Source organism: Cryobacterium sp. TMT1-66-1, from assembly GCF_004403435.1.
Classification (GTDB): Bacteria; Actinomycetota; Actinomycetes; order Actinomycetales; family Microbacteriaceae; genus Cryobacterium; species Cryobacterium flavum.
This window is the reverse complement of the sequence record NZ_SOGP01000008.1, coordinates 1-115,343: the sequence shown is the minus strand read 5'-3', so window position 1 is coordinate 115,343 and position 115,343 is coordinate 1. Positions and strand designations below refer to the sequence as shown.

The following is a 115,343-nucleotide window of genomic DNA, read 5'->3' as shown; positions in this document are numbered from 1 at the left end:
CGGAAGCGTGAAGTAGCCGGGGCCGGCTAAGCGTCCGGGGAGGCGCCCTTCGCCTGCCTGGGACGTGACGGCCGCGCCCCGGTGAGATCGACGACGTGCACCTGCACGCCGGCGTCGGCGATGCGCTCCAGCTCGACCGGGTCTGCATTCGAGTCGGTGATCAAGTCGCTGATCTGGGACAGGTCCGCCATTTTCGCCAGCGTCACCCGCCCGACCTTCGAACCGTCCGCGACCACGATCACTCGCTGGGCGCTGGCGACCATCGCGTTGTTCGTGCGAGCCTCGGTGTCATCGTGCGTCGTCACCCCGCCGGCGGCCGTGATGCCGTCGGTGCCGAGGATGGCCGTGCCCACGTTGATCGCCTTGAACGTGTTCTCCGACAGTGACCCGACGGCCTCGAACGAACTCAACCGCACGACCCCGCCGGTGATGATCACCTTGAGCTGGGGCCGCGCCGCGCACTCCAAAGCGGTCGTGAGCGAGTTGGTCACGATCGTCAACTCCGTGCGATTGCCGAGGGCCCTGGCGACCTCCGCAGTGGTGGTGCCGCCACTGATCGCCACGGCGTACGGCCCGGAGGGGATCATTTCGACCGCGCGGCGGGCGATACGTTGTTTGGCTTCCCTGAACTGAGTGTCGCGAAGCCGGACCGGAATTTCGCTGTGGGAGTCCAATGCGCGGGCGCCTCCGTGGGTTCGCACGAGAAGGCCCTGCTCGTCGAGGTCGGCCAGATCCCGCCGGAGAGTCGCGGCCGACACCCCGAGGTCGCTGGCGAGAGAGGCCAGGGAGACTGCCTTCTGCTCATGAAGCGCGGACAGGACCGATCGCATCCGGTCGGAGCGCTTCACCGATACTGCGCGAGGATGGGCTTCGAAGTAGCCGTCAGTGGACATGATTCGCTTTCTTGTCTTAAATGCGCATTGTTTGTGCCCACTTTAGCGCCAAAACGCTCGTGATATTGCGTGAACCACGCAGTATGTCGCAGTATTTACTAATGACCAAGGTGACGCTCATCGGCGCAGGCAGCGCAGTGTTCACGCGCCAGCTGATCGCGGACCTGCTGAGCTTCACCGAACTCGCCGACATCGAGATCTCTCTCCAGGATGTCGATGGAGCCCGACTCGCCGTCGCGGCAGCGACCGCCCGCCAGGTCAACGAGCGGTTCGGTACCCGGGCCACGATCACCGCCGGCTTCGACCGCAAAGCAGCGCTCGTCGGTTCGGATTTCGTCATCAATATGATCCAGGTGGGCGGGATCGAGGCCACCAGGAAAGACCTCCTGATCCCCGCGGCGTACGGCCTGAACCAGGTCATCGGCGACACGACCGGAGTCGGCGGAGTGTTCCGCGCCCTCCGCACGTTCCCGGTGCTCACCAGCATCCTGGCCGACATCCGGGACGTCTGCCCCGACGCGTACTTCCTCAACTACACGAACCCGATGGCCATGAACGTGGGGTGGGCCGCGGCCGTTGCGCCGGAGATCAAGACCGTTGGCCTGTGCCACAGCATCTCGAAGACCGTGCAGAGCATGTCGGCCCTCGTGGGGGTCCCGTTCGAGGAGACGCACTATCGCGCCGCCGGCGTTAATCACCAGGCCTGGATTCTCGAGTGGTCCCGGAACGGCGAGGACCTTTACCAGCTCCTGCGGGCACGGATCGCGGCTGATCCCGAACTTGAGCGTCGCGTGCGGGTGGAAATCTTTCGCCGCATCGGCTACTACCCGACCGAGTCTAGCGAGCACTCCGCCGAGTACCTGTCCTGGTTCCTGCGATCGCCGGACCAGATCGACCGGTACCGACTCACCCCGCTGGCGTACATCGGAATCAGCGAGACGAACGTCGATACGTTTGCGGCGGCCCAGCAGGCCCTCGCTACGGGCGCGCCCCTGGAACTCGAGCGTGGGGCGATTGAATACGCGCCGCAAATCATCCATTCGATCGTCACGGGTGAGAGCCGGGTGATCCACGCCAATGTGGTGAACGCCGGCCTGATTGACAACCTTCCGTCGGGGGCGGTAATCGAGGTGCCTTGTACCGTCGATGCTGCCGGAGTGACGCCGCACGCGATGGGCTCGCTGCCCGCGCAATGTGCGGCGCTGAACCGGCCCTATCTGTCCGTGGCGGAGTTGACAATCGAGGCCGCGCTCACGGGAAACCCCCGGATGGTCCGTCAGGCAGTTCTGATGGACCCGAACGCCAGCTCTATCCTGCGCCCGGACCAGATCTGGGACATGTGCAACGCACTCGTCCGCGCCCACGGGAACCTACTCGACGAGACGCTTCGCGTCGACGTGGCGGCGGAAGCGCTGTGACTCTCGCCACCACCAGGGAGCTTGTCGCCGGGGCCGTGAACGACAAGCGGGCCGTTCTGGCATTCAATGTGATCACGCTGGAGCACGCCGAAGGCATCGTTGCAGGCGTCGAACGTGCGAATGCACAGGCTCTCCTACAGGTCAGCGAAAATGCTGTCCACTTTCACGGGGGACAGCTGGCGCCGATCCTGGCCGCCTGCGCCAGGCTCGGCGTGGCATCCACCGCCCCCATCGCCATCCACCTCGACCATTTCCAAGACCTAGCGCTGGCCGAGCGAGCTATGGATCAGGCCGCCGAACTTGGGGTGAGCTCAATTATGATAGACGCTTCAAATCTCGGGTACGCACAGAATGTGCAGCGCACACTCGCCCTCGCACAGCGCGCCCACGACTTGGGCCTTTGGGTCGAAGCCGAACTCGGCACGATCGGCGGCAAAGACGGCGCCCACACGCCCGGCGTGCGCACCGATCCCGGCGACGCCCGTGACTTTGTCCGGGAAACATCGGTGGATGGACTCGCTGTCGCGGTCGGCAGCTCGCACGCGATGGCCACCCAGGATGCAAGGCTCGACCTGGACCTTATCGGTACACTGGCCGCCAAACTTCCGGTCCCCCTCGTCCTGCACGGCTCCTCCGGCGTGGACGATTCGACGCTCACGAGCGCGATACGTGCCGGCATCCGCAAGGTGAACGTGGGAACGGCGTTGAACGTCGCATTCACCCGCGAGATCCGTCGTTTCTTGCAGCTCAACCCCGAGATTACCGATCCCCGGACATACCTCGCGGAAGGCCGCGAGGCCGTTGCCCGCGCCGTCGCCCATCTCTGCGTCGTTGTCGACCCGGAGCATCAGAACGGGCCGATGCAGTGACTTACTCAGAACCGCAAAGGAGCACGATGGTAAATCACCTGTGGAACACGATCCGTCAGCATAAGAGCGGCAACGCAGTCGGCATCTACTCAGTCTGTTCTGCGCATCCGACCGTACTTGAGGCCGCCATCCGCCAGGCAGCAAGCGACGACACGTACGCCCTCATCGAAGCCACGTCCAACCAGATCGACCAATTCGGCGGTTACACGGGGCTGCGTCCGTCCGACTTCCGCGAACTCGTTTACTCGATCGCGGACCGACTCGACTTTCCACGCGATCGACTTGTGCTCGGCGGTGATCACCTCGGACCGAACCGTTGGCAGAAGCTGCCAGCCGAAGAAGCCATGAGGAACGCTGAGACCCTGGTCGCGGCGTACGTTGAGGCGGGCTACACAAAGATTCACCTCGATTGCAGCATGTCGTGCGCGGGCGATGCCGTGCCCGTCGGTGACGACCTGGTCGCCACCCGCACGGCACGGCTGCTGCGCGTTGCTGAGGATTCCGCCCAGCGGGCAGGGATCCCGGGCCAGGTTCTGTACGTGATCGGGACTGAGGTGCCGGTGCCGGGTGGCGCCCACGAGACGCTCGATCAGCTGACGGCGACGTCGCCGGAGGCCGCGCGCGCGACGCTCGTCCGACACGGCACTGCGTTCGCAGAACTCGGTCTTCAGGACGTCTGGCCTCGAATTATCGCGATGGTCGTGCAGCCCGGGGTGGAATTCGACCACCTGCAGGTCATCGATTACCGCCGCGAGGCGACGGTCGACCTCCGAACCGTGCTGGGCGACGAGCCCGGCCTGGTCTTCGAGGCACACTCCACGGACTACCAGCTCGCCGGCCGGCTCACGGAGCTCGTCGAGGACCATTGGGCGATTCTCAAGGTGGGCCCGGGGCTGACGTTCGCGATGCGCGAAGCGCTCTTTGCCCTGGTCAAGGTCGAAGACGAGCTAGTGTCCGCCATGGACCGGTCCGACCTGATCAACGTCATCGAACGCCGGATGCTCGCTTGCCCCGGCCACTGGGAGGGTTACTACGAGGGCAGCGCCGACGAACAGCGCATCGCCCGGCGCTTCAGTTATAGCGATCGGCTGCGCTACTACTGGCCCGACCCCGAGATCGAGGCTGCGGAGAGCCGTCTTTACGAGAACCTGACGAACCTGCAGATTCCGCTCCCGCTGATCAGCCAGTACCTACCAGAGCAGTACGCCCGCGTGCGAGCTGGCGTCCTGGCACCCGATCCTCGGGAACTCGTTGTGGATAAGGTCCGCGACGCACTGCGGCCCTATTCAGGGGCGTGCTTTCCCGTTCTTCCCGAAAAGTCCAACACCGTACCCACCGCTCGTACCGCACTCACCGAGGAAAATCTCAATGACTAGTCCGCTCACCTCACCCCGCGTCCTTACTCCCGGCCCCGGATCTCAAGCCACGGTCCGCGAGATCATCCAGCAGCCCGAGGTCTGGCGCGAGGCCGCATCCGCAATCGCGGCACTGCGCCAGGAACTGGATGCTTTTCTCGCTCCGCTGCTGGCCCGCCCTGATCTGCGCATTCTCCTGACCGGTGCTGGAACATCCGCCTTTGCCGGGGAGATCGCAGCTCCGGCCCTCTCCCGTCTTCTCGACCGCCGCGTCGAGGGCCTCGCGACCACGGCCATCGTGTCGAACCCGCGGGAATATCTCTCTGAGGATCTGCCGACGCTGCTCATCTCGTTTGCTCGATCAGGTAACAGTCCGGAAAGCATCGCCGCCACCCGCCTGGCCGACGAATGCCTCACCGACGTCAGCCATCTGGTGCTGACCTGCGACCGGGAGGGCAGCCTCTACCGGGAGCACGAGGGCCGCGAGAAGTCCATGACGGTGCTGATGCCCGGGCGCGCCAACGACGAGGGGTTCGCGATGACCTCAAGCTTCACGTCGATGCTATTGTCCTGCCTGCTCATCCTGGGGGGCGAAAATGACTCCGCGGTCAACGCCCTCGCTGCCGCCGCGACCCAAATTTTCCAGTCCCGACAGGAGGCAATTCGCCAGCTCGCTGCCAACGGATACGACCGGATCGTGTATCTGGGCAGCGGCCCCCTGACCGGGCTGGCTCGCGAATCGGCCCTGAAGCTCCTGGAGCTCACCGCTGGGCAGGTAGTCACCTACTTCGACTCCGCTTTGGGCTTTCGCCACGGCCCCAAGGCCGTCCTCGACGACAACACGCTCGTGGTCGTCTACGTGTCATCGGACCCTTACACCTGCCAGTATGACCTCGACATTATCGCCGAGCTTCGCTCAACACAGAACCCGGAAAGTGTCATCGCGATCACATCCGAGCCGCTGCCTTCATCACACGGCAAATCGTGGGTTCTTGAGGGTCTGACCGGACTTAACGACGCTTACCTTGCCGTAGGATACGTCATCGTGGCACAGATCCTGGGTTTGTCGTTCGCCCTGCAGCTCGGCACGACAGCAGACAACCCTTTTCCCGGAGGCGACGTCAACCGTGTTGTGCAGGGCGTCAGCATCCACTCTTTGTTGCCTGCCGCGGGCGAAGTTGCTGTGGCGAGCACCGAGTTGTGACTCTTTTCCTAGGCGTCGACGGAGGCGGCTCCAAGACCGCCTTCGTGCTACTCGACGACTCAGGACGCATTCTGGCCGAGGCACAAACGCGGAGTTGCTACTACTTCACCGAAGGAATCGCGCTCGTCGAACAGGTTCTCACTGACGGTGTCGGACAAGTGTGCCGCGCTGCGGGCGCTAAGGCGAGGGATATCGGTCAGGCCTTCTTCGGTCTGCCTGGCTACGGCGAGGCAAGCTCCGACATCCAAACCTTGAACGCGCTTCCTCGTAACGTTCTCGGCCACGAGCGGTATACCTGCGACAACGACATGGTGTGTGGCTGGGCCGGGTCACTGGGCGCCATCGATGGAATCAATGTCATTAGCGGAACCGGCTCCATGACCTACGGAGAACGTGACGGTCGCGGCCACCGAGCGGGCGGATGGGGCGAAATATTCGGCGACGAAGGCTCGGCATACTGGATAGCCACCCGTGGCTTGAACGCGTTCACTCGGATGAGTGACGGCCGGCTCCCCCGCGGCCCGCTGTACGACGCTATGAAGTCGCGGGTCGGCGTCTACAACGACCTCGACTTGATACATGTCGTGGTCGACCGCTGGCAGGGCCAGCGAAGCGTCATCGCCGACCTGTCCAAGACGGTCGTAGGAGCGGAGTCGCAGGGTGATACCGTTGCCGCCGGCATCCTGACCGAGGCGTGCGCCGAGTTGGCCACGCTCATCGAGAGCACTCGTGTCGAGCTTGGATTTGGCGGGGATGACGTCGTGCCGGTGTCGTACTCGGGCGGCATGTTCAACGCAGAGTTCATCCGCCAGGGATTCGAAGACGCATTGGCCTCGCTAAATCCGAACTATGATCTGCGCCCGCCTCTGTTCAGCCCCGTCGTGGGTGCCGCACTTTATGCGGCAAAGCGAGCCGGCAGTCCGCTCTCGGAGAAGGCCCTCGCGGTTCTTCCTTCCCAATAGCATCCTCTCTCGGGGTGGAGCCGATGACCGGAAAACACTATAAACCGACCATGCAGGGCAAGAACGAACGCTTCCATCAGACCCCTGTTCCGAGACCTCGACTAGCAACCCCTCGCGCAGACTCTCGAGCAGCTGCAGGACCAAGTCGACGCGTTCGATGTGATTTACAACACGCAGCGCCCACATCAGGCGTTGCCGGGCGAATCACACCACAGCAGTCGTGGGAGGCGACCCCGACAGTCGAACCGCCGCGCCGCACCCCGTCCCCCGCCGCGCACGTGGCCGCCAACGATGATCGGCGGATGACGCGCATCCGAGGCAACGGCATCGTCTTCGCCCGCGGCGCCAAGTGTAAGGTCAGCCGAACCCTGCTCATCGAGCACCGCTAGCCAGACCCGGGAACCAAATACGTTGGCAGCGGACGCCCCCGCGGGCCCCGGGGACCGCGCACGATCCCGTAACTGTCAGAGATGTCCTGATGCAGATTCGTCAGAGATGTCCTGATACATCACGAGTGTTATCTGTCAGGACCGCGAAGCACTTGCCCACATTTTGCCCACACTTGAATAGATTCGACGTGATTGACGAGTCTTCACGATGACCCAAAATCGTTGATTTTACGGGCATTTTGACCTTCCGCCAGGCTTTTACTGGTCCGGACTTTGGGTTCAAATCCCACCGGTACAATCAGCGGTTGTCGACGCTTCGAGTTCGCGTCGCCGCGCACCATAGACTCGGGAAGACGTAGTGACGACGCGCACCGGCACGACCGCGCAGGGCGGCGCGGTGGCGCAGGTCGATGTGACCGGCCTGATCGCAACGGCCTTCGATCATTTCGACAGCCGGGCCGGCGACCCGCACCTGCACACGCACGTCGTGATCAGCAACAAGGTGCAGACCGTGCTAGATGGCAGGTGGCGCTCGCTCGACGGCCGGCCGATGCACGAGGCCGTGGTGGCGCTCTCCGAACTGCACGAATCCCTGTTCGCTGACGAGCTCACGCGATCCCTCGGCGTGCAGTGGCAGCGGCGGGAGCGGGGGCGTGATCGCCACCCGGCGTGGGCTCTAATGGGCGTGCCGGAGGCGCTCGTGGCAGAGTTCTCGACGCGGCCCCGGCACATCGATGTCGAGACGGACCGGTTGATCGAGAAATATGTGACCAGTCACGGGCGGCGTCCGACGTCGGTGACGATCATGAAGCTGCGCGCGCAGGCCACGCTCGCCACGCGGCCAGCGAAGCAGGTGCACTCGCTCGCGGATCTCACGGCGGCCTGGCGAGAACGCGCTTCCCGCGTGCTTGGCCACGAAGTGTTGACGGTCGCCGGGTCGTCACCGGTGTTGCTCCGGGCGGAGGACCTGCCGCGCGAGGCTGTGGAAGCTCTTGGGGTGAGCCTGATGACGGCCGTCAGCCAGAAGCGTGCCACCTGGCGGCATTGGAATCTCACCGCCGAGACCGCGCGCCAAACGATGCCGTACCGGTTCGCGTCGGCCTCCGATCGGGAAGCAGTTATCGGGCTAATAGTGGATGCTGCCCAGCGCGTGTCCCTGCGCCTCACACCGCCAGAGCTGGCGGTGAGCCCTCTGGAGTTTCAGCGGAATGATGGGACGTCGGTGTTTCGGCCGAAGCATTCCGTCGTGTTCACGTCGGCTGAGTTGCTGGATGCGGAGGCGCGGCTGCTCAAGCGGGCCGCGCTTGTGACCGCACCCCGGGTGGCGCTCGGGGCGGCGGCTATTTCGCGGTTGCCAGGTGGCGGTCGGCTCGCCGACGACCAGCTCGCCGCACTCGCGTCGGTTGCCGGGTCGGGCCGTGTGATCGATGTTTTGGTGGGCCCGGCCGGCGCGGGTAAGACGACGGCGATGAATGCGCTGCGGTGGGCTTGGGAAGCAGCCCACGGTGCCGGCTCGGTCGTAGGGCTGGCTCCCTCGGCCGCTGCCGCGACGGTGCTAGCGACAGATCTCGGTATTGCGACGGAGAACCTGGCGAAGTGGTGGCAGACCCATGTTGACCAGGGTTCGTCGTTTCGGGCCGGTCAGCTCGTGATCATTGACGAGGCATCCTTGGCCGGCACGATGCCGCTGGATCGGGTCACCGCGCTGGCTGTAGCTGCGGGCGCGAAGGTGCTGCTGGTCGGTGATTATGCCCAGCTGCAGTCGGTCGATGCTGGCGGGGCGTTCTCGCTGCTCGTGCACGATCGAGCCGATGCGCCCGAACTCATCGACGTGCACCGGTTCGTGCACGAGTGGGAGAAGACCGCATCCCTCGGATTGCGCCAAGGCAACCCGAACTCGATCGACCTGTACGGCGCGCACGATCGTCTGCGCGACGGCAGCACGGAGGCGATGGCGGATGCTGCCTACGAGGCGTGGCGGGCGGACATCCGCTCGGGCAAGTCGACCGTGCTGATCAGCGACTCGAACGAGGCCGTCGCGGCGCTGAACGTGCGCGCACGCACCGAACTGATTCTGGAGGGTCGCGTCGATGCGCTGCACGACGTCGCGCTGCACGACGGAACCCGCGCCGCCGTCGGGGACACGGTCATCACCCGCCGGAACGACCGCCGGCTGTATGCATCGCGCAGCTGGGTGCGGAACGGCGACCGATGGAACGTGATCGGCATGCACCGGAACGGTTCGGTCGAGGTGCGCCGGCAGGGACGGCGGTGGGGGAGCACGGTGCTGCTTCCCGCGTCGTACGTCGCCGAGCATGTTGAGCTGGGCTATGCGGTCACCTCGCACCGGGCGCAGGGAATCACGACCGACACCGCGCACGTGGTCGTGGCGCCGAGCATGCCGCGCGAGAACCTCTACGTGGCGATGACGCGGGGACGCGAGGCGAACACCGCCTACGTCGCCGTCGACCGCCCCGATGTCGCCCACGTCGGGCCGCGGCCGGGCGACGCTGTGGACGTGACGGCGCGCAGTATCCTCTGTGGCATTTTGCAGCACGTCGGCGCCGAGCTGTCCGCGCATGAGACTCTGGTGGCCGAGCAAGACGCCTGGGGTTCCGTGGCCCAACTCGCGGCGGAGTACGAGACCCTTGCGGTGGCCGCGCAGCATGATCGGTGGGTTTCTCTCGTGCGAGGGAGCGGGCTCTCACCTTCGCAGGCTTTCGAAGTGATCAATTCGGATGCCTTCGGCCCGTTGACGGCGGAGCTACGGCGGGCCGAGGCGCACTTTGTCGATGTGGCGAACCTGCTGCCGCGCGTGGTTGCGGCGCGCGGGTTCGAGGACGCGCAGGACATTGCGGCCGTGCTGCGCGCTAGGGTCGCGGCGGTTGTATCGCGGGATACCGGGGCAGGCCGCACGCGCCGTGCGCCGCGTCTGGTTGCCGGGCTCATTCCGCGGGCGATCGGGCCGATGGATGCTGCCATGCACCAGGCCTTGGTCGAGCGCGCCGACCTGATCGAGTCGCGGGCGGTCGCTGTGCTCGATCAGGCGTTGCTCGCGGGGGAGCCGTGGGCTCGAGCCCTCGGCTCCGCGCCGCGTGGTTCATCGGCTGCTGCCGCGTGGCGCCAAAGCGGACGCACCGTCGCCGCCTACCGAGATCGGTATGGCATCATCGGTGCTCGGCCACTAGATACGGCACCGGAGTCGAAGGCGCAAAAAATGGATGCGGCGCGCGCTCGGACCTCGCTCAGGACCGCTCAGGGCTTGGCCCATGAACGCTCGTGTCCCACAGACAGTCCGAGTGTCAGTTCAGTGTCACCGCTCTTGGATATCCGCCTCTAGATTCAGGTAATCTCGTCACTCTGGCTGCACGACGTACCCCGACTGATCGCGCTCGAGTTTGGCGGGATTGTGAAAAGGGCAGCGAGTATGGACTGTTTGATTAAACGGGTACGGACGGTCGCTTCGCTAGGGAAACGCTGAGAACTTCGGGAGCGTTCATGTTGAGGGCCGAGGGCTGGCGGGAAGGGATCGAGCTGGCACTAATTTCTGTCGAACCGTACCCATGACTGTCCAAGAACGCCCGGAGTGCGCGCAGTGCGGACTCCGGATCGGGTGACGGACCAATCTTAATGTGGTCGATGGGGAGGCGCATGGGCGTGTCGTTGAGAGCGTATTCGGCGTTAGCCGCACCGGCAGCCATTTCGATATACGGGATAAGCCCGAACCGTCCCTCGCGAAACTTTACAAATTTCCAGACGGGGTTGAGTCCTACGATGACCCGCACTTCTCGCTCATCGATGAACCCGTCGTCCTTTTCGTGATTTATCGGGCCGTCCACATTGGGTCCGACATCAATCAAGAACGCGCCACGCTCGATCGCAGCTTTCCGCTGGGCGATGAAATCGCGGATCTGTCTTTCGTGATCGGGGGTACCTGTCGTGGAGACATACTTAACGTCTTTCCATTCCCCACCGAAAACGAAAACTGAATCTGAATCGTAAAGGCGCACAGGACGATCGTCGATCTCCTCAACTTCTCCATCGCGATAGCCAGGCGGCGGACAGGGGTGCTCATCACCCGGTATTTGCTCGCGCGGCACTAGACGACGGGCGCGATCGAGTCCAACCGCGTATGCAACCTGCCCGGTCCCGTAACCCCGCCAGAGGGTTAGGAGATCAGGAAGCGCCGATGCGGAGACGAGATACGAATCAAAAACACTTGAGCCACGGAGGAGGCTGCTCTTAGAGACCAAATCGCGATCCGCTTCCGAAAGTGAGCCCTCCATTTGCGCAAAAGTCGACTTGAGTGCGTTTACTCCAGTCTTCATTTCATTTGCGTCGTTCATAAAGGCAGCGGAGGTGGCCCAGATCGAATCGCTGGTCACAATGCCGCGGAGTCCAGCGGTCGAGGTGTAGTGCCAGACAAGGTCATCAAATTCACGCTCACTTGGCAGGGTCATTCCGAGAGCTTAGTTGTCTGGAACGAACCAAGGCTAGCCGACTAAATCTGTTGGCATCGCGCAACCCATATATCTGTATCGCAACAGATTTGGGGTTGGCTTCTTGGGACACAGGCCATGGATCGAAGCTGATTCGGTTGCTGGCCTGACGAAGACCCCTGCCGACAGATCCGTGGCTGACCGGCAATCGTGGGCGAGTGCTTGCTGTCCCGCTTCACATGAAGAGTTACCGACCGATAGGCAAAACCAGAGCCCAGTAGAAAATCGCTGCACTGTGTATTTGGCGCACGAAAGTGCCGAATAGGTTCGCTCGCCCGTCATGGAGCCCATGATTGCCGTGGGCAGGCTGCGTGCGGGCCTGTGCGTGGGAGCAGTCGCTCTGGAATCTTGTATGCGGCACTTTCGCCCGGGGAAATCCGATTCTAAAGTGTTGGTAGGCAACCTCTACAACGCGCCGTCGCTCGTTGCGATGGTATGACTTTCAGTCCTTTCAGGTTCTTGTTGCCGAACATCTGAAAGGTCGCGCCATGTTCGAATTCATTCTGGCCGCCACGGCCCGAAGCTACTTTTTCTTGCGTCGGTTCATGCCGACCGCCATAGTGATTGACGCGATCAACACACGGCGCGGCCTGAAGTGGGGCGTCCCCGCGATGCTGCTCGCCGTTCCGTATGCGGTTGCTGCGGAGTATTGCCGAGCGCAGGTCGAAGCCGGTGGATCGGGCTGGCTGAACCTGCTCGTGTTGGTGTTTCTCTGGAACATGATCAAGTTCGTGCTGATCGGACCCGTCAGCGTGCTGAAGTTTCTCGTGGTGCGCGTTCGTGAGGCCGTGGCGCGCCGTCGCATGATGAAGGCGCTGCTCGCCGAAGGTGTCGAACGCTTCGCTGAGCCGGTGCTTGTGTCCAGGCGCGGCTGACGTCCGGGCGCCGTCGGCGTACCTCCTGGTAGCGGCATGATTGGCTCACACAGAGCCGCAGCAGGAGGCTTCACTATGACGATCCCGCAGGAGCAATTCGACGACCTGCTCAGCCGCACCGCCTTGGCTGCGCTGTTCTACTATCCGGAGGTCGCTGTCGACGGCGACGGTCCCAGCCTGCAGAACGACATCGCCTACTGCCTGGATCCCGTCGCCGGGATCGCGGACGAGGACGCCGAGCGGCTCCGAATCGCGGTCGGACGTGTGATCGCGAATCCGACGGCGCATCGCTCTGAACTGCTTGCTTTGGTCATCGAGCTGGCTCCGCCGCCTGCCGAGTAGTCGCGATCATGAACGACCCATCTGAGGAAGCCGCCGGCGCGCAGAAGTCGCTGGCGGAGCATCCGTTTGCTGATGACGAGGCGGAGAAGCGGCGCCAGTATGTGGCGGCCAATCGCGATCGGATCCGCGAGCTGAATCGTCTCTGGCGGTCGGAACATCTCGACCGGGCCCGGGAGCTCAATCGGGATTCGATGCGTCGGGCCGCGGCGCGCCGACATCGTGAGGCGGAGGTGCGGGCGCGGGGGAGGGATCGGGCGAAGCGCTGGCGGCTGGAGCATCCGGAGCGCCGGCGTGAGTATCAGCAGCGGTGGGTGGCGGAGAATCGCGAGAAGGTGCGCGAGTACTACAACCGCTACTACGAGAACCACCGCGACGAGGTCAAGGCGCGGGCTGCGGCCAGACGGGATGCGGCCCCCGAGCACACAAAGCAGATCACCCGGCAGTGGGCCGACCGCAATAAGGAGCGTCGTGCCGAGTTGCAGCGCAACCGGCGCAGTGATCCGGAGATCTACCAGTCCGAGCTGGAGGCCAATGCCGCAGCGCGACGACTCAAACGCAGCCTGAGCCGGGCCGGGCTCCCGCCAAAGCTTCTGCACGCGACGACTGCGGCTGAGCGTCGGGCCAACGAGCGCGAGGCCGACGCCTATTTCAATAACCCGTCACGGCCCGAGCATCTGCGGCAGTTCACCGTGTTCGCCGAATCGCTGACCGAGCACATGCTCAAGAACGGCGCGCGCATGCACGAGTTCGCCGAGGCCCACGTAGAGGCCCGAGCGCGCATGGGGCTGCCAGCGGTGCCGGTGGAGACCATCGTCTACGCCCGAGCCGTCGAGATAGTCGCAGAGCGGATGCGCCGGGTCGACCTGCTGACCGGCCGCGACGTCGCCGCAGCCGTGCGAAGCACGCAGGCCCTGGTTCGGCGCATGGAGCGGCAGCGGCAGTTCGATGGGCTTGTGAAGGCTGTCGTGGTGCAGGTCCAGCGCAATAGGAGTCGGTACGCCATTGATGCGGAGATCGAGAACCGGGCGAGGGTCCGAAGGGGGAAAACGCGTGAGCCCGTCGAGTCGCTGGCCGTGCAGCAGTCGATGCAGGAGGTAATTGAACGCGTGCGCACGAGCAGTCTCACGATCGAGGATTTTCGGAGTGCTGCCCGAGCCGCTTCACTGCGGTCTGCTGCGCTTTTCAAGGACCGCCAAGACCGGGCGGCAGATCGGATTCGCCGACTGCCCGGGGGTTAGCAGTTCAACGCCAGCTCTGGCCTACCGACGGTCCTGCCGGCCCGGTCTCAGGGGGAATAGGAACTGGCCGCGTTGAAGTTAAGTTAGGTCCGCACGGCGCGGCACGCCAAATGGAGCGCCAGCCGTGCCTCGGGGTCTGCCATGTCCACACCGAGCAACTCCTGAACCCTTTGAACGCGAGTCGATACGGTGTTGCGATGGAGACCCAGCGCCGTGGCTGTCGCGGCGATCCTGGACTCGTTGTCAAGGTAGGCCGACAGCGTGGACAGCAGTTCGTCGCTGCTCTCCCGAAGCGGCGCGAGGAGTGATTCTGCCGCGGGCACGAATGTGTCGTTGCGCGTCCAGGCGAGGAGCAGCTGTTCAAGCCCGAGTCCATCCACGCGCACGAACCACCCCGTCGCGGATCGGTTGACCGCAATGCGGGCGGCATCGGCTGCTTCGCTCAACGAAGCTGCGAGACCATTTGGTCCGTTTTCCATCGAGCCGACACCGGTCGCAACGTTGAACAGGCGACGAGCACCAACGTGCAATTCACGGAGTGCGGCGATGTGGGTCTCGACCTGCTGCGGCGTCGGCATTTCCGTGAAAGTATGCCAGCCGCTGACACCGCGGCCGCTCGTGGTGGCATGTGCATGAGAAGCAACTGTGCCGAGGTTTCGAGTGACGAAGCGCAGCAGCTGGAGAGTGTCGAGCCGGGTCCGCCCGATGATGCGAAACGCGAGGTGATAGCCGGTTGTGCTCCAACCGCGTTCCAACATGCGGCGCTCGACATCGCGGTCGGGGGTTCCGCTGAGGTCGAGAAAATCGCGAAGCAAGCCCGACGAGACCGAGGTGTCGCTCAGGGCTGCTACTTCATCGATGAGGATGCGCGCCGCGACGGCTGGCATGGCTACCTCGGCGGCGACAGCAAGGGCACGGAGCTGAGGGTCGCTGAGGCCATCACCGAAGAAGGCGATGCGTAGACCCTCGCGACTGGGACTGTCTACGCGAACGGATGCCGCGGTGCCACCACCAACGCGCGTGACGTCCAGCCAGGGGGCGAAATCGATCGCAGTGTGCACTGACGGGTCGAGGTGTCCGCCCGCCTCGAGCAGCACCGTCTCAGAATCGATCAGAGCGATACCGTGGCCCACACTCGAGGACAGGTGTCGCAGGAGGTCGGGCAGGGCCTCGACATGGTGTTCGATGGATTGCGCGACCTTGCGTACATAGCTGAGGGTGAGGGCGTCGTGGGCCTCCAGCAGGTGCCAGCACGCCTTCGCGAGCATCATCGGCCTGTCCACGTTAAGTAGGGTGAGGTTGAGGCGCGCTGCGAGGGCGCGAGTGCCGGTACCGAATCCGTCGGCTTCCTGCACGGCGAGGGCACGAAAGCCACGGTCGGCCCGTCGCCGGATCAGGGCATCCTGCTGCCACGGTGTGCCCGGAGGCGGTGTCGTCAGAACGGCGAGTAGTCCCTCACCGTCTGCCGGCAGCTCGGACTCGGTCGCTTCGATGACGACATCGGTCAGCTCCGTGTCCTCTGGGCCCGCGACAATTCTGAGGCCGCCATTCGAAGGATGCGCGAGAAGGGCGCTCAGCCACAGTTGTTCCTTCATATGCCACCGTCCAGTTCAGCCAGTCCGTAGGCCGATGGCACCACGTGTCGTATCCGCTCCGCGGAGCCGGACCACCAATCGGGCCCGGGCAGCCCAATGATGGTGATATTTCGGGCGATAGTGAGGTCGGTCACCTGCAGTATGTCGCGTGAGATCGCGTCGAGCACCACGATGATGGTCGGCGTGGATGCTTGCAGGAGACCGTCGGTAATGAACGCGAGTGACTCGGAGCGGGTGATGATGCGGTGTATCTCGCCAGCCTCTCCATCGACCAGAACCGCGCTCACGTGCGGATCGTTGGCATCCAAGTCGATCGCCATGATTCGACCCTGCCCAAGCACCCGACCACCGAGCACCTCGGCCAGCTCTGATAGGGGCGCGTCTGCAGCGGCTTCGAACGCTGTACCGAGGTGAAGGGCCCGGGCGATGCTGCCATGGATGGCATGCTCAGCGAGGTCACCGACAGTGAATCCCGCGAAAACTGCGCCGCCGGCGCCACCGGCTTGGATAACGGCAGAGCGAATGACTCGCTCAAGATCGATTGGGCGATCAGTCTGCACGAGCAACACCCCGCCCACGCCGGTGTCGCACGTCGCGAAGATACCCGGCACATGGTCCACGAGAAGTGACATCTGGTCGAGATCAGGTACCGCGCGGCCGGTGAGGTCGGCGTCGACCACCCTGTGTTTACTGGCGAACAGCAGTGAGGTGAGGCCGTTGAGTCCGCCGCCCTCGAGCGAACAAACAACGGGTATGCGTTCGCCGAACCAGCGTTCGGCTGCGTCGATGAGTGGTGCAAACGGGGCCTCACCGGGCAGGCGCTCGCCGAGGAGCATCGTCGAACCTACGAACGCGGCGCCGAGACACGGCAGCGCCGGGTCGAGATCGGCGAGGTCATAGAGGGTGATGGGCCAGGCCGAAGTATCCGCCAGGGCTAGTTCCAGGATCGTCGTGGTTCCGCCGCCGCCCGAACCGAGCAGTGAGAACCCGCGGGCAATCGCAGGCAACTGCGCATGCTCGAGAATTCTCACCATCCGCCAAGCTTAGGCGCGCGACTCCACCGGCACGAAAGGCTCGGTGAGGCCGAATGCCGTCGGTCCGAACGCGGCGAGTGCTTCTGGCGTGCGCATCATTTCGGGTGTGGAGATTCCGAGAACTCGAACTCGCTGGCCGTAGCGGAGCCCCTCGGTCGTGATTGGCTCGGCGGACTCATGGTCGACGACGCAGATGAGATCGGGGACGATCGCGATGACTTCACCGCCGAGCCGCGCGATGAGATTCTCGTTCTGGAAGGAGATTTCAAGCGTCTCTGGATTTGCCGGATCAAGCGCCGAGATCACCGCCCGGCCCTTGGCAAAGCCGTCGGTGGTGCGACGATCGACGTCGGTGACTTTGCCTACGAAAAGCTCCCTCATGTTCGAGTACAGCGTCGGTGCTAACGTCTCACCGATAGCGTCGAAGGGCGAGCGGTGTTCCTCACGGGCCAAACGGATGGCACGGCCAAGATTCAGCGCCATCGATAAAGTGCGTGGAACTGCAGTGCGCTTTACGTCTGCTCCGCTCATGGCATATTCGGCGATGTGGCCAACGCCACCGAGACGGATCGTGATGCCGCGAGCGAGCCATTCCATCTGTCGGTCGTCGTCGCCCGTGTCGATGATTACTCGTTCCCCGCGCTCACCGGCGAGGGCCAGGGGGGAACCGTGAACACCGTAGACAGCAAAGGTCTCCATCGAAAGTTCAGGGAACGCGCGGCCCATTCCGTCTGCGTCAACGACGGGAAGCCCTGTCTCGGCGGCGACGATGAGCGGGATCATCGAGTTGATTCCACCGCATTCGATTGGCATTGTCGCATCCGCTGTCCTGCCGATGTGTTCTTCCAAGGTGCGTAGGGCGAGCGTGGGTTCTGTTCCGGCCGGGATCTTCTCGATCATCACCGTCGGAGCGCCCATCTGGGCGGTCGGTATGACGAAGAGGTCGTCGGCGATTTCATCGGGGTCGAGGATTGTGATCGAGCGGTCGCCGAGTACCTGTTTGACGAGCATTAGGCCGATGTAGGGATCGCCGCCGCCACCCGTTCCGAGGAGTGTCGCGCCGCGCGCGAGGTCGGGGAGGTCTGCGGCCGTTAGTTGCCAGCTCATGCCATTGCCTCGACAGTCGTGATGGTGCCGTCGAAGCGGTGCGCGGGCACGTCATAGCCGAAGTAGCCGGGACCTACCATGGCGAGTGCCTCGGCCGAGTGCCAGCGTGGGTCGCTGGGGGCGCTGATAACTCGCACTCGCTGTCCGTAACGCAAACCTTCCGTCGTGATCGGCTCACCTGAGTCATGCTCGACCACCATGATGAGGTCTGGTGTTGTGACCAGCGTGCGCCCGTCGATTTCGGCGATGAGGTGCTCGTTCTGAAATGACAGGGTGAGTGAGGTGTCGGTTCCTTCAATGCGGGCGCGACCACGAGCGAATCCGGAGGTGGTGTTGCGCTGAACATCGACGACCTTGCCGGCGAAGAGCTCGCGGCCACGGAGCAGACCGACGATTCGCGCGACCGGGTCTGTTTTCTCGTCGCGGGCGGCCGTGATTTCGCGACCGATTTCGACGCACTGCGTGAGTGAGCCGGGTACTAGCGATTCGCGAGCTTGGGCGCCGGACATTGGGAAGCCGGAGATCATGACCGAGCAGCCCATCTCCACGCAGGCGACGCGGGCAATGCGCTCGGTCCAGTTGTTGCTGACGGTCTGGAGCACGCCAACGTTTCCTTTCTCGTCGCTGAAGGCGAGCGGTGACGCGTTGATTCCGTACAGGGTCGGAAGGACCATCTGAAGTTCCGGAAAAGCCCGGCCCATACCGTCGGCGTCGAGAAGCGGGAGTCCGAGCGCCGCCGCCGCTGCGATCGGGATCGTGGAGTTCACGCCTCCGATCTCAGCGCAGGCGATGTGCGTGACCGGGCGGCCGAGGTGCGTGCCGAGAGCGAGTACGGGCGAGATGACCTCGTCGAGACTCGGAAGCTTTTCGACCATTACGGTTGGTGCTCCCATCATCGCAACGGTGAGCACGACTGCGTCGGAGGGTAGCTCATCGAGAGTGACGACGGTAACGTCGCCGAATTTTCGTAGGGCCGCGGTTGCGAGGAGTGCACCGATGTAGGGGTCGCCGCCACCGCCAGTGCCGAGCACGGCGGCGCCGCGGGCGAGGTCCGTGATCTCCGTTGGAGTGATCGCCCAGCTCATCGTGTGCTTCCCATATCAAGGTCGCCGACGGCCTTGGCTCGGATGCGCGTGGCGTTGCCGGGTAGATAGGGGATCGGCACTTCGTCGAAGTCGACGATTACAACTGTCTGTGGCGCAGCGCCGGCGGAAATTGCCTTGTCGACGGCTTCGGCGCGTACCTCGGCGAGAGTTTCCTCGCGCCGTCCAGGTTCGATCGTGTAGACCTTGTCGATTTCGCCGCCGACCTGTGCGATGGATGCGCCGATCGCGTTTGCGACGGCGTAGTTCTCGGGGAGGTGCACGGCACCGAATAGCGGTAATTCGTCTGGCAGCAGGATGGAACCGCCGCCCACTGCGACAACAGGGATGGGCTCGGGGGACGTGCGCATACGATCGACGGCCTCGGTGATGCGGTCCGTGATGCGGTTGAGCACTCGCTGCACGAGCGCTGGCTCGAGGTGAGCGACCTTGGAAGGGTCGCCGATATCGGCGCGTCCGGCTGCCACGGCGATGTCGGTGGCGGTGAGTGTTGAGCCACCGAATACGAGTGCTTCGGTGGTGAGTTTGTAACCGACCGACTCCGGCCCGACCTCGCCGGTTTCGGTATCGACGATGCTTCCACCGCCAATTGCGAGCGAGAGCACGTCAGGCATCCTGAAGTTGGTCCGGATACCCGCGACCTTGACTTCATTGGCTGTTTCGCGCGGGAAGCCATTGATAAGTAGACCAATATCTGTCGTGGTGCCTCCCACGTCAACGACGGCGCAGGATTCCAGCCCACTCGTGAGGGCGGCCCCTCGCATCGAGTTGGTTGGTCCAGAGGCAAACGTCGCCACTGGGTAAAGACGCACGTAGTCCTCGTCCATCAGGGTGCCATCGTTCTGGCTGAGGAAGATCGGCGCTTCGATGCCCTGCTTCCGCACCGCGGCAGAAAGGCCGTCGATGATTTCTGCTGCCAACTCACGTAGCGCAGCATTGATGATCGTCGCATTCTCGCGTTCGAGCAGGCCAATACGGCCGATCTCGTGGGAGAGCGAAATAGCAACGTCTGGGCCCATTTCCTCCGCAATGATCGCAGCGGCCTGGACCTCAAGATCGTGGTTGACTGGGCTGAACACGGCAGAGATCGCAACCGAGCGGATGCCGTGGGCCTTCATATCTGCTGCATGTTCCCTCAGCTCGGCGGGGTCAAGCGGCGAGATCGGCCGGCCATCGAATTCGTAACCGCCGTGTGCGAGGTAGCTGCGGGCGTCGAGTGCGGCGATGAGCGCCTGAGGCCAGTCAACGAGGGGCGGTAGGGCCTTTGTTGCGGGTAGGCCGAGGCGGAGTGCTGCGGTCGGTGCGAGTCCCTTGGCCTGAACGAGTGCGTTGATGAAATGTGTTGTGCCAATCATCACAGCTTCGATCTGGTTCCCCTCGAAGTGGTGACCAGCGCGGAGATTTTCGAGAGCCCGGACGATACCGTCCGTGACATCCGGAGTTGTGGAGTGCTTCACGCCAACGAGGGTGCGCGTGCCGTCCATGAGAACTGCGTCGGTGTTTGTTCCGCCAACGTCGATGCCGATGTGCATGTGAGTATGGTGTCGCTTTCGTTTGGAGTGATTAGCGCGTGAGCTCGGGGACAGGCTGTTGCGCCTGGATTGTCAGGATGGAGCCGACGCCACGAACCCAGCCGAGCTTGCCCGCGATGATGTAGAGCACCATGGATGTGAGCAGCGCGAGAATTGGCGGGATGCCCCACGTCACGAAGTAGCCGATCCCGGCGGAGAGGACCCAAATGATGATTGTCGCCGGTACGATTCGCGGCGCCGACGTCGGCAGCGTTCCCGCCTCGCGGGTTGCGTCGAGATCGCCGCGCCACTTCTTCACGACGAAGTACTCAGCCACCATGATGCCTGCGATCGGCGGGAACGCGACGCCCAGGATGATGAGGAAGCCTGTGAACTGCGACAGGATGCCTGCGGCGGCGAGGATCGATCCGACGACGCCCAATACGACGGTGATTGTGACCCGGTTCAGATTCTTGTTGAACGTTGTCGAAATAAAGTTAATCAGTCCGAGGCTCGATGAATAGAGGTTCCAGTCGTTGATCTTGAGCGTGCCGGTGATGACGATGATGAGGCCAACGAATCCGATCGAGGATGTGACGATCGCGACGATGTTGCCGGAGGCAGCCGCGTGAGCGAGCAGTACGCCCGCGAGCCCGATCACGAATTCTCCGAGGCTGACGCCCACAACCGTCTGCTTGATAACGTCGGCCCGTGACCGGTTGAACCGGGTCATGTCGGCTGTGATGATGGCGCCCACGATGAGGCCACCTGCGACGATGCCGGTACCGGTCCATACGCTCATTGTCGGCCCGGGGGCGGGTGACGTGACGAGGCTGATCAAGGAATGATTGCTGAGCTCGCTAATAACCGACCAGCCCACGAGGATAAGGAAGAGCGGCACGGTGATGTTGGCGAGCATTTGCATTCCCTTGAAACCGAATGCAACGATCGCCGTGACGGCGAGTCCGAAGATGAGGCTCCACCCCCAGGCCGGCATGACACCGGGCATAAGCACGTCCAGCGACTCCGCGGAGATGGCGCTCTGGATGCCAAACCAACCAATAAGGCTGATGCCGATCGCGAGCCCGACAAGGGACGCGCCGATCTCACCGAAGCCCGTCCAGCGCGCGAGAAGTGCCGTGTTCAATCCCTCCTTCTGCCCGATAATGCCGACGACACACATGATCACCTCGAGGATGATCGAGCCGAGGACGAGAGCAAGAGCCGCATTGGCGAACGTCATGCTGTAGCCGAGGGTGGCGCCCAAGAGGAACTGTGAGAGCGCGGAGACTTGACCGAATCGCTGAACTGCGATGCCGAACCAAGGTTTCTGAGCACTGGGGGTGACACGGGACAGGGCGAAATCGTCGGCATGAGCGGTGGGAGCCATGAGTATCCTTCTGGAAGCCGGAGATGATGTTGGGATCACGCTAGTCGGCTGCCTTCATGCACTCCATGTGCGAAATGCACGAGAAAGAAAGATATTTCAGCAGATTGCACATTCCACAGACAGCCCAGCTGCGCGCAGCTGATCCGTGGGATTCTTCCACCGTCGCCGGCAGGTGATACCCACACGACGACTCGCTTTCGTGCGGATGTCCAATTGGATTCAGTCCTTGGTGCGCGGCGCGGTGCTCGCATCCGAATCGTCATGGACGCGCATGGCCGCCTGCATATGTCGACGGAGTTCGAGCCACTGCTCGGCGAGGCCTTGCGGGTGTGGTCGGCATTCGACGACGGATGCCACTCAGGCACCACCTGCAGGGACCAGGAGACATAGACGGCCACGAAGTCGATGATGCAGTGTGCGCCCGGCGTGTAAACGCGACTGCGCGCATCCATTGTCTCGACCGTAACGAGCACGCTCGTGCGGCCGGTGTACACGATGCGGGCGTGCGCCTCCACGAGATTGCCTGGGGCGGACGGGCGGGTGAAAGGACCGTTGCCCACGTAGGCGGTTACGCAGCACGAGGCGCTCCAGCCGACCGCACAGGCGTAACCGGCCTTGTCGATTTACCGAGCCGCTCTCGGATGGGCGGTCCAAGGATGTGGCGGCGGCGGCTCGCGCTTACGTCGGCGCACGCTATTTAATCGCTCACCCGGCCAAGGAAGAGGCCGCCTCGTGTTAAGGAAGTCGCGGTCACCGTCACCGTGCGGACCTGCCCGGCCAGGATCACACCAGCATGCCACGAAGTTTTTCTGCGGCGGCTTGGAGCAGGGCTCCGAGCTCGGCACGCAGTTTGTCGGACATCCGGTGGGCCGGCACCGAAACATTCATGCCGAAGATCTCGCCGCTGGGGCTGGATATCGCGACGGCGACCGACATGACACCGTCTTCGCTCTCCTCCCGGCTGGTCGCATAACCGGTGTCCCGGATGGATTCCAGGGCTTGCTCCAACGCGGTTCGGGACGTAATTGAGCCTTGAGTGAGACCAGTCAGCTCTTCCTGGGGGTACAGGGTCCGCAGTTCATCTGCGGTGAGGTGGCTCATCATTGCTTTCCCTGTGGCAGTGCAGTTGGCGGGCAGCGTGAGGCCCTGGCGGGAACCGACGCGTACGGCCCGTGAGCTTTCGATGGCATCGATGAAGCAGGTGTGGGCCCCTTCCAGCTTGGCGAAATGAACCGTCTCGCCTGTTTCATTTGACAGTTGCTCTAATATGGGGCGAACCAAAGATCGAATGTCGACTTGACGTCTGATGGCGAAGGCGATGGAGCTTAGCGCCTGACCGGGCTCATAGGCCCGGGTGGACGGATTTTGCCTGACAAATCCGCGGTAGAGAAGCATTCCCATGAGCCGGTGGGCCGTGGACGACGCCACGCCGAGGTAGTTACTAGCGTCAGTCAGTCTGATACTTGGTCGCGTCTCGAATAACAACAACAGGCGCAGGGCACTGTCAACAGATTCGATGCGATATTGCGGCGGCGGACCGTACCTGGACTGGGGTTCTGGCTCTGCAGTACTGATGCTACTTATCCTATCCCTCGGCCCAGTCTAGCGAGCTCGTGCCGCCAAGCCGTAGCCGTATTAAAGGATCCACCCAAGTCGGGCAGTTCGACCATGTCGCTTTCGGGAAGATCGACGAGCTCGCCTCCGGCGGCACGTATCTGTAGTGAAAGCCGAGCCAAGTTGTCGACGCTGATGGCCTGGAGCACTGCCTGCTCGACTGTCGCCGCTGCGCTGGTAAGCCCATGCCCGCGAAGTACTATGACGGGGCGTTCGTCCATGGCCGTGACCATTTCCTTGGCCAGCTGGCGGTTTCGGACCAAGACTCCACGAGGGTAGACGGGCACTCCACCCGCGGCCAGGCGTGTGCCGGGAATGTCGAAAGCTCCAACAATGGGTCGTATCGACAGTCCGGCGAGATCTGCCGCAACGACGTGAGGGGGATGGGCGTGGACGACGGCCTTCACATCAGGGCGAGAACGAAGGACTTCGGCATGGAGGGGCAGCTCATTGGGTACCGTGTAGCCGCCGTCGAGCTCGCCATCGGCTGCGGGATTACCGTCGAGGTCGACCAGACGGATGTCTTCGGCCTCGGTGAAGGCGAGGCCGCGCTCCCGGGGCCCACGGCAGCGAATAAGGAGCGCATTCTCTTCGACTAGCGAACTGATGTGCCCTAACACACCGTCGGCCAAACCGCGGTTTGCCAATACTCTGCAGGCCATCGCCACGGCCTCTCTTCTGGCACCGAATGACACGATTTCTAGAGTCTGTTGCATCACGTTACCAGCATCGCTGCTGGTGTCAGCTGAGCCTCAAGCGTGTCGCGCAGCTCGGCGACAGTAATGCCCGTTCCCATTCCGCGGCGGCAGGCGATGAGCGCCTTTGGCCAGTTAACTGTCGCTGCCCCATGCAGGCTGATCCCGTCTTTCGTGTAAAGGGCGGCGAACCTGCCGTGAGTCTCTGGGTGCCCGATCACGATGTGCTTCGCATTATTTCCCACCCGACCGACAATCTGGATTTTCCAGTTGTACTGGTCACTCCAGACATACTCGACGGGACTATATTCACGCGGCTCTGCCGGATGGGTGATGTTGTATGCGACGCAGATGGCCTGCTCGACCGCATTGGTCCAATGCTCGATTCGGATGTCTTCACCGTGCCGCGGGTGATGCCAGCGTGCCACATCGCCGACGGCGTAGATGGATGGTGCGCGCACGGCGCGGCAATATTTGTCCAGCACGACCCCGTTGTCTACGAGCAACCCGGAGGACGAAAGCCAGGCGTCATTGGGAACGGCGCCAATGCCCACGAGGACTGTCGCTGCCGACAGAACGCGGCCGTCGGTCAAGTGCACGCTGAAGGCGCCCTGGTCGCCGTCGATTGCGTCGACGCCGGTACCGAAAATCGTCGTGACGCCGTTATCTCGATGCAGGGCGCCGAACCATTGGCCGATCTCGGGATTGAAGATGCGGCTCATGGGAATCGTCTGTGGATCGATGACCGTAACCGTGAGGCCCAACGACCGCGCGGTTGCTGCCGCCTCGGCACCAATGAAACCGGCGCCGATGACGACCAAGTCACCGCCGCCGAGGAGGCTGGCGCGCAGCCGGCGGGCATCATCCAGGGAGCGAAGCACGTGGATGCCCGCACGCTCGCCCCAGGGAGACGGGCGCGCGGCCGCTCCGGTCGCGATGACCAAGTTGTCGAAGTGAATGGGGTCGTGACCCGTTAATTCGAGGAGACTATTGTTGATGTCGACACCGGTCGCGGTGTGCCCAAGCACTAACTGGATTCGCGATTCAGAGGCCTCGGTCGTCGTGAGAAGGCGGATGGACGATGCCTGTGCAGTGCCCGCCAAAACGGACTTGGACAGTGGCGGCTTGTCGTAGGGAAGCTCTGCTTCCGCACCAACGAGAACGATGTCGCCTTGGTATCCCTCCAGGCGAAGAGTCTGTGCGGTGCGCACCCCGCCGATGGAGGAACCCACGATCACGGTGGTCGATCTCATTCGCTCACGGTGAGGGCCGAAACCGGGCAGCTGCGGGCCGCTTCGGTTACCCGGGATCTCTCCGACTCCGGAACCTCTCTCTTGAGCGTGACCACGTTGCCGTCATCATCGAGGTCGAAGTAATCCGGTGCGGCCATGACGCAGTTGGCATAGCCCTGACAGGCCTTCAGATCAGCGGTTACAACCGGCATGATCAAGCTCCTTTACCTTATTGTTCATGAGTTGTTGGGTGGCGCGGCAACGCCGTCAGCCGAAGATTCGACGGTTAGGCATCCTCGGTGACCAAGGGCCCGAAGGGATGGCCGATCATGGCCGAGAAAGTGGCCGGCGACTGCCAGGTCAGGGCTTCGAGTTCGAACGGACACAGCGCCACCCATTGGCCCGAACGCGGGGAGTGGATCATGAGCCGTGAACCATTGCGGGTCTCGACACGGCTCACCCGTATCTCGGAAAACTCGTTACCAAGAACGACCGGAGTGCCCGTGGTGTGTGCCTCGAGCTGGGCTCGTTCTTCGCTCGCGCGAAGTGCCGCCTGACGGTCTTCTGCCTCACCTTCCCATTCGAGCTTCACAGGAATATCGCTAGGTTCTGCATGCGGATAACGGACTCGTCGACCATGATGGTTCGTCGGGCAAGCTCCCAACCGGTTGCGGTTCGCCGCAGCAGATCTTCACGGCCGGCCGAAATGGTGGCGGCCTCGTTGATGTCCCCGCGACTTCTGAACAGAAGCACGGCGGAGTCCACGACGATTTCGTCTGGATTCTTGGTCCGAAAAGTGCGGACATTGGTGATGTAATGGCGCAGGCGTGACGGCGGGTCTTCGGTCCAGGCGTGCTCGGTCGCGAAGCGAGCCACGCGGCGACTTAGCGAGTACATATTTTCGTCGAGATGGGCCATTCCCGGAGCAGTCGTATAACCGGCGCCGAGGGCTGTGGTGACGCGCACCGGCATCAGATAGTGAATATCGGAAGCGATTGTCGATAGCCAGGCCTCGTAATCCTGGGCATCCAGAAGGTAGGACTCGTCGACAAGCCACCGGTGGGCCTGGAGGTGCAGCTCGTCATTGAACGCCAGAGATTCACCCGTTCGCTGGGTCCGTGGGGCGTGGGCTCCCAAGGGAGACTGCTCCGATAATGTGCGGTGGGTGCGCACGTTTGCCGTTTCTGCACTCATGGCTAGGCGTCCAGCAATACGGAATCGGCGGCTTCGTCGATGGGGGCCTCGGCGACACAGGATGAAGCGGCTCCGCTCTTGGACGTCTGCCTGACGGCGGTCATTCCGACCTTCAGCTGTGCCGCGGCTTCAATTGGGCGTTCCAGATGGTCGGCCCAGCGAGTCAGCAGCTCCCGCTGGTTGTATTCGCTGTAGCCCACGCGAGTGGATCCCGGGCCCGAATACTGCTCCGTGGTCAGCGGCTCCACAACGTTCTCACCGTCTTCCAGAAGGCCCATTCGGCCATTGAGAAGAAGCCGACGAGCCATGGAACCGGCGGCCGTGTTGGTCAGCGATACCCAATTTTCAACGTCATCCTGCTCGAACATACCGCCGCTGCCGAAGCACATGAGGTAGGCCTTATAGGAGAGTTCCTTGTATTCGTCGGTCGCGTTTTTGTCTACAGCGAACCAGGACAGGACCTCGGTCTCATTTTCACTGATCGGCTGCCACTGACGGATGGAGATAAAGGGGTGCACGTCGTCGGAGTCCTCTTCCACTCGCGGCCAGTTGTGGACGAAGCTCATGTTGGGGAACAGGGAAGCCGCGGAAATCATGAAGCCGTCCTTGCCGATGACATCCAGTTGCGCCTGGCTCCACTGCTCCTTCATCCTGTCGATCATGTTGTCCGGGTAGCCGACATAGCGCAGACGGTCTTCCAAGCTGCCCTCGGGAAGCTTGTAGGTAGTGCCGCCACCGTTGCCCGCCCAATACGTGGTGCCATCTTTACGTTTTTCCGCCTTGGGCTCGCGGAACAAACCGATTTCGACCACGGAAGCGTGCGTCTGAGGGGTGTGATACATATCACCGGCAAAGTTTTCGGCGCCAATTTTCCAGTTGGCTTTGATGCGCCAACGCTGCGGTCCCCGCAGTTCAATGCCGCCCGCGCTCTGCTTCGTGTAATAGTCCAGATAAAACTTGAAATCGCCAAGGAAGTCCTCCAGGGGCTCCGCATTCGGATCCAGACTAATAAAGATGAGCCCGTTGTACACACCGAGGGATGGTGCGGGGAGAAGAGTCTGGCCCTTTTTCTTGAAGCCCTCTTCGCCGCCGAAGGCTTCCTCGTGGAACGGCAGGCCTATGAGTCGGCCATCATTTCGGTAGGACCAGCCGTGGTACGGGCAGCGGAAGTGTGATGCGTTGCCCATTTCCGCCCGGCAGACCTGCATGCCACGGTGCAGGCACATGTTGAACAGCGCCCGGACCTCACCCTTCTCGTCGCGCGAGATGATAAAGGAGTCCTCGAGGACATGGCGGACGACATAGTCACCGGCCTGGGGAACTTCGGACTCGTGCGCGACAAACAACCAACTCCGCCCAAAAAGGCGCTCTTTTTCAAGATCGAACAGCTCTTTGTCGTTGTAGATATGTGCCGGAATCATGCCCTGGCGTACGTCGTTCAGGACACCGCTCTGGTCTGTCATGGGAACTCCTCGTTTGATGCGGCGTGAGACTTTTATTCTGCTAGTCAGAGATTAGTTCTGTAATAAAGAGAATGTCGCACAACGGATGATTCGTCAAGCCCCGGTTGCACGACGCTTTCCGGCTGGCCCACTGAGCGAGCGTGAGTGCCGAGCCGGCACCTGGATTCAGTGCCCGTTTTCCGGGTTATCTGAGTCGCGAGCGGCCGCTTCCCCTCGATCCATCCCATGCAGGGCCTGCATGTCCGTGCCACTGAGTACGAAATCGAAGACCGCGAGGTTTTCGGCCAAATACAGGGGGTCGGATGACTGGGGGATCGGGATGAGGCCCTGTTGGACGTGCCAACGGAGCAAGACCTGCGCGGGAGTTCTCTGCACCCGTTCCGCGATTGCTTTGACGATGGGCGTGTCCCGCAGACCGGACGCGCGGCCGATCGGGCTCCAAGATTCGGTCAGGATTCCCAGCTCATCGTGGACCGCCCGCGTTTCCCCGCGGGCCAGGTCAACACTCAATTGGATTTGATTGACATCGGGGACCACGCCGGTCGCGTCAATGATTCTCTTCAAATGGGTCGGCTTGAAATTGGAGACGCCGATTGCTTTAACCTGGCCCTCCTGCAGCAGTTTGACCAGGCCCTTCCATGCCTCGACGTAGCTGCCTTGTGCGGGCACAGGCCAGTGGCACAGGAACAGGTCGAGGTAGTTGACGCCGAGCCTCCGAAGGCTGTCGTCGTAGGCTCGCTGAACGCCTTCGACGCTGTGGGATTCCTTGTTGAATTTGCTGGAAACAAAAAGCTCATCCCGGTCGATGTCCGAGGACCTGATTGCTCGTCCCACGGCTGTTTCGTTCCGATACTGGAAGGCGGTATCCACCAAACGGTACCCCGCCCGAAGTGCATAACCGACAGCGGCTTCACATTCTTTGTCCAGAAGTGGCCACGTGCCCAGACCCAACAACGGAATGCTGTGCCCGTGGAGTAACTTTCGTCGTGGCGCGACTCCCGTCTCGCTGATCATGTTTGCTCCGGACGGCGTACATCTTCGAGATAAGCGAAGGTTTCGTCCAGAGTGACAACGTCACCGTATTTGCTGTCGATGTCGAACAGGCTGGCTAGATGGGGTAGCTCGGCTCGGTCACCGACGCCTTCCTCAATGACGACGGTGTGGAAACCATATGAGCAGGCATCAACGGCCGTCGCGCGGATGCACCCGCTGGTGGTGCAGCCGACGATGAGCAGCGTGTCCACGCCCTTCGATATCAGACGCGCCGCCAAGTCCGTGCCAAAGAAGCAGGATGCGTATTTCTTGACCAGGAGCATTTCATTGCTCTGGCGCTGCAGCCTTGCGTCGAGTTCGACCCATTCGCTACCCTCCACGAGCCAGCTGTTAGACGGTATTTTGCGGATCCACTTACCGGCGTCCTGAAGATTGGTGTCATAGGCGACGGTTGAAAAAATTATCGGAATATCTGCTGCCCGGGCGCCCGCCAGTAATTTCAGCGTAGCTTCTAGCTGCCGATCGAGATCCCCAGCTAGGGGCGATCGTGCATCGGTGAAACCACGGATGAAGTCGATGATAAGAAGAGCCGGACGTGTGCCGAAGCCGGTGCGGCTGCCCAGACCCTTTTGCCTGAATTCGGACCGGAGCTTCTCATACGCATCAACGATGCTGGTGCTGGATGACATGATTTCCTTTCTCTCGAAGGATCCGTTCCATGAACGGACAATCGACCGCAGCGCGGCCTAGGTGGTTTTACGCAGGTGTCCCTCGATAGCCCAGAGCACCAGATTGCCAACGAGCGCGATAAGGGCGAGCAACGTGATGAGGCCATACATCATGGGCAAATCCAGCTGCCCGTAGGCGCGCAGTGCCAGCAGACCTAGGCCGGCGCGCGCGGCAAAGAACTCGGCGATGATGACGTTGATGAAAGCGATGCTGAATCCGATTCGGATACCGACCATCAATGACGGGGCCATCGCCGGTATATATATTTTCGTCACGGTCTGCAGCGGGTTCAGGCTGAGGGATCGTGCCAGCTTCGGTAGGAGTGGATTGATGGCGCGGACACCGGCCGTGGTGGAAACCATGATCGGGAATACGGCCGCGAGAGCAGCCATGGCGGCCTGGGCTCCTACTCCCACGCCGAAAATCTGCAGCAGGATCGGGAAGAAGATTACGCGTGGCGTGGCGAACGCGCCCGCCACGATCGGATCGAACACAGCTCCCAGGAATTTGCTCCTTCCGATGTAGTAGCCAAGAGGAAAGCCCACAATGGCGGCAATCAAAAAACCAATGACTACCGCGTTCAGTGTGCTCCACAGGTGCCTATAGATCGACCCGTCCGCAAAGGCATCCGCAAGTGCCAAGAAGGATGCGACGGGGGAGGAAACCAGATCGCTGATGGTCGACAAGAAGCCCCAGATAAGGAAGACAGCCACGAGGACGACAGCGCGCCACACGTTGTCGATTAAGGCGGAGGATTTCTTCCCTCCCGACGGGCCGCTGGTCTTGGTCGCGGCAAGAATTGTGACATCGGTGCTCACAACATGTCCCTTCTAATGCGCTTCTCGAGCCACGTGAGCACGCCGTTGACGACAACGCCGACGACAACGACGACGACGATGTAAGCCCACATGTCCGTTACATTGAGTTCCCGGTAATACAGGCCGGCGCGGAAGCCGATTCCTTGTGCCGCCAGAATGAATTCCATGGCGATGGTGCCGATCACGGCATAGATAAAACCGAGCCGGATACCAGGGAAGACCAACGGTGTGGCGGCAGGAAATAATACTTTCAGGTAATACTGTGCTGGAGAGGCATTCACGGAGTTCGCGAGCTTGTGAAGAATGGGCTTGATTGAGTTCAGCGCGATCATCGTGGTCAGCGCGATCGGAATGAGAGACATCGTTGCCGCGATCAAAATAATTGGCCCCGCGTTGAGTCCCATCACGGCCAGAAGAACGGGATAGAACAACAGCGTGGGCATGGCGTAGCCCGTGACGATGAATGGCTCCAAGATTCGCCCGGCAGCCGGGATACGCCACAAGAACACGCCCAGTGGAATTCCCACGACGAGGCCGATGGCGAACGCGAAAAGAATGGTGGTGAGGGTGCGAGCCGAATCCTCCGCAAACTCGCTGGTCGGAGCGATGGATGCGAGTCGGGTCAGAATCTCAGATGGCGGCACCATCAACGTGGACGCAATGAGCCCTGTCCTGGTGGCCGTTTCGAGGACGACGAGCAGCGCCACGATAATGAACCACCGGACGAAAGTCGCCTTACGCCAAACGGAGCCAGCGCTGAGCTGTTTCGGTTTGGCCTCTATCTGTGGTGTGCTCATGCAAGCAGCGCCCCAGGGCCCAGTGTTTTTTCGGCTTCGACCTTCACTAGGTTCCACAGGTGCTCTTCCAGTTCCCGGAAGCGTGGAAGTGCGTGAGTACCTTCCGGCCGGGGGCGTGGCAGGTCAATGTTGACGATCTCTTTGACGATTGACGGTCGAGCCGACATCACCCACACCTCATCCGAGAGGTAAACGGCCTCCTGAATGTCATGGGTAATGAAGAGCACCCGATTCTGGGTCCGCTCCCAGATGCGCAAGAGCTCCCGACCGATAAACTGGCGAGTTTGCTGGTCCAGCGCACCGAACGGTTCATCCATGAGCAGAACGCGAGGCTCGACAGCCAATGCTCGAGCAATGGCCACACGCTGTTTCATCCCCCCCGACAGCTGCCCGGGGCGGTGATCTTCAAATCCTCGCAGCCCTACAAGATCGATCATGCGGCGTGCGCGGTCGTGACGGTCGACTTTTGTAACGCCTTGGACCTCCAGTCCAAAGGCGACGTTGTCGAGGACGCTGCGCCAGTGCAGAGTGGAGTCTTCCTGGAAAACCATTGCGGTGTCCCGGCGGGGACCGGTGACGAGCTCACCGTCAATGCTGACGGAGCCCTGCGTGGGTTTCAGAATCCCCCCGACCATGTCCAGCAGTGTGCTCTTCCCGCAGCCGCTCGGACCTATTACGGAGACAAACTTACCTTCGGGAATTGTTCCCGTGACGTTGGCCACAGCCTGGGTCGTCCCGGCATCGGTTTGAAAAGTCATACCGATGCGGTCGAAAACAACATCGTCGTTCTGTTCGGCCGAACGCGTGCCCAGTACGTCGCTCATGACAGGACGTTTTTGAGGACGATGGCGTCCATATCGGGTTCCCGAGTTAGCTGGCCCTGGTCGAGACCCGCGGCGACAACGGCCTGCAACTGTGCATCCGTGAAATCGAGACTGTAGAAACTCTGGGAATTCTTCAAGGCCTCAAAGGCGACCTCCGGCTTGTAATCGATCGCCTTGGCGTAAATGGTTGCAGCCTTCTCCAGATCGGTCGCGATGAGGTCCATGCCCTTCTTGAGCGCCCTACCCCAGCCTTTGAGAACTTCAGCGTTCTCTTCGATGAAGGCACCGGTCGCGCACAGGCAGGTATCTGACCAGTCGGTGACATAGTCGCGCGAGCGCCAGATGATCTTCGACTCACTCTCATCGGCAATTTTCTCTGACAAGGGCGAGGCCGTCCAAGCGACATCGACAACTCCCTGGGACAAGACAGTCCAAGAATCGCTGGCCGACCCGACACTGACCAGTTCTACGTCTTTGCCAGGGATGATTCCGGCTTCCCGCAGCGTTCGCTCCGCAAAGTAGGTCGAGTTCGAACCGGGAGTACTGACGGCTACCTTCTTGCCACGAACGTCCTCGATGGATGTGATGGACGAACCGGAGTGCGCGATGAAATCTACCGACGGGGAGGTATACACGTTGCCAAATATTTTGACGTCCATACCCTTCTCGGCCGCGATAAAGACCGGAATTGTGGAAGAAGTTCCAAACCCGATACCGGAGTCAATCCCGCGCACCGTATCGAGGCCGCCAGGGAATTGGATGTGCTCAAGCGAGAGCCCCTCCTCTTCGTAATATCCGGCCGCTTGTGCAATGAAAAACGGGGCCGAATGAATCAGGCTCGCCAGCCCGGTGACCGCAACGTCACCGGAAAATCCCGCCTTCCCCGAGCTCCCGCTCGGCGCGCACGACGTTGTGGCCCCCAAGAGAGCCAAGCCTCCCGCAGCGGCAGAGAGCCGCATAAATCCTCGCCGGTCCATATTGCTTAATTTGAATTCCATCAAGTTCTCCCTCGCCATTGAGTGCCTTTTTACGGGCTTTTGTCTGAGTAAATCACATTGTAGTACTGCTGTGCAGATACTTGTTCTGCTGGACAGAGGTAATAGCGCGAGTAGACGCGTAAATTGACCGTAGGAGCACATGCGTCGCGCACGTCCGAGGTGATCGACGTCGTGGGATGCATCTGATCACTTCAAGGATGATCGAGCCGAGGGTGGCTCCGAGGGTGGCTCCGAGGGGAAATTGCGAGAGGGCGGAGACCTGGCCGAATCGTTGAAGCGCGATGCCGAACCAAGGGTTCTGTGGAGCGTGGGTAACGCGGTAAAGAGCGAAATAGTCGGCCTGAGCGTTAGTCGCCATGAGCACCTTCTGAAGACCGAAGATGATGTGAGGATCACGCTAGCCGACCCCCTTGTTCCGAATCCATGTGCGAAGTGCACGAGTACAAAACCAATTTCAGTAGACTGCACATCGAGTAAACATGCCGAGAACGCAATGCGCCCACGCAGGGGTATTGATGTGAACGCCGCGCTGCACGAGCCGCTCGTTAAGAATGCGGTTGACGGAGCAAACTAGTTGGGGATCTCGGATCATCATGCCGAGGATGAGGCGTGATCTCGAGAATTTGGAAAGCTCGGCATGACTAAACGTAGTGATGGTGGGGCATCTTTTGAGGACCCCCCCCGTCGCGCCAATGCCTTCCCTTCAGCGCCAAGGATCGGCAGCATGGCACTTAACGTCGGCCAATGGCGAAGCGATGGCCGAGCGCCTGGGCGACGGGCAAGCGGTGCTTTTGGAAAAGGGCGCGACTGCGCTCGAGGTCGCACATTATCTGCGTGACCGACGTGGCCTCCCGTTGATCAGCAACGGTATAAGCAAAACCGGCCCTGAATTTTTTTCAAGAATGTATGGCTCGAATTAGCCGCCACACCTACCGCTGCCCTCATTGCCTAACAAATTCCGGACACGCGCGACCATTACTTGGACCATTTGTGCTCGGTGAGCGCCCTTCCCTGCGGGGGTGATCGCCTTCGCTGAACACTAGGGGGTGGTGAATCTTTCGAGTCGAGCCACTTCATGGCGCCAGGTGACCTCCAGATTGAATCCTGCGCCGAGGTCGGGCAACTCCGCCATATCTTCATCGGCAAGGTCCCGCAAGGTACCTCCGGCTGAAACAACTTGCAGTGAGAGTCCCGCGATCGCGTCGAGACTGATTGCTTGGAGTACCGCCTGCTCGACCGTCGGTGCTGCGCTCGTGATCCCATGTGCCCTCAGAACGACGACGGGACGATCCTTCATTGCAGTGACCATCTCTGCGGCGAGAGACTGGTTCCGCACCAGCACGCCGCGAGGGTAGACGGGCACTCCGCCTGCGGCGATCTTGGTCCCGGGTATGTCAAAAGCGCCGACAATCGGGCGAATCTCGATCCCGGCGAGATCTGCGGCCACAATGCGAGGTGGGTGGGCGTGAACCACCGCTGCAACGTCGTTCCGCATCTGCAGTACTTCTACGTGCAACGGGAGCTCGTTCGGAACCTTCCACTCATCGAGTTCACCAGGAGCTCCTTCGGTGCCATCGAATCGCACGAGCCGGATGTCCTCTGCCACCGTATATTCGAGACCTCGTTCACGAGGCCCCCTGCAACGAACAAGGAGACATCCGTCGCCTGCACGCAGGCTGATGTGCCCGAGGATTCCGTCAGCGAGGCCTCGACTGGCCAATATCCGACATGCTTGCGCGATGAGCGCACGCTCTTCTCTGAACGAGTTGTTCGTCATGCTCTCTTCCTTCACCGCCATTGAACTAGGCATCACTGCGGAGGCGCACCCCGTGATGTGGCGACGCGCCAGGCGGCCTAGCTCGTTGCACTCGGCGGCATTCCCCTGAGCATAGTGCGCCTCGTTAGGTCTCATGGTTGAGGTCGTCGGCTGTGGTGTGGGGCCGTAGCGCCCGATGTGCACGTTCCGCCGGATGCCATCGTCCGGCTTGCTTGACAGGTCAATGGTTTGAGGTACATTGGTTAGACCATTAGTTATTTGAAGGAGCTTCGAGTGCCCAAAGTTGTGTACGTGAGGAGCGGTTCTGACGCATGCGTGGTCGATGCTCAGGTTGGCGACACGGTCATGGCGGTCGCCGTGCGCTCTGGTGTTCCCGGCATCATCGGCGAGTGTGGAGGGCAGTTGTCCTGTGCCACGTGCCACGTGTGGGTAAGCGACGAATTCCGCGATCGAGTCGGTGGTCCTGGTGAGATGGAAGCCGATCTTCTGGACCTCGGCGTGTCCGATTTTACGGACGCCAGTCGTCTTGGCTGCCAGATCACCATTACAGACGAACTTGATGGCCTCGTGGTTGAGCCGCGCCCTGAAGCGTGGCATTGAGAAGACAGGAATAGAAATGTTGCGTCCCGATATCAACGAACTGCTCACGCAGACAGGTCCGGGCACTCCCTCGGGGGAGCTCTTCCGGCGATACTGGCAGCCTGTTCTGCATATGGACGAACTTCCCGAGGACGGGTGCCCTCCCGTCCGGGTGAAGATCCTTTCGGAGCGCCTAATCGCCGTCCGCACGCCGGAAGGTGAGTACGGGTTGATGGACGAATTCTGCGCGCACCGAGGTGTGTCGATGTTCTTCGGGCGTGTTGAGAACGGTGGCATCCGCTGCCCTTACCACGGGTGGAAATATAACGCTGACGGTCAGGCCATTGACGTTCCCAGCGAGCTCAATAACTCAGAGTTCTGCAAAAACGTGAAGCTTCGCTCATATCCACTAGTCAAGGTGGGCGACCTTCTGTGGACCTACCTTGGGGATCCGGCCAAGCAGCCGCAGCTGCCTGCGTGGGAGTTCGCGACGGTGCCGTCGGGGCAGACTTTCACGTCGAAACGACTTCAAGAGAGCAACTGGCTCCAGGCGCTCGAAGGTGGGATCGACTCCAGCCACGTGACGTGGCTGCACGGTGGCGGACCTACGGGTGCCGGTCTGGAAGCCGACCCGCTGTTTGCTGGCTCGAAGGGCAATGACTACAACAAGGGGGACTTGAAGCCCTCCTTTGAGGTCGTCGAGAACGAGGGCGGTCTGCTGATCGGTGCTCGTCGTAACGCTGAAACAGGGCACTATTACTGGCGGGTGACCCCTTGGGTCCTGCCCAATTTCTCTATGGTTCCGCCTCGCGGCGACCACCCAGTTCACGGTCATTTTTGGGTGCCGATCGATGACGAGAACTGCTGGACTTGGAGTTTTGACTATCACCCAACTCGCGACCTGACTGAAGCGGAGATCTCGGCGATGAAGGCCGGAGCGGGCGTGCACAGCAAGAACATCCCGGGAACGTATCAGCCCGAGGCGAACAAGGACAACGACTACCTAATCAATCGTGAGAAACAGAAGTCGGGAGAGTTGCTCTCGGGGGTAGCAGGCATCGCGATCCAGGATTCTTCTCTGCAAGAAAGTATGGGGCCGATAGTTGACCGCACAAAGGAACGACTAGTTGCGACCGACGCTGGCATCATTAAGGCTCGCCAGAAGTTGCGCCGCGCGGTCGAAGCGCTCCGTGACAACGGCACCGAGCCCGTCGGCAACCTTCCCGAGCAACAGGCGATACGCTCGGTTGCCATAGTGCTTCCGGCGGACCAGTCGTTTGTCGAGGGCATTGGAGATGGGTTCGAGGCACGCGAGGGCGTATCTCAGACCACAGTATGAATATGGGCATTCCAATCTCAGTAAGCGCCTGCGCGCGCGCGGCCACGGCAGAAGAGGCCGCATATCGGATCGACTATCCGCTGGCCTACGCCCGTTCCACGAAAGTCGTCGCCTTCGATGAGTCCGCGGAACGGGCGGTACGGGCAGTGTCTGGCAGTCCGTGGGGGCAGGCGCAGTTCTACACGGCTTCCGAGTACGGTGAAGAACTAATCACCCTGACGGGCGCGCGGCGCCCCATGGAAATAGAGATCGAGCATTCCGACTCCGTGATCATGGTGGCGACGAATTCAATCAATCCTGTTGCGGTTGGCGCAGTGGGCGCGATCTGTCGTCAGCGCTCGATTATGACCGCAGGTCTTCTGATGTTGGACGAGGGCCCATTGGAGGGCGGCACGTTGGCCGTGATTCGTCCCTACGCACGCATCCTCCTCGTTCCGGCGGACGAGGACGACCTCTTTGAGTTGCTGAAGGCCATTAGAGCATGACCACTATTCCTCAGGTTCAGGCGATGAAGCAGGCTGGAAAAAAGTCCGTCTGCTTCGTGGCCTGGGACTATCACATGGCGCGAATCGCCGATCGCGTCGGCGCCGACATCGTGTCGATAGGCGACACTGTGGGCGTCAACCTGTGGGGCCAGCCGAACCCGCTAGAGATCGCTTTTGACGAGGTGCTGGTCGTCGCAAAGGCGGTGCGCCGTGGCGTTACTGATGCGTTGGTGAGCTGCGACTTCCCCTATGGCCCGCTCCAATCCGGACATGCGCTCCCAGCCGCGATACGTCTCGTAAAAGAGGCGGGAATCGATCTTGTCAAGCTCGACGGTGCGGCTGACTTCCCTGAGGAGGTCGAAAAGCTGACGCGCGCGGGGATTCCCGTCTTTGCGCAGTTCGGCATCACCCCGCAGACGTCGTTAAAATACGGGATCGACTATTCGTCTGCTCACTCCGTGCAGGTCCCGGACGAGATGACGGACGAACTCATCGCGGAGGCTAAACGGCTGGAGGCCGCGGGCGCAGTGCTTCTGAACTTCACTAATTCTGGGCCGATCGTCGGACCGGCTGTCGTTGAAGCGGTGTCGATCCCGGTATTAGGTGGGTTCGGAGGCGGGCCGTGGCTGGATGGCAGGATCCGAATGGTGACGGCCGCGCTCGGATATGACGAGAAATGGGTTGATATCGAGCCGGACACGTACGCGAATGTGGCTCGTGTCGCGTATGACGGTCTTGCTGCGTGCGCAGAGGATATTCGCGCAGCGCGCCAGATCCGCGGCGGTATCCAGGTCCCTCGGCGAGCTGATGCGACGGAGAACGACAGTAATGCCCGTACTTGATATCGACGGTATTCGCACGCGGTATGAGATTGTCGGCGATGGACCACCCATCCTCATGTTCAGTCCAGGTGGCTTCGACTCGAGCCTCGATAACTGGACGACGTTCGGGCGCTATAAAGATCTCGGATTTATCGATGCTCTGTCACAGGAATACACCTGTGTAGTGTTTGACCGACGCGAGTCCGGGCAGTCAGGGGGGCGCCTGGAGCGACTGGCGTGGCCGAAATACATCGATCAGGCAATTGGCCTTATGGACAAGCTCGGCCTCGGCGCCGTGCATACGATGGGCGGATGTGTCGGCTGCTCGTCTGCAGCGCTGCTGGCCGTCGCGCGGCCTGAGCGCGTGCGCAGCATGGTCCTTTTTTCGCCAGCGGGTGGCGTTACATATCGAACGGCGCAACAGAGACGCTTCACGGAACACCTGGGGTTCGCGCTGGAGCATGGCCTGGAAGCGATCGTCACGCTCGCGCGATCGACGACGGTAGGGTTCAGTAAGGACCCCCGCGTCGGGCCGTGGGCCCCGGCGCTGCGCACGGATGACCGGTTTGCTGAAGGCTACGCCGCGATCAGCCTCGAACGGTACGCGACGATCGTTTCGGGGTCCGCACGGATGCTATTCGACCGCGACACGGTACCGGGGCCCGAGCCCGAGGATCTCCAACTGCTTGACGTTCCAGCCCTCATCGTGCCGGGAGAAGATGCCTCGCACACTCGCTCGGCGGCACGCTACCTTCAGGAGTGCTTGCCGCAGGCTGAGTACTGGGACGTCCCAGTCGCCCAGCAAACGCCCGTAGCGTCGAGTGCCCGTGTGCTCGAGTTTCTATCGCGTCATTGAGGTGATTGACTGGGTGATCTCACGCTCCGCCGAGACCCTCCTCAAGGAGTGTGATCTGGGCAAGACGCTCCTCATGGACACCGCCCTTGAAGGGTGTGGAGAGCCAGCGGTCGAGAAGAGCGCAAGCCGTCTCATCGTCGACGACCTTCGTTCCGATCACCATGACGTTAGCGTCATTGTTGCCGCGCGAAATATCGACCGCGAACTCGGAATACGCTAACCCCGCGCGAATCCGCCGTACCTTGTTGCAGGCGATGACTTCGCCCTGGCCGCTTCCCCCGACGATAATCCCGAGGTCGGCATCGCCTTGGGCTACGAGCTTGCTCACTGCGCCGCACAGCGGCGGGTAGTCGATATTGCCGCCGCCGCGCGGGGCTAAATCTATAACCTCGTGTCCGCGCGCGCTGAGCATAGCCACGATACGGTCGATGAGCTTCGTGCCGTGATGGTCTCCAGCGATGGCGATGCGCGCGAGAGTTGCCATCAGCCCTGAAGCTCCAAAGTGCCTGCAGCAAAGATGCTCTCAAGGGCTGGGCGCGTGCGGATGATACGTTGAGCCATCGCATTGTCGATTAGATCATTCAGCGTAGCCCGGTTGCTTTCGAGGCCGTAGGGGAGCGGGTCTGCTCCCGTGATCTCCATGACGCGCGACAGGATCTGATCCTGTCGGCTGTCATCAGGGGTGCAGCGCAGCCGTTCGACGTAGCGGCGTTTCGACTCGGTGAAATCCTTGAAGAGCATCGGCGCCAGATCAGGGTGCTGTGAAAGGATTTCATCGCGAACAACGACGAGGTGATTGATAGGGAAGACGCCGCGTTGCCGGAGCACGTCGGCCGCAACGTCGTCGGGACGCGCGATCAGCGGGACCACATCGGGATGCGTGAGACTGGCGCCCACAACCGCGTCGAGTTCGCCGGCGAGGAGCATTTTCTCGAGCACCGCGCCCTCGGGCGCGGCGATTACATTCGCCGGACGCGAGTAGGACGAGACATGCTCATCACCGGTGCACACCCACGTCACCGAATCGAGGTCGAGACCGGCCGCAGCCAAGGCAACGCGGCCCCAGACGCCGGTCGTTACGGTGTAGCCGCGATTGATGCCAATGCGTCCACCGGCGAGGTCTGCCACTGAGCGGGTGCTGTCTTCTCGCCGCACCTGGGTGGCACCATGGTGAAAGTCGCGCACGAGAAAGATGGGCAGTGCTGTAAAGCCGACGCCGTGCTCTTTTGCGGTGAGATATGTCGTGAGAGCCATTTCGGCGATGTCGAACTCGAGGGTTCGCACCATTTTCCGGAATCCTTTAACGAGGACGGGTTCATTGGCAAACGTCAAGGTGAGTCCGGGCGACAAGGCCTCGCCGTCGAACAGAGCGCGGTTAGCACCCTGCGGGCGCATGAGTATCGAAAATGGCATGAGGCCTCCGTGGCGATGGAAAATCTACTATTTTGAATGGTAGCGTGGACTGACCATTACACCAATCACTAGCCCAAGGATGAGCAAATGACTGACTCAGTGCTCGCAGCTGTACGTACAGCGCCGGAAGTCACCGAAATGCGTGAGTTTCCGATGCCCCACATCGACGCGGACTCGGCGCTCTTGAAGGTCGAGGTAGCAGGCATCTGTGGCACTGACGCCAAGCTGTATTTCTCGCCGCCCGAAACTCCCTCCACCCGAGGCCCCGTCATCATGGGCCATGAAAACGTCGGCGTGGTAGTAAAGGCCGGTGCCCGCTTCAAGCTCAGGCACGGCGTCGATGAAGGAGATCGTGTCTTTCTTGAGCACTACGTTGCTTGCTACAACTGCGCGTGGTGTCGCATCGGTGAATACCGACACTGCGAGGCGACGGATTGGCGGACGAATCCCGATGCGCGGCGATTTGGATATACCACCAGCGACATGCCGGGCCGGCTCTGGGGAGGGTTCTCCGAGCACATGTACTTACCGTGGAACTCGGTGCTCCACAAGATCCCTGAGACGATGTCGCCGGAGTTGGCCGGCCTTGTTATGCCCTTGTCGAATGGTGTTGAATGGGCGCTGCTTACGGCGGGCATAGGTTACAACAACACCGTGCTCATTCAAGGGCCGGGTCAACAGGGTCTGTCCCAGCTCGTCGCCGCAAAACAAGCCGGGGCGTCCACGATCATCATGACGGGCACCACTCGCGATAGGGAACGGTTCAACTTAGCCCTCGAGTTGGGTGCGGATGCCGTCATCGATGTCCTGACCGAGGACCCGCGGGAGAGGGTCATGGAGCTGACCGATGGGCGCGGTGTCGAATACGTGCTCGACTGCACATCGCGCGCCGGCACAGCACCCCTCCTGCTCGGAGTTGACGTGCTCATGCGGCGCGAAGGCACGCTGCTCGTGCAGGGTGAGCTGAGCGCATTCCCCGATTTCCCACTGAAGAAGGTCACGGAGAAGTCCATCACGATCAAGTCCGCGCGTGGGCATTCCTACCGCGCGTGCGAACTTGCCATCGCGCAGATAGCCTCGAGTCGATTCCCACTCGAGAAGCTTGCGACGCACCGGTACGGGATCGACCAGGTTGATCACGCGATCCGGGTTCTGGCTGGCCAGACCGACGAAGATGCGATCCACATCTCGATGATGCCAAACATGATCGGGCAGGCGGGCGGCCGAACGCGTCTGGAGGCGGCGGTCTGATGGGCGGCGTTGTTGTGACCGGCACCCCTCGAACGCCCCTCAGTCTCATCGATATACTCGCCGAATATGGCGTGGCCACGGTCCATGAAGCGCAAGGCCGAACCGGACTGCTGGCTTCCGGGATTACACCAATTCAGCGAGGCACGCGCGTGTCAGGGACCGCCGTGACGGTGACTGTCGCTCCCGGTGACAACACCACGATTGCGGTCGCCGTCGAACAATGCCAGGAGGGCGACCTGCTGGTTGTCGCACCGACAGCGCCGTGCGACATGGGCTATTTTGGCGATCTACTCGCCGCCTCTTTGAAAGCCCGAGGTGTCCGCGGTCTTGTCATCGACGCTGGAGTGCGTGACGTCGCCGACCTGCGGAAGATGGGCTTTCCAGTGTGGTCGCGTCATGTTTCGGCGGAAGGAACGACTAAAGGCAACCTTGGCGACGTCAACGTTCCGATCTCGATTGCCGGTCAGATTGTGCGTCCCGGTGACGCGGTGCTCGCCGACGATGATGGTGTCGTGATTGTGTCGCGGGCGACGGTCGCCGAGGTGGTCGTCGCCGCGCAGCGGCGCGAAGAAAAGGAAGCCCTCTCCCGAGGTCGATATCTGACGGGCGAGATCGCGCTCGACGTGAACAATATGCGACCGCTAATCGAGAGCTCGGGAGTCCGATATGTCGATTACCAGACGTGGAAGGAAGAGTGGACTTCGTGATAATCGACATCCACGGTCACTACACAACCGAACCGCGTCAGCTCCATCAGTTCAGAGCCGCTCAGCTTCGTGGGGAGGCGCCGAGCGCCGCAGCTCTCAGCTCGGAGGTATCGGATGATGAAGTGCGCGAAAGTATCGAAGGCAACCAGCTCCGGGTTCTGCGTGAACGAGGCGGCGACCTCATGCTTTTCTCGCCGCGAGCGTCGGGTATGGCACATCATGAGCCAGATGCCAGCATCGCGAATTCGTGGGCGCAGGCGTCTAACGACATGGTTCACCGCGTCAGTAACTTGTTTCCTGAGCAATTCGTTCCTGTCGCACAGCTCCCGCAGACGCCGGCGGGCAATCTCGATGGCGTGCTCGCCGAGCTGCGTCGCTCGGTGGAGGATCTCGGCTTCGTCGGTGCGAATCTCAACCCGGATCCATCCGGGACCTGGGCGGGGCTACCGCTGACGGATCCGTCCTGGTTTCCGATCTTTGAGGCTGCCGAAGACTTGAACGTGCCCCTCATGGCGCACGTCTCGACGGCCTCGAACCCGAACTTCCACACGCTCGGCTCGCACTATCTCAATGCAGACACGAATGTCTTCATGCAGTTGCTTCCCTCGGACCTGTTCAGGCGCTTTCCCGGATTGCGACTCGTCATCCCTCACGGCGGCGGCGCAGTTCCCTATCACTGGGGCCGATACCGGGGGCTTGCCATGCGCAACGACTGGCAGGATCCTTCCGAACTTCTGCGCAACGTGTACTTCGACACGGCGGTATATCACCAGCCGGGGTTCAATCTCCTCGTCGACGTGATCCCGGCGTCAAACGTACTTTTCGCTTCGGAAATGTTGGGCGCCGTGCGTGGAGCCGATCCTGAAACCGGGACTGAATGGGACGACACCCTCACGTATCTTCGTGCGTCTGAGCAGTCGCAGGACGACTGGGACGCGATCACGCACGAGAACGCACTGCGCGTGTATCCGCGGCTTGCGGCAAGGCTGGCAGGTGGCGACCTATGAGCCGCCTGCGGATGACGTTCGCGTGCGGCGACTACGACCGCACTCGAGGTGTCGAAGACGGGAGCGTGGCCGTTGACGGCGTCGACGTTACCTACCTGCGTTTGCCCGTGGAGGAGACCTTCTTTCGCATGGCGAGGCACCGCGAGTTCGACGCTGCCGAGATGTCGCTGTCGACGTATGTCTCGACTCTCAGAGCGCTCGATGCGGGCCAGGAACCGCCTTTTGTCGCGCTCCCGATCTACACATCGCGCCAGTTTCGACACGGCGGAATTTTCATCAATCTTGATGCGGGAATCGAGACGCCATCCGATCTGCGCGGCAAGCGGATCGGTATGCCCGAGGTTCAGCTGACAGCCTGCGTTTGGCAGCGAGGAATCCTCGCCGATCATCACGATCTTCCACTCGATGCCTCGACATTCTTCACTGGGGGTCAGGAGAAGTCCGGGCGGATCGAGAAGGGTGCTGTTGATGTGCCGTTCGATGTACGACCCATTCCCTCAGGGCGCACGCTTTCCGAGATGCTGGCCGTCGGCGACTTGGACGCGATTTTTGCGCCGCGGATTCCGAGCACCTTTGGAGCGCCCGGTGGACGCGTTGCCCGGCTGTTCCCTGACACGAAGGCGGCAGAGAAATCGTATTTTCAAGCCACGGGTAACTTTCCGATCATGCACGTGGTCGTGCTTCGTCGGGAGTTTTATGAACGTCACCGCTGGGTAGCGCAGTCGCTAACAAAAGCGCTGATCACCGCTAAGGCGCAGGCTGCAGCGCGGATCTACGACGCGTCGGCACTGCAGATCATGGAGCCGTGGCTGATGTTCCACCTCGAGGAGGCGCGTGCGTTGTTGGGTGAGGATTATTGGTCGTATGGCCTCGGATCCGCAGACAGGAATGTCCTTGCGACGTTCCTCCGGTACCACCACGAGCAGGGGCTCTCACGTGTGCGTCGAGAGCCGGAGGAACTCTTCGCGCCAGAGTCATTGGAGTCTTTCGTGATCTGATTGTCAGCCTGATCGCCCCCGGCCGTGGGGTTGTTGCGCTATTGCATGCATGTATTCAGTCGTCAGCCCCGGGCTTAGCGGCGCACAGCGCAATCCCACAGTCCTTCTCGTGGACGCTTCCAAATCGCGCCTTCAAATACTCCGGTAACCGGCCCGGCGGTAGGTCGTCGTCACCCCCGACGGGCAGGATCAGCAGCATCGTCGGGAGTGTCGAAGTTCCAGCGGATGGCGACCGCTGGCATAACTCGTTCTTACATGTGCGTCTTCAGCGAAATGTCGACGTCGCCCGCAGCGTCCGGTGGAATGTTTCCACCGTTCTCGAGGATGCGCCTCGCCGCCATGTAGTCGCTAGGCGCGTTAACTGATTCGATAGCCACGAGCTGACCGTTGCGGTAATAAAGCGCAGAAAAGCGCTCCGTATCGGGATTACCGCGGATGATCACCTCGTCGTAGCTCATCGCGAGGCCGGCCATTTGGAGCTTCAGGTCGGCCTGATCGGACCAGAACCACGGCACTGTCAGTTTTCTCTGCTCGTGACCCATGAGCGCGGCTGCTGCAGCCTTGGCCTGTGCAATAGCGTTGGGTACTGATTCGAGACGAACGGTGCCGTGGATTGGATGGGTGCTCACCGCACAGTCGCCAGCCGCGACGATGCCGGGTATGCGAGTGCGACCATAAGGATCGACCTCGATTCCTCGATCGTTGGCCAGCCCCATGGATGCGGCCAGCGATGTGTGGGGGACGAGGCCGATCCCGACGACGACAATGTCAGCGTCGATGATGCGCCCGTCAGCCAGCTCGACGCTGTTGACGCGGTCGGTCCCGCGGAAGCCCGAGACGGCGGTGCACAGCTCGATACGCGTGCCCCTACGTCTGTGAGCTTCCGCGTAAAAATGGGACATCTCAGGTGCAATGGCGCGCGCCATAAGCCGATCCTGTGCCTCCAGGACAACGACCTCTTTCCCACTTGCAGTTGCAGTGGCCGCGATCTCGAGCCCAATGAAACCGCCACCGACAATCACCACCCGGGTGGCATTCTCAAGATCCATCCTGAGTGCAATAGCGTCGTCGAGGGTTCGGAGATAGTGGATCCCGTCAAGTTCTGCGCCGGGCGTGAGCATGCGGCGGGGGGTGCCGCCAACAGTGAGGGCGAGTCGCTCAAACGCAAGAGTCCGACCTGTCCTGGTCACCGCTTTTCCGGACCCGGTGGTGGCGCTGTCCAGTGCAATCGACTCGACCCATTCACCGCAGACGATAGTTATGTCGTTGGTGGCGAAAAAGTCCGCACCACGGAGTGTGAGATCGTCCTCCGCGGCCTTGCCTTTAAGAAATGCCTTCGATAGTGGTGGGCGCTGATATGGTGGTCGACTCTCGCCGCCGACAATGGTGATCGGCGCGGTGTCGCCCAACATGCGCAGGCTCGCTGCAAGCTGGAGGCCGGCTTGGCCGGCACCGACGATCAGGGTGCCGGCAGAACTGTGCGTCGTTGCAATGCAATCCATGCTCCTCCTTCATAAGGGTAGGACCATTAGACCACACTTCGACCTGTTCGTGTTTATCCCTGCGAGCGGGCGACTCGTTGCGCCGTTCTCTCAAGGTGTTGGGCGAGGATCGCTCGTGCGCGGGGGAGATCCTTGGCTTCGATGGCGTCGACAATTTCGCCGTGCTCTTCTACGCCCTTAAATCCCATCAGTGGGGCGACTGTCTTTGCCTCTTGCAGGGACGAGAGCAGAGGGCCGTGGAAGCTATGCATCAGAGCTTCGATGGCTGGGTTGTGTGTGCACGCAGCGAGTCGCACATGGAAAGCAGCCGACATGTCGGTGGAGTAAACCCCGTCGGCCTTCGCGGTTAGGGCATCGACCACAAGCGTGCGCAGCTCAGCGATATCTTCCCGAGATGCTCGCTCGAGGACAAGGGGTAGAATCCCGAGTTCGAAGATCTGCCGCGCCTCCGTCACTGCGAGGGCCGTGATGGGTGACAGGGTCAGGAGCTGGGCAAGGTTCTCGCCTACTAGCTCCGGTGACGGAGCGGTCAGGAACGAGCCGCCTCGGGCTCCCAAGCGCACCTGGATCAAGCCGGTTGCCTCCAGCCCGCGGAGCGCTTCCCGTACGGTAACCCGACTGACCCCAAGTTGAAGGCAGAGGGCGCGTTCATTCGGCAGGCGGTCGCCAGGTTTCAGGCTTCCGTCGCGAATCAGCTGTTTGATCTGATCGACGATAACGTGGGACGTGCGGTCTACATTCACGCGATTAAACAGCGATTCGGACGTGGCTTTTTCGTCGGTGCCAGACATTGGCGTGTCCTGTCGTTCGAGTGGTAGGGATCGGTTGCGAACGCTCGGACGACGGATTCGGTGCCGTTGCCTTGCATCCATTGGGTGAAGCTCCGATGAACACTCTCACGATACCGCCTTTGTCGACTTAGGTTCATTGGTGCTATGGTCTATCCATTCGGCAGAATGAGTTGGGGCACACCGATGTGTCTCTGGTGAGGCCACCACGCGTGGTTTCCTGCGAATCACGATGATGTGGGGTAGACGTCCGATGGTGTCTGGTATTCAAGGGTCGGTCGCGAAAGCGCTTCACCCAGCAGCCGCGAGGAATGTGACCATTCAACCTGGCGCACTCCGTAGGTGGGTAGGCTCCCCGCGTGATTGACGCGATCACGAGCGGGCTCGGACAGGTACTTCAGTGGGAGACTCTGGGGCTCATGCTCTGTGGAATTTTCATTGGCTTCCTGGTGGGGATTCTGCCGGGACTCGGTGGCGCAGTTGCGATTGCTCTCCTGCTTCCGTTCACATTCGCCATGGAGCCGGTTCAAGGAATCGTGTTCCTCCTGAGCATGTGGATCGTGACAAGCACCGCTGGCGACATCACATCGGTTCTGTTCGGTATTCCGGGCGAAGCCACTTCGGCGGCCGCGGTTCTCGACGGTTACCCGATGACCAAGAAGGGGCAGGGTGGCCGCGCTCTGGGGATCGTCCTCACTAGCTCCGCTATCGGGCTCGTCTTCGGGGCGGTCGTCTTGGGCGTCTTCATTACGGTAATTCGGCCGCTCGTGCTGTTGCTCGGAGCGCCTGAGTTTTTCATGCTCGTGCTCCTTGGACTTGCATTCGTCGTAACACTCGCGGGAAAGAGTCCCGCGAAGGGCCTGGCCATGGTCGCGTTGGGCCTCCTCACGTCCTTTATCGGAAGCGACCCGACCGCAGGCATACCCCGATTCACTTTCGGCGAAATGTATCTCTGGAGCGGCATCGCACTGATACCCGTCGTCGTCGGGCTGTTCGGGGGAGCGGAAGTGCTGCAGCTGATGCTGACTCGCTCTTCCATCGCAAGTGCACCGCTGGGCGACGCGAAGCTATCGGGAACGATGCGAGGCGTAGCGGATGCGTTGCGTCATTGGTCCGTAGCGGTCCGTTCATCGACCATCGGTGTTGTCATAGGAATGCTCCCGGGTCTGGGTGGCACCGTTGCGCAGTGGATCGCATATGGGCAGGCACGTCAAACGTCCAAGGACCCTGACCAATTCGGCAAGGGGGCGATCGACGGGCTCGTCGCAGCTGGGGCGACGAACAACGCGAAAGATGCGGGCTCACTTATCCCAACGATTGCCTTCGGCATTCCCGGAGGCGCGGCTACGGCTGTTTTGCTCGGCGGATTCCTTGTTCTCGGGATCACACCGGGAAAGGAGATGCTGACCTCTCAGCTCGACATAACCTTCTCGATGGTGTGGACGGTCGTTATTGCTGGAGTTGCCGGAGTTATCCTCGCGTTCGCACTCGTGCGTCCGCTCGCTTCGCTAACTCGGATAAGTGGTCCTGTCCTTACGCCGATCCTGTTCATGTTCCTAGTGATCGGCGCCTACACAGCCAGCAACAGCTGGGGAGACATTATCGTCATGATCGGCGCATCGGTGCTTGGCGTCATCTGCCTTCGCTGGGATTGGCCACGAGTGCCTTTCCTGCTTGCGCTCGTGCTCGGCAAGCTCCTAGAGGGGTATCTGAACCTCTCGGTATCTTTGTTCGGTCCGTCTTGGGTCGCCCGGCCTGGCGTACTAATCGTCGGATTGATCATCATCGCGACGCTTTTCTTCAGCATCCGCTCGGTGCTTCGCGACCACCGGAAACGCCTCGCTAATGAGCCAGTCGAGGGACCGCATACCCAGGTGATTCGCACGGTAAGGGGAAAGAAATGAGTGTCAAGTCGGCAAAGCGGTCCGCAAAGCCAGATCTCGTCATCTCGTTCGTGCTGCTCGTAGTCTGCACAGGAGCACTGCTGTGGAGCTTTACCTATCCGACGGCCGTCTCGATGTTGCTTCCCCGGCTTGCGGCAGGACTTGGACTCCTGTGTGCGGCGTGGATGATCGTCGGCAAATGGAGCGCGTTGTCACAGGAACGCATCCGGTTACTTTCAGGACCCCTCGAAGGTGAGGACGTGCTCGGGGCGCAATCGGCCGCGTCCCAGGACGATGGAAAGGAACAGGATCCGAACGATCCGGAGTACATCCTTTCGCACGCTTCGCGACGCGCTTGGTTGACCGCACTCGGTTTCATTTCTGCGTTCTTCCTCGTCCTCTACCTTTGTGGCATTTTCGTCGCAGCTGCGGCGCTGTCGCTCTCATACCTGACGGCCATCGGCAAGAAATCGTGGCGCTTCTCCTCCATATATACGGTGGTCCTGACGGGGCTTCTGTGGCTGCTGATGCGCCAAGTCACATACATTCCCAGCCCCGTTGGAATTCTCTTTTCCGGCGGCTAGGTCCTGCCCTCCCACCCATTCATAAATGTTAGAAAAAGGTTGATTCATGCTCAAAAACAAATCCCCACTGACTCACCTCGCGCTGGGTGCATTAACGGTCAGTGCTCTGGCGCTCACTGGGTGCACAGCGGCCGATCCGGCCGAGGTATCTTCTAGCACCGGTGCAGAAGCCGACTGCTCGGTTTTCAATGGGAAAACAATCGAACTTGCAATCCCCTATAACGCGGGTGGCGGCTATGACATTCTTGCTCGCGTTATCGTCCCCGGGCTTGAGAATGCGCTTGGCGCTACAGTCATCCCTGTCAATAAGCCCGGTGCGGGTGGCCTCCTCGCCATCAATCAGCTCACGGCAGCAACTCCCGACGGTACAAGCATCGCCATCGTCAATGGAACGGGCGCTGCTGCCGCGATCCTCGCAGACGCCGAAGGCCCCGAGTTCGATTTCGATGGTCTCAGTTACATTGGCCGGGTTGCGGTCGATGACTTGATCGTCACTACCAACGCCACCGGCGAGTACCAAACGTGGGACGACGTGTTGAACAGTGAAGGGTTCCGGTTCGGTTCCACCGGCCGTGGATCCTCCGATTACATCGTCGCAAGCGCACTGATTGAAGCTTTCGACCTAAAGGGTGCCGAGGTTATTGTCGGGTTCAACAGCCAAGCGGAGACCGATCTTGCCCTCATCCAAGGCAGTGTTGACGCGATCGCAGGCCCCCTGGACAGCCGCCGTGTGAGCATTCTGAGTGGCGAGTCAACGCCAGTCCTGTCGTTCGCCGAGGAAGCGCCGGCTGACGCGGCTGACGCAACTGTGTTTGGCGATCTTGAATTGTCATCGGATGCGGAAAGTATCATCGACGGAATCACGCTTCTCACCGAGTTCGGTCGCCCGCTCGTTGGTCCCGCAGGAATGGAAGCGGGAACGCTGGGCTGCCTTCAGGATGCCCTCGGCGTTGCCATGGAAGATCCCGAGGTCCTCGAACAGGCTGAGAAGTTGCAGCGCGAGTTGTCCTACCTTCCTGGTGACGTGATTCTGGAGGATGTTGTGGGCGAGTTTGGCACACTCTCAGACGGCTTCATCGACGTCCTCAAAGCCTCGTACTAACCGTGAGCGGGGCCCTTTGCGGTGCGATTGATCGCCAAGGGTCCCTCCTGGTCTTGTGTGGGAGGAGATCGTGAATCTGAATGTGGGTATTGCTGCCAGTGGATGACGCCGCAGCCCCGACACCGAAGATGCAAGACGTTCTTGCACAGTCGACAATCTTCCTTTTCTCTGTAGCGCTCGGGATGGCGACGCTCGTTATCCCGCTGGTAGCTACAGCCGCTGGTTATCCCCTGGGCGCCATAGGGCTCCTCATCGGACTGTCGGCCATCACGCAGATCATTGCGAGGGCTGGCATGGGGGCGCTGATGGACCGCTTTTCAACACGGACATTCATTCTGCTTGCTCTCATCCTGCTGGCCGCCTCATGTGGGGTCCTTGGCGTGAGTGATGATCTCTGGGCATTCGTCGTCTCGCAACTCCTCCAAGGTGCCGCTCGCGCCTACTTCTTCACCGGCGCACAGACGCACGTCGTGCGTTCGACGCGGCCGGCCGTTTCTTCTCTCGCGCTCATGAACGTGACGAACGGCATCGGTTTGCTGGTCGGCCCCCTACTCGCCGGATTCATCGGTGCATCGTCCCTGACCCTCACGCTCTTCATCGCCGGAGGCATGTCAGCCGCTGCTATCCCAGCATGCGCATGCCTAGTGCGATACGAGCCGTTTACGAGGACCCCTTCGGCGCCCGGCGTCGTCTCAGTTGCGATATGGCGGCGTCCCGGCGTGCTGACTGCGGCATGGATGAGCGCGGCGGCTGGGTCATGGCGAGGCATCATGAACTCATACTTGCCGCTTCTCTTGTCGGAAGCAGGTCACGCACTACCAGTCGTGGGTGCGATGACGACGTTGGCGAACTTTGCGGCTTTGGCTGGTTCTGTCTTGGCGCGGGGAGCCCGGCGGGCAGGTATGAGACGTGCGAGCGTCTTGGGTACCGTGTTGGCCCTCGGAGGCATCGCTGCCATGGTCCTTCTGCTGCCCAACTTGGTATTGGCGGGCGCATTCCTCTTCATCTCGGGGGTAGGCTCAGGAATCCTGCAGACTCTTGGCCCGGCTTTGGCGGCAGAGGCAGTCGGCCCGGAAGAGCGTGGTCGCTCCATCGCCTCGATCGGTACGTTCCGTGCTTTCTCTTTGCTCGTCACACCCATGAGCATCGGGGCACTAATTTTCGTACTTCCCTCCGCCGCAGTTGCGACCGCGATCGTTGCTATCGCTGTCGGCATCCCTGTGATGGTGTTGCGGACCCGTCCTCCCCGTGGCATGAATGACTAAACCTTCTTGGCACCTGTCTCCCTCAAATCTGCTTCTGCAATGTACTGAACTGGAGTCCTGGCCGACGCATTGAGTGCGAGCATCTGCGTGCCGGTTCTGTGGGCTCCGTCGAATTCATTCAAGCCGGCACATTCGCGGCTCAAGAAGAATCAATGAAGTGTCGTCATGATGGTCATAGATGGATGAGCGGACACCCGTGCTCGCCGTTTCTGATCTCCGCGGTTGGAACCAATTAGTCACGCGCGAGAGCTACTTGATCCGAGCCTCGGAAACGCTTACAGCACCACTATCGCTCTGACCAGAAACGAACCATAAACCCCTAAATCTGACCAGATTCAGGCTGTATCTCTCCGTACAGCGCGTACACTAAAGCTCATGAGAACCGCGGAATTCCGCGGAAGTCTGCCCCATATGCAGGTGCGCACCACCACCCCGACGCCTATCATTTGTTCTTGGTTCGAGTCCAGGCATCCCAGCTTTAGATAAAAACCTCCGGTCAATTGGGGGTTTTTAGTAGTTGCGGGCGCGATGTAGTCATGTCCGAATCCCGCTAGGTTAGCCCAGGCTCGTGAGCCCGTGGCGCCCCTTTCGTGCCGGTTGTCGGGGGAGTTCCGAATCTGTGCGACTTCGAAGTCTTGATGAAGATGACTCGGAATGTGATGTTCTTGGTTCGAGTCTCCGAGTATTAGTCGTTCAGCGGCCGCGATATTCGTGACGTGTTGGGCCGAAAGGGGGCATGCTGCCCGCTGGACGCCCACTCGGACGGGGACACACACGTCCGTCGGCGATGCCCTAGTCTTTGCCCATGCCCCGATCGCCTCGCGCTCCAATCGCCGCTCTGACAGCTGCTGCGGCCCTGTCTTCGATGCTTCTGCTCACCGCCTGCAGCTCGGGCTCGTACCCCTATGACGAGCCCAACGCGGCTGAACTGTTGACCGAAGAGTCATCGCCGGTCGATCCTGCCACCGCCTGCGCGGCGCTCGTCGCGGCACCGGCCGGTCTGGCTCAGCGGAAGGCCGTAGAGCTCGGCTGCGTCGAGGACCGCAACGGAAACTGGGTTTACCAGGCAAATCCGGCTCTTGGCGCTCCAGCCCCGCTCCCATTTGCCGCGGCCGCGGAAGAGCAGCCTGGCGGCGGGATCCCCTGGAACCAGGCTGTGGACTACGCCGGTTCGACGCAGCGCGTCTGCGGGCCACTCGCCGGCGGCGGCAACTCGGAAGACGACGTGTTCCTCAACCTCGGTCGCGACTACCCCGACCCGGAACGTTTTCAGATCGTGGTTTGGGACGTCGGCGACCTCGAGCCGATTGACGGCGGCGTGACCCTGTGCACCTCGGGCCAAATCACACTGTACGAAGGTGTCGCTCAGATTGAGCTGACCGACCCGAGCCTCATCGAGATCTACAACTAGCTCGCATCGACCTGAAAGACTGTCCTGCGGAAAATACTGGGTACCCACGTTGATTTCTGTCCATCCGCGGTATCGCGAGGCGACGCATCCGTTGGATGATACGGATGGCCCCCTCAAAAGGAAAAGAATCCATGACAACAATCGAGCTGCTCTACATTGCAGGCTGTCCGAACTCGGTACAGGCCCTCATCCGCCTGCAGCGCGCCGTCGACAACACGATGCACTCGAACACAGTGATCACATCCACACTGATCGATTCCGCCGAGACAGCCGGGCAAGTCTTATTTGCTGGGTCGCCAACGATCCTCGTCGACGGTGTTGATCTCTTCCCGTCGGATGGCCGCACCAGCGATCTCGCCTGCCGGATTTATGTAACGCCGAACGGAATGGCCGGAGCTCCCACCCAAGAACAGATTGAGGCAGCGCTCGCGGCTCATGGATAATACCCCAGAACTCACCTGTTCCTGCTGCGGTCGCAGCTATCCGCGCCGCAGGCTGCACGCCCTCAGCGACAATGCCTACATCTGCCGCCGATGTGGACTGTGGGTCGCGCTCCGCCTCCGGGCCGATCCAATCGGGCACGATCAGCACTAATTGACACTGTGTTGGCAGGACCGTGGTGATTGGTCAGCCCCTGCTGTAATGTCAGTGGATGCTGACTATTGCCTCGCGAGTTGACGTGATGAACCGGTTGGGTCGAGCGATGGCCGATCCCACCAGGTCTCGAATCCTGCTCTCCTTGCTCGAACGCCCGGGATTTCCAGGTGCGTTGGCGCGCGAGCTGCAGTTGTCGCGGTCGAACGTATCCAACCACCTGGCGTGCCTCAGAGGCTGCGGAATCGTGGCCGTCGTTCCGGAGGGACGCTCGACTCGCTATGAGATCGCGGATCCTCACGTGACCAGGGCGCTAATCGCCCTGATGGATGTGGTGCTCGCTATCGATGACGGTGTCGGCTGCGTCGATGAGGACTGCGACGTACCGCTGTGCTGCGGGAACGACGCATGAGCCTCTCCAGCAATGACCGAGTTGTTGCGATCCAGCCTGACCGAACGCAGGTTCTCCGCCGCCGGATTCGGTGGATCGTCGCGGCGACCATTGGCTACAACGTCATCGAAGCCATCATTGCGATCGCGGCCGGCAGCGTGGCATCGTCAGCCGCCCTCATCGGGTTTGGCCTGGACTCCATCGTGGAGGTCCTTTCCGCTGCCGCTGTCGCCTGGCAGTTCGCAGCGCCTGATCCGGAGAAGCGAGAAAAGACCGCGCTGCGAGTCATCGCGTGGGCGTTCTTCGCTCTCGCCGCGTATGTGATCGTCGATGCCGGCCTGTCCCTCTTCGGCGTTCGCGAAGCGGAGCACAGCACGGTCGGCATTGTGCTGGCAGCGGTCAGCCTACTGGTGATGCCCTTTCTGAGCTTCGCCGAGCGTCGCGCCGGCCATGAGTTGGGCTCTGCTTCGGCGGTCGCTGACTCGAAACAAACCCTGATCTGCTCCTATCTTTCCGCAGCCCTGCTGGTCGGGCTACTTTTGAACACGCTTCTTGGTTGGGCGTGGGCGGACTCGGTTGCAGCCCTCGTGATCGTGGTCTTCGCGGTTAGGGAAGGCCTCGAGGCCTGGCGTGGCGACGCCTGCAAAGTGCCCGTGGCTGCGCTCACCGGGGAACGCGACGTCGAGCACGAAAACTGCTGCTGAAGCTACTCGCGCGCTCTGACAGAGCGTCGCAACGAGGCTCTGATTGGTCCTGTCGCGACTGGTGCGCCATGATCGATGTGGGCTCTGACGAGTGTGCGACTCGCGCTTCGGCTCGATCACGGTAGATGTCATGGAAATTTCACAAGCACAGGCCGATGTTCGACGAATCTATCGTGCCGGCTTCCCTGGACCATTGGTGTCCGCGGTGTTCACTTGGGGCTCCGTTGCTGGCGGTATGGCTGCGCTCTTCATCGTTGGCGGGCACTACCTCGTCTTCATGTTGCTTTATGGCATGCGGTTGTTCGCAGTTTTGGCGGGGTGCTGATTCTGCTGGGAGTGAGCGGGCTGCTTGTAATTCCGCAGCTGGGAGAGATAAGCGGATCGCTGAGCACAGCCGTCTTCCTGATCTTTGCGGTGGTCCTCTCTCGCGCTCACAACCACGCAACCGCAAACGTCGCGTAACAGGTCGAGTAGGGGGCACCAGATGGCGGCTTGCCCCCTTGTTCGGCCGCAGCGAGAAGCGTGCCGTAAATGAAAGTGAAAGCAATTCTTGCGGTAGTTTGCGAGGGCGTAGGGTGTGCTCGTGACCATATCGCGGGCTTCGGCCAAAAGCGTCAAAGCGTGGCTATTGCAAGACACCGGTGACCGTCAGGGATCGCGGGTGGGACCGCACGCGGCCACGGCCGAAAAGACGCAGTCCTGGTGGCGTGTGATGTGCCTGACCGGTGTCGACTATTTCTCGACGCTGGGCTATCAGCCAGCGATCGCGGCACTCGCTGCGGGGCTGTTGTCGCCGATCGCGACCATCGTGCTGGTCGCCCTGACTCTGCTCGGTGCCCTGCCGGTGTATCGGCGGGTGGCTGAAGAGAGTTTTCGGGGATCCGGTTCCATCCATATGTTGGAGAAGCTGTTGCCGTGGTGGTCGGGCAAGCTCTTCGTGCTGGTTCTGCTCGGGTTCGCGGCAACGGACTTCATGATCACGATTACCTTGTCGGCAGCGGATGCCACGGCTCACGCAGTCGAGAATCCGTTCACGCCAACCTGGTTTCACGGTCAGGAAGTACCGATCACGTTGTTCATCATCGCCCTGCTTGGAATTGTCTTCCTTCGCGGCTTTCGGGAAGCAATCAGCATCGCCGTGGTTCTTGTTGCGGTCTACCTCATTCTCAACCTGATCGTAATCATGGTTGCGATTGAGCACGTGGCGACGAATAGCGTGGTCATCACGGATTGGTGGGCGGCGCTCACCGTGCAGCACGGTAATCCGCTCGTCATGGTGGGGATCGCACTGCTCGTGTTTCCCAAGTTGGCCTTGGGCCTGTCCGGCTTCGAGACCGGTGTGGCCGTGATGCCGCAGGTTACGGGAAGCCCGACCGACAGCGACGACAATCCCGTCGGCCGGATTCGCGGCACGAAACGGCTGCTCACCACAGCGGCACTGATCATGAGCGGTTTCCTGATCACGTCGAGCCTGGTCACCACGTTTCTGATCCCGCAGGCCGCCTTCCAGCCCGGCGGCCCCGCCAACGGTCGCGCCCTGGCCTACCTCGCCCACGAATACCTCGGTAACGCATTCGGCACCGTCTACGACATCAGCACCATCTGCATCCTCTGGTTTGCTGGGGCATCCGCTATGGCCGGTCTGCTTAACCTCGTACCTCGGTACTTGCCGCGGTACGGCATGGCACCGCAATGGGCCCGGGCCGTGCGCCCGCTCGTACTGGTTTTCATCGGGATCGCCTTCGTGATCACGATTGCTTTCCAGGCCAGCGTCGACGCCCAGGGCGGTGCCTACGCAACGGGCGTGCTCGTGCTGATGACGTCGGCATCCGTCGCGGTCACCCTGTCCGCCCGCAAAAGACGGCAACGCTGGCCGACCATTGGTTTCGGCATCATCGCCGCGATCATGGCGTACACGACCATCGCGAACATCGTCGAACGCCCCGACGGCGTGCGCATCGCCGCCCTGTTCATCGTGGGCATCATGGTGACTTCCCTCGTCTCGCGCGTGCGTCGGTCGTTCCAACTCAGGGCGACGTCGATCACTTTGGATTCCTCGGCCCTCGATTTCGTCACGGGCGACGCCGAGGACTACGACGTCGTGCGAATCATCTCCCACGAGCCCGACGAAGACACCGAAACCGAGTACCGTGATAAGAGCCGCGACGAACGCCGATTCGGCAATATACCGACCGGCTCACCGATCATCTTTCTCGAAGTGCTCCCCTCAGACTCGTCGGACTTTGAGGAAGATCTCGTCGTGAGCGGCGTGGCCAAACACGGCTACCGGGTTCTCCAGGTGACCAGCGGCAATGTGCCGAACACGATTGCGGCCGTGCTTCTGGAGATTCGTGACCAGACCGGCATCATCCCGGAAATCTATTTTGAGTGGACCCAGAACAACCCCATCTCGAATATGTTCAAGTTCCTCGTCACCGGCCAGGGCGAGATCGCACCGGTGACCCGCGAAGTGTTGCGTGAGTCGGAGCCGAACGCCAAACGGCGCCCGCACGTGCACGTGAGCTGAGGCACCGGCTGCAGAAGCGCCTCGATCAGATCTGGCTGCGGTAGCTCTCCGCGGTGGCGATGAGTGCCTCGTTCCACGGCGTGGCGGCGACACCGAGTTCACGCTCGGTCTCGGTCGCATCAATCACGAACGGCACCACGAACTGGTAACTCGACGCCCACACTTCGTGCATCATCGGATTGGCCACCCCGAGGGACCGCAGCAACAGCTGCGGATAGCCGGTGACTTTTCCCCGTGTGCCGTAGTGCGCATTGAGTTGCCCAACGATGTCGACGCGGCTGACGGTACCGCTCGGAACGTGCCAGATTCGGCCCCAGTCGCCGGTTTAGTCTGTCGCGGCGATGAGCGTGGTCACGATGTCGGGCAGGTAGTTCCAGCTGTGCGCGAGGTGCGGCTTACCCACGACATGAGCCGTCTTTGAGCGAAGAACAGCGGTGAAAAACGCTTCGCCCAGGTGCGCGGTGCCGGTGGCCCCAGGCCCGAAGTAGTCACTGGCCCGCACCTCAACAGCACGAATGTGGCCGGCGTCATGCGCGGCGCGCAACTTTGCCCAACCCGCGCGGCGAATGAGTCCCTTGGCTTCGGTGGTCGTTTCGCTCGAGTGTTCGGTCATGGCGCCGGTCGGTGAACCATAGGAATACAGGTTACCCATCACGACGATCCTGGCACCGGTAGCGGATGCGGCGGCGATCACCGCCTCGTAGATGGGCGGCCATTGTGCAGCCCAATCGGTATAGGGCGGATTCGTGCAGAGAAAGATGGTGGAAGCATTCGCTGCGGCGTGCGTAAAAGCTGCCGGATCACTCGCATCCAGTACCAGAGCGGTCGCGCCTGCGGCGGCCGAGCCCGAGCGGGTGGCAATGGTCACGGTGTCGCCGCGCGCTGCGAGGCGTCCGGCCAGGGGGCGGCCGATGAGGCCGGCTCCAACAACAAGGTGCTTGCTCATGGGATCCATTCAGTTCGGTGGTCGCGTCGTGCGATTAACGCCGAGTCTGACAGACGGAATATGCCGGTGCACCAGAAACGCTTGATCAACCCCCTCCCGTGCGGGCGTATTCCGGCGCGATGTCACCCGCGCGGCGCGTAATGCTGCAGCGTCACCGACCGGGTTATGACGGCCCGCATCGCCTCGAGGCTGCCCGAGATGAGCCGCCCGGTGCGCGCCTGCACGAGCACGTTTCCGAAGGCGGTTGCCTCGACCGGACCAGCGATCACGGGCAGTCCACTGCGGTCGGCGGTCAACTGGCACAGGAGGGCGTTTTGCGATCCGCCGCCAACGATGTGGATGGCCCTCACGGTCTTGCCCGACAGCTCCGAAGCGGTGCGAACGGTGTGTGCAAACGCCTCGGCCAGGCTCTCGCTAATTGCGCGCGTGACCTCCGCCAGAGTGTGCGGCACAGGCTGATTGGCCTCGAGGCAGCACTGCGCAATGCGCGCGGGCATGTCGCCAGGCGTGAGCAGGCGCGGATCGTTGGCATCGAACACCGAACCGCGCGGTAGGGCAGCGGCCTCACGGATGAGTGCAGGAAGGTCGATCTGAAGTCCCGCCCGCTCCCACGTGCGGATGCTCTCCGACTGCAGCCAGAGTCCCGTGATGTTCTGCAGAAAGCGGATGCGACCGTCAAGTCCGCTCTCGTTAGTGAAATTGGCGACGCGGGCCGCCTCGCTGAGCACGGGCACTTCCAGTTCGACCCCAGCGAGCGCCCAAGTACCGCACGAGACGTAAGCGAATTCATCGCCCCGGGCAGGCACTCCGACCACGGCTGAGGCCGTGTCGTGCGACCCCACGGTGACAACGGGGATCTGCCTGCCAACCTCGGCTTGCACGGTCGGCAGCAGTGGGCCGAGCGTCGTTCCAGGTTCGACCAACTGCGGGAACAGGCTCGCTGTGAAGCCGAGGCTGTTCGCCAGCTTGGTCGACCAACGTCGCGTGTGTATGTCCAGCAAACCCGTCGTCGAGGCGTTGGTGTGCTCGGCGACAGGCACGCCAGTCAGCCAGTACCCCATGAGATCGGGTATCAACAGGGCTGTATCGCCAGCTTGCACCCGTCCGGCAAGCCGGTCGGCGGTGAACTGATAGACGGTGTTTATCGGCATGAACTGCATACCGCTGGCGGCATACAGCTCCTTCTGCGAGACGAGCTCATGGGTCGCCCGCACGCCCTCGAGTGTGCGCTCGTCGCGGTGCGAGTAGGGATTGCCGAGCAGCGCACCGCCACGCAACAACCCATAGTCGAGCCCCCAGGCATCAATTCCGATGCTGCGCAGATCAGGCTCCTCAATCACTGCTTTGCGGAGGCCGATCAGGGCTGAACGAAACAGTTCGAGCACGTTCCAGTGCAGCCCGTCTGTTGTTCCTTCCCAGCAGCGCACGGGGTTGTTCAAGAATCGCTCGACTACGTCTAGGCGCACAGTGTCAGCGTCGAAGTGACCGACCACGACACGTCCACTGGTCGCGCCGAGATCGATTGCGGCGACAGCTGCGCGGGTCATCGGGTCATCGCAGGAACGCGGCGGCGACGCCGGAGTCGACCGGGATATGCACACCCGTCGTCCGGCTCAATGCGGGGCCGGTGAGCACCCACACCGCGTCAGCGACGTTCTCGGGAATGACCTCCCGTTTCAATATGGTGCGGTCAGCGTAGAACTGGCCCAGGTTCTCTTCACTGACGCCGTAGGTCTTGGCCCGATTAGCGCCCCAGCCCGACGCGAAGATGCCAGAACCCCGCACGACACCGTCAGGGTTGATGCCGTTGACGCGGATTCCATACCCGCCCAGCTCAGCAGCGAGCAACCGAACCTGATGTGACTGGTCGGCCTTTGCCGCCGAATATGCGATGTTATCCGGGCCAGCGAAGATCGAGTTCTTCGAGGAGATATAGACGATGTCGCCGCCCATTCCCTGCTCGATGAGGGCGCTCGCTGCGGCGCGCGAGACCAGGAACGATCCCTTGGACATGACGTTGTGGAGCAGATCCCATTCGGTCTCAGTGGTCTCCAGCAATGAGTGCGCAATGGACAGCCCGGCGTTGTTCACGACAAGATCCAGACCGCCGAATGCCATCAGCGTTGCATCGACCGCGGCTTTCACGGCGTCGGCGTCGGAGACGTCGACAGCGACGCCGATGGCCACATCGACGGAACCTAATTCCGCTGCCGCCGCCTGCGCCTTCTCCAGGTCGAGGTCCGCGACGACGACGCAGGCGCCATCCGCCGCGAGCCGTGTGGCGATGGCTTTGCCAATGCCCGATGCCGCTCCGGTGACGAGGGCGATCCGGCCTTGGTGGCTCTTGGGTTTCGGTATCCGCTGCAGCTTCGCCTCCTCGAGTGCCCAATATTCAATGCGGAATTTCTCTGCGTCGGAGATCGGGCAATAGGTGGAGAGCGCCTCGGCACCCCGCATGACATTGATGGCGTTGAGATAGAATTCCCCGGCCACGCGAGCGGCCTGTTTCGTGGCACCGTAACTGAACATTCCGACCCCAGGAACCAAAACGATGGCCGGATCTGCGCCGCGCATGGCGGGGCTGTCTGAGGCTGCATGCTTGTCGTAATAAGCGGTGTAGTCGACGCGGTAGGCCTCATGGAGTGTCTTCAGTCGCTCGATAGACGCTGCGACGGATGCTCCGGCCGGCAAGTCGAGCAACATCGGCTTGACCTTGGTCCGCAGAAAATGGTCTGGGCAGCTTGTGCCGAGAGCAGCAAGTTTGGCTGCGTTGGCACTACCGAGAAATTCCAGCACGCGGGGGTCGTCGGTGAAGTGGCCGACCATCGGCTTGTCCTGCGAGGCGATGCCTCGAATCGTGGCAACGAGAGCGGCGGCTTTGGCTCGGCGTTCGTGCTGTGGCAGCGCGGTATTCTCGGCGACTGCAGCACCGAACGGTGTCTTCGAACCCTTCGCATCGATGTAGGCCTGGGCGGTGTCGATAATCCAGCGGCTGTTCGCCTCGCATGTAGTCGATGTCTCGCCCCACGCCGTGATGCCGTGTCCGCCGAGGATGCACCCAATGGCATCCGGATTTTGCTTCTGGAGCACAGCGATGTCGAGTCCGAGTTGGAATCCGGGTCGGCGCCACGGTACCCAAAGCACCTTGGAGCCGAAAATCTTCTTGGTCAGCGCTTCGCCGTCGGTGGCGGTTGCGATCGCGATGCCCGAGTCGGGGTGCAGATGGTCGACGTGCTGGGCATCGACTAATGCATGCATCGAGGTATCGATCGACGGTGTCGCGCCACTGGTACCATGTAGGCAGTAGTCGAATGCTCCCACCATCTCGTCCTCGCGCTCCACCCCCGGGTACACGTGTTGCAGGGCGCGAAACCGGTCGACGCGCAGCACGGCAAGACCGGAGGGGGCCAGCGTGCCGAGGTCGCCGCCGGAACCCTTGATCCAGATCAATTCGACCGGCTCGCCCGTGACGGGGTCGGTGTCGGTGCCCTTGGCGGAGGTGTTTCCACCAGCGAAGTTTGTAACCTTGGGATCGCTGCCCAGCCTGTTGCTGCGAGCGACCAGTTCGGCCGCGGTTCGGTTCGTCATCGTTCTGGCTCCTGCTCCTGCGTCGGTGAAGGTGGTCTGCTGGATGACCATACGCTAAATGTGCGCAGTTGTGAAACATAACAAATAAGCACACGAAAGATCACGACTCGTTCGTGGCTGCTTCAGCGCAACTCGACGCGATCTCGAAACTCATCGAGCCGGCTGTCGCCCGGGTCGAGCTCGGTGATGAGAACTGCAATCTTCGACAATTCCAGCGACGCCGCCGTGGCCTGCTGGTGCAGCTTCGACGAGTCGATGCAGAGCACGATCTCCTTGGACACCCGAGCGAAGGCCTGCTTCATTTGCGCTTCGGCCAGCGAAACCTCAGTGGTCCCGAACGTGGCGTCCACGGCACTGGCTGATGCGAAGAACCTGACGTAGCGCAACGATTGGGCGGCCTGTACCGCCAGTGGGCCCACGAACGTGTCCGTTGATTCTTCCGTCTCACCACCGATGAGAATGGGGTTCACTCCGAGGGTTCCTTTGAGACTCGCGTAGGTCGGATAGGAATTCGTACTCACGATGAGACCGGACCTCGGACCCAGCCTGCTCGCCATGGTTCCAACGGTCGTCGAAGCATCGAAAGCGATAGAACCGAAACGTGGAACCAGAGCTAGAGCTTTGTCTGCGATGAGTTCTTTCGCCCGCGAGCGCACGGAACGCCGCTCTTCGAAGGGGCGTGGGCCGATGACCGAGATCGCTCCGCCACGCACGCGGCGCAGCAGTCCTTCCGCCTCGAGATCGGCCAGATCACGACGGATGGTCATGGCTGAGACACCCAGAGTCCCTGCGGCCTCGGTCAGTCGAATGACGTTCTCGTGCTCAAGCGAGGCCAGCAATTGCCGGCGTCGCTCTTCGGATTCGGTACTTCCGGTTGTGGCCACCACGGTCTCGATTCTTTGTGACTTGTATGTTATCTTTTCGCGTTACCTAACACTAATGCAGTTCTCTGCCTGAGTTTGTAGGAGCGAATGTGTGTTGAATAAATATATTGACGCACAACGAGTGTGGTGTTACTGTCCCAAAAGGCGGTTCATTGAACCGGTCCTGTTGGCAGCGTTGCCTCCTGGGTGATGCACGAACTGAAAGATGAGTGTCACCGATGACCTCTGAGGCCTACGAAAATATCGTCACATCGGCAACCGCGCACGATCGTGCGTTGGACGCCGGCAAGGGAATTGTTCGGTTTGCACCCACCTGGGTTCCCCGTGCTTTTTGCACTCCTGGCAAGCGCATCCGACTGCACCCGGATGACTATTTCCCGCTCGGCCAGGGGCGCGGCGGCATTGACGAGCGCTGGCTTGCCTCGTCGATTCGCGCTGACAACGGTCCACTCACCGGGGCCCACGAAGGCCTCAGCCTCGTCGTCGACCCCGACGGCGGCCTCCTGCCCTTCGATGAATTTGTCGAGCACCATAAGGCCGACGTGATCGGGTCGCGATTGTGGGACCGCTTCGGAGGCTGGACGATGTACTCCAAGTTCTACGACAACCTGATGCCCCTGCCCTTCCACGTGCACCACTCTGACGAGAAGGCCGCACTCGTCGACAAGGTAGGAAAGCCAGAGGCGTACTACTACTCGCCCCATATGAACGACAACCTGGGCCTGCAACCCATCTCCTTTTTCGGATTTCAGCCGGGCACTACCCGCGACCAGGTCAAGGAGCGTCTCATGCGCTTCGCCGATGGTGGCGACAATCGCATCACCGATCTGTCGCTCGGATACCGAACTCAACTTGGAACGGGATGGGACATTCCGGCGGGTGTTCTGCACGCTCCGGCGAGCATCTGCACCTATGAGCCGCAATCCGCCAGCGACGTGTTCGCAATGTGCGAATCGTGGAGTAACAACAAGGAGGTCCCCGAGGAGTTGCTCTGGAAGGACGTGCCCCCAACGCACCACGGCGACTATGAGTTTCTTCTCGACCTTTTGGACTGGGAAAAGAATCTTGACGTCGATTTTGTACCCAACAGGTTCATGCGTCCGTACAGCACCGCCACGTCAGCGGCCGACGGCGGTTCAAGCTATGTCGAGAACTGGATCGTCTTCCGCTCCACCTCATTTAGCGCCAAAGAGCTCACGGTACGCCCAGGCCAAACGGTAACGATCAGGGACCAGGATGCTTACGGCGCCCTCTTTGTTCAGGGCGGCGGCACTTTCGGAGTGCATGACGCGCAGGCAGCGACGCTCATCCGTTTCGGGCAACTCAGCCAGGACGAGTTCTTCGTCTCCGAATCGGCGGCCCGTGCTGGCGTCACGATCACCAACCGCAGCGCAACCGATGACATCGTCATCCTGAAGCATTTCGGTCCCGGAAATCTGGAGCTGGGCGTTGTCTGAAATCTTTGGAACCCCGGTCGGCCAGGCCCTCCTCCGGGTCGGATCGCTTGATCAGGTCGCGCGCGTCGATCGTTTCGTTGAGAATGATGGTCCGGCACGTGGTGCTCGCCGATTCCGAGTGGTGAACGGCGGCGGGTTCGAGTTCGACGTTCATCCCGACCGCGCCCTCGATATTGGTGCCGCGACCATTAATGGGATCCCGCTTGCCTGGCTCTCGTCGACTGGCATCACGCGTCCCGACGCATACGAGCCTGCCGGGCGAGGGTGGCTCCGCACCTTTGGCGGTGGCCTCGTAACGACCTGTGGACTCGACACCTTCGGCCCGCCCGTAGACGATGAGGATGGCGTTTCCGGCATGCACGGCCGCATCGGGGCCGTGCCGGCGCGGGTGACGGAGGTCACAGTGACTCCCGAGCTGATCACCGTGGCCGGGGAAGTACGCCAGACGGGCGTATTCCAGGAGAATCTCGTGCTGCGCCGCCGCATCACCTCGCGTGTCGGGTCCACCTCCTTCACGATCGAGGACACCGTGACGAACGAGGGCGAGAGCGTGAGCCCGCACATGGTGCTCTACCACGTCAACCTCGGGTGGCCGCTGCTCGACGCTGGGACCGTCATCGACATCCCCGCCGCCTCCGTAACGTCCCGTGACCCCGACGCGGCCACTGGTTTCAACCAGCGGGCTGAAATTGGTGAGCCCGTGGCCGGCGCGCGCGAGCAGGTCTATATCCACACCGCTGGCGATGAGCGCGTCGCCCGGGTGACCAACGCGGCCCGGGGATTGACATTCACCCTCCGTTACTCCGAGACGCTACCGGCGATCTTTCAATGGAAACTGACCGCCACAAAGCACTATGTGCTGGGTCTCGAACCTGCAAACACCCCCGAAATCCAGGGCCGCGCCGCTGCACGCGCCAACGGCACGTTGCCCCGACTGGAGCCGGGCGAGAGCCGTACCTATGTGATCGAAATCGAGGTGAGCGCAGCATGAATGACACCGCACTGTTGGAACTCCATGGCGTTACCAAGACTTTCGGCGCGGTGGCCGCGCTGGTCAACGCAGAGCTGGTCCTCGAGGCCGGCTCTATTCATGCCGTCATCGGCGAGAACGGCGCGGGCAAGTCGACGCTCGTCAAGATCATCGGCGGTTTGTACCGCCGCGACGCCGGCACATTTCTGCTGGACGGGGAAAGCGTCGACTTTCACAACACGCGCGAGGCAAAAGCCGCGGGCATCGCTGTCATCTACCAGGAGCCAACGCTGTTCCCCGACCTTTCGGTCGCCGAGAACCTCTTCGTTGGCCGTCAGCCGTACACCCGATTTGGCGCGCTGGACCGCGCGAAAATGCGCCGCGAGACTCGCGAGCTCACGCAAAGGCTTGGCGTGCCGATCGATCCCGACCGCGAGGCGCGAGGACTGTCGATCGCAGACCAGCAGGTCGTCGAAATCGCCAAGTCAATCTCGGTCGGCGCCAAGGTCATCGTCATGGACGAGCCGACTGCGGCGCTGTCGGGAATCGAGGTCGAGCGTCTAATGGGCATCGCACGCCAGCTCCGCGACGAGGGAAAGGGCCTCATCTTCATCTCCCATCGGTTTGACGAGGTGTTCGCCCTCTGCGATGTCATCACCGTCATGAGGGACGGCAGCTACGTCGCCACGAACTTGACGACCGGCACGACCGAAGACGAGATCATCCATCAAATGGTTGGTCGAAGCGTCGACAACCTGTACCCCAAGCAGGAAGCACTGATCGGCGAACCCGTACTCGAGGTGGAGCACCTGACCAGCGCCGGAGTTTTCCAGGACGTCAGTTTCACCGTGCGTTCGGGTGAGATCGTCTGCCTGGCCGGCCTCGTCGGTGCCGGTCGAAGTGAGATCGCCCGCGCAGTGTTCGGCGTGGACCCCTACGACTCTGGATCGGTTCGAATGGGCGGTATCAGCGTGCCCCGAACGAGCCCCGCGGCGGCGATGCGACTCGGCATTGGCTTCGTTCCCGAGGACCGGCGCAAGCAGGGCCTGGCGATGACGGCGGGCATACAGACCAACATCACTCTCGCGATCCGCCACAAGCTGGCCCGATTCGGATTCATCATCGCACCGCTCGAAGAGCCGAGCGCTCGTACCTGGGCGGCGCGCTTGCAGGTCAAAATGTATGCCCTCGACACCGAGGCACAAATGCTTTCCGGCGGAAATCAACAAAAGGTCGTACTCGGGAAGTGGCTGGCCACAAAACCGAAGTTGCTGATTGTGGACGAGCCGACCCGTGGCATCGATGTGGGCACAAAGGCCGAGGTGCACCGCCTGCTGTCCGAGCTGGCCGGAACCGGCGTCGCGTTGCTGATGATTTCGTCCGAACTGCCGGAGGTCATGGGTATGGCGGACCGCGTGCTCGTGGTCCGAGAAGGTCGGATTACGGCGGAACTGCCGCGCGCGACGGCAACTCCCCAGAATGTGATGTACGCCGCGACGCACGCACCGGAGGTGGCCGCATGAGCGTGACGCACACCGTCCCGGTTAGCCAAGGACGGCGTTCATTCTTAGGCAGGATCCTCCGCGCCCGCGAGGTCGGCCTGATCGTGATGATCTTCGCGCTCGTGGCGCTGACCAGTGTGACGCAACCCGGGTTCCTCTTCAGCGACGGCGGATGGCGTGAGCTGCTTCGGCAGCCGACGATTCTGATCCTCATCGCTCTCGGCGAGGCGATCGTGATCATCACCCGCAACATCGATTTGTCGGTCGGCTCGATCCTGTGCCTCTCGGCGTACGCGGCCGGGAGCTTGTTCTCCAACTTTCCGGGTATCCCGATACCTCTGGTCATCCTGAGCGGCATCCTCCTCGGGGCCTTCCTGGGACTCGTTAACGGCCTGCTGGTCGCCTTCCTCAGAGTGCCATCGCTGGTTATCACTCTGGGCACGCTGTACACCTACCGGGGGATCGCGATCCTCTGGATCGGCCCGCACTTTATTCGATCCAGCTGGTTGCCTGACGAGTACCGCTCCTTCGGTACCCTGCAGTTCCTGGGCATTCCGGTATTGCTGATCGTTGTCGCGATCATCGTCTTGCTGATCGGATGGTTCATGACGAGTCGGCGGGTGGGCCGCGACCTGTACGCGCTCGGTTCCAACCCCGAGGCAGCCACGCTGTTCGGGCTCGGCGAGCGTCGTCTGACGGTCACAGCCTTCGTCGCGAGCGGCGCCCTTGCCGGTCTCGGCGGGCTCGTTTACCTCGCGATCTTCGCGACCGGTGATGCGCAGGTCGGTACCGGATATGAGCTGCAGGCTGTAGCGGCAGCCGTGGTGGGCGGAGTCGCCATCGTCGGCGGATCCGGCACGATCTGGGGCGTCGCACTGGGCGCGTTTTTTCTCGCCACCATCAGCAACGCGCTTCCCGTTCTCGGAGTGCCGAGCCTCTGGCAGCAGTCCATCGTCGGTGTGTTGATCGTCGGCGCCATCCTGCTCGACCGCATTGTATTCATCACCCGCATTCGCCGGGCGAAGAGAAAGGGGACTGCGACATGAGCGCCGACACCGCAACGATCACAACCAACGCCGTAGGTCGTGCTGCCGCACAGTACCGCAGGCATAGCCGCACGCTGTGGCGCCGGATGCTGCTGCGTACAGAGACGGCAATCGTCCTGGCCATCATCCTGCTGATCATCTTTGCCATCACCACGGTGCCGTATTTTGCTCAGCCGTATACCTACCTAACGATGATCCTGAACTCCGCGCCGATCCTGCTCATGCTGTTGCCGGTGACCCTGATCATCATCACCGGCGACATCGATCTGTCGGTCGGCAGTGTGGTCGGCTTCTCAAGTGCCATATTCGGCTTGAGCTTTCACACTGGAGTTCCCCTTCCACTGGCCGCCGGGGTCGCGGTCGTTGGCGGTGGCTTGGTGGGCCTACTCAACGGCGTGCTCGTGACGGTCGTCGGATTGCCGAGCCTGGCGGTCACCATCGGCACTTTGGCGCTGTTTCGCGGCATCGCCGTCGGGCTGCTTGGCACCACGGCGATCACGGGTTTTCCGAGTGAGGTCACGCAGTTCATCGGCGCTCCGCTTTTCGTCGGTGCTCCAGTTCCGATGGTGACCGTGGCGATCATCGTGGTCGCGATCGGTTTCGCGGTGCTATTGCACCTCACTCCGTTCGGACGCGGTGTATTCGCCATCGGGTTGAGCTCCGAGACGGCCGCGTTCTCGGGCGTTCGGGTCAATCGCACACGGCTCATTCTGTTCGTTCTCAGCGGGCTGGTCGCGTCGGCGACCGGTGTGTACTACACGCTGCAGTACAGCAATGCGATTGGAACGAACGGCCTTGGCTTTGAGTTGCAGGTCGTGACAGCCATTGTGCTGGGCGGCGTCTCGATTTGGGGCGGCCGCGGTTCAATACTCGGGGCACTGGCCGGCGGCGTGCTGATCGCAACGCTGAACAAGACGCTGCAGCTCGCCGGTATCGGCTCCGACACGATCAGCATCGTCACTGGCGCCACCCTAATCTTCTCCGTCGTTGTCGCCGGTATTGCGGGATTCATCTCGCGGCGGCGGCGGTCGAAGGCCTCCGTGATCGCGGCAGGCGTTGAAAAGCACCGGGCAATCCCAAATCCGAAATCTGTACCAAGCAACCACTAGAAAGGCAAAACAGTGAATTTCACATTCAGTAAGTCGGCGCACAGGCGCGCTGCATCCATCGCCGTGGCCATCGCGGCCGCGTCGGTGCTGCTGGCCGGCTGCGCCGCACCCACGGGCGGCTCCACCGGGACCGACGCCGCTGGCGCTGGAAGCTTGACCGTTATCCCCAAGAGCCTTGGTAACAAGTACTTCGAGGCCTCGGACAAGGGTGCCAAAGCAGCTGCGGACGAACTCGGCCTTGACTTCTCCGAGGTCGGTCCGACCTCGACCGGTTCGGCCGATCAGGTTCCGTTCATCCAGACGGCGATCCAGACCGGCCAGAAGGCGATCGCCATCGCGGCGAACGACCCGGCTGCCGTTTGCAACGATCTGAAGGCGGCACAGGACGCTGGCGTCAAGGTCGTTGCCTTCGACACCGACACCGACTGCCGCGACATCTTCATCAACCAGGCCACGGTCGATGGCATCGCCCAGGGACTGGTCGACCTGACCTCGAAGCACCTCGGAACGGCCGGAGGCACCATCGCAATCCTCTCCGGTGGTGCCAACGCCGCAAACCTCAACGCCTGGGTCGATGCGATGACTGCTCTCATCGAGAAGGAACACCCGGAGATCACGATCGCCCAGGTTGCATACGGCGAAGACGTTGACCAGAAGGCCTACCAGGCAGCTCAGGGACTCATGCAGAGCATTCCGGATCTCAAGGCCATCATCGCTCCGGACACGGTGTCGGTGAAGGAAGCAGCACACTACCTGTCTGACACCCCGCAGTTCCAGGGCAAGGTGTGGGTCACTGGCCTCGGTCTGCCGAGCGAAATGGCGACTTACGTCACGAGCGGCGTCATCGAGCAGTTCGGTCTCTGGAATCCTGAGGACCTGGGGTACCTGGCCACCTACGCCGCGGACGCGCTCACTCAGGGCACGATCACAGGCAAGGAGGGCGACAAGTTCACCGCTGGAAAGCTCGGAGACTTCACTGTCGGCGCCGGGGGAGAGGTTGTCCTCGGCCCGATGTTCGTGTTCGACAAGTCCAACGTCGGTGACTTCTCGTTCTAAGCACAGCTGCCAGCTGACTCCACCCGGGTCGAGCTGAATCAACACAGGGGGTGGAGCCTGCAACGTTCTTCGTTGCAGGCTCCACCCGTCCCCAGCAGGATGGAGGAAGACGATGGCGACCATTCACGATGTCGCAAAATATGCGGGCGTCTCGGCGGGCACCGTCAGTAACGTCCTCAACCGTCCCGGCTACGTCGCCCCCCAGACTCGGGAACGCGTTCTGGCGGCAATCGCCGATCTGGGTTTCACCCCCATCCAAAGAGCCCGCAAGTACCCTGCCGGTCGCCAGCGCACCCTGGGGCTCGCCCTGGCCGATCTGGCCAATCCGTTTTTCGTCGACGTCGCCCTGGGCGCAGAGGCCGAAGCGAAGTCACTCGGCGTGGGAGTAGTCATTGTGCACAACGGCGACGATGTCGCGCGTGAACAGGACAACCTCGACCTGCTCGTGCAGCAGCGCGTTCACGGCATCATGATCGCGCCCGTGCGCGCCCTCGACGCGACGGTCGAGCGCCTCGATGCCCGCGATATCCCCCTCGTCTACGTGGACCGCGTAGACGAGAAGACCGAGCGTTGCTGGGTCAAGACCGACGATGTCGCGGGAGGTCGGCTGGCTGGCGAGCACCTGATTGCGCTCGGCCACCGTAACGTCGCCTTCGTCGGCAACTTCGCCAGCAGTCTGCAGGCCAATCGTCGCTTCGACGGCTTCGCCGCGACGCTCGCTGAAGTTGATGTTGTTCCCGAGCGAGTCCCTACCGACTCGTGGCGAATCACCGATGGACGAATGGCAGGTGCAGCGCTCGCCGCACGGGCCACCGCCGAACTGCCGACCGCGATCATGTGCGGCAACGACCTCACCGCGCTCGGCGTGCTCCTCGAGTTCGCACACCGCGGCATCCGCGTACCAGACGATGTCTCGATCGTGGGTTTTGACGATCTGTCCTGGTCGGAAGCAGCCACTGTTCCTCTTACGACCGTACGTCAGCCGCGTGAAGAAATGGGCCGGCAAGCAGTGCGCCTGCTCCTCGACGAGATCGACCGTGGCGAGGCCCATGCGCACCACCACGAACTGCTGGTCCCCGAACTTGTCACCCGCGCGTCGAGCGCGGCCCCACGCCCGATGCGCTCTGACAACTGAAGCGCTGCCCACTCTTGACCCATAAGGAGATCCCCATGGTTACCATCTGGCAACCCGAACTTGTGACCGACGATCTCGTCGCCCTGACTCATTCCCTGGGCGAGCCCGCCAAAGACTTGGTGATCCTGGCCGAGGGCAACACCTCCCAGCGCCTCGCCGATGGTCGAATCGTCGTGAAGGCATCGGGAGCCTACATGTCTGCTGTGACTCGTGACGACTTCGTCGTCACCGACGTTCAACCTCTCATCGACCTGATGGATGACGCCACCTCGACCCAGGAGGACCTCACCGAGATGCTCGATGCGGGTGAGCATACCGGCACGAGGCGGCGCGCGTCGATCGAGACGCTCGTGCACGTGGCCGTGCAGTCGGTGCAGCCCACCGCCTATGTCGCGCACACCCATCCGACATCGGTGCTCGGTCTGCTCGCAAGCGTGCACGCGGAGTCCGCCTTCGCGCAGTGGGTCTACTCCGACGAGGCCGTTGTCATCGGTACCCCCCTCTTCGTGCCGTACGCGGCGCCCGGTATCGCGCTGGGCCGGCTCTTCCTTCAGCGTCTACGCGACTACGTGGCGACGCGTGGCGAGCTGCCATCGGTCGTACTGCTGGGCAATCATGGCATTGTCGCGATCGGCGGCAGCGCAGAGGCCGTGGAGGCGATCACCCTCATGACCGTCAAGGGTGCACGAACCCGAGTGCAGGCGCTGTCGATCGGTGGGGTGATCGGCCTCGGTGACGACACCGTGGCACACTACTTCGAGCGCACGGACATGGCAGAGCGCCGCAAGAACCTCGCAGGCACCGCCTGATGCCCGTTGGAACAGGTCCACAGTGGCGATGACAGCGCTGTGGATCGGCATTGATCTTGGCACTCAGAGTGCGAAGGTATCCATCGTCGACGATGAGGGGTCTGTCGCCGCGTCATCCGCTGTACCCGTGGTAAGTCGGCGAATGGGCGACCGACACGAACAGGATCCGCAGGATTGGATCAACCAGGCCGGTGCAGCGCTGGCCGTGGCACTGGCGTCGCTACCGTCCACGGCCGTGGCCCGCATCGCGGGGGTATCCATCTGCGCGACATCGGGCACCATCACAACAGTGGATGCCGCGGGTCGGCCGTGTTCGGCTGGCCTCATGTACGACGACGCCAGGGCTGAAGCGATCGGACCGGAAGCCAACCAGTCTGACCCCGTGCGCTGGGCGCGCTTGGGCTACAAAATTCAGCCGACCTGGGCCCTGCCGAAGATCGCCTGGCTCGCACGCAACGGCTTGCTTTCCGAAAAGCGCTGGGTCGCCCACCAAGCCGACGTGCTGGCATCCGCAATCGTCGGAACGCGTGTCGCCTCTGACTGGAGTCACTCACTTAAATCGGGATACGACCTGCTGGCACTGGAATGGCCCGTCAGTGCCCTCGACGCACTCGGCATCGACCCCGACCAGCTGCCGAGCGTCGTCGCTCCCGGCACCGAGCTCGGCCGATCGGGCGCATGGTGGGCCGATGTGACCGGGTTGCCCGTCGGTATTCCCGTCTTCGCCGGAATGACCGACGGCTGTGCCGCGCAGCTCAGCGCCGCCACTCTTGGCCTGGGTGACTGGCACACCACGATCGGGACCACCATGGTGCTCAAGGGCGTGTCCAACCGCATCATCATCGACGACGGCGGAGCGGTCTACTCGCATCGCGCGCCCCACGATGGACTGTGGTTTCCGGGCGGTGCCTCGAGTGTCGGTGCCGGAGCGATCACCGCAACACTACCCTCCATCGACCTGGCGGGGGCATCCTCCCGCCTGAGCGGCCTGGGGCACCGGCTCTCATCGATTCCGACAAGTTATCCCCTGGCCGGTACCGGCGAGCGCTTCCCCGTGATCCGCCCCGATGCTCCAGGGTTCGTCACCGTTGACGGGATTGATTACAGCCTCAGCGCAGCTGTAACTCTGCTCGACCCAGACCTTCTCCTCGCCTCGATCATGCTTGGTATCGCCTGCGTCGAACGCCTCAGTCTTGAGATGATGGCTCGCGCTGGCGCCGCCGTCGACGGCACATTGAGTTCGTCCGGGGGAGGCACGAACAACGAATGGTGGACCCAACTTCGCGCCGATCTGCTTGGACGCACGATCAGTATTCCGCGATCGTCCGAGGGGTCGATTGGCATGGCTATCCTGGCCGCGTGGGCGGGGACAGCCGGAAGCTCGCTGCCCGAGACCGCCTCGCGCATGTCGATCGTTGGGCGGGTCGTCGAGCCGCGCTCCGCTCCGGCGGCGCTCTGGAACGATCGCTACGACAGATTCGTCGCCGAACTCGGCTCGAAGAACTGGATCACACCGTGACGACCCTGTTTCTCGTGCGTCACGGCGAGACCACGTGGCACGCCGAAAATCGCTACGCCGGAAGCTCAAATGTGGCGCTCACCGAGCTGGGTATCGCCCAGGCCGAAGATCTTGCACGCTGGGCCCAGGGGCAGTCGATCGACGCGGTCTACGCTTCCGACCTGTCGCGCGCCGTGACCACCGCCACTCCATCGGCCATGGCGCTCGGGCTCCCTCTCAGCGTCGTTCCAGCGCTGCGTGAAGTCGACTTTGGGCGAGGAGAGGGCCTGACTTCTGCCGAAATGAAGGCAACCTTTCCCGAAGAAACCGCCCGATTCGTCGAACATCCAGGTACATCCCCGCTGCCGGGGGCCGAGTCGGGGGTCGACGCCGCCGAGCGAGCATGGACTGCCCTCGAGGCGATCGCCGCGAAGCATCCTGCCGGAACGGTGCTCGTTGTCATGCATTCGACCCTTATGCGCCTCATTCTCTGTCGCGCGTTGGGGATTCCGGCAGACCGCTACCGCGCGGTCTTCCCTGCAGTGCTCAACGTAGGCATCACGACGGTGTCCTGGACGACGCAAGGCACCGCGCTGCTCAGCTACAACGTGCCGCTGACACCTTGACGACCACGCCCAACAACCTCCAAGAGAACAGGATCACATCATGACCACTTTCGCTTCGATCGAGCCGCTACTTGCGCAGCAGGCCATCGAGCTGCCCTCCTGGGCGTTCGGTAATTCTGGAACCCGGTTCAAGGTCTTCGGAACCCCGGGAACCCCGCGCACCATCGAAGAGAAGATCTGTGATGCCGCCACGGTCAACCAATACACCGGCCTCGCACCCAAGATCGCCCTGCACATTCCGTGGGACAAGGTCGATGACTATGCGGCGTTGCGGGCGTTCGCCGCCGACCAAGGACTCGCCCTCGGCACCGTCAACTCCAACACCTTTCAGGACGACGCCTACAAGTTCGGCAGCCTCACTCACACCAACGCGGCGACGCGCCAGAAGGCCATCGACCATCACTTCGAGTGCATCGACATCATGCACCAGACCGGGTCGACCGACCTCAAGATCTGGCTGGCCGACGGCACCAATTACCCCGGCCAGGGCGATATTCGCGGCCGCCAGGACCGGCTCGCCGAGTCACTCGCCGCCATCTACGCCCGCCTCGGCGATGACCACCGTCTCGTGCTCGAGTACAAGTTCTTCGAGCCCGCGTTCTACCACACCGATGTACCCGACTGGGGAACCAGCTACGCGCAGGTGGTCGCGCTCGGTGAGAAGGCCAGCGTCTGCCTCGACACCGGCCACCACGCTCCCGGCACCAATATTGAATTCATCGTCGCCCAGCTGCTGCGCCTCGGCAAGCTCGGCTCCTTCGACTTCAACTCGCGGTTCTACGCCGACGACGACCTCATCGTCGGTGCGGCCGACCCGTTCCAGCTGTTCCGCATTCTCTACGAGGTCATTCGCGGCGGCGGCTACGGCCCGGAATCGACCGTGGCATTCATGCTCGATCAGTGCCACAACGTCGAGGACAAGATCCCCGGGCAAATTCGCTCGGTGCTCAACGTGCAGGAGATGACCGCCCGCGCGCTGCTCGTCGACCAGGGCGCCCTGACCCTGGCCCAGAACGCCGGCGATGCGCTCGGAGCCAACGGCATTCTGATGGATGCCTTCTACACGGACGTGCGCCCCTCGCTCGCCGCCTGGCGCGAGAGCCGGGGTCTCCCGGCCGACCCGATGACGGCATTTGCCGCATCCGGGTACCAGGCGAAGATTTCCGCCGAGCGCGTTGGCGGCAGCCAGGCCGGCTGGGGCGCTTAAGCGGATCCACGACTTCGATTCAGCGCCGTCCGTCAGCGATAGCGCATTCCTAGCCTGACTTGGTGAACGGAGCGCAGCGAGAGGTTTTGATCAGGCCGTCCGAGGACTGCACGGTTACCGGGGCCGGACCCGAGCTGTTGTTGTTGTCTATATGTCGTCGCCGGTGGCATTTAGTCGCGCCCACTAGCAGCTCGATCCGCCATCCGACGAGTACGTACCCGGCTGAATATCCGTGCCAACCCGAAATGTTCCGTCGCCAGCGAAGGTGTTGGCAGCGACGCCGTCCTCGGGCCGTGCTCGGTCGTGCCGGCGTAGGCGCCGATGGTGTTCACGAGCAGCTGCCCAGTGGATGTATTACTCGCGTCGAGCACGGAAATTGCGAAGTTTCTCGTGCCGTCGTGCGGCGCGGAACGCCGGAGAGTGTTCTTCGCTGAATTCGCTGGCGAGTTGGCTGATCGAGCTTCGAATGCACCGGTCGGCGACGTCTTTTGTGTGCAATAGGCTAATGCTGCCATGGGTTTCTCATGGAATGCACAGGTGATGTTCACCCTGTGCCCGCACACACACATCAATCTTGGGGAGATTACGACATTTATGTCGCTTGAAAACACGCCGCCGTCCACGCCACCGAATCCGTTCCAGCCTGGATCAATGCCGCCGACTCCGCCCGCGCCGACTCCGCCCGCTTCTGACCAGGCAGCTCCTGCTCAGGCAGCGCCGACACAGGCAAACCCTTACGCCGTGCCAGCCGGACAGCCCCTAGCCCAGGGGCCGAGCGCTCCGAACGCGTTCTCCACGATCGCGCCGCGCGCGTGGCGGGGAGCCATCGCATCCGCTGGAATCGGATACGGAGCGGCGTTCGTGGTCGCGCTCCTGACGGTTGCTCTGACCGGGCTTCTCACCGGCTGGGAGATGTTCTCGGCCGGCTGGCTTGTATCCGGCCCGGTGCAGTTGGTCGCGATGGCAACGTTTGGCCAGCTGAGTGCGTCGGCAGAAGTTGACTTCTTCGTCGCCTTCTCCGGCAGTATCACCGTCGGGGCGTTGCCGCTGTTAGTGCTCGCAGCTCTGCTGGCCGGAATTTATCTGTCCAGTCGTTTCGTGGGGCGCGGGGTTTGGCAGACATCCTCGGCCCTCATCCTGTCGGCCGTGTCCGGGCTTACGCTCGCCATTGGTGCAACAGTGCTGGCGGCCGTGCTGCCCGTGCAGTTCCCCGACCTGCAGTTGGACATTCCTGTCGGCTCCACCTCCGCGGCATCCATCGGTTCCTTCCTGGGTGCTCTGGTCATCGGATTCGCCGTTTCGTATGTGGCTCGTTTGCAGGCCACAGACGGATGGTCACGCCTGGTCGCCCGCGCAACCTGGCTGCCGTGGGGCACCGTGCGCATTGCGGCCCTGCACCTCGGCACGTTCATCGCTGTCATGGCGGTCGTGCTGGCCGTTCTGACTCCGCTATCTGAAGCCGACGAATTCGTCGGTGTGCTCCCCGTATTCCTGTTCACCATCGCTATCAACGCCGTCGTGATCGGTCTGCTTGGCGCCTTCTCCGCAGACCTGAGCGACCTGGAGCGTGCGCTGTCCGGCCTGGGCGGCGCGTCCGGCGAGCAGCCTCAGCAGAGCATTTCAGTGTTCACCGAGGGAGTCACCGGTTTTATCTGGCTCATCGTGCTGCTCGCCGTCATTCTGGCGGTTGTCGCCTCGCTGCTGCTCGCGGTTCGTCGCAACCGTGTGCTCCCGGCCCCCACGTCGTGGCTGGCCACGATTGCCACGTACCTGGTATTCGGCTTGATTCTCCAGCTCCTCGGCAGCGCATTGTTCACGGCGTCGATGACCGCCCCCGAGAGGGCCTCGGCCTCGGGAACGTTCGGCCCCGCTGCATGGACCTTTCTGATCTTCGCAATCTGGGGTGCTGTCATTGAGGCCCTGACGCGCTTCGTCGCACCGGTTGTCCTGGCCTATGCAACGCCAGGGACCATTGGCGCCCTGGTTAAGCTCTCGGGTCAGGAACGTCTGCTGCCCGTCGTGCCGACGACACCGCTCGTGCCCGCTGCAGCCGGTGCGTCTCTTGCCGCGGGGATGCCGTACAGCATCGATCCCGCCAGCGCCTATCCCACCCTGGCCGGCCAGCCGGGTGCGGCACCGCTCCCGTTTGCCACCACCACCACCATGTCGCCGGCCACCGCCAAGCGTGTCAAGATCGGCGCCATCATCGTCGGTGCGGCTGTGCTGCTCGTCATTGCTGGCAGTGTGGCCGGCGGCATCGTGCGTTCCTCGGTGTTCGGCCCGCAGAATGTCGCTACCGCCTACTTGGATTCATTGGAAAAGGGCAACGCTACGACGGCTCTGAAGCTGCTGGGGTCGTCAGCGGATGCCGGCGACGGCCTGCTCTCCAACGACATCTTTGGGCTGGCAACCGATCGCATCAAAGACGCCGCCATTTCGGACGTCACCATTGTCGGAGATGTCGCCGAAATCGAGGTGCACTTCAAACAGGGCGGAGTCGCCGATTCTGCCGTGCTGAAGCTCACCCGCACGAGCACCGCCTGGCTGATCGCTGATAAGTGGTCCATACTGAACGCCGAGCCGGGCCAGATCGATGTCTACCTGCCGTCCAGAATGGGCGATGTTGACCTCGAGGCGAACGGTACGTCGGTCGGGACGACAAAGGACGGCGGGCTGAACCTTCCGGCTTTCCCCGGCACCTACGAAGTGGCCATTCCTGCCACCGAGTATTTCGAAGAATCATCCGTGACCTATGTCGTGAGCGGGCTGCTCGGCGGCTCCGGTGAGTTCGAATCGAGTGACGACGTGTTCACGGCCACCCCAACCGCAGAGTACAAAGCAGCCGCCCTGGAAGCCGTCAACACGCTCATCACGACCTGCCTCGCCGCGGGCGAGGCCGCGTCCGACGACTGCCCATACCTGGGGTACATCTCTTCTTACTACTCCAACGTGGTCTACTCCCTCGTGACGGCGCCCGACCTCACGGTGGACCTGTCCTACGAGGAGGGTGGTCTGACGGTCAGCACCGACACCTACGGAGTTGTGACCATGGCGTACGACGTCAACTACGGATTTTCCTCCGAGATCCGCCATGAATCCGAGGAGAACTACCTCACGGTCAACGCTGAGGTCAACGTTGTTGACGGCGAGGTCGTGGTGACCGAGGTCTACTAACCCATCACCACAGCACTCAAGGTTCGGGTTCGGCGCAAGCCGAGCCCGAACCTTTTTTGTGTCGGGGGAGGGCATACACGACTACCCCAATAAGGGGGTATCTGAGGGTATTTCATGATATAGATTTGACAGAGGGAAATTTCCCTGGACGACTCGCGGCAATCAAGCGAGGCGAGGTTGCCGAATGCGTGCCTCTTCTGCCTATCCGTGAAGCGTTTCACTGAACTAAAACGCTCACTGCGCATCGATGGATCACGGAAGGCGTGATGATCATGACCCCCCACAGCCGTAAGAATCGCTCCCAGCGGCCGCCTGCCGTCGACAGCATGGCTGTGGTCGGAGGGAGTCTGCCGGGTGCGGAGAGCTCAGTCGCCCAGGCTGCCGTGCTGGAGAAGAACCTGCTGGAGCAGACCGTGAGCCTGCAGGACGCCATCTTCAACAGTGCCAATTTCTCCAGCATCGCAACGGATGCCCAAGGCGTGATTCAGATCTTTAACGTGGGCGCCCAGCGCATGCTGGGATACACCGCTGAAGAGGTCGTGAACCAGGTCACCCCTGCCCAAATGCACGACCCCGAAGAGATCATTCTGCGAGCAGCCCAGCTCAGCCTGGAGTTCGGCACCACAATTAAGCCCGGTTTTGAGGCTCTCGTCTTCAAGGCGAGTCGTGGCATCGAAGATATCTATGAACTCACCAAGGTGCGTAAGGATGGCAGCCGTTTTCCGGCGATCGTTTCGGTGACCGCGCTGCGTGACGTCAATGCCGCCATTATTGGCTACCTGCTGATCGGAACCGACAACACCTCGCGCAAACAGGTGGAGATCGCCCAATCCGTGCTCGACCAGCGGCTGCGCGACCAGCAGTTCTACACGCGTTCGCTGATCGAGTCGAATATCGACGCACTGATGACGACAGACACCATGGGCATCATCTCCGACGTGAACCAGCAGATGATCGAGCTGACCGGACGAACCAGAGACGAACTTATCGGCGCTCCCTGCCGTAACTTCTTCACTGATCCTGCCCGAGCCGACACTGCGATTCGGCGGGCGCTGGCAGAGAACAGGGCCACCGACTACGAGCTGACGGTGCGAGCGCTCAATGGTGATGAAACGGACGTCTCCTACAACGCGGCCACATTCTACGATCGAGATCGGGTCGTTCAGGGTGTTTTCGCCTCCGTTCGCGATGTCACGGAACGCAAACGGTTTGAGCAGGCGCTCAAGGAAACCAACATCGAGCTGGAGCACGCCAGCCGCATGAAAACTGAGTTTCTGGCCACCACGTCGCACGAACTGCGCACACCGTTGAACGCCATCATCGGCTTCTCCGAAGCGCTGAAAGACGGTCTCATGGGCGACATGAGTGAGTCCCAGCGCGACTATATCGGTGATATTTACACCAGTGGTCATCACCTACTCGCCCTCATCAACGACATCCTCGACCTGTCCAAGGTGGAGGCAGGAATGATGGACATCGAGTTGGAGGCCGTTGACGTGCGCTCGTTGCTGGAACAAAGCCTGCTGATCGTGCGCGATGGCGCCGCGGCGCACGGCATCCAGCTTCGATTTGAGGGTGCAGACGACCTCGGCGTTCCGCAGCTTGACAGGCGCAAGACGAAACAGATCGTCTACAACCTGCTCTCGAACGCGGTGAAATTCACACCCGACCAGGGTCAGGTCACCCTCATCGCCCAACGCGTACCGCGCAGCGCCGTCGGAAAGATTGACGGCTCCTGGCCCGTTCATGATTTTCCCCTGCCCAAGAGCGGTGTCATGAACTTTCTGGAGATTCGCGTCGTCGATACGGGGATGGGGATCTCGTCGGAGAACATGTCGAAACTGTTCCTGGCGTTCAGCCAGATTGACAGCACCCTGGCCAGACGGTTCGAGGGCACAGGGCTCGGCCTGGCCACGGTCAAGCAGATGGTCGGAATTCAGGGCGGCACGGTGGCCGTAGCCAGCGCCGAGGGAGAGGGCGCAAGTTTCGCCGTCTGGCTGCCGCTCGGCACGAACGATCAGATTGCGCCGGAGTGGTCGGCGCCGGGGTTGGAAAGGTCGGAAACCGGCCGGGATCCGGCCCCGGGGACCGATAGGCAGACATCCGGTACGTACCGGCCGAAACCGCATCCGTTCCAACCGGCCGCTACCGCCACACCGTCATCAACGTCCGACTTGAAAACGGATGGGGTATCGCCCGACCGGGAAGTGTACTCGACCGCGACCGGCCAGCCTACCTCCGAATCCGTGGCTGCGGCACTGAAGTCACAACCGCAGCAGGAGTCCAAGGCGCGCTCCGAGAAGCACGTTGCGCTCGTCATCGAAGACGACGCTAAAGGTGCCGAAGTGCTTCGACTGCTGCTCGAAGCTGAAGGATTTCGCGTGATCATTGCCCCGAGCGGTGAGGAAGGGCTCGCGATTGCGCCGCACCAGCACCTCAGCCTTATCACACTCGATATCCGCTTGCCGGGGATGGACGGCTGGGGGTTTCTGATTCGACTGCACGAGTTCTCTGACCTTGCCGCTGTGCCTATTGTGATCATTGCGGGGGATACAGACGTCAGCCTCGCGCTCACCCACGGTGCGGCCGCCGTGCTCGAAAAACCGATCAGTCGGGCAGCACTCCAACAATCGCTGAACGTGTTGGGGCTCAGCCCCGATGCCCTGCGCACCCGCCGGGTGTTGGTGGCCGACGACGATCCCGAGACCGTCGACGTTATCGCACGGTTCCTCACTCGACCGGAATATGCCGTGGAACGCGCCTTCACCAAGGACGAGGCCATCGAAATGGCACAACGATTGCATCCCGATCTCGTGCTGCTCAACCTCATGATGGAAGGGTTCAGCGGCTATCAGGTTGTGCTGGCGTTGCAGAGCGACGAGAGCACGGAACACATTCCAGTGCTGATAGTGACCGGCAAGCAGCTCACCGTTCAGGAACTGGCCGCAGTGGAGGGCGACCCAACCCAGCCCGTGCGGATACTTGGAACGGAGAACTTCAACCGAACGGCTTTTATGGCCGAGGTGAAGCGCGCGTTGGCCTCAGGCGACTCATTGGGTCAGTGATGATGTGGCCAGGATCCTGATCGTCGAAGACAACCCCATCAACATGAAGCTCGCCACCCTGCTCGTTCGCCGGGCGGGTCACGTGACGTTCGAGGCCGTTGATGCTGAGAGCGGCCTGCTGCTGGCGCACCGCGAAATACCGGACCTGATCCTGATGGACATCCAGTTACCGGGAATGGACGGATTCGCCGCCACCGCCGAATTGAAGAAGAATCCGGTCACCGCCGAGATCCCTGTGATCGCGCTGACCGCGATGGCTATGTCCCGAGACCAGGAGCGGGCACGCGAGGTCGGATGCGATGCCTACATCACCAAACCGCTGCAGTATCAGGAGCTCGAAGACGCAATCAACTGGCTCATGCCCCGCGTCGACGACGAACGCACCGCGGACGAGGCTGGTTCGCTCACCCGCAGTGTTCTGCAGTCGATTGAGTCGCACCGCGAGCTGGCACGGCACAACGCGACGAGAGCGGATGCTTTACTCGCGCACCAGGAGCGGGCGACACCTCGTGCTCCGGGCGCTCCCCGCATCCTCGTGGCCGAAGACAACCCGACCAACCAGAAACTCATCGTTTGGCAGCTGAACCTGCTGGGCTACGAGGCGGACATGACAGACAACGGTGCCCTGGCGTTCGCGCGGTGGGCGAGCGGAGACTATGACCTGGTGATCACCGACCTGCACATGCCGGAGATGACCGGCTACGAGCTCGCATCGGCCATTCGAGCAGCCGAGCCACCGCGAATGTGCATGCCAATTCTGGCGATGACCGCGAGCGCAGTGCGCGGCGACGCAGATCACGCCCGCATGGTCGGCATGGACGAGTACCTCATGCGCCCCCTGCACTTGGCTAAATTGCGCGCGGCCCTGCTGAAATGGTTACCGCTGGAATCCGACCGTTAGCCGAACTACTCGCCGAGGCCCGGACTGCCCAGCGTGCGCCGCAGCAGGATGATCGTTCGTTCGAGGGATTCCGCCAATGACGGGGGCAAAACACGCTCGGCAGCGATGGACCCGTTGTCGGTTGGCGAGAGGCGGTCAAAGTCGGGAATCCACTGCAGGGCCATGAAACGCACCACGCCGAGCATGGCGTGGGTAAGCAGCCCCGCTTGTCCGCGCCGAAAGGCACGGTCAGCGTCGCTCTCCGATTGCGGGATCGCAGCGCGTCCGAGGCGCAGGTAGACCAGCTCGGTCACCTCGGAGGTTACCCGGGTCATCCGGTCCATCTGTTCCTGCATGAGCTGGGGATGCAAGCCGAACACCCGGAGGCGGTCCGTGAACAGCTGCTCGTCGATGCCGTCCCGGGGGCCGATCGCGCTCATCAGGGTGAGCACATCGGGCAGTAGGTCGTCGCCGGGGGCTGCGATGAATTGTCGGGCCCGGCTCTCGTCGATGCTGGGCGGTTCAGCGCCGATAATTGCGGCTTTCTTGGTCTTGAAATAGTTGAAGAAGGTGCGCTGTGAGATGCCGCTCTGGCTGCAGATCATGTCCACGGTGACGTTGTCGAAACCGTGTTCCAGAACGAGGCTGACCGCGCTCCGCTCCACGCGCAGGCTCGTTTGGTGATGCTTGTCGTCACGAGTGTGTGAGCGTGGTGTCGAAGTGTCGGTCATGCCTCGTCCTGGTCCATTGGTGTTAACGGTCGGCGCTACTCGTAGCGCAGCGACTCAATCGGATTCTGCTTGGCCGCGCGCTGGGCCGGCAGGGTGCCCGAGAGGAACGCGATCAACATGACCAGCAGGATGACGAAAGCTACCGAAGTCGGCTCGAACAAGAGGATGTTCAGCCCGGGTAGTCCCGACAGCAGGCCTTGTGACAGCACGGCACTCAGCGCGGAGCCGAGCCCGATGGCCACGCCGGCGCCGATGGCGCTGCCGAGGAAGCCGATGACGATCGCTTCGAGGCTGAACAGCGTGTAGACCTTGCCGCCGCTCATTCCCATGGCCTTCATCAGGCCGATCTCGCGGGTGCGTTCCTGCACGCTCATCAGCAGGGTGTTGATGATGCCGAATGCAGCTGCGATCAGGGCAATCACGGCGAAGGCGTTGAGCACGCCCACGATGCCGTTGATCACGGTCTGCACGGCGCCCAGCTGGTCTTCGATGGTGTTCGCGGTGTAGCCCTCGGTGGCGAGGTCTGCCTTGAGCGCGGTCACGGCATCCGCTGACAGCGCCTTGTCGAAGTGGGCGACGGCCACGCCGTAGCTCGTGACTGCCGTCTCGATGCCGCCGGACTGCGCGTCGGCCAATTCGGCGATGAGTGCATCGTTCGCGCCGGCGCCGGCAGCGAGCAGGCTCTCCAGCGAGACGCCCACGATGGTGGCGTTCACGGTGTGCTGCTCGCCGAGAATATCGGTGATTCCGATCGAAACGGATGCCCCCACTGCGTCGTCCGCCGAGGCGAACCCGAGCGGAGTCACGAAGGTGTCGGGCAGTACGAGCTGGGCCTCGCTGGCGCTGCCATCGAGCTGCGCGCCGACGGTGAGGTCGGCCGTGGTGACGGCGGAGGTGGCGTTGATGCTGAACTCGTACTGCGTGCCGGTGCCGTATTCGATGTAGTCGGGCTGCACCGATCGAATCGGATCGACCGAGACGATGCCGGCGGTGTCGCCGATTTTGGTGAGGTCGGTGTTCGTCAGCGCCTTGGTCGTGGTGCCGGGAGGACCCTGCTGGCTGGACACCGACGCTGAACTGCCAGCTTTGTACTTTACCGGGCCGTCGCCGGCCGTGGTGGCGTCGCTGGCCTGCGTGATGATGAATACGTCGGGGGCGCCGAGGGCACCCACCTGGGCGTCGACGTACTGGCTGACGCCGGCGCCGACCGCGTTGGTGAGGGTGAGCGTGAACGCACCAACGAAGATGGCCAGAACGGTCAGGGTCGTGCGGAGTTTGCTGCGAAAGGTGTTCGAGATCGCGGTGGCGACGAGGTCTTTGGTTCTCATTCTGCGCCTCCGGCGGTGCTGAGTGCTTCCGGGGTGACGAGCGCGTGGGCCCCGGTGTGGGTCGAACCGGTGTGGGTCGATGTGGTCTGCGACACGACGAGTCCGTCGCGAATGTAAATTTGACGGTCACAACGGGCGGCGAGGTCTTCGTCGTGAGTGACGATGACCAGGGTGATGCCCTGGCTGCGATTGAGTTCGAACAGAATGTCTTCGACCACGGCTCCCGTGGCGGTGTCGAGGTTTCCGGTGGGTTCGTCGGCGAAGATCACGCGCGGCGCATTGACCAGGGCGCGACCGATCACGACGCGCTGCTTCTGACCACCCGAGAGGGTCGTGGCCTTGTTGCCGGCCTTGTCGGCCAGTTCGAGCTGTTCGAGCACTTCCATGCCGCGCTTGCGGCGCTCCTTGCCGCCCATGCCGGCAATCTTCAGCGGCAGGATGACGTTCTCGAGCACACTCACGTTGGGTGTGAGAAAGAACTGCTGAAAGACGAAGCCGAACTCCTTGTTGCGCAGCTCGTTGACCGCGCGCTTGGACAGCGACTTGGCATCTCGACCGGCGACCCGCAGTGTTCCCTCATCGGGTTCGTCGAGCAGGGCGAGCAGGTGCATGAGGGTGGACTTGCCCGACCCGCTCTTTCCGACGATCGCCAAGGTCTCGCCGGGTGCGATCTGAACGGACACCCCTTTCAGAGCGTCGAAACGGCTCGCACCCGACCCGTAGGATTTCTCCAGGCCTTGCGCATCAATTACCCACTGGCTGTCCATCGGTTTCCCTCGGTTCTGGTGGCCCACGCGGGCCACAATTGCAGTAACTGCACTCTAATTTGCAGTGGCTGCAAGTTGGCTGGGGGTAGGCCGATTCCGAGCGGATGCTCGGTGCGGCTCGGCCTACAGATCGAGGCTGTCGCCCGGTTCCAGTGGGAAGAACTCGCCCCCGCCGACTTTCGTCACGTTCTCGTATCGGGTGTTGGACAGGTCTTTTCCGGCGCGGGACAGCAACATTTCGTGGGTGGGAAAGCTGCGCTTGGGCTTGATCGCGAAAATGAAGTCCATCGCCTCGCTCATCTTCATCCAGGGCGCCGCGGCCGGCACGGCGAGCGTGCCGATCTCCACTCCCTCTGGAATTGTGAAGGCGTCGCCGGCGTAATACAGCTCGTCGTTGACGAGCACACCCACGTTGTCGATGACCGGTATCGATTCGTGGATGACCGCGTGGGTGGCGCCGAAGAAGCGCAGGGTGAACGGCGCGACTTCGATGACGTCGCCGGCCTTGACGATGGTGACCGGGGTGTCGCTGAGACTGGACGCCGCGATGGCCCGAGCGACACCGGCCGGAGCGAAAATGCTGAGGTCAGGATTCATTTCGATGATGCGGGTGAGCTGCTCCGGAGTCCAATGATCAGCGTGCTCGTGGGTTATCACCACGGCGACCGCACCGGCCGTGCCGGTGAGCGCCGTGGTGAACGAACCGGGGTCGATGTAGAGCTTTTTGCCCGAGAGTTCGATGATGAGCGCGGCATGCTCCAGCTTGGTCAGTTTCATGCTCCGAGCTAACCCCGATTCGAGTCGTGGCGCAACAGCATCCGCTTTCCTGAATGGTGTTGGCAGCAGTCGCGACGCGCCGCGCGCGCTCAGTTTGGAAGTGCGCTCAACTGTGTGGCATACTCGGTAAGTTGCAAAAACGGCCCCATCGTTTAGCGGCCTAGGACATCGCCCTCTCACGGCGGTAACGCGGGTTCGAATCCCGCTGGGGTCACAATTGCCCGGATGCCTTCTCATGTAGGTGCCGGGCGCTCGTTGTTTAAGGGAGTGCTTCAGCCTGTATAGGCTTATAGTCATGGCCACAGTCATTCTCGTGCGGCACGGCCGCACCACCGCCAACGCCACCGGAATGCTGGCCGGGCGCACCCTCGGAGTAAGCCTCGACGAGGTCGGGCGCGAGCAGGCGGCCCGCGCGGGGGAGCGGCTCGCCGCGGTGCCGCTGGTCGGCGTGGTCTCCAGCCCGCTGGAACGGTGCCAGGAGACCTCGAACCTGATCCTTCTGCACCAGGCCGGTTCACCGGTCAGCTCGATTGACGCGGACATCACCGAATGCGACTACGGAAACTGGCAGGGTCGCTCGCTCAGCGGGCTTGCGCTGGAAAAGCTGTGGGCGGTTGTGCAGACGCAGCCGTCGGCTGCCGTTTTTCCCGGGGGCGAGTCGATGGCGACCATGCAGGCCCGGTCGGTTGCCGCCATCCGACGCCAGGACGCGTTCTTTGAGACGCAGCATGGGCCGGACGCCGTGTGGGTCGCGGTCAGCCACGGTGACATCATCAAGTCGATCCTGGCCGACGCGCTCGGCATGCACCTGGACCTGTTCCAGCGCATCTCGGTCGGTCCGGCCTCGGTGTCGATCGTGCGCTACGGGCCGAGCCGACCCAATGTCATTGCCACCAATACCGACGCCGGTGACCTGTCCTGGCTGCGTACGACTGCAGGCGGGGACGACGCGCCGGTTGGCGGCGGGGCCGGTCCTGATGCGCCACAGACATTGCGCTCGTAAAATAGTCGTATGCCCACAATTGTTCACGAATTTGACTGGCCCGATCGAGTCGTCGTCGGCACCGTCGGCGTGCCCGGATCTCGCACGTTCTACCTGCAGGTGCGCACGGGAGCCCAAATCGTCAGTATCGCCCTCGAGAAACAGCAATCCGAGCTGCTCGCCGAGAAGATCGACGAGCTGCTCGAGCAGCTGACGACGCACGAGGGCAACTCGTTCAGCGTGCCAGCCAGCACGCCGATCGAACTGGTCGACAACGACCCGCTCGAGCAACCGGTCGACGAGCAGTTTCGCACCGGCACCATGACCCTGGGCTGGGACCCGAGTACCGCGCAGGTGGTGATCGAGGCGTTTCCGCTCGTGGACGACGAGGACGACCCCGACGCGGCTAGCCGAGAGGCGGCGGAAATGCTGGTCGTGCGCATTCCGGTGGGTTCCGCGCAGGCCTTCGCCATGCGTACTCGCGAGGTCGTCGGGGCCGGTCGCCCCATTTGTGCGCTCTGCGGCACTCCCATCGATGCCGCCGGGCACGTCTGCGCCCTGCCCGGCGAACGCTGACAGCCATGCAGCCCGACCTCGAGAACGCGGAGCTCGGGCTCACGGGCCGCATCCGCACAGCGTCCAATGCGACCTTCCTCGGGCGCATCGACGATGTCGTGGTTGTTTACAAGCCGATGGCCGGTGAACGGCCGCTCTGGGACTTTCCGGGCGCAATCCTTGCCCACCGTGAGGCTGCGGCGTACCTGGTCTCGGAGGCGCTCGGCTGGAATGTGGTGCCGCGTACCTGGTTGCGCGACGGCCCCGGCGGTGTTGGCATGGTGCAGCTCTGGCAGGACTCCGACCCGGACCAGGCAGCGGTCGACCTTGTCTTGACCGACGCTGTACCGGATGCCGGCTGGCGCCGGGTTTTCGACGGACGGGACGAGGAGGACCGCGCGGTCACCCTCATCCACGAAGATTCGGCGGCCCTGCGCCGCATGGCGGTCTTCGACATCGTCGTGAACAACGCCGATCGCAAGGGCGACCATATTTTGGCCATGCCAGACGGCCATCGCTTCGGCGTCGATCACGGCCTCACATTTCACGTCGACGACAAATTGCGGACGGTCTTGTGGGGATGGCTGGGTGAGGCTCTCACACGTGACGAGTTGGCCGGCGTGGAACGCGTGCGTTCGCAACTGTTGGGCCAGCTCGGCGAGACGCTCGCCGGGTTGATTACCGGGCCCGAGGTCGCGCAGCTCGCCGCACGCTGCGATCTCTTGATCGCCGAGCCCCGGTTTCCCGCCCCGCGCGGTGGCCAGTCCGCCGTGCCCTGGCCACTGTTCTAGGGGGCCGAGCGTCCGCTCGCGAATCGCAAAACGCGGCTGTCAGTGCGAATTCAGGTTGGCACGAACTTCCGACGCAGGACACGAGCGCTGGGTTAGCTGGCGCAGAGTCGCCAGAGCGAGGTGACCTCGTTCGCACGCACCGCGTGCAGCGAATCGCTCGCGTCGGTCGCGCGGGAGTGCACGGCGGGCGCGTCGAGTGCCCCGATCACCCGCAGGCCGGCCGCATCGATGACCTTGAGCAGATCGTCGCGGGAGCGCAGCCCCACCAGTTCGGCAAAATCGGAGAGCACGAGCCACACCTCGCCGCCGGGCTGCAAATGGTCACGCACACCGGCCAGAAAACCCTTGAGCATGCGCGAACCGGGGTCGTAGACCGCCGCGTCGAGCAGTGAGTGCGCGGTCGCCGGAATCCACGGTGGGTTGCACACGATGAGGTCGGCACGCCCCTCGGGAAAGAGATCGCCCAGCTGCACCTCAACGCGTTTAGAGAGCCCGAGTTGCGCCATCGTTTCGCGAGCGGATGCGACGGCTCGCGGCTCGATATCCGTCGCGATCACCCGCGGCACGCCCCGGGTCGCCAGCACTGCCGCGAGCACCCCGGTTCCGGTGCCGATGTCGAAGGCGAGGTTCGGCGCGGCGAGCGGAGCCGTCGCGACGAGGTCGACGTATTCACTACGCACTGGAAAGAACGTGCCGTAGTGGGGATAGATCGACGCGTTCAGCGCGGCAACCGGAATGCCCTTGGTGCGCCACTGGTGCGCTCCGATCGTGCCGAGCACCTCGTGCAGCGACACAACGGATGCCTCCGAGATGCTCCCATAAGCGTCGACCGTGGCCGCGATCACGTCGGGGGCGCGCCGCAACCCGATGATGTTGCCGGCCTGCATCGGAATGAGGAGCAGGCCGAGGATCCGGGCCCGATGCGAACGATTCTGCCGATACCGGTAGAACAACTCGCCGGTCGTGCGCTGGGATTTGTCGGGACGTGGCCGAGTGCGGTGCTCCAGCGCCGTCAGAATCTGGCGGGCGTTCTGAAAGTCCCCGCTCCAGAGCATGGCGACGCCCTGCGAAGCCAGCCGATACGCGGCATCCGCTGTGATGGTGTCGTCAACGGGCACGACGCTCGAGGGGGCTGGCGCGCCATTGGCAGAACGCCAGAGTGCTGAGGCCGGAATGCCTTCCTGAGCCCAGTGAACGTCTGCGGGGTCGTCGGCTAAGGGAGTCATCGAACCCGGTGCATAGTCATAGCCTTCAATTATAGATCGCTGCCGCGGCGGTGTCCCGGGGTTGTCACCGCCGGCTGGGACGCACCAGGGCCTGACTCTGAGGGCTTGTATACGTGGTGAGTCACCCGGCTGGGGCGTAGACGGGTATTCTCCCCTCGTAGTGGGTGGCTCCATCGCCGGGGTAATACCCACAAGTACGTCAGGCTGGAACTTCGGTAGTCCGACGACTCGTTGCTCTCCGAGAAACTCCACCGGGGGATGGCGTACCTTGACGAAAGCACGCACCATGACGTTTCGCTCTTCACCGACCGGCAAGCCACCAGTTGGTCGTGCCAGACACTCTGCCCGACCGCGACGGACGACGATTGCACTCCGATGGACCGGTACCGTCGGGGTGGTCGCCCTGATCGGATCGATGCTGGTTGGCGGCGTTGCTGCCGCCACCACGGTGACCGCGCGCCCCAACCTTGGTTTTGCGAACTCGTATGTCGTTCTGGGCAACTCGGCCGTCACGATCAGCGACGCGGGGAGCGTCCAGGGCACCTTCGGCTCCGACCTGGGTGTGTCCAGTCCAACCGGGGTCTACACCAATACGGGAACGCTCTCGGGCGTGGGTGCCATCAACCTGCGGAACGCAGCGGCGCAGCGCGCGCAGTCTGATCTCACCACAGCGCACACCGCCGCACTGGCCTTGATCGGGAACTACATTCTTTCGGGAGAGTTGGCTGGAAAGACCCTTCTGCCGGGGATTCACACCGCTGACAGCAATGTCACGCTGACCGGCAATGTCACTCTTGACGCGGGCGGCGACCCCGATGCCATCTTCATCATGGTGCCGCACGGCGCATTCGATACCGCAGCAAATGCCGAAGTGGTTCTGGCCAACGGTGCGCAGGCCGGAAACGTCTACTGGTTCATCGGCGCGGCCTTCACCATTGCGGCTAACGCCCAATTCAGCGGTCGGGTCATCGGCGGCACGGCCGGTACCCTCTCGGCGGGCTCCGTGCTGCACGGTCAGCTGCTCACGACGGGAACAGCGATCACCCTCAGCGCGGCGGCACGAATCATCAACGATGCCCCCTCTGGCACGGCCACCACGAATTGGCTCGATCAGACCCTCGGAGCTATGACAGACGGAGTCTCCTACTCCGACCGTCTCTCGGTCGTGTCGTCCGACAATAGATCGGTCGGCGCTGAGGACGTGGCCTGGGCAGTGACAGCGGGCCAACTACCACCCGGGATCACCCTGGATCCCGTCACCGGAACGGTGGCGGGAACGCGAACTGACTCGGCCAGCTACTCCTGGTCGATCACCGCCACGATCGTTGGCAATATTCGTATTACAAAGTCGTTTTCCACCGAGGACGTGAGCGTCCCGACCGTGATGATCACCGGCGGGGCCGTTCTCCTCACCAACGACCCGACACCGACGATCTCCGGCACAACCGATGCGCCCGACGGAAGCGCGGTATCCGTGCTGATCGACGGCGTTACCGCCACGTCGACCGTTACGAAGGGTGCATTCTCGGTGCCCGTGGCCAACCTCGGTGCCGATGGTTCCTACGCGGCCGTCGTTACCATCACCGTCACCGGCGCGACCGGAACGGCGAGCCAGACCATCACTCTCGACACGACAGCGCCGACGGTGGCCATCGCCGGTGGTTCGTCGCTGACGACCGGTGATGGCACGCCGACGATTTCGGGTACGACGGATGCTCCGGTCGGTACGTTGGTCACTGTGGTGGTTGCGGGTCAAACGTTGACCGCCACGGTTGTTTCCGGTGGTACCTGGTCGGTGACGGCCGCGGCTCTCGTCGAGGGCGGGCACACCGTGACGGTCTCCGTCACGGATGTTGCTGGCAATACCGGCACGGTGACGCAGCGTCTGACGCTGGATATGACTGCGCCGTCGCTGGTCATTTCTGGTGGTTCGTCGCTGACGACCGCGGATGGCACGCCGACGATTTCGGGTACGACGGATGCCCCGGTCGGCACGACGGTCACCGCGCTCGTTACGGGCCAGACTCTGACCGCCACGGTTGTTTCCGGTGGTACCTGGTCGGTGACGGCCGCGGCTCTCGTCGAGGGCGAGCACACCGTGACGGTCTCCGTCACGGATGTAGCCGGCAATACCGGCACGGCGACGCAGCGTCTGACGCTGGATATGACTGCGCCGTCGCTGGTCATTACCGGTGGTTCGTCGCTGACAACCGCGGATGGCACGCCGACGATTTCGGGTACGACGGATGCCCCGGTCGGCACGACGGTCACCGTGGTGGTTGCGGGCCAAACGTTGACCGCCAGGGTTATTGCGGATGGATCTTGGTCGGTGATAGCCGCGGCCCTCGTCGAGGGCGGGCACACCGTCACTGTCTCCGTCACGGATGTTGCTGGCAATACCGGCACGGTGACGCAGCGTCTGACGCTGGATATAACTGCGCCGTCGCTGGTTATTACCGGTGGTTCAATGCTGACGACTGCGGATGGCACGCCGACGATTTCGGGTACGACGGATGCCCCGGTCGGCACGACGGTCACCGTGGTGGTTGCGGGCCAAACGCTGACCGCCACGGTTGTTTCCGGTGGTACTTGGTCTGTGACGGCCGCAACGCTGGTCGGGGGCGAGCACACCGTCACTGTATCGATCACGGATCTGGCGGGTAACAGCGGTAGCGCCACCCAGGCCTTGACGCACGATGCTGAGGCACCGACCGTGGTTTTTGCTGGTGGGGCAACGCAGACGACCAGCGATCGAACTCCGACTATTTGGGGCACGACCAACGCAGCGAATGACAGCGTCGTGACGCTGGATATCAATGGCACCACGGTTTCATCGACGGTGACGGCCGGTGCCTGGTCGGTGCTTGCGGACGGCCTCGGTGCCGATGGCACCTACCCAGTCGTCGTCACCATCGCAGTCGGCGGCCGCGTCGGCACGGGGAGTCAGACGATCACTCTGGACACGACGGCGCCGACGCTGGTCATTACCGGCGGGGCAGCGCTGACGACCGCCGATAGCACCCCGACCATCTCTGGAGCGACGGATGCTCCCGTCGGCACTTCGGTCACTGTGACCGTTACTGACACTATGGCCGTTACCGGTCAAACGCTGACCTCCACCGTTGTTGCGGGTGGTACTTGGTCGGTGATAGCCGCGGCCCTCGTCGAGGGCGGGCACACCGTCACTGTCTCCGTCACGGATCTTGCAGGCAATACCGGCACGGCCATCCAGACCATCAGGGTCGACACCACCAAACCCTCGCTGGCCATCATCGCGGGTTCCACGCTGATCAACGATTCCACGCCGACCATCTCGGGCACAACGGATGCCGCCAACGGCACCGTCGTCACCGTCACCGTGGCCGATCAGACCCTGTCCGCGACCGTTTCCGACGGCGCATGGTCGGTCACGGCCGGCGCACTCAGTGACGGCAATCACCTGGTTTCCGCTGTGGTCACGGACCCGGCGGGTAACAGCCAAACGGCAACGCAGGCATACTCCGTCGACACCGTCGCACCGATCGTGTCCATTTCCGGAGGGTCCGCACTCACCAACGCCGATACGACACCGACCATTTCGGGCACGTCCAATGCACCCGTCGGCACCGCGGTATCCGTTTCAGTGGGCACCCAGACGCTCGCCGCCACGGTCATCGCGGGGGGCACGTGGTCAGTGGCCGCCGGGGCGCTCGTCGAGGGCGATCACACCATCACGGCCTCGATCACGGATGCCGCCGGTAACACGGGTGTCGCTCTTCAGGTCTACACGGTGGTCGCGGCACCCGACGTGACTGTCATCGGGGGCGCGGCAGCAGCATCCAACGATCCAGCACCGACCTTCGTCGGTACCTCGACGGCTGCGGCCGGATCGGCAGTGACCGTGACGATCGATGGCCAGGTTCTTAGAACGACCGTGACGGCTGCCGGAACCTGGTCGGTCGAATCGGCCGAAATTTCTGCCGATGGTAATTTCACCGTCGACGTGACCGTGGTGGACCGCGTAACGAACCTCCCGGCAACGTCGACCCAGGTCTTCACGATCGACACGACCGCACCCGCGGTGGCCGTGACCGTGGCCCCGGCGGGTCGCACGCGCGACACCACGCCGACACTGTCGGGAACAACGGATGCCCCGGTCGGCGCGACCGTGTCGGTCACGGTGGCCGGACAGGTGTTGAGCGCTACGGTGCAGGTCGGTGGCGTCTGGACGGTTGAGCCCGGTGCGCTCGCCGACGGAAACGTAGACGTCGTCGTCACAGCCGAGGACACGTATGGAAATGCGCGCTCGGCCAGCCATAGTTTCGTGGTGGCCACGACGCCACCACAGAACACAACGCTCGAACAAACCGTTGAGGAGGGTGCACTGCAGTCACTCGCTGTCACTGGTGCCGATTTCGATCCGGGGGAGTCCGTTCAAGTGTGGATTCATTCCACACCCGTGCTGCTGTCAACCGTCACAGCTGATGCCAACGGCAACATCGTGACCAGCGTCATCGTTCCCGAGGCGACAGCGGCCGGTCTGCACCACATCGTGATGATCGGCGTGACTTCTTCGACCGCACAGCTGGCGTCGGAGACCATTACCGTCATCAACTCGGGCACCAAGAATGCCAGCGTTGCAGCGGTCGCCCCGGTGATGACCGAACTCGCCCGCTCGGGATTTGAAGCGCCAGGGATCGGCGGCGCGGCATTCCTGCTGCTGCTGGCCGGTGTTCTCCTGCTGATCCTGCGACGGGACATTCGCAAAAACTCACCACCGCATCAATCCGTAAGAACGCCGGAATAACCGGAAATCTTCGACCGCGCGCGCGCCCGCCCGCCACACTGTTAGAATTTTGCAAGCGAAGGGGAGTATCCCTCTGGGCCCGATCGGGTTCTATGTCGCGATCGTCAATACGGGCCGCGCTGTCGGGGCCCCGGTCGCGGTGGTATCGATTGGTTCCGGTTGGGTCCTATTGGTGCGGGAGAGACTTTCGGGTTCCGTAACACCCGACTCCCGTTATTTCTTGAAAGGCCCCCGTGGAACTCGCTCTCCCTCTCTGGTTCGAGGCTGGATCACTGGTCGTTCTGACCCTGATTCTCGTCGCCGACCTGCTCATCGTCTACAAACGCCCGCACGTGCCGAGCATGCGCGAGGCTGGCCTGTGGGTGGCGTTCTATGTGACCCTGGCGCTGATCTTCGCACTGCTCATGCTGCTGCTCGGTGACGCCGAGCATGCCGGGCAGTTTCTCGCCGGCTGGCTCACCGAGTACAGCCTGTCGATCGACAACCTCTTCGTCTTCGTGATCATCATGGCGCGGTTCTCGGTACCGCGAAAATACCAGCAAGAAGTGCTGATGGTGGGCATCATCATCGCCCTCGTGCTGCGCGGAATCTTCATTCTCGCCGGCGCCCAGCTGATCGAAAGCTACGCCTGGATCTTCTACATCTTCGGGGCGTTCCTCTTCTACACCGCCGTCAAGCAGGCGTTCTCCAACGAGGAAGAAACCGAGGACAAAGAGAACGCGGTCATCCGGCTGCTGCGTCATCGAATCCGTATCTCGTCAGAATTCGACGGTTCCAAGGTGCGAACCCGAATCGATGGCAAAAAGGTCTTCACCCCGATGCTGATCGTGTTCATCGCGATCGGCACCACCGACCTCATCTTCGCCCTTGACTCGATTCCGGCGATCTTTGGCATCACCCAGAGCCCCTTCATCGTGTTCACGGCCAACATCTTCGCTCTCATGGGCCTGCGCCAGTTGTACTTCCTGCTCGGCGGACTGCTCGAACGGCTCGAATACCTCAAGTACGGCATCGCGGTCATCCTTGCTTTCATCGGCGTCAAGCTCGTGCTGCACGCAATGCACACCAACGAAGTAATCTTCATCAACGGCGGCGAAAACATCGAGTGGGCCCCGGAGATCGACACCTGGACGTCGCTCGGCGTGATCATCGGTAGCATGGCCGTGGCCACCATCGCGAGCCTGATCAAGGCGCGTCACGATGCCAAGAAGCGTGGTCACACGCTGGCCGAGGAGATTTCGGCGACCGGCAAGGAATGACCAATAGAGGCCGGGCACCGGCGAACGGAGGGTTCTTATGACTCTGAACCAGCAGAGCACGATTGAACTCTCCACCGCCACCGCCCGCCTCTTTTTCAGCGCACGCACCGACGTCGGCAGCGTGCGCACGGTGAATGAAGACAGCCTTCTGGCACAGTCACCGGTCTTTCTGGTCGCCGATGGTATGGGCGGACACGCGCAGGGTGAGGTCGCCAGCCAGACCGTGTTGCGGGTGTTCGACGAGCACATCGCGCGCGATCTGCCGTCAACTCCGGAGCGCATACTCGACGCCATCCACTCCTCGAACGACGCCGTGCGCGATCTCAGCGCAGCCGACGACTACGGCACCGCAGTGTCGGGCACGACCCTTGCCGGCATCGCTTTCGTCGACGCCGGCGATGACGTCGGCTATCACTGGATGGCTTTCAACGTCGGCGATTCCCGCGTCTACACCTGGACCGACGGGGTTCTGAGCCAGCTGTCAGTCGACCATTCCGCGGTGCAGGAAATGCTGGACGCCGGACTGATCTCCACCGAGGACGCTGAGAAGCATCCAGAGCGCAACGTCATCACCCGCGCGATCGGCGCTGACGAATTCGTCGATGCCGACGTTTGGCTGCTGCCGGCCCTGGGGGAGCAGTCCTTTCTGATCTGCTCCGACGGGCTGACCAAGGAACTCGACGACGCGGCGATCGCGCGGGTCCTGGCCATGGACATCCGCTTGGATGGGCACGGGCGCAGCGTCGCCGACATTCTCGTCGCTGAGGCCATCGAGCATGGCGGGCGTGACAACGTGAGCGTCGTCTACGTGGAGTCGGCGTTCGACTGACCGCTGGCGAGGCCGACGGCTGGACGAGGTGTTACCCTGAATCCGTGGTGAGCCGACTTCTTCTGTGCCGCGACGAGTCCCTGTCCTGAGGCCTCCCTCGTCGCGGAGTTCGGCGTGGCTGCCATCGATTCGTGAGGAAGACGCTCAAAATGACCAACGTAATACCCACTTCGGAACAACATTCCAGCACCGGCCTGCGCACGCTGGCTGAAAAGGTCTGGGACAAGCACCTCGTCAGCAAGGGCGAGAACGGCACGCCAGACCTCATTTACATCGACCTGCACCTGCTGCACGAGGTCACCAGCCCCCAGGCCTTCGACGGTCTACGCCTGGCCAATCGACCGCTGCGCCGTCCTGATCTGACCATCGCGACCGAAGACCACAACACGCCGACGCTGGCCATCGACAAGCCCATTGTCGACCTGACCAGCCGCACCCAGATCGAGACCCTGCGTCGCAACTGCGCCGAATACGGTGTGCGCCTGCACTCGCTCGGTGACATCGAGCAGGGCATCGTGCACGTCGTCGGCCCGCAGCTCGGCCTGACCCAGCCCGGCATCACCGTGGTCTGCGGTGACTCGCACACCTCCACCCACGGCGCCTTCGGCGCCATGGCGCTCGGCATCGGCACGAGCGAGGTCGAGCACGTCATGGCCACCCAGACACTGCCGCTGAACCCGTTCAAGACCATGGCCATCACGGTCAACGGCGCCCTGCGCACCGGGGTCACCGCGAAGGACATCATCCTCGCCGTGATCGCCAAAATCGGCACCGGCGGGGGAGCCGGCTACGTGCTCGAATATCGTGGTGAGGCCATTCGCGCCCTGTCCATGGAGGGGCGCATGACCATCTGCAACATGTCGATCGAGGCCGGCGCCCGCGCCGGCATGGTGGCCCCCGACCAGGTCACCTACGACTACCTCGAAGGGCGTGCCCACGCGCCCCGTGGCGCCGACTGGGATGCTGCCGTCGCCTACTGGCAGACCCTGGCCACCGATGAGGGCGCCAGCTTCGACGCCGAGGTCATCATCGACGCCAACGAGCTCGAACCGTTCGTCACCTGGGGCACCAACCCCGGCCAGGGCGTGTCCCTGAGCGGATCCGTTCCGAACCCCGCCGACATCATCGACGCCAACGAGCGCTCGGCCGCCGAGCGGGCCCTGGAATATATGGACCTCGCGGCCGGCACTCCGATGAAGGACATTCGGGTCGACACCGTTTTTCTCGGTTCCTGCACGAACAGCCGGGTCGAAGACCTGCGCGCCGCCGCCGAGATCATCAAGGGCAAGACCAAGGCCGAGGGACTGCGCATGATGGTCGTCCCTGGCTCCGCCCGGGTGCGCATCGAGGCCGAAGCCGAGGGGCTCGACAAGATCTTCCTCGATTTCGGCGCCGAATGGCGGTTCGCCGGCTGTTCGATGTGCCTCGGAATGAATCCCGACCAGCTCGAACCCGGAGAGCGCTGCGCCTCGACCAGCAACCGAAACTTTGAGGGACGACAGGGCAAGGGCGGGCGTACCCACTTGGTGTCCCCGCTCGTCGCAGCCGCCACGGCCATTCGCGGCACGCTCTCGAGCCCGTGGGACCTCGTTCAGGATGGAGACTAAGTAGCATGCAGAAATTCACCACCGTCACCGGCATCGCGGTGCCGCTTCGCCGTTCCAACGTCGACACCGACCAGATCATCCCGGCCGTGCACCTCAAGCGCGTCACGCGCACCGGCTTTGAAGACGCGCTCTTCGCGGCCTGGCGCCTCGACCCCGACTTCGTCATCAATAAGAAGGAATACCAGGGCGGTCGCGTGCTCATCGCCGGAGCCGACTTCGGCATCGGCTCTTCACGCGAACACGCCGTCTGGGCCCTGCGCGACTACGGCTTCGACGTCGTGCTCAGCCCCCGATTCGGCGACATCTTTCGCGGCAACTCCGGCAAGCAGGGCCTGCTCGCCGGCCAGATCAGCGAAGCGGATGCAGAAACCCTGTGGAACCTGATCGAGAGCGACCCGGGCGTTGAGTTGACCGTGGATCTGGTGAGTAAAACAGTGCGTGTCGGGGATCTGACCGTGAATTTCGAAATCGACGATTACACTAGATGGCGGCTGCTCGAAGGTCTCGATGACATCGGCCTGACCCTGCGTGACGAAGCGCGGATCAATGAATTCGAAGCGACGCGAGAGCCGTGGTTGCCCCGAACCCTTCCCGCGCTGTCGCCGGAATCAATCTCCAAGTAACACGAAGACAGGTATTTTGTGAGCACTCTCAGCGAAGCCCGACGTGATCAAGAGGCGAAGAATTTGAATGACGCCAGGCAGCACGACGACGCGAACGAACGCGGGAGTGCCCAGAACCACGGGGCAGCTGTTGGCCTCACCGCCGACAAGATCACCATCCGCGGCGGTATTCCGCTGGTCGGCCGCATCGAGGTGAAGGGGGCGAAGAACCTCGTCACCAAGGCCATGGTCGCCGCGCTGCTCGGTGAAACCCCGAGCGTGCTCAAGGACGTTCCGAACATCAGCGATGTTCGGATCGTTCGGGGCCTGCTCGAGGTGCACGGCGTCAAGGTGACCGAGGGCGCCGAACCGGGCGACCTCATCCTCGACCCGGTCGACGTGGAGAGCGCGCACTTCGCCGCGATCGATGCGCACGCCGGCTCGAGCCGCATCCCGATCCTGTTCTGCGGACCGCTGCTGCACCGACTGGGCGAGGCGTTCATCCCTGACCTCGGCGGTTGCCGCATCGGCGACCGACCGATCGACTTTCACCTCGAGGTGCTGCGCAAGTTTGGTGCCGTCGTCGAGAAACAGCCCAACGGCATCCGCATGTCGGCACCAAACGGTCTCAAGGGTGCCAAGCTCGAACTGCCGTACCCGAGCGTTGGGGCCACAGAGCAGGTGCTGCTGACCGCGGTGCGTGCCGACGGCATCACCGAACTCAAGGGCGCGGCAATCGAGCCCGAGATCATGGATCTCATCAATATTTTGCAGAAGATGGGTGCCATCATCACGGTCGACACCGACCGGGTGATTCGCATCGAGGGCGTGGACCGCCTCATGGGCTACAACCACCGCGCACTGTTCGACCGCAACGAGGCCGCCAGCTGGGCTGCTGCCGCCCTCGCCACCGACGGTGACATCTTCGTCGGCGGCGCCCGCCAGCCCGAAATGATCACCTTCCTCAACGTCTTCCGCAAGGTCGGTGGTGCTTTCGACATCTGCGACGACGGCATCCGCTTTTATCACCCGGGCGGCGACCTGAAGCCTGTCATCATCGAAACGGATGTTCACCCCGGCTTCATGACGGACTGGCAGCAGCCGCTCGTCATCGCCCTCACCAAGGCACACGGCACGTCGATCGTGCACGAGACCGTTTACGAGCAAAGGTTCGGCTTCGTTGACGCCCTCGTGGAAATGGGCGCGACCATTCAGATTCACAAGGAATGCCTCGGCGGCCACCCCTGCCGGTTCGGGCAGCGCAACTTCAACCACTCGGCCGTCATCACCGGCCCGACCAAACTGCACGGCGCTGACATCGTTGTGCCCGACCTGCGCGGCGGCTTCAGCCACCTGATCGCGGCACTCAGCGCCGAGGGCACCAGTACGGTCAGCAACGTGGGAATCATCAGCCGAGGCTACGAGAACTTCATCGGCAAGCTGCGGCTTTTGGGGGCGGACTTCGATCTCGAAGGATAATAGGCGCGTGCCTGAAAATAAAGACGTGCCAGCATCCCCCGAGTCAGCCGAGTCGCCTACCCGAATCCGTTCGGAAAAGAGCCGGCCCTCGGCGTTCTGGATTCTCGCCGGGCTGATCCTGCCAGTGATGAACCTCGCGGCCCGGTACGAGATCGTCGACGCCCACAAGTTCCCGCGCAGTGGTGCGTTCGTCTTCTCGCCCAACCACTACAGCGAGATCGACCCCGTGGTCATGGGCGTCGTGGCCTGGAAGCTGGGGCGGCTGCCGCGGTTTCTGGCGAAGGCATCCGTTTTCAAGATTCCGGTCATCGGCTGGGTTCTGACCAAATCTGGCCAGATTCCGGTGCAGCGCGGCGGATCGGTGCGCGGCAGTGAACCGGTCAAGGCCGCCCAGCGCCTGGTCGAAAAGGGCCAGATCGTGGTCGTCTACCCGGAAGGCTCGCTCACCCGCGACCCCGACTTGTGGCCGATGCGGGGCAAGACCGGAGCAGTGCGCATCGCGCTCGAGCAGGGAATTCCGATCGTGCCGGCCGCCCACTGGGGCACCCAGAAGTTGATGCCGCGGTATTCCAAGAAGATCAGCCTGTTTCCGCGCAAGACCATTCGGGTGAAAATTGGCGACCCGCTCGACCTCGCCCAGTTTCGGGGGCGCAGCCTCGATACCGCCACGCTCAACGAGGCGACGGCAGTCGTGATGGTCGCCATCACTGCGTTGCTCGAAGACCTGCGCGGCGAAAAGGCTCCGGTCAAGCGCTGGAACCCGTCGGAGCACAACCAGAAAGAGACCGGCCGTTTTGAAGCCTAGAACCCCCCAGCTGCCCAAGATCCAACCAGGCACCCGGGTGGCCGTTCTCGGCGCCGGTAGTTGGGGAACCACCTTCGCCAAAATTCTGACGGATGGCGGGGCCGACGTCGTTCTGTGGGCCCGCCGCCCCGAGTTGGCCCGGGAAATCTCCGAAGCCCGCCGCAACAGCGACTACCTGCCCGGCGTGAACCTACCGTTGGGCCTGCGCGCCACGAGCCGCCTCGACCTGGCACTGGCCGGCGCTGAAATGGTCTTCGTCTCCGTGCCCAGCCAGTCCCTGCGGGAGAACCTCAAGCAGGTCGAACCGTACCTGGCCGCGAACGCGATCGTCATCTCGCTCATGAAGGGCGTCGAGCGCTCCACCGGCATGCGCATGAGCACGGTGATCGAAGAGGTGCTGAGCATCGACCCCGCTCGCATTGCCGCGATCAGCGGGCCGAACCTGGCGCTCGAAATCGCCAAGGAGCAGCCCACGGGGGCTGTCGTCTCCTCGGTGAGCCTGGAAACCGCGCAGGCCGTGGCCAAACTGGCCACCAACCGCTATTTTCGTTCGTACATCAACACCGACGTCATCGGCACCGAATTCGGCGGCGTGCTGAAGAACCTCATTGCGGTTGCCATCGGCATCGTCGACGGTGTCGGCTTTGGCGAAAACACCAAGGCCTCGATCATCACCCGTGGTCTGGTCGAAATGACGGACTTCGCTGTGGCCTATGGCGCCCAGCCCGAAACGCTGGCCGGTCTGGCCGGCCTCGGTGACCTCATCGCCACCTGCCAGTCGCCGCTGTCGCGCAACAACACGGCCGGGCGACTGCTCGGCCAGGGTTACAGCATCAACGACGTCGTCAAGCAGATGCAGCAGACCACCGAAGGCCTCGCCTCGGTGAAGCCCGTTCTCGAACTTGCCCGCGCCAAGGGCGTCGACATGCCCATCGTCGAACAGGTACGCCAGGTGCTCGACGGCACACTCAATCCCCGCGACATTGCGCCGCACCTCACAACAGACTCCGGCGAACCGCAGGGCGAAAGGACACTTGACGATGGACAAGCTCACGGTGGTGCTTCTCTTTGGAGGGCGTTCCAGCGAACACTCGATCAGCTGCGCCACGGCGGGCGGAGTGCTGGCAGCCCTCGACCCTGATCGCTACACGGTCATTCCGGTGGGAATCACCCGTGACGGTGCGTTTGTGTTGGAAGACAACGACCCAGCCAAGTTCGCCCTGAACGCGTCCGCGTTGCCCGTTGTCGCCGACAACGGAACGCGGGTGCGCTGGCCGGAGAGCGCAGCGAGCCGGGAACTGACCGTCGTCGACGCGTCGGGTGTGCGCTCGCTCGGCACCGTCGACCTCATATTCCCGATCTTGCATGGACCGTTTGGCGAAGACGGAACCATCCAAGGCATGCTCGATCTGCTCGGCCTGCCGTATGTCGGCTCGGGAGTGCTCGCATCCGCTTTGGGTATGGACAAACACTTTGCCAAGACCGTGTTCCAGCAAGCGGCACTACCGGTAGCGCCGTGGCGCACCCTGACAGCGGATGACTGGGCGCAGGCCCCCGGAACCGCCTACGCCGCCCTCGAGCACTTGGGTCTGCCCGCGTTCGTCAAGCCGGCGCGCGCGGGTTCCAGCGTCGGCGTCAGCCGGGTGTCGACGCCCGAGCAACTGGCCGAGGCCATGACGGTGGGGCTCGCCGAGGACAACAAGGTCTTGATCGAATCCGGGCTCATCGGCCGGGAACTCGAAATTGCCGTGCTGCAGGGACGCCCGGGGGAGCCGACCCGCGCCTCCGTGGCCGGCGAGGTCGTCGTGACCGGCCGTGACTTCTACGACTTCGCCGCGAAATACCTCGACGCACCGGGGGTCGACCTGGTCTGCCCCGCTCTCTTGTCGGACGAGGAGCTGGCAGAGGTGCAACAGCTGGCGATTCGGGCGTTCGAAGCCATCGGCGGCGCCGGCCTGGCCCGGGTGGACTTCTTTCTCACGCAGGCCGGCTGGGTGATCAACGAGATCAACACCATGCCCGGCTTCACGAGCATCTCGATGTTCCCGAGCTGCTGGCTCGCCAGCGGCTACACCTACCCCGAGCTGGTCGACGAACTCATCGCGGTGGCCATCGCCCACGCCCGCCACGGTTCCTGACCCGATCGCCACCAGCGGTCTCGTAAGACCGGACTACGGCGCGGTCGTCGCCCCGTCGGTGGGCAGCTGCACGTCTTCGGCGCCGACACAGGCCCCGGCCGCCGGAACATACCCGACCGCATTGGCCACGTCGACCAGCGCCGTTGAGCCGCTCACCGCTTCGGAATCGATGACGACCTCGATGGCCGGGTCGCGCCCGTAGGTCGTGTACCGGTAGGTCGGGGCGTCGGAGTCATCTTCGATCCAGTCGATGCCGTTGATGTTCAGGCAGGGCAGCGTCGTCGGCGCAGGCACCGGAACACCGCAGTGCAGCAGCACCGCGGCTGGGTCTCCCCAGGCCCCTGTCCCCTGGGCGTTCGTCTCCCGCGAGCGCTCGTCGGCGACGGTGGACGGCAGGTGCACGATTACGTCGGCGCAGGCCACATTGGTGGCATCGGCGGCCGGGGTCAGCGGCACGGCGGCGGCGCAGCCCGCCAGCAGCAGTGAGCCCGCGAGCACGGTGACGACGGCGATGGAACGACGGGGAGCGAAGCGCGGGAGCAGGAATGGGTGAGACATCGTATTCAGGCTACCGTTTCTTACATGACAACCGCTGCGGATGCCCCGCGTTCAGCCCCGCATACCGCCACCACCGAAACGCTCGCCGACCTGAGCGAAGGCGCCGTACTCGGCCGAATCTTTCCCCGGCTGCCGACCGCAGCCGCGCAGCTGCTTGGCCCGGGGGACGACGCAGCAGTCGTCTCCGCTCCCGACGGACGCTTCGTGGTGACGACCGACATGATGATTCAAGGTCCGGATTTTCGTCTGGCCTGGTCCACGCCGCACGACCTCGGTTGGAAGGCCGCGGCCACCAACCTCTCCGACGTGGCAGCGATGGGAGCCCGCCCGACCGCCCTCGTCGTAGCCATTGCCGCACCGCCGTCGACGCCCGTGGTGGTGCTCGAGGGCATCGCCGACGGGCTGCGGGACTGTTGTGAGGCACTCGCGCCCGGCTGCGGGGTGGTCGGCGGCGACCTGTCCGCGTCGGACGCCCTCACGCTGGCTGTGACGGCCTTCGGTGACCTGGAGGGCCGCGCGCCCGTATTGCGCTCGGGCGCGCGCCCCGGCGACGTTGTGGCGCACTCCGGGCTGCTCGGTGACGCCGGTCGCGGTCTCGAACTGCTGTTTCGCCTGGGCGTCGACGCTAACGGAGTGCCCAACCTTGACCGCGCCAACGCGCTCAAACTCTCGCACCCGACCGAAGTGGCAGCCCAGCTCACCCCCGTGCCGCCGATTGCGAGCGGACCGATTGCAGCCCTCGCCGGCGCCACCGCCATGCTCGACGTCTCCGATGGGCTCGCCATCGACGCCGGACGCATTGCGCGTGCCAGCGGAGTGGGCATCGATTTTGACTCCGCGAGCCTGGGCGACCGCATCGAGGTCGCTCTTGGCGGCGGCGAAGACCACGGGCTGCTGGCAACTTTCCCGCCCGACGCCGTTCTGCCGGCGGGCTTTCGGAGCCTCGGAATGGTTGTGGCGGCATCCGCTTCGCACGCGGGCATGATCACCGTCGACGGTGCCCCGCACGATCAGGGCGGCTGGGACCCCTATCGCGGCTGGGACGGCGCGGCGGGCTAATTCAGTTCCGGTGGAGAGGCGTACCAGACGGTCGTGTCGCCGTAGTCCTTGCGGCGATCGAGCTTGAGCCCGGGGCCCCATTCCGGCTCGGGTGAGCGGGAACTGCGCTCCAGCACCACGAGCGCGTCGTCGGCCAGCAGTGGGGCCAACGCACTCAGATTGTGCCCGAGCTCAACCTCGGTGAGGTCGTAGGGCGGGTCGATGAAGACGACATCGAAGCCGTCCTTGGTGGCCGCCAGGAACGACTGCACCGCCTGTGACGACACCGCAATCTTCAGTTCTGCACCTTTCGGGGCTGACCGCTGCACGGCCTCGCCGTTCTTGCGGCACATGGCCGCCGCGCCGTAACTGTTCTCGACCAGCGTCACCACTCGCGCTCCGCGGCTCGCTGCTTCGAGTCCCAGAGCGCCCGATCCGGCATACAGGTCGAGAACGCGCATGCCGTGCAGGGCATCAAGTGAGTCGAGTGCCGAGAAGATGGCCTCGCGCACCCGGTCGCTGGTCGGCCGGGTGCCCGATTTCGGAACCGCCAAAGTCAGGGAGCCGGCAAACCCGGAAATAATTCGCGTCATAACGTATCGAGCCTAGCTGCCCTGTCAGAGGCCCGGTTTACGATGGAACCATGACCGGTTCGAGCGCTGCCAGTGGCCCCGAATTCAATGGTGGTTCCCTGCCGGCACCCCGGCTGCAGCCTCTCACCCCCGATAGCAGCCTGACGAGTGCCCTCGGCGCACTCAAGGCGAAAGCACTCCTGAAGGCGTTCGGTTTTCAGACCGTCAACGACTTGCTCAGCCACTACCCGCGCGACTACGCCGACCGCGAGGTGCTCCGACCGCTGAATCAACTCACCCCCGGCGCCAACATCACGGTCATCGCCGACATTGTGTCAGTGCGAGAAAAGCGCATGTCATCGCGGCCCGGCACGATCGTTGAGGTGGTCATTTCCGACGGAGGTGGGGAGTTCCTGCTCACGTTCTTCGGCAAGAGCAGCCAGCAGTGGCGTCTCGATCAATTGCGCCCAGGGCTGCGTGGCAGTTTTTCCGGCAAGGTGACCACCTTTCAAAACCGGAGTCAGCTGGCGAACCCGTCGTACAAGACCTTTGAAAGCGAAGAAGAAGAGGCTCGCGATAACCCGGCGGTGCGGCTTCGCCACAAGCCGCTCATCCCCATTTACGCGGCAACGGCCGCAGAGACCAGCTGGAACCTACAGACCATGATCGACCAGGTGCTGCAACGCGTGGGCAACCTGCCCGACCCGGTTCCCCAGGACATGCGGATCGAACACGGCCTGCTCAACCACACCCAGGCCATCCGCTGGATTCACAGCCCCGACAATCCGAAGCAATGGAAGGCCGCGGAGGAGACGTTGCGGTTCACCGAGGCCTGGGTGCTGCAGTGCGCGCTCATGCAGCGGCACAGTCTCGCGCGGGAGCGCCGAACCCGGCCGCGAGTACCCACCCCTGGCGGGTACCTCGAACGCTTTGACGCGACCCTGCCGTTCGTACTGACGGTCGACCAGGAGATCTGTGCGGCCGAGATCGCCAGCGACATGGCCCGGTCTGGCCCCATGAACCGGTTGCTGCAGGGCGAGGTCGGTTCGGGCAAGACTGTTGTCGCCCTGCGGGCCATGCTCGCCGTAGCCGACAGCGGAGGCCAGACGGCGCTGCTGGCACCCACCGAAGTGCTGGCTGCGCAGCATCTGCGGTCGATCACCACGCTTCTCGGCCCCGATCTCGCGGCCGAACTCATGCCGACACTACTGACCGGCAAGCTGCCGGTCGCCCAGAAGCGCAAGGCACTGCTGCGCACGGTGTCGGGTCAGTCGCGCATCGTGATCGGCACCCACGCGCTGCTCAGCGATACCGTAACGTTCTTCGATCTCGGTTTGATCGTCATCGACGAACAGCACCGGTTCGGCGTCGACCAGCGTGAAACCCTGCGGTTGAAGGGCGCGCAGCCACCGCACGTGCTGGTCATGACGGCCACGCCCATTCCGCGCACGATCGCGATGACAGTGTTCGGCGACCTCGACGTGAGTACCATTCGCATGCTGCCGTCGGGGCGCCAAGGGATTCGCAGTGTCGTGGTGCCCATGGGCGAGAACGGAGCCCTGTTTGGGCGGGTCTGGGCGAGCCTGGCGCAGGAGCTCGCGCTCGGGCGTCAGGGCTTCGTTGTCTGTCCGGCGATTTCTCCGGCAGAAATTGAGGAAGTCCCCGCTGACCTGGTCGGAATCGAACCGTCGCACGGAGAGAAAGCCGGCCCCCTGTTCAACGTGGAAGAGGTTCTCGAAGGCATGCACGGCGTACCGACGCTCGCCCCCTATCGTCTGGAGGCCCTGCACGGGCGCATGACGAGCGACGAGAAAGACCGCATCATGCGGTCGTTCGCCGCCGGCGAGATCGATGTTCTCGTGGCCACGACCGTTATCGAGGTGGGTGTCGACGTGCCGAACGCCTCGGCCATGGTGGTGCTCGACGCGGATCGCTTCGGTGTCTCCCAGTTGCACCAGTTGCGCGGCCGCGTCGGGCGCGGGTCCGTGCCAGGCCTCTGCCTTCTGGTCACCAATTCCCGGGCCGGGTCTCCGGCCCGCCAGCGCATCGGCGATGTCGCCGCGACGCTCGATGGTTTCGTACTCGCCGAACTCGACCTCGCCCTGCGCCGAGAGGGCAACGTGCTCGGCGATCTGCAATCGGGTGACGGCTCGAAACTGCGTTTTCTTCGGGTGGCGGTCGACGGCGACCTGATCGCCGAGGTGCGACGTGCGGCCTTCCACTTGGTGACGGGCGATCCGGGCATCCGCACCAATGAGGCTCTGCGCAATGCGATCGCGCGCCGCCTGAACGATTCCGAACGCAGCTGGCTCAACAAAGGCTGATTATGTCCACGCCAAGCGGATGCATCGGGCAGCGTTCCGTCAGCGTCTGGCAGTAGGGTGTGATCATGCGCAGGATCGCCGTTGTCCCTGGATCATTTGACCCCGTCACACTGGGCCACTTGGACGTGATCGATCGCGCGGCCGGCCTGTTCGACGAGCTCCATGTGCTCGTGGTGCACAACCCCGACAAATCGGCCCTGTTGCCGATCAGCCAGCGAGTGTCGCTGCTGGAACAGGCCATCAAAGAAGCCGGGCTTCCGACCAATATCGTGGTCGCCAGCTGGAGCATGGGGCTGCTCGTCGACTACTGCATGGATGTCGGTGCGAGCGTTCTGGTGAAGGGCATCCGTTCGCAGGTTGACGTGGCCTACGAGACTCCCATGGCGATCGTGAATCGCAATCTGGCCGCGGTAGAAACGGTCTTTCTGCTGCCCGACCCGGCCAACGCCCATGTCTCCAGCTCCCTGGTACGCCAGGTGGCCGGTCTCGGCGGCGATGTCTCGCCCTACGTGCCACGGGCCGTAGCGGAATATCTGGAGCGTTCGCGGGTATGAACCTCAAACCGACTCGCTCCTCCACCGATTCAAGCAGGGCGGAACTGGCGTCGGTTCCGTCGAATGACGCTGACACAACCGTTGACCTCGGGGAACTGCAAGAAGCCGGACGCGGGATCATGCGCAACGTTGAGACGGTTATTGATGGCAAGCACGAGGCTGTGCAGATCGCCCTGACCGTTCTGCTGGCCGAAGGGCACCTCCTGATCGAGGATGTGCCCGGTGTCGGCAAGACCATGCTCGCCAAGGCCCTCGCCCGTTCCGTGGATTGCACGGTCGGGCGCATTCAATTCACCCCGGACCTGCTGCCCTCCGATGTGACCGGGGTGTCGGTGTTCAATCAGGCCGAGCGTCGGTTCGAGTTCAAACCGGGCCCGGTCTTCGCCAACATCGTCATCGGTGACGAGATCAACCGGGCGAGTCCGAAAACCCAGTCGGCGCTGCTGGAATCCATGGAGGAACGCCAGGTCACCGTCGACGGCGTCACGTACCCGCTCGCCCTGCCGTTCACCGTCATCGCCACCCAGAACCCGATCGAGATGGAGGGAACGTACGCCCTTCCGGAAGCGCAGCGGGACCGGTTCATGGCCCGCATCTCCATGGGATATCCCGACCCCGACTCTGAGCTCGCGATGCTCGACTCGCGCGACACGAACAGCCCACTCGCACTGATCTCTGCCGTGGTGTCGGGGGAGACCCTGCGCGACATGATGCTCACGGCGCGAGGCGTCTTCGCCTCTGGTGCGGTCAAGGAATACGCGGTCAATCTCGTGCGGGCCACCCGCGACGACCGGGACCTGCGCCTCGGCGCCAGCCCGCGCGCGACCCTGCAACTCATCCGTGCCGCGAAGGCCCAGGCGGCGTTGAACGGTCGGGACTACGTGCTGCCCGACGACATCGACTCGCTCGCCGTGGCTGTTCTCGGCCATCGGCTGGTCCCCACCAGTCGGGCGCTCGGCCACCACCACCAGGACAGCGGTCCGGTGATCGACGATATCGTGCGTCGAATCCTCGCTGATACGCCGGTGCCAATCGGTGTCGCGGCATCCGCTCTGTCCCGATCGGTGCCGCAGGTGCGTGCCGTTGGATCTACCGGAGCGTCGTAGTCATGGCACGCGGGGTGAGAGATTCCGGGCTGGTCACTGCCGACTGGTACACGCGGCTGGCAGCCCGATTCGCCACGCGTCTCACCCTGCGCGGCTGGGTTATTCTGGCCGCCGGAGTCGTGCTGTTCGCCAACGCGGTGCTGGTCAACAGCCGCGACATGCTATTCGTGGCCAGCCTGATGATCGTGGCTCCGCTCGTCGCCGCCGGTTACGTTTCGCTCCGCCCGGCCCGGGTCGAGGTCACCAGGGTCTTTCGGCCGCCGATCGTGCCGGTCGGCGGTGAGAGTGTGGTTTCGCTGCAGCTGAGCAACCTCTCGGCGACACCGCTCAGCGGCGCCTGGTGGGCTGACACCCCGTCGCCCGGCGTGGAGGCGCCGCCGGCGGCTATCCTTCCCCTCGTGAGTCGGAACGGCGCAACCGGAGCGACTGTGCGTCTGGAATACACTGTCGTGCCGCGCCATCGCGGCGTCTACGACGTCGGTCCGCTCCGCGTGTCACGCCAGGACCCATTTGGCTTCGCGCGCAGCGACCGAACTGCCGGCTCTCCCCACGACCTGATCGTGACGCCGCGCGTGACGCCGCTACCGGGCAACGGCCTTGCCCAGTCCAGCAACGATGGGTCTATTCGCGAGCTGGTGCGCCAGGCCACCCCCACCTCCGACGAACTCATCGCCCGCGAATACCGCCCTGGGGATGCGCTGCGTCGCGTCAACTGGCCGGCCACCGCCCGGCACGGCGAAATCATGGTGCGGCAGGAGGAGCAGCGCAGCAATCCGGAGGCCCGGATCGTGCTCGATACGACCCTGGCCGGCGCGGCGGGGCTCGGCGCCGGGCATCTTCCACCGCATCTCGGGGCCGGATTTGAACTCGAGATCGAGCTGGCAGCATCCGTTGGTGTGCACCTGCTCGACGCCGGTTACCGGGTCGAGGTGATCGAGCTGGGTGCCAGCCAGTTGCTGCCGGGCGACCAGCAGACCCTGGGCGGGCTGCACGGCGACGTGCCAGCGACTTTTCGGGCCCCCGGCGGTGATCGCGCCCTGCTGGAAGCCCTGGCCAGTGTGGTTCCGGTGCCGTGGCCGACCCGCAGCGCTCGCCTCGCCGCAGAGCGCCGGGTGCCGCTGCGTGCAGCCCTGCGGGGCGCGCAGCCAGCGCTTCCGACATTCGCGCTGCTCGTGAGCGTGTCCGAAGCGGATGTCGACGATCTCGTTGCCCTCGCGCGACACTGTGAACCCGCCGTCGCGTTGGTGCAACGAACGGTCGGGGCGCCGGCCCGCGGACGTCTGCAGGCCGCGGGGTGGCGCTGCGTGGAGCTGGCCACGGCCGAGAACCTGGAAGACGTCTGGAACGACGTGAGCGGGGAGCGAGGAGCCAGCCATGACTAGCCTGGTCGCTCAGGAGGCGCCGGCCGCAGATTCCCCGCCGCCGGCACGCCAGGTGAGCCCGCCTCGGGCGCACCGCCGTCGGCGCGGCGAGCGAGTTGCCGCGCTCTGGCCGCTCGCCCTCAGTTTGCTTTTCTTGCTGCTCAGCTCCTGTGCGGCGCTCGCGCCCCTGCTGCGCGGCAACGCCTGGTGGTGGGTCTGTGCGGCGGTTGGATCCGTCGTGCTGCTCAGCGCGGCTGTGTTTCGTCGGTTCGGGCTGCCGCGCCCGATCGCTCCGGTGGCGAGCGGCGCGGTTCTGGTCGGCACGATGACGCTCCTGTTCGGCGGTGGAACCGGCCTGTTCTGGATCATTCCGACGCCGCAAACCATTGGCCTGTTCAGCGGTCTGATCGACTCCGGCGGGGCCTCGATCGCCCAGCAGAGCACGCCGGCCGAGGTGACCCTCGGCATCCTCTTTCTGCTCGCCGGCGGCACGGGGCTGATCGCGGTTCTCATGGACCTGCTCGCGGTGACGCTGCGCTGGCCCGCCCTTGCCGCAGCCGGCGCACTCGTGCCGCTCCTCGTGCCGGGATTCATCATCGACAACGGGACCGACGTCGCCGTGCTCGTGGTGACGGCGGCCGCTTTTCTGCTGGTGCTGCGGGTCGATGTGTCGGCGCGTCGCGCACGGGAAGCAGTGCGTCTGGCGGCCGGACCGGGCGAGCCACGTGTGTACCGGCCAGAGCGGGCGCGCGGGCGCGGCCGGATCGGCGGCACATTCGTGCTGGGATCCGTGACCATCGTGGCTGCTCTGATTCTCAGCACGCTTGCCCCCGCATTGACGTCCGGGGGACTCGTGACGGCAAGGCCTGGTGGTTTACTGTTCGGCAGCGGCGTGAGCCCCATGATCAATCTCGGGCAGGACTTGCGTCGGCCCAAGGCTGGACCGGCATTTAACTACACCTCGACCGGCACGGAGCAGCCCTATTTCACGCTTCTCACCCTCGATGAGGTCATCGGGTTGACCTGGACGGCACGCATCGACGGGGCAGACGTGCGCAATACCGTCGACGACATCCAGCGGCCATTCGGGCTCGACGACACCGTGGAGACGGTGCCAGCGTCGACATCGGTCGTCATCGAGGGCGTCAACAGTCACTGGCTGCCCGCACCGGCCCGCGCCACCAGCATCGAGGGCCTCACCGGTCGCTGGTACTGGGACAGCCGCACCCGGGCGATTGCGAGTGTAACGGCGAACACCCTCGGCCAGGAATACACGGTGTCGTCCCTGGAGTTGAAACCCACCGCCGAGCAACTGCGGCGCTCCAGCACCGACTATCCGGCGAGCGTCCTGGGCAATCTGCAACTGCCGGTCGATCCGCCGCCGATCATCGAGGAGACGGCCCGGCAGGTGACGGCGGAAACGACATCGAACTATGACGCTGCCGTCGCAATTCAGGACTATCTGCGCAGCAGCGCCTTTATCTACGACACCGACGCGCCCGTTGAAGACGGCTACGACGGCGGGGGAGTGGATGTGATCGGAGTGTTCCTGAAGGAAAAGCGCGGCTACTGCGTGCATTTCGCCTCCGCCATGGCCGCGATGGCACGTACCCTCGGCATTCCCTCCCGGGTCTCGCTCGGCTACCTGCCCGGCGTCAAATCCCAGGACCTCGAGCAGGGGCTCGGGCAGTACAACGTGGACTCGCACGACCTGCACGCCTGGCCGGAACTGTACTTCGTGGGAATTGGCTGGGTGAGATTCGAGCCGACGCCCGGCCGCGGTACCGTCCCCAACTACGAGCAGGCAGCGGATGTCGGCACGCCGACGACCACGCCCGGCGGTGCCGCCGCCACGAGTGCTCCCGGGCTCAGCCCCGACCGGCTGGCCGACGATTCCGCCCTGGAACGCGGTACCACGCCGCAGAGCGTCGAGGCCAGCAACCTGCTCGCAGTACTCGGGTTCAGCGCACTGGGTCTCCTGCTGCTGCTTCTGCCCGGGGTCGCCAGACGGATGCTCCGGCGCTCGCGGGTGCGGCGCATCCGCTCCGGAGGCGCTGGCGCCGGGCTCGCCTGGATCGAAGTGCAGCACACCAGTCTCGATCACGGCATACCGACGCCGATCACCGACACTCCGCGAGCGTTTGCCGGCCGACTGGAGCGCCTTGGAACCCTCGACCCGGCGTCGACGGAAGCGCTCGAACGGGTACTCCTCGCGCTGGAGCGATCGCGGTTCGACCGGTCGCCTGTGCGGGCCGACACCCTCGCCGCCGACCTGACCCGGGTGCTGCGCGGGCTGCACGGCGGCGCGAGTGCCGGCATCCGTTTGCGGGCAAACTTTGCGCCCACCTCGCTGTTCGCCACCCTGGCCGCGGTGCTGCGCGGAGATCGTCGCGCCCGCACGATCGCCCCCTGAACGAAGCACCCACGCGCAGCGCGTACAATTTACGACCGTGACTAAGTTCAAGAAGACGCCGTACACGGTCGACGTGCGTGACCTCATCAACCGCCCGGGCACCATGCACGAACGCCACCTCGATATTGTCGTTCCCGACGACCTCGGCGCCGGCCTCGTGGCCGTGAAAGCCGGTTCGACGCTGTCGACCGAGCTGCGCCTCGAGGCGATGCACGAGGGAATCCTGGTGAGCATCGAGGTCTATGCAAGGGCGCTCGGAGAGTGCGGCCGATGCCTCAAAGACATCGACCTGCCGGTTCGAGTTCAGTTTGCCGAGCTTTTCGGTTATCCTCAGGAGGAAGCCTTCGAGTTTGAGATTCTAGACGACCATGTCGATTTGGAATCTTTGATCCGGGACGCGGTAGTGTTAGCACTTCCGTTCCAGCCGGTATGCCGGCGGGATTGCCCTGGTCTTGACAGTGAGACCGGACAACCGCTTGCCGAACTACCCGAACTCGTTTCCGACGTGCGCTACGATCCCCGGTGGTCAGCGCTTGCGGGGTTTACGGCTTCCACAGACACGGGCATAGGCACAAACACAGGCATGGGTGCGGACATCCATGTTTCAGACAGCAGAGAAGAGAAGTAGTCATGGCAGTTCCGAAGCGCAAGATGTCGCGTTCCAACACCCACTCGCGTCGCGCGCAGTGGAAGGCCACGCCTCCCACCCTCGTGAAGACCATGGAGGGCGGCAAGGTCGTCTACAGCCTGCCGCACCGCGCCAAGGTTGTCACCGACTCCACCGGCACCCCGTTGTTCATGGAATACAAGGGCCGTAAAGTCGCCGACATTTAAGTCGCGGCTTTTCTATGGGCCGGAGATCGGTCGATGAAAAACGTTGATACCGAGCGGTCGCCCCTGTTGGCGACCCTCGGAGTGCAGATTGAACCGGTGATTCTGGAGCTTGCTCTGACCCACCGGTCCTTTGCGTACGAAAACGGCGGAATTCCCACCAACGAGCGCCTCGAATTTCTGGGCGACTCGATTCTGGGTCAGGCCGTCACGGTGATGCTCTATCGCACCTACCCCAACCTTGATGAGGGCCACCTGGCCAAGCGCCGGGCCAGTCTGGTCTCCACGGCCGCGCTGGCGCAGATCGCTCGCGGCCTGGGTTTGGGTGAGTATATTCGACTCGGCCGAGGCGAAATCCTCACCGGCGGGCGCGATAAGGCATCCATTCTGGCCGACACCGTCGAAGCGCTCATCGGAGCGACTTTTCTCGACGCCGGTGGCGACGTCGCCACCGCGTTCGTGTTGCGCCTGATCGAGCCGCTCCTGGCCGAACCGGGCCATTTCGGTGTGTTGATGGACCCGAAGACGAGCCTGCAGGAACTCGCCGCGAGTAAAGGCGTCGGCGTTCCCGTCTACACGCTCGAAGCCAGCGGTCCCGATCACTCCAAGGTGTTCGTCGCGACCGTCGACATCGGCTCGTCCGTCAACGCCCAGGGCGTCGGCCCGAGCAAGAAATTCGCCGAAATGGCCGCGGCCCGAGGCGCCATCGACCAGCTCAACGCGCTCTAACCCTGTGCCGGAACTTCCCGAAGTCGAGGTCGTGCGCTCCGGCCTGCAACCGGCGGTCACCGGGGCCCTGGTCACCGGGGTTGAAATCTTCGACGAGCGTTCCCTGCGCCGCCACGTTCCGGCGGCTGGATCGTTCGCCGAGCAGCTCACGGGACGCCGAATTCTTGCCGCCGTTCGCCGCGGCAAGTTTTTGTGGCTGCCCCTCGACAGCGGCCGGGCGCTCGTCATCCACCTCGGAATGAGCGGCCAGGTGCTGCTGCGCACGCCGGGCGCGGCGGTGGATCGCATGTTGCGCATCCGCTTGACGTTGGAACACCCGACCCACGGCGAGCTGTGGGTCAATTTCGTCGACCAGCGAATCTTCGGCAGCATGGCCGTCGACACCATGGTCGCCACGAGCGATGGGCTGCCCGGCGGCTACTCGGGGCTGCTTTCAGCGGATGCCGCGTGGCAGCACCGCCTTCCCGTGCAGGTCGCGCACATTGCTCGCGACCCGATCGACCCGTCGTTCTCGTCTCAGATGTTTCTGGGGGCCCTCGCGCGCAAGAACACCGGGATCAAGCGCGCGCTGCTCGACCAGAACCTGATCAGCGGCATCGGCAATATCTACGCCGACGAGGCGCTCTTTGCCGCGCGCATCCACTATGAGCAGCCGGCCGCGTCGCTGTCGCGCGCTAAAGCGACGACGCTGCTCGCGGCCGTACGTACCATTCTGGAGCGTGCTCTTGCCGAGGGCGGCACGAGCTTCGACGCCCAGTACGTGAACGTGAACGGGCAGTCCGGGTATTTCGCGCACAGCCTGGAGGCCTATGGCCGGCAGGGTACGCCGTGCTCCCGCTGCGGCACCCTTCTGGTGCGCGAGCAGTTCATGAACCGCGGCTCGCACTTCTGCCCGCGCTGCCAGCGGTTACGGTAGCCGCAGCACGTTGGTTGTCGGGCGTTCGCCGCCCGGCCAGGAGTTCGACCGTCTGGCGGGGGAGGTGCGCCAAAATGCTCGACCTGCGCCAGTGCGCGGGACCGCGGGCAGCGGGCATCCGTTCGACCGCCGCGCGCTGCGCGGGACCTTCGGCGCCGCGCGCTGCGCGGGACCTTCGGCGCCGCGCGCTGCGCGGGACCTT

General features: G+C 62.9%; 105 protein-coding genes, 1 tRNA gene and 2 pseudogenes (1 of these 108 running past the window's edge). 68 read left to right on the top strand and 40 right to left on the bottom strand.

What is annotated here, in order from left to right; translation table 11 throughout:
* A protein-coding gene (locus E3T29_RS05675) for a carbohydrate ABC transporter permease (protein ID WP_134344604.1) crosses the window boundary here: on the top strand, positions 1 to 16 show its 3' end. 821 nt of this gene lie to the left of the window's left edge; 16 of the gene's 837 nt are visible here — the last part of the coding sequence; its start codon lies beyond the left edge, outside the window; it ends in the stop codon at positions 14 to 16.
* 10 nt (positions 17 to 26) lie between these two features.
* On the opposite strand, the gene E3T29_RS05670 is transcribed toward E3T29_RS05675, so the two are convergent.
* Positions 27 to 893, bottom strand: coding sequence for a DeoR/GlpR family DNA-binding transcription regulator (locus E3T29_RS05670; protein WP_134344603.1), 867 nt, complete (start codon positions 891 to 893; stop codon positions 27 to 29).
* 101 nt (positions 894 to 994) lie between these two features.
* Here E3T29_RS05670 and melA point away from each other — a divergent pair, with 101 nt between their 5' ends.
* From melA to mobF, 7 genes and pseudogenes are all read left to right on the top strand, one after another.
* A complete protein-coding gene (melA, locus tag E3T29_RS05665) occupies positions 995 to 2,311 on the top strand; it encodes an alpha-galactosidase (RefSeq protein WP_134344602.1) in 1,317 nt (438 codons plus the stop codon).
* On the top strand, positions 2,308 to 3,180 hold the full coding sequence (locus E3T29_RS05660) for a class II fructose-bisphosphate aldolase (protein WP_134344601.1): 873 nt from the start codon (positions 2,308 to 2,310) through the stop codon (positions 3,178 to 3,180). The genes melA and E3T29_RS05660 overlap by 4 nt, the downstream gene beginning before the upstream one ends.
* 26 nt (positions 3,181 to 3,206) lie before the next feature.
* Positions 3,207 to 4,556: a D-tagatose-bisphosphate aldolase, class II, non-catalytic subunit gene (locus E3T29_RS05655; protein WP_134344600.1), complete on the top strand. Its 1,350-nt coding sequence runs from the start codon at positions 3,207 to 3,209 to the stop codon at positions 4,554 to 4,556.
* Positions 4,549 to 5,739, top strand: a complete 1,191-nt coding sequence (locus tag E3T29_RS05650; RefSeq protein WP_134344599.1) for an SIS domain-containing protein — start codon at positions 4,549 to 4,551, stop codon at positions 5,737 to 5,739. The genes E3T29_RS05655 and E3T29_RS05650 overlap by 8 nt, the downstream gene beginning before the upstream one ends.
* Positions 5,736 to 6,701 (top strand): N-acetylglucosamine kinase, encoded by a 966-nt coding sequence (locus E3T29_RS05645; protein WP_134344598.1) that lies wholly within the window; start codon positions 5,736 to 5,738, stop codon positions 6,699 to 6,701. The genes E3T29_RS05650 and E3T29_RS05645 overlap by 4 nt, the downstream gene beginning before the upstream one ends.
* Before the next feature lie 2 nt (positions 6,702 to 6,703).
* Positions 6,704 to 6,973: pseudogene (locus tag E3T29_RS19950) on the top strand (integrase core domain-containing protein); the annotation flags it as partial.
* A gap of 475 nt (positions 6,974 to 7,448) precedes the next feature.
* A complete protein-coding gene (mobF, locus tag E3T29_RS05635) occupies positions 7,449 to 10,430 on the top strand; it encodes a MobF family relaxase (RefSeq protein ID WP_134344597.1) in 2,982 nt (993 codons plus the stop codon).
* A gap of 100 nt (positions 10,431 to 10,530) precedes the next feature.
* On the opposite strand, the gene E3T29_RS05630 is transcribed toward mobF, so the two are convergent.
* Positions 10,531 to 11,550, bottom strand: coding sequence for a hypothetical protein (locus E3T29_RS05630; protein WP_134344596.1), 1,020 nt, complete (start codon positions 11,548 to 11,550; stop codon positions 10,531 to 10,533).
* 527 nt (positions 11,551 to 12,077) lie between these two features.
* On the opposite strand from E3T29_RS05630, the gene E3T29_RS05625 reads away from it, so the two are divergent.
* The 3 genes from E3T29_RS05625 to E3T29_RS05615 all read left to right on the top strand — a co-directional run bounded on the left by E3T29_RS05625 (position 12,078) and on the right by E3T29_RS05615 (position 14,044).
* Positions 12,078 to 12,464: a sulfate permease gene (locus E3T29_RS05625; protein WP_134344595.1), complete on the top strand. Its 387-nt coding sequence runs from the start codon at positions 12,078 to 12,080 to the stop codon at positions 12,462 to 12,464.
* 75 nt (positions 12,465 to 12,539) lie between these two features.
* On the top strand, positions 12,540 to 12,806 hold the full coding sequence (locus E3T29_RS05620; protein ID WP_134344594.1) for a hypothetical protein: 267 nt from the start codon (positions 12,540 to 12,542) through the stop codon (positions 12,804 to 12,806).
* 8 nt (positions 12,807 to 12,814) lie between these two features.
* Positions 12,815 to 14,044, top strand: a complete 1,230-nt coding sequence (locus tag E3T29_RS05615) for a hypothetical protein (RefSeq protein WP_134344593.1) — start codon at positions 12,815 to 12,817, stop codon at positions 14,042 to 14,044.
* A gap of 83 nt (positions 14,045 to 14,127) precedes the next feature.
* Here E3T29_RS05615 and E3T29_RS05610 read toward each other — a convergent pair whose 3' ends face one another.
* From E3T29_RS05610 to E3T29_RS20120, 21 genes and pseudogenes are all read right to left on the bottom strand, one after another.
* Positions 14,128 to 15,639 (bottom strand): CdaR family transcriptional regulator, encoded by a 1,512-nt coding sequence (locus tag E3T29_RS05610; protein ID WP_134344592.1) that lies wholly within the window; start codon positions 15,637 to 15,639, stop codon positions 14,128 to 14,130.
* Positions 15,636 to 16,673 (bottom strand): DUF917 family protein, encoded by a 1,038-nt coding sequence (locus E3T29_RS05605; RefSeq protein WP_134344591.1) that lies wholly within the window; start codon positions 16,671 to 16,673, stop codon positions 15,636 to 15,638. The genes E3T29_RS05610 and E3T29_RS05605 overlap by 4 nt, the downstream gene beginning before the upstream one ends.
* A gap of 9 nt (positions 16,674 to 16,682) precedes the next feature.
* Positions 16,683 to 17,780 carry a DUF917 domain-containing protein gene (locus E3T29_RS05600; RefSeq protein ID WP_134344590.1) on the bottom strand — a complete coding sequence of 366 codons (1,098 nt, stop codon included), beginning with the start codon at positions 17,778 to 17,780 and terminating at the stop codon, positions 16,683 to 16,685.
* Entirely contained in the window at positions 17,777 to 18,865 is a 1,089-nt protein-coding gene (locus tag E3T29_RS05595) for a DUF917 domain-containing protein (RefSeq protein WP_134344589.1), read from the bottom strand. The genes E3T29_RS05600 and E3T29_RS05595 overlap by 4 nt, the downstream gene beginning before the upstream one ends.
* Positions 18,862 to 20,415, bottom strand: a complete 1,554-nt coding sequence (locus tag E3T29_RS05590; protein WP_134344588.1) for a hydantoinase/oxoprolinase family protein — start codon at positions 20,413 to 20,415, stop codon at positions 18,862 to 18,864. The genes E3T29_RS05595 and E3T29_RS05590 overlap by 4 nt, the downstream gene beginning before the upstream one ends.
* A gap of 31 nt (positions 20,416 to 20,446) precedes the next feature.
* Positions 20,447 to 21,784 carry a cytosine permease gene (locus tag E3T29_RS05585; protein WP_134344587.1) on the bottom strand — a complete coding sequence of 446 codons (1,338 nt, stop codon included), beginning with the start codon at positions 21,782 to 21,784 and terminating at the stop codon, positions 20,447 to 20,449.
* A gap of 35 nt (positions 21,785 to 21,819) precedes the next feature.
* Positions 21,820 to 22,407, bottom strand: a complete 588-nt coding sequence (locus E3T29_RS05580; RefSeq protein WP_134344640.1) for a hotdog domain-containing protein — start codon at positions 22,405 to 22,407, stop codon at positions 21,820 to 21,822.
* Positions 22,408 to 22,567: 160 nt separating this feature from the next.
* On the bottom strand, positions 22,568 to 23,302 hold the full coding sequence (locus E3T29_RS05575; RefSeq protein ID WP_255575072.1) for an IclR family transcriptional regulator: 735 nt from the start codon (positions 23,300 to 23,302) through the stop codon (positions 22,568 to 22,570).
* Between the two features lie 62 nt (positions 23,303 to 23,364).
* Positions 23,365 to 24,060 (bottom strand): class II aldolase/adducin family protein, encoded by a 696-nt coding sequence (locus E3T29_RS05570; protein ID WP_198417717.1) that lies wholly within the window; start codon positions 24,058 to 24,060, stop codon positions 23,365 to 23,367.
* Between the two features lie 53 nt (positions 24,061 to 24,113).
* Positions 24,114 to 25,331: an NAD(P)/FAD-dependent oxidoreductase gene (locus tag E3T29_RS05565; protein ID WP_241987661.1), complete on the bottom strand. Its 1,218-nt coding sequence runs from the start codon at positions 25,329 to 25,331 to the stop codon at positions 24,114 to 24,116.
* A gap of 11 nt (positions 25,332 to 25,342) precedes the next feature.
* A complete protein-coding gene (locus E3T29_RS05560; RefSeq protein WP_134344584.1) occupies positions 25,343 to 25,537 on the bottom strand; it encodes a ferredoxin in 195 nt (64 codons plus the stop codon).
* A 74-nt stretch (positions 25,538 to 25,611) separates the two neighbouring features.
* Entirely contained in the window at positions 25,612 to 25,917 is a 306-nt protein-coding gene (locus E3T29_RS05555) for a hypothetical protein (protein ID WP_134344583.1), read from the bottom strand.
* The gene (locus E3T29_RS05550) at positions 25,914 to 26,498 is read right to left on the bottom strand and encodes a 3-phenylpropionate/cinnamic acid dioxygenase subunit beta (RefSeq protein ID WP_241987660.1); all 585 of its coding nucleotides are present in this window, start codon (positions 26,496 to 26,498) and stop codon (positions 25,914 to 25,916) included. The genes E3T29_RS05555 and E3T29_RS05550 overlap by 4 nt, the downstream gene beginning before the upstream one ends.
* A 23-nt stretch (positions 26,499 to 26,521) precedes the next feature.
* The gene (locus tag E3T29_RS05545) at positions 26,522 to 27,982 is read right to left on the bottom strand and encodes a Rieske 2Fe-2S domain-containing protein (RefSeq protein WP_134344581.1); all 1,461 of its coding nucleotides are present in this window, start codon (positions 27,980 to 27,982) and stop codon (positions 26,522 to 26,524) included.
* A 165-nt stretch (positions 27,983 to 28,147) separates the two neighbouring features.
* Positions 28,148 to 28,996, bottom strand: coding sequence for an aldo/keto reductase (locus E3T29_RS05540; protein WP_134344580.1), 849 nt, complete (start codon positions 28,994 to 28,996; stop codon positions 28,148 to 28,150).
* Positions 28,993 to 29,664: an N-carbamoylsarcosine amidohydrolase gene (locus tag E3T29_RS05535; RefSeq protein ID WP_134344579.1), complete on the bottom strand. Its 672-nt coding sequence runs from the start codon at positions 29,662 to 29,664 to the stop codon at positions 28,993 to 28,995. Before E3T29_RS05535 ends, E3T29_RS05540 begins: the two co-directional genes overlap by 4 nt.
* A 57-nt stretch (positions 29,665 to 29,721) precedes the next feature.
* The gene (locus E3T29_RS05530) at positions 29,722 to 30,522 is read right to left on the bottom strand and encodes an ABC transporter permease (RefSeq protein ID WP_241987659.1); all 801 of its coding nucleotides are present in this window, start codon (positions 30,520 to 30,522) and stop codon (positions 29,722 to 29,724) included.
* Positions 30,519 to 31,319, bottom strand: coding sequence for an ABC transporter permease (locus E3T29_RS05525; RefSeq protein ID WP_134344578.1), 801 nt, complete (start codon positions 31,317 to 31,319; stop codon positions 30,519 to 30,521). Before E3T29_RS05525 ends, E3T29_RS05530 begins: the two co-directional genes overlap by 4 nt.
* Positions 31,316 to 32,143, bottom strand: a complete 828-nt coding sequence (locus E3T29_RS05520; RefSeq protein WP_134344577.1) for an ABC transporter ATP-binding protein — start codon at positions 32,141 to 32,143, stop codon at positions 31,316 to 31,318. Before E3T29_RS05520 ends, E3T29_RS05525 begins: the two co-directional genes overlap by 4 nt.
* Positions 32,140 to 33,141 (bottom strand): ABC transporter substrate-binding protein, encoded by a 1,002-nt coding sequence (locus E3T29_RS05515; RefSeq protein WP_241987658.1) that lies wholly within the window; start codon positions 33,139 to 33,141, stop codon positions 32,140 to 32,142. Before E3T29_RS05515 ends, E3T29_RS05520 begins: the two co-directional genes overlap by 4 nt.
* Before the next feature lie 175 nt (positions 33,142 to 33,316).
* Positions 33,317 to 33,499: pseudogene (locus E3T29_RS20120) on the bottom strand (cytosine permease); the annotation flags it as partial.
* A 334-nt stretch (positions 33,500 to 33,833) separates the two neighbouring features.
* Here E3T29_RS20120 and E3T29_RS05505 point away from each other — a divergent pair.
* Positions 33,834 to 34,061, top strand: a complete 228-nt coding sequence (locus tag E3T29_RS05505) for a hypothetical protein (RefSeq protein WP_134344576.1) — start codon at positions 33,834 to 33,836, stop codon at positions 34,059 to 34,061.
* A 119-nt stretch (positions 34,062 to 34,180) separates the two neighbouring features.
* Here the strand turns inward: E3T29_RS05505 and E3T29_RS05500 are convergent, their stop codons facing one another.
* Positions 34,181 to 34,939, bottom strand: coding sequence for a class II aldolase/adducin family protein (locus E3T29_RS05500; RefSeq protein ID WP_241987657.1), 759 nt, complete (start codon positions 34,937 to 34,939; stop codon positions 34,181 to 34,183).
* Positions 34,940 to 35,191: 252 nt separating this feature from the next.
* Between E3T29_RS05500 and E3T29_RS05495 the strand changes: the two genes are divergently transcribed.
* The 5 genes from E3T29_RS05495 to E3T29_RS05475 are packed head-to-tail and all read left to right on the top strand — an operon-like array spanning position 35,192 to position 38,998.
* Positions 35,192 to 35,518: a 2Fe-2S iron-sulfur cluster-binding protein gene (locus tag E3T29_RS05495; RefSeq protein WP_134344575.1), complete on the top strand. Its 327-nt coding sequence runs from the start codon at positions 35,192 to 35,194 to the stop codon at positions 35,516 to 35,518.
* A gap of 16 nt (positions 35,519 to 35,534) precedes the next feature.
* Complete coding sequence (locus E3T29_RS05490) at positions 35,535 to 36,836, top strand: aromatic ring-hydroxylating dioxygenase subunit alpha (RefSeq protein ID WP_134344574.1); 1,302 nt, start codon at positions 35,535 to 35,537, stop codon at positions 36,834 to 36,836.
* A gap of 2 nt (positions 36,837 to 36,838) precedes the next feature.
* Positions 36,839 to 37,321, top strand: coding sequence for a 3-methyl-2-oxobutanoate hydroxymethyltransferase (locus tag E3T29_RS05485; RefSeq protein ID WP_134344573.1), 483 nt, complete (start codon positions 36,839 to 36,841; stop codon positions 37,319 to 37,321).
* The gene (locus E3T29_RS05480) at positions 37,318 to 38,163 is read left to right on the top strand and encodes a 3-methyl-2-oxobutanoate hydroxymethyltransferase (protein ID WP_134344572.1); all 846 of its coding nucleotides are present in this window, start codon (positions 37,318 to 37,320) and stop codon (positions 38,161 to 38,163) included. Before E3T29_RS05485 ends, E3T29_RS05480 begins: the two co-directional genes overlap by 4 nt.
* Positions 38,150 to 38,998, top strand: a complete 849-nt coding sequence (locus E3T29_RS05475; RefSeq protein ID WP_134344571.1) for an alpha/beta fold hydrolase — start codon at positions 38,150 to 38,152, stop codon at positions 38,996 to 38,998. The genes E3T29_RS05480 and E3T29_RS05475 overlap by 14 nt, the downstream gene beginning before the upstream one ends.
* Positions 38,999 to 39,017: 19 nt before the next feature.
* On the opposite strand, the gene E3T29_RS05470 is transcribed toward E3T29_RS05475, so the two are convergent.
* Together E3T29_RS05470 and E3T29_RS05465 are read right to left on the bottom strand one after the other, a co-directional pair.
* Positions 39,018 to 39,482: an RpiB/LacA/LacB family sugar-phosphate isomerase gene (locus E3T29_RS05470; RefSeq protein WP_134344570.1), complete on the bottom strand. Its 465-nt coding sequence runs from the start codon at positions 39,480 to 39,482 to the stop codon at positions 39,018 to 39,020.
* Positions 39,482 to 40,330 carry a hypothetical protein gene (locus tag E3T29_RS05465; protein WP_198417715.1) on the bottom strand — a complete coding sequence of 283 codons (849 nt, stop codon included), beginning with the start codon at positions 40,328 to 40,330 and terminating at the stop codon, positions 39,482 to 39,484. Before E3T29_RS05465 ends, E3T29_RS05470 begins: the two co-directional genes overlap by 1 nt.
* Positions 40,331 to 40,498: 168 nt before the next feature.
* On the opposite strand from E3T29_RS05465, the gene E3T29_RS05460 reads away from it, so the two are divergent.
* The 4 genes from E3T29_RS05460 to E3T29_RS05445 are packed head-to-tail and all read left to right on the top strand — an operon-like array spanning position 40,499 to position 44,374.
* The gene (locus E3T29_RS05460) at positions 40,499 to 41,662 is read left to right on the top strand and encodes a zinc-binding dehydrogenase (protein ID WP_134344568.1); all 1,164 of its coding nucleotides are present in this window, start codon (positions 40,499 to 40,501) and stop codon (positions 41,660 to 41,662) included.
* Entirely contained in the window at positions 41,662 to 42,369 is a 708-nt protein-coding gene (locus tag E3T29_RS05455; RefSeq protein WP_134344567.1) for a 4-carboxy-4-hydroxy-2-oxoadipate aldolase/oxaloacetate decarboxylase, read from the top strand. Before E3T29_RS05460 ends, E3T29_RS05455 begins: the two co-directional genes overlap by 1 nt.
* Positions 42,357 to 43,376, top strand: a complete 1,020-nt coding sequence (locus E3T29_RS05450) for an amidohydrolase family protein (RefSeq protein WP_241987656.1) — start codon at positions 42,357 to 42,359, stop codon at positions 43,374 to 43,376. The genes E3T29_RS05455 and E3T29_RS05450 overlap by 13 nt, the downstream gene beginning before the upstream one ends.
* The gene (locus E3T29_RS05445) at positions 43,373 to 44,374 is read left to right on the top strand and encodes an ABC transporter substrate-binding protein (RefSeq protein WP_134344566.1); all 1,002 of its coding nucleotides are present in this window, start codon (positions 43,373 to 43,375) and stop codon (positions 44,372 to 44,374) included. The genes E3T29_RS05450 and E3T29_RS05445 overlap by 4 nt, the downstream gene beginning before the upstream one ends.
* 251 nt (positions 44,375 to 44,625) lie before the next feature.
* On the opposite strand, the gene E3T29_RS05440 is transcribed toward E3T29_RS05445, so the two are convergent.
* A complete protein-coding gene (locus E3T29_RS05440; RefSeq protein ID WP_134344565.1) occupies positions 44,626 to 45,876 on the bottom strand; it encodes an NAD(P)/FAD-dependent oxidoreductase in 1,251 nt (416 codons plus the stop codon).
* A gap of 53 nt (positions 45,877 to 45,929) precedes the next feature.
* Complete coding sequence (locus E3T29_RS05435) at positions 45,930 to 46,667, bottom strand: FadR/GntR family transcriptional regulator (RefSeq protein ID WP_134344564.1); 738 nt, start codon at positions 46,665 to 46,667, stop codon at positions 45,930 to 45,932.
* Positions 46,668 to 47,023: 356 nt separating this feature from the next.
* Here E3T29_RS05435 and E3T29_RS05430 point away from each other — a divergent pair, with 356 nt between their 5' ends.
* The 10 genes from E3T29_RS05430 to E3T29_RS05385 all read left to right on the top strand — a co-directional run bounded on the left by E3T29_RS05430 (position 47,024) and on the right by E3T29_RS05385 (position 57,125).
* Entirely contained in the window at positions 47,024 to 48,568 is a 1,545-nt protein-coding gene (locus E3T29_RS05430; protein WP_134344563.1) for a tripartite tricarboxylate transporter permease, read from the top strand.
* The gene (locus E3T29_RS05425; RefSeq protein WP_134344562.1) at positions 48,565 to 49,131 is read left to right on the top strand and encodes a tripartite tricarboxylate transporter TctB family protein; all 567 of its coding nucleotides are present in this window, start codon (positions 48,565 to 48,567) and stop codon (positions 49,129 to 49,131) included. Before E3T29_RS05430 ends, E3T29_RS05425 begins: the two co-directional genes overlap by 4 nt.
* Before the next feature lie 46 nt (positions 49,132 to 49,177).
* A complete protein-coding gene (locus E3T29_RS05420; RefSeq protein WP_134344561.1) occupies positions 49,178 to 50,233 on the top strand; it encodes a tripartite tricarboxylate transporter substrate binding protein in 1,056 nt (351 codons plus the stop codon).
* Between the two features lie 128 nt (positions 50,234 to 50,361).
* Complete coding sequence (locus E3T29_RS05415) at positions 50,362 to 51,498, top strand: MFS transporter (RefSeq protein WP_166792330.1); 1,137 nt, start codon at positions 50,362 to 50,364, stop codon at positions 51,496 to 51,498.
* Positions 51,499 to 52,303: 805 nt separating this feature from the next.
* Positions 52,304 to 52,909, top strand: a complete 606-nt coding sequence (locus tag E3T29_RS05410) for a hypothetical protein (RefSeq protein ID WP_134344559.1) — start codon at positions 52,304 to 52,306, stop codon at positions 52,907 to 52,909.
* A 131-nt stretch (positions 52,910 to 53,040) separates the two neighbouring features.
* Positions 53,041 to 53,352, top strand: a complete 312-nt coding sequence (locus E3T29_RS05405; protein WP_134344558.1) for a thioredoxin family protein — start codon at positions 53,041 to 53,043, stop codon at positions 53,350 to 53,352.
* A 209-nt stretch (positions 53,353 to 53,561) separates the two neighbouring features.
* Positions 53,562 to 53,915 (top strand): helix-turn-helix transcriptional regulator, encoded by a 354-nt coding sequence (locus E3T29_RS05400; RefSeq protein WP_134344557.1) that lies wholly within the window; start codon positions 53,562 to 53,564, stop codon positions 53,913 to 53,915.
* Complete coding sequence (locus E3T29_RS05395; RefSeq protein WP_134344556.1) at positions 53,912 to 54,598, top strand: cation transporter; 687 nt, start codon at positions 53,912 to 53,914, stop codon at positions 54,596 to 54,598. Before E3T29_RS05400 ends, E3T29_RS05395 begins: the two co-directional genes overlap by 4 nt.
* A 130-nt stretch (positions 54,599 to 54,728) precedes the next feature.
* Positions 54,729 to 54,923 carry a hypothetical protein gene (locus tag E3T29_RS05390; protein WP_134344555.1) on the top strand — a complete coding sequence of 65 codons (195 nt, stop codon included), beginning with the start codon at positions 54,729 to 54,731 and terminating at the stop codon, positions 54,921 to 54,923.
* Between the two features lie 387 nt (positions 54,924 to 55,310).
* On the top strand, positions 55,311 to 57,125 hold the full coding sequence (locus E3T29_RS05385) for an amino acid transporter (protein WP_241987668.1): 1,815 nt from the start codon (positions 55,311 to 55,313) through the stop codon (positions 57,123 to 57,125).
* Between the two features lie 25 nt (positions 57,126 to 57,150).
* Here E3T29_RS05385 and E3T29_RS19570 read toward each other — a convergent pair whose 3' ends face one another.
* From E3T29_RS19570 to E3T29_RS05365, 5 genes are all read right to left on the bottom strand, one after another.
* A complete protein-coding gene (locus E3T29_RS19570) occupies positions 57,151 to 57,300 on the bottom strand; it encodes a hypothetical protein (RefSeq protein ID WP_166792329.1) in 150 nt (49 codons plus the stop codon).
* Between the two features lie 150 nt (positions 57,301 to 57,450).
* The gene (locus tag E3T29_RS05380) at positions 57,451 to 58,071 is read right to left on the bottom strand and encodes an NAD-dependent epimerase/dehydratase family protein (protein WP_166792328.1); all 621 of its coding nucleotides are present in this window, start codon (positions 58,069 to 58,071) and stop codon (positions 57,451 to 57,453) included.
* Positions 58,072 to 58,193: 122 nt separating this feature from the next.
* Positions 58,194 to 59,618 carry a rhamnulokinase family protein gene (locus E3T29_RS05375; protein WP_134344552.1) on the bottom strand — a complete coding sequence of 475 codons (1,425 nt, stop codon included), beginning with the start codon at positions 59,616 to 59,618 and terminating at the stop codon, positions 58,194 to 58,196.
* A gap of 4 nt (positions 59,619 to 59,622) precedes the next feature.
* The gene (locus E3T29_RS05370) at positions 59,623 to 61,659 is read right to left on the bottom strand and encodes a bifunctional aldolase/short-chain dehydrogenase (protein ID WP_134344551.1); all 2,037 of its coding nucleotides are present in this window, start codon (positions 61,657 to 61,659) and stop codon (positions 59,623 to 59,625) included.
* 122 nt (positions 61,660 to 61,781) lie between these two features.
* Positions 61,782 to 62,546, bottom strand: a complete 765-nt coding sequence (locus E3T29_RS05365) for a DeoR/GlpR family DNA-binding transcription regulator (protein WP_241987655.1) — start codon at positions 62,544 to 62,546, stop codon at positions 61,782 to 61,784.
* 215 nt (positions 62,547 to 62,761) lie between these two features.
* Between E3T29_RS05365 and E3T29_RS05360 the strand changes: the two genes are divergently transcribed.
* The 14 genes from E3T29_RS05360 (at position 62,762) to E3T29_RS05295 (ending at position 82,098) form a co-directional block, all read left to right on the top strand.
* Entirely contained in the window at positions 62,762 to 64,000 is a 1,239-nt protein-coding gene (locus E3T29_RS05360) for a hypothetical protein (protein ID WP_134344550.1), read from the top strand.
* A complete protein-coding gene (locus E3T29_RS05355; protein ID WP_134344549.1) occupies positions 63,993 to 64,991 on the top strand; it encodes an aldose 1-epimerase family protein in 999 nt (332 codons plus the stop codon). The genes E3T29_RS05360 and E3T29_RS05355 overlap by 8 nt, the downstream gene beginning before the upstream one ends.
* The gene (locus E3T29_RS05350) at positions 64,988 to 66,493 is read left to right on the top strand and encodes a sugar ABC transporter ATP-binding protein (protein WP_134344548.1); all 1,506 of its coding nucleotides are present in this window, start codon (positions 64,988 to 64,990) and stop codon (positions 66,491 to 66,493) included. Before E3T29_RS05355 ends, E3T29_RS05350 begins: the two co-directional genes overlap by 4 nt.
* Complete coding sequence (locus E3T29_RS05345; RefSeq protein WP_092341257.1) at positions 66,490 to 67,518, top strand: ABC transporter permease; 1,029 nt, start codon at positions 66,490 to 66,492, stop codon at positions 67,516 to 67,518. The genes E3T29_RS05350 and E3T29_RS05345 overlap by 4 nt, the downstream gene beginning before the upstream one ends.
* Positions 67,515 to 68,627: an ABC transporter permease gene (locus E3T29_RS05340; RefSeq protein ID WP_134344547.1), complete on the top strand. Its 1,113-nt coding sequence runs from the start codon at positions 67,515 to 67,517 to the stop codon at positions 68,625 to 68,627. The genes E3T29_RS05345 and E3T29_RS05340 overlap by 4 nt, the downstream gene beginning before the upstream one ends.
* A 12-nt stretch (positions 68,628 to 68,639) precedes the next feature.
* Complete coding sequence (locus E3T29_RS05335) at positions 68,640 to 69,683, top strand: rhamnose ABC transporter substrate-binding protein (RefSeq protein ID WP_092341255.1); 1,044 nt, start codon at positions 68,640 to 68,642, stop codon at positions 69,681 to 69,683.
* 112 nt (positions 69,684 to 69,795) lie between these two features.
* Positions 69,796 to 70,818: a LacI family DNA-binding transcriptional regulator gene (locus E3T29_RS05330; protein ID WP_134344546.1), complete on the top strand. Its 1,023-nt coding sequence runs from the start codon at positions 69,796 to 69,798 to the stop codon at positions 70,816 to 70,818.
* Between the two features lie 35 nt (positions 70,819 to 70,853).
* The gene (locus E3T29_RS05325) at positions 70,854 to 71,627 is read left to right on the top strand and encodes a class II aldolase/adducin family protein (RefSeq protein WP_092341253.1); all 774 of its coding nucleotides are present in this window, start codon (positions 70,854 to 70,856) and stop codon (positions 71,625 to 71,627) included.
* Positions 71,628 to 71,655: 28 nt separating this feature from the next.
* Entirely contained in the window at positions 71,656 to 73,146 is a 1,491-nt protein-coding gene (locus E3T29_RS05320) for an FGGY-family carbohydrate kinase (protein ID WP_134344545.1), read from the top strand.
* A complete protein-coding gene (locus E3T29_RS05315; protein WP_134344544.1) occupies positions 73,143 to 73,751 on the top strand; it encodes a histidine phosphatase family protein in 609 nt (202 codons plus the stop codon). The genes E3T29_RS05320 and E3T29_RS05315 overlap by 4 nt, the downstream gene beginning before the upstream one ends.
* Positions 73,752 to 73,791: 40 nt before the next feature.
* Positions 73,792 to 74,958, top strand: a complete 1,167-nt coding sequence (gene rhaI / locus E3T29_RS05310; protein WP_134344543.1) for an L-rhamnose isomerase — start codon at positions 73,792 to 73,794, stop codon at positions 74,956 to 74,958.
* Between the two features lie 741 nt (positions 74,959 to 75,699).
* A complete protein-coding gene (locus E3T29_RS05305; protein ID WP_134344542.1) occupies positions 75,700 to 78,132 on the top strand; it encodes a hypothetical protein in 2,433 nt (810 codons plus the stop codon).
* A 272-nt stretch (positions 78,133 to 78,404) separates the two neighbouring features.
* Positions 78,405 to 81,197, top strand: coding sequence for a response regulator (locus E3T29_RS05300; protein ID WP_134344541.1), 2,793 nt, complete (start codon positions 78,405 to 78,407; stop codon positions 81,195 to 81,197).
* Between the two features lie 4 nt (positions 81,198 to 81,201).
* Positions 81,202 to 82,098: a response regulator gene (locus E3T29_RS05295; protein WP_134344540.1), complete on the top strand. Its 897-nt coding sequence runs from the start codon at positions 81,202 to 81,204 to the stop codon at positions 82,096 to 82,098.
* A gap of 5 nt (positions 82,099 to 82,103) precedes the next feature.
* Here E3T29_RS05295 and E3T29_RS05290 read toward each other — a convergent pair whose 3' ends face one another.
* The 4 genes from E3T29_RS05290 to E3T29_RS05275 all read right to left on the bottom strand — a co-directional run bounded on the left by E3T29_RS05290 (position 82,104) and on the right by E3T29_RS05275 (position 85,680).
* Positions 82,104 to 82,808 (bottom strand): TetR family transcriptional regulator, encoded by a 705-nt coding sequence (locus E3T29_RS05290; RefSeq protein WP_134344539.1) that lies wholly within the window; start codon positions 82,806 to 82,808, stop codon positions 82,104 to 82,106.
* Positions 82,809 to 82,843: 35 nt separating this feature from the next.
* A complete protein-coding gene (locus E3T29_RS05285; protein WP_134344538.1) occupies positions 82,844 to 84,136 on the bottom strand; it encodes an ABC transporter permease in 1,293 nt (430 codons plus the stop codon).
* Positions 84,133 to 84,903, bottom strand: coding sequence for an ABC transporter ATP-binding protein (locus tag E3T29_RS05280; RefSeq protein WP_134344537.1), 771 nt, complete (start codon positions 84,901 to 84,903; stop codon positions 84,133 to 84,135). Before E3T29_RS05280 ends, E3T29_RS05285 begins: the two co-directional genes overlap by 4 nt.
* A gap of 123 nt (positions 84,904 to 85,026) precedes the next feature.
* Complete coding sequence (locus E3T29_RS05275) at positions 85,027 to 85,680, bottom strand: MBL fold metallo-hydrolase (protein WP_134344535.1); 654 nt, start codon at positions 85,678 to 85,680, stop codon at positions 85,027 to 85,029.
* Positions 85,681 to 85,821: 141 nt separating this feature from the next.
* On the opposite strand from E3T29_RS05275, the gene E3T29_RS05270 reads away from it, so the two are divergent.
* The 4 genes from E3T29_RS05270 to E3T29_RS05255 all read left to right on the top strand — a co-directional run bounded on the left by E3T29_RS05270 (position 85,822) and on the right by E3T29_RS05255 (position 88,008).
* A tRNA-Glu gene (locus E3T29_RS05270) sits at positions 85,822 to 85,894 on the top strand.
* Between the two features lie 81 nt (positions 85,895 to 85,975).
* On the top strand, positions 85,976 to 86,683 hold the full coding sequence (locus E3T29_RS05265) for a histidine phosphatase family protein (RefSeq protein WP_134344534.1): 708 nt from the start codon (positions 85,976 to 85,978) through the stop codon (positions 86,681 to 86,683).
* Positions 86,684 to 86,692: 9 nt separating this feature from the next.
* A complete protein-coding gene (locus E3T29_RS05260) occupies positions 86,693 to 87,238 on the top strand; it encodes a DUF3090 domain-containing protein (RefSeq protein WP_092341241.1) in 546 nt (181 codons plus the stop codon).
* A gap of 5 nt (positions 87,239 to 87,243) precedes the next feature.
* Positions 87,244 to 88,008, top strand: a complete 765-nt coding sequence (locus E3T29_RS05255; RefSeq protein WP_134344532.1) for an SCO1664 family protein — start codon at positions 87,244 to 87,246, stop codon at positions 88,006 to 88,008.
* A gap of 92 nt (positions 88,009 to 88,100) precedes the next feature.
* Here E3T29_RS05255 and E3T29_RS05250 read toward each other — a convergent pair whose 3' ends face one another.
* Entirely contained in the window at positions 88,101 to 89,234 is a 1,134-nt protein-coding gene (locus E3T29_RS05250; protein ID WP_134344530.1) for a class I SAM-dependent methyltransferase, read from the bottom strand.
* 394 nt (positions 89,235 to 89,628) lie between these two features.
* Here E3T29_RS05250 and E3T29_RS05245 point away from each other — a divergent pair, with 394 nt between their 5' ends.
* From E3T29_RS05245 to E3T29_RS05205, 9 genes are all read left to right on the top strand, one after another.
* Positions 89,629 to 94,020, top strand: coding sequence for an Ig-like domain-containing protein (locus E3T29_RS05245; protein WP_166792327.1), 4,392 nt, complete (start codon positions 89,629 to 89,631; stop codon positions 94,018 to 94,020).
* Positions 94,021 to 94,253: 233 nt separating this feature from the next.
* Positions 94,254 to 95,279, top strand: a complete 1,026-nt coding sequence (locus E3T29_RS05240; protein ID WP_134344527.1) for a TerC family protein — start codon at positions 94,254 to 94,256, stop codon at positions 95,277 to 95,279.
* Between the two features lie 37 nt (positions 95,280 to 95,316).
* Positions 95,317 to 96,108 carry a PP2C family serine/threonine-protein phosphatase gene (locus E3T29_RS05235; RefSeq protein WP_092341236.1) on the top strand — a complete coding sequence of 264 codons (792 nt, stop codon included), beginning with the start codon at positions 95,317 to 95,319 and terminating at the stop codon, positions 96,106 to 96,108.
* 149 nt (positions 96,109 to 96,257) lie between these two features.
* The gene (leuC, locus tag E3T29_RS05230) at positions 96,258 to 97,715 is read left to right on the top strand and encodes a 3-isopropylmalate dehydratase large subunit (protein WP_134344525.1); all 1,458 of its coding nucleotides are present in this window, start codon (positions 96,258 to 96,260) and stop codon (positions 97,713 to 97,715) included.
* A 5-nt stretch (positions 97,716 to 97,720) separates the two neighbouring features.
* Positions 97,721 to 98,338, top strand: a complete 618-nt coding sequence (leuD, locus tag E3T29_RS05225; RefSeq protein WP_134344523.1) for a 3-isopropylmalate dehydratase small subunit — start codon at positions 97,721 to 97,723, stop codon at positions 98,336 to 98,338.
* 150 nt (positions 98,339 to 98,488) lie between these two features.
* Positions 98,489 to 99,796 carry a UDP-N-acetylglucosamine 1-carboxyvinyltransferase gene (murA, locus tag E3T29_RS05220; protein WP_233197242.1) on the top strand — a complete coding sequence of 436 codons (1,308 nt, stop codon included), beginning with the start codon at positions 98,489 to 98,491 and terminating at the stop codon, positions 99,794 to 99,796.
* Positions 99,797 to 99,860: 64 nt separating this feature from the next.
* A complete protein-coding gene (locus E3T29_RS05215) occupies positions 99,861 to 100,601 on the top strand; it encodes a 1-acyl-sn-glycerol-3-phosphate acyltransferase (protein ID WP_241987667.1) in 741 nt (246 codons plus the stop codon).
* Positions 100,591 to 101,742, top strand: a complete 1,152-nt coding sequence (locus E3T29_RS05210; RefSeq protein WP_241987654.1) for an NAD(P)H-dependent glycerol-3-phosphate dehydrogenase — start codon at positions 100,591 to 100,593, stop codon at positions 101,740 to 101,742. Before E3T29_RS05215 ends, E3T29_RS05210 begins: the two co-directional genes overlap by 11 nt.
* Positions 101,642 to 102,739, top strand: a complete 1,098-nt coding sequence (locus E3T29_RS05205) for a D-alanine--D-alanine ligase family protein (protein WP_134344522.1) — start codon at positions 101,642 to 101,644, stop codon at positions 102,737 to 102,739. The genes E3T29_RS05210 and E3T29_RS05205 overlap by 101 nt, the downstream gene beginning before the upstream one ends.
* Before the next feature lie 33 nt (positions 102,740 to 102,772).
* On the opposite strand, the gene E3T29_RS05200 is transcribed toward E3T29_RS05205, so the two are convergent.
* Positions 102,773 to 103,297: a DUF3515 family protein gene (locus E3T29_RS05200; RefSeq protein ID WP_134344520.1), complete on the bottom strand. Its 525-nt coding sequence runs from the start codon at positions 103,295 to 103,297 to the stop codon at positions 102,773 to 102,775.
* Between the two features lie 24 nt (positions 103,298 to 103,321).
* On the opposite strand from E3T29_RS05200, the gene thiL reads away from it, so the two are divergent.
* Positions 103,322 to 104,356, top strand: a complete 1,035-nt coding sequence (gene thiL, locus E3T29_RS05195) for a thiamine-phosphate kinase (RefSeq protein WP_134344518.1) — start codon at positions 103,322 to 103,324, stop codon at positions 104,354 to 104,356.
* On the opposite strand, the gene rsmD is transcribed toward thiL, so the two are convergent.
* Positions 104,353 to 104,928, bottom strand: a complete 576-nt coding sequence (gene rsmD / locus E3T29_RS05190) for a 16S rRNA (guanine(966)-N(2))-methyltransferase RsmD (RefSeq protein ID WP_134344516.1) — start codon at positions 104,926 to 104,928, stop codon at positions 104,353 to 104,355. The two genes, thiL and rsmD, sit on opposite strands and share 4 nt — an antisense overlap.
* A gap of 50 nt (positions 104,929 to 104,978) precedes the next feature.
* Here rsmD and E3T29_RS05185 point away from each other — a divergent pair, with 50 nt between their 5' ends.
* From E3T29_RS05185 to mutM, 9 genes are all read left to right on the top strand, one after another.
* On the top strand, positions 104,979 to 107,231 hold the full coding sequence (locus E3T29_RS05185; protein ID WP_134344514.1) for an ATP-dependent DNA helicase RecG: 2,253 nt from the start codon (positions 104,979 to 104,981) through the stop codon (positions 107,229 to 107,231).
* Between the two features lie 65 nt (positions 107,232 to 107,296).
* Entirely contained in the window at positions 107,297 to 107,785 is a 489-nt protein-coding gene (gene coaD / locus E3T29_RS05180; protein WP_092341312.1) for a pantetheine-phosphate adenylyltransferase, read from the top strand.
* Positions 107,782 to 108,891: a MoxR family ATPase gene (locus tag E3T29_RS05175; protein WP_134344512.1), complete on the top strand. Its 1,110-nt coding sequence runs from the start codon at positions 107,782 to 107,784 to the stop codon at positions 108,889 to 108,891. The genes coaD and E3T29_RS05175 overlap by 4 nt, the downstream gene beginning before the upstream one ends.
* Before the next feature lie 14 nt (positions 108,892 to 108,905).
* Positions 108,906 to 110,273 carry a DUF58 domain-containing protein gene (locus E3T29_RS05170; RefSeq protein WP_166792326.1) on the top strand — a complete coding sequence of 456 codons (1,368 nt, stop codon included), beginning with the start codon at positions 108,906 to 108,908 and terminating at the stop codon, positions 110,271 to 110,273.
* Positions 110,266 to 112,665, top strand: coding sequence for a DUF3488 and transglutaminase-like domain-containing protein (locus tag E3T29_RS05165; protein ID WP_134344508.1), 2,400 nt, complete (start codon positions 110,266 to 110,268; stop codon positions 112,663 to 112,665). The genes E3T29_RS05170 and E3T29_RS05165 overlap by 8 nt, the downstream gene beginning before the upstream one ends.
* A gap of 37 nt (positions 112,666 to 112,702) precedes the next feature.
* Positions 112,703 to 113,293 carry a DUF177 domain-containing protein gene (locus E3T29_RS05160; RefSeq protein ID WP_241987653.1) on the top strand — a complete coding sequence of 197 codons (591 nt, stop codon included), beginning with the start codon at positions 112,703 to 112,705 and terminating at the stop codon, positions 113,291 to 113,293.
* Between the two features lie 2 nt (positions 113,294 to 113,295).
* Entirely contained in the window at positions 113,296 to 113,499 is a 204-nt protein-coding gene (gene rpmF, locus E3T29_RS05155) for a 50S ribosomal protein L32 (RefSeq protein ID WP_092108959.1), read from the top strand.
* A 33-nt stretch (positions 113,500 to 113,532) separates the two neighbouring features.
* Positions 113,533 to 114,225, top strand: coding sequence for a ribonuclease III (rnc, locus tag E3T29_RS05150; RefSeq protein ID WP_134344507.1), 693 nt, complete (start codon positions 113,533 to 113,535; stop codon positions 114,223 to 114,225).
* 4 nt (positions 114,226 to 114,229) lie between these two features.
* Positions 114,230 to 115,141, top strand: coding sequence for a bifunctional DNA-formamidopyrimidine glycosylase/DNA-(apurinic or apyrimidinic site) lyase (gene mutM, locus E3T29_RS05145; RefSeq protein WP_134344505.1), 912 nt, complete (start codon positions 114,230 to 114,232; stop codon positions 115,139 to 115,141).
* Positions 115,142 to 115,343 lie beyond the last annotated feature (202 nt).

Coding starts and splice junctions, on each gene's coding strand:
- E3T29_RS05670 (WP_134344603.1), bottom strand. CDS start 893: ATGTCCACTGACGGCTACTTCGAAGCCCATCCTCGCGCAGTATCGGTG.
- melA (WP_134344602.1), top strand. CDS start 995: ATGACCAAGGTGACGCTCATCGGCGCAGGCAGCGCAGTGTTCACGCGC.
- E3T29_RS05655 (WP_134344600.1), top strand. CDS start 3,207: ATGGTAAATCACCTGTGGAACACGATCCGTCAGCATAAGAGCGGCAAC.
- E3T29_RS05650 (WP_134344599.1), top strand. CDS start 4,549: ATGACTAGTCCGCTCACCTCACCCCGCGTCCTTACTCCCGGCCCCGGA.
- E3T29_RS05630 (WP_134344596.1), bottom strand. CDS start 11,550: ATGACCCTGCCAAGTGAGCGTGAATTTGATGACCTTGTCTGGCACTAC.
- E3T29_RS05625 (WP_134344595.1), top strand. CDS start 12,078: ATGTTCGAATTCATTCTGGCCGCCACGGCCCGAAGCTACTTTTTCTTG.
- E3T29_RS05620 (WP_134344594.1), top strand. CDS start 12,540: ATGACGATCCCGCAGGAGCAATTCGACGACCTGCTCAGCCGCACCGCC.
- E3T29_RS05615 (WP_134344593.1), top strand. CDS start 12,815: ATGAACGACCCATCTGAGGAAGCCGCCGGCGCGCAGAAGTCGCTGGCG.
- E3T29_RS05610 (WP_134344592.1), bottom strand. CDS start 15,639: ATGAAGGAACAACTGTGGCTGAGCGCCCTTCTCGCGCATCCTTCGAAT.
- E3T29_RS05605 (WP_134344591.1), bottom strand. CDS start 16,673: ATGGTGAGAATTCTCGAGCATGCGCAGTTGCCTGCGATTGCCCGCGGG.
- E3T29_RS05600 (WP_134344590.1), bottom strand. CDS start 17,780: ATGAGCTGGCAACTAACGGCCGCAGACCTCCCCGACCTCGCGCGCGGC.
- E3T29_RS05595 (WP_134344589.1), bottom strand. CDS start 18,865: ATGAGCTGGGCGATCACTCCAACGGAGATCACGGACCTCGCCCGCGGC.
- E3T29_RS05590 (WP_134344588.1), bottom strand. CDS start 20,415: ATGCACATCGGCATCGACGTTGGCGGAACAAACACCGACGCAGTTCTC.
- E3T29_RS05585 (WP_134344587.1), bottom strand. CDS start 21,784: ATGGCTCCCACCGCTCATGCCGACGATTTCGCCCTGTCCCGTGTCACC.
- E3T29_RS05570 (WP_198417717.1), bottom strand. CDS start 24,060: ATGGCCTGCAGAGTATTGGCAAACCGCGGTTTGGCCGACGGTGTGTTA.
- E3T29_RS05560 (WP_134344584.1), bottom strand. CDS start 25,537: ATGCCGGTTGTAACCGCTGATCTGAAGGCCTGTCAGGGCTATGCCAAC.
- E3T29_RS05545 (WP_134344581.1), bottom strand. CDS start 27,982: ATGACAGACCAGAGCGGTGTCCTGAACGACGTACGCCAGGGCATGATT.
- E3T29_RS05540 (WP_134344580.1), bottom strand. CDS start 28,996: ATGATCAGCGAGACGGGAGTCGCGCCACGACGAAAGTTACTCCACGGG.
- E3T29_RS05535 (WP_134344579.1), bottom strand. CDS start 29,664: ATGTCATCCAGCACCAGCATCGTTGATGCGTATGAGAAGCTCCGGTCC.
- E3T29_RS05525 (WP_134344578.1), bottom strand. CDS start 31,319: ATGAGCACACCACAGATAGAGGCCAAACCGAAACAGCTCAGCGCTGGC.
- E3T29_RS05520 (WP_134344577.1), bottom strand. CDS start 32,143: ATGAGCGACGTACTGGGCACGCGTTCGGCCGAACAGAACGACGATGTT.
- E3T29_RS05515 (WP_241987658.1), bottom strand. CDS start 33,141: ATGGAATTCAAATTAAGCAATATGGACCGGCGAGGATTTATGCGGCTC.
- E3T29_RS05505 (WP_134344576.1), top strand. CDS start 33,834: ATGCCTTCCCTTCAGCGCCAAGGATCGGCAGCATGGCACTTAACGTCG.
- E3T29_RS05500 (WP_241987657.1), bottom strand. CDS start 34,939: ATGGCGGTGAAGGAAGAGAGCATGACGAACAACTCGTTCAGAGAAGAG.
- E3T29_RS05490 (WP_134344574.1), top strand. CDS start 35,535: ATGTTGCGTCCCGATATCAACGAACTGCTCACGCAGACAGGTCCGGGC.
- E3T29_RS05485 (WP_134344573.1), top strand. CDS start 36,839: ATGGGCATTCCAATCTCAGTAAGCGCCTGCGCGCGCGCGGCCACGGCA.
- E3T29_RS05480 (WP_134344572.1), top strand. CDS start 37,318: ATGACCACTATTCCTCAGGTTCAGGCGATGAAGCAGGCTGGAAAAAAG.
- E3T29_RS05475 (WP_134344571.1), top strand. CDS start 38,150: ATGCCCGTACTTGATATCGACGGTATTCGCACGCGGTATGAGATTGTC.
- E3T29_RS05470 (WP_134344570.1), bottom strand. CDS start 39,482: ATGGCAACTCTCGCGCGCATCGCCATCGCTGGAGACCATCACGGCACG.
- E3T29_RS05460 (WP_134344568.1), top strand. CDS start 40,499: ATGACTGACTCAGTGCTCGCAGCTGTACGTACAGCGCCGGAAGTCACC.
- E3T29_RS05455 (WP_134344567.1), top strand. CDS start 41,662: ATGGGCGGCGTTGTTGTGACCGGCACCCCTCGAACGCCCCTCAGTCTC.
- E3T29_RS05445 (WP_134344566.1), top strand. CDS start 43,373: ATGAGCCGCCTGCGGATGACGTTCGCGTGCGGCGACTACGACCGCACT.
- E3T29_RS05440 (WP_134344565.1), bottom strand. CDS start 45,876: ATGGATTGCATTGCAACGACGCACAGTTCTGCCGGCACCCTGATCGTC.
- E3T29_RS05435 (WP_134344564.1), bottom strand. CDS start 46,667: ATGTCTGGCACCGACGAAAAAGCCACGTCCGAATCGCTGTTTAATCGC.
- E3T29_RS05425 (WP_134344562.1), top strand. CDS start 48,565: ATGAGTGTCAAGTCGGCAAAGCGGTCCGCAAAGCCAGATCTCGTCATC.
- E3T29_RS05420 (WP_134344561.1), top strand. CDS start 49,178: ATGCTCAAAAACAAATCCCCACTGACTCACCTCGCGCTGGGTGCATTA.
- E3T29_RS05415 (WP_166792330.1), top strand. CDS start 50,362: ATGCAAGACGTTCTTGCACAGTCGACAATCTTCCTTTTCTCTGTAGCG.
- E3T29_RS05410 (WP_134344559.1), top strand. CDS start 52,304: ATGCCCCGATCGCCTCGCGCTCCAATCGCCGCTCTGACAGCTGCTGCG.
- E3T29_RS05405 (WP_134344558.1), top strand. CDS start 53,041: ATGACAACAATCGAGCTGCTCTACATTGCAGGCTGTCCGAACTCGGTA.
- E3T29_RS05400 (WP_134344557.1), top strand. CDS start 53,562: ATGCTGACTATTGCCTCGCGAGTTGACGTGATGAACCGGTTGGGTCGA.
- E3T29_RS05395 (WP_134344556.1), top strand. CDS start 53,912: ATGAGCCTCTCCAGCAATGACCGAGTTGTTGCGATCCAGCCTGACCGA.
- E3T29_RS05390 (WP_134344555.1), top strand. CDS start 54,729: ATGGAAATTTCACAAGCACAGGCCGATGTTCGACGAATCTATCGTGCC.
- E3T29_RS05385 (WP_241987668.1), top strand. CDS start 55,311: ATGTGCCTGACCGGTGTCGACTATTTCTCGACGCTGGGCTATCAGCCA.
- E3T29_RS19570 (WP_166792329.1), bottom strand. CDS start 57,300: ATGATGCACGAAGTGTGGGCGTCGAGTTACCAGTTCGTGGTGCCGTTC.
- E3T29_RS05380 (WP_166792328.1), bottom strand. CDS start 58,071: ATGAGCAAGCACCTTGTTGTTGGAGCCGGCCTCATCGGCCGCCCCCTG.
- E3T29_RS05375 (WP_134344552.1), bottom strand. CDS start 59,618: ATGACCCGCGCAGCTGTCGCCGCAATCGATCTCGGCGCGACCAGTGGA.
- E3T29_RS05370 (WP_134344551.1), bottom strand. CDS start 61,659: ATGACGAACCGAACCGCGGCCGAACTGGTCGCTCGCAGCAACAGGCTG.
- E3T29_RS05360 (WP_134344550.1), top strand. CDS start 62,762: ATGACCTCTGAGGCCTACGAAAATATCGTCACATCGGCAACCGCGCAC.
- E3T29_RS05350 (WP_134344548.1), top strand. CDS start 64,988: ATGAATGACACCGCACTGTTGGAACTCCATGGCGTTACCAAGACTTTC.
- E3T29_RS05345 (WP_092341257.1), top strand. CDS start 66,490: ATGAGCGTGACGCACACCGTCCCGGTTAGCCAAGGACGGCGTTCATTC.
- E3T29_RS05340 (WP_134344547.1), top strand. CDS start 67,515: ATGAGCGCCGACACCGCAACGATCACAACCAACGCCGTAGGTCGTGCT.
- E3T29_RS05330 (WP_134344546.1), top strand. CDS start 69,796: ATGGCGACCATTCACGATGTCGCAAAATATGCGGGCGTCTCGGCGGGC.
- E3T29_RS05325 (WP_092341253.1), top strand. CDS start 70,854: ATGGTTACCATCTGGCAACCCGAACTTGTGACCGACGATCTCGTCGCC.
- E3T29_RS05320 (WP_134344545.1), top strand. CDS start 71,656: ATGACAGCGCTGTGGATCGGCATTGATCTTGGCACTCAGAGTGCGAAG.
- rhaI (WP_134344543.1), top strand. CDS start 73,792: ATGACCACTTTCGCTTCGATCGAGCCGCTACTTGCGCAGCAGGCCATC.
- E3T29_RS05300 (WP_134344541.1), top strand. CDS start 78,405: ATGACCCCCCACAGCCGTAAGAATCGCTCCCAGCGGCCGCCTGCCGTC.
- E3T29_RS05290 (WP_134344539.1), bottom strand. CDS start 82,808: ATGACCGACACTTCGACACCACGCTCACACACTCGTGACGACAAGCAT.
- E3T29_RS05285 (WP_134344538.1), bottom strand. CDS start 84,136: ATGAGAACCAAAGACCTCGTCGCCACCGCGATCTCGAACACCTTTCGC.
- E3T29_RS05280 (WP_134344537.1), bottom strand. CDS start 84,903: ATGGACAGCCAGTGGGTAATTGATGCGCAAGGCCTGGAGAAATCCTAC.
- E3T29_RS05275 (WP_134344535.1), bottom strand. CDS start 85,680: ATGAAACTGACCAAGCTGGAGCATGCCGCGCTCATCATCGAACTCTCG.
- E3T29_RS05265 (WP_134344534.1), top strand. CDS start 85,976: ATGGCCACAGTCATTCTCGTGCGGCACGGCCGCACCACCGCCAACGCC.
- E3T29_RS05260 (WP_092341241.1), top strand. CDS start 86,693: ATGCCCACAATTGTTCACGAATTTGACTGGCCCGATCGAGTCGTCGTC.
- E3T29_RS05255 (WP_134344532.1), top strand. CDS start 87,244: ATGCAGCCCGACCTCGAGAACGCGGAGCTCGGGCTCACGGGCCGCATC.
- E3T29_RS05250 (WP_134344530.1), bottom strand. CDS start 89,234: ATGACTCCCTTAGCCGACGACCCCGCAGACGTTCACTGGGCTCAGGAA.
- E3T29_RS05235 (WP_092341236.1), top strand. CDS start 95,317: ATGACTCTGAACCAGCAGAGCACGATTGAACTCTCCACCGCCACCGCC.
- leuC (WP_134344525.1), top strand. CDS start 96,258: ATGACCAACGTAATACCCACTTCGGAACAACATTCCAGCACCGGCCTG.
- leuD (WP_134344523.1), top strand. CDS start 97,721: ATGCAGAAATTCACCACCGTCACCGGCATCGCGGTGCCGCTTCGCCGT.
- E3T29_RS05205 (WP_134344522.1), top strand. CDS start 101,642: ATGGACAAGCTCACGGTGGTGCTTCTCTTTGGAGGGCGTTCCAGCGAA.
- E3T29_RS05200 (WP_134344520.1), bottom strand. CDS start 103,297: ATGTCTCACCCATTCCTGCTCCCGCGCTTCGCTCCCCGTCGTTCCATC.
- thiL (WP_134344518.1), top strand. CDS start 103,322: ATGACAACCGCTGCGGATGCCCCGCGTTCAGCCCCGCATACCGCCACC.
- rsmD (WP_134344516.1), bottom strand. CDS start 104,928: ATGACGCGAATTATTTCCGGGTTTGCCGGCTCCCTGACTTTGGCGGTT.
- E3T29_RS05185 (WP_134344514.1), top strand. CDS start 104,979: ATGACCGGTTCGAGCGCTGCCAGTGGCCCCGAATTCAATGGTGGTTCC.
- coaD (WP_092341312.1), top strand. CDS start 107,297: ATGCGCAGGATCGCCGTTGTCCCTGGATCATTTGACCCCGTCACACTG.
- E3T29_RS05175 (WP_134344512.1), top strand. CDS start 107,782: ATGAACCTCAAACCGACTCGCTCCTCCACCGATTCAAGCAGGGCGGAA.
- E3T29_RS05165 (WP_134344508.1), top strand. CDS start 110,266: ATGACTAGCCTGGTCGCTCAGGAGGCGCCGGCCGCAGATTCCCCGCCG.
- rpmF (WP_092108959.1), top strand. CDS start 113,296: ATGGCAGTTCCGAAGCGCAAGATGTCGCGTTCCAACACCCACTCGCGT.
- rnc (WP_134344507.1), top strand. CDS start 113,533: ATGAAAAACGTTGATACCGAGCGGTCGCCCCTGTTGGCGACCCTCGGA.